This is a genomic window from Diplocloster agilis (genome assembly GCF_019042275.1).
Taxonomy (GTDB): domain Bacteria; phylum Bacillota; class Clostridia; order Lachnospirales; family Lachnospiraceae; genus Diplocloster; species Diplocloster agilis.
Genome location: NZ_JAHQCW010000026.1, coordinates 1 through 89442 on the forward strand (window position 1 = coordinate 1; position 89442 = coordinate 89442).

An 89442-nucleotide genomic window follows, 5' to 3' on the forward strand; every position below is an offset into this window, starting at 1 on the left:
GAACCGGGAACACATCACGTGTTCCTGGTGAATAGGCTCGGTTCCTGAACCCGGCTTTTCGATTTCACTTAGCGTATTCCAGCGCAAGCCCTCCGCGCTTCCAGGGAGATACAAAAGACCCCGGCCACCCCGGAACGTCCCCGTATACCGCCCGCTGTTCCAAGCCCTAAGCAGCGGGCATGTGAAGTCCTGGGGAAGAGCGCTAAGTGAGTGCGGCAGCCCTGTCCCAAGCCGAAATGGACATGTCCCCCATTAACCTATATAGTCTCCACGCGACATATCCATGATATATCCGCTTTTTTCCAGCGCCAGGCGGTTTTTCTCCAGGGATTCCGCCGCTTCCGTGCCAAAGCTTGCCTTGTTGTCATAGAGGAGATAGGCCCCCCTGACATCTTCCGGTGACAGGTTGGGCATGATCACATTGGCTCCCGCGTCCAGCGCTTTCTCCCGGCCTTCCGTGGACAGCGTGGCTAAGGCCGTGGTGGCGGGAATCAGGGCATGGGGCAGGAGAAGCCTCGCTAAGGCTACCATCAGGACTGTCATGCTGAGCGGGTCCTGAACCTCGGTGGCCATGGAAGGATCGGATGCGAAGTCCGCGAAGGGGGACTCGTGATGGGGTAAAAACGGCCCGATCCCTACCATTTGAGGATTCAGTTCGGTAAGATAGATAAGATCTGCGGCCAGATGTTCCAAGGTCTGGCAGGGAGAGCCCACCATGAAGCCCGCGCCGGTCTGGAAACCGATCTCCTTTAGGGCAGCCAGGCACCGCATCCGGTGTTCAAGGCTCAATTCCGGCGGATGAAGCCTGGCATAGTGCCCCGGGGTGGCCGTCTCATGCCGGAGAAGATACCGGTCGGCGCCGGCTTCATAGAGAAGGCGGTAGGATTCGCGGGACCGCTCGCCCAGCGACAGGGTGACGGCGCAGCCGGGGTGTTCCGCTTTGATTGAACGGATTATTTCGCATAGACGCCGGTCCGTATACCAGGGATCTTCTCCTCCCTGCAGTACGAAGGTGGAAAATCCCAGAGAAGCTCCGGTCCGGCAGCAGTCCAGGATCTGTTCCGGAGTCAGCCGGTAGCGCAGCGCGTTTCTGTTCGCCGATCTTATGCCGCAGTAGTAACAGTTGTTTTTACAGTAGCTCGAGATCTCGATCAGCCCGCGCAGATACACCCGATGCCCGTAGATTCGGTCTCTGGTTTCACCGGCCAGCCTTTTGATATCGTCATGATATTCTTCATCGCGGATCAGCCCCAGCAGCGCCTCCCGTGTGGGCATCTGTACGATTCTTTGAATAGTCTGTTCTCTGGTCGATCGCATCTTTTTATTCCTCTTCTTGTATCTCGTCTTCTATCTCTTCCCGGAAAGGTTTCAAAGCCCTGGGCAGAATGCCCATTACATGCGCGATGAGCATCCCATAGTTTGTCATGGGAACATTCTGCTCCCGGGCTGTCTGCATCCGGTAGCGCATTTCCCTTTGATTCAGCATACAGGCCCCGCAATGGATTATCATTGCGTAACCGGTCAGATCCTCCGGGAACCCGGTGCCGGAGGCCCAGGCGAATTCCAGGCCGTCCCCTGCCTTTTCCCGCAGCCACCGCGGGATCTTCACGGTTCCGATGTCATCGGACTGTCTGTGATGGGTGCATCCTTCCACGATCAATACTTTATCTCCCGCTTTCAGGCGGTCCGCCGCCAGCGCCCCCTTGACCATAGGCTTAAGTTCCCCTTTCTGCCGGGCGAACAGGATGGAAAACGAGGTGAGAAGGATATCTTCCGGCGTTTGCGCGCTGACCTGCCGGAATGCCTGTGAATCCGTGATGACGATGGACGGCTTTACCGCCAGGCTGTCCAGGGTCTCCTTGAGACGGTTCTCTTTGGTCACAGCCATCATGGCGTCTGCGTCCAGAATTGCCCGGATCGTCTGCTGCTGGGGCAGTATCATCCTTCCTTTGGGAGCGGCGCTGTCAATGGGAGTGACCAGCAACGCCAGATCACCCGGCCTGACAACCCCTTCCAGCAGAGGGGGCTCTTCTTTTACCGTGGAGGCCGCCTGTATGACCGCCTCTTTAATCCGGCCGATGAAGTCCGGCCGGTAAGCAGATCCGGTAATGTAGGAAATCTGTTCCGATTCCAGCAATTTTATCAAACCGGCGGACGGTTTTGCCGCGTCGCATTTGTTAATCACCGCCAGGCAGGGCAGAGATCGCAGCCGGATCTCCTTCAGGAAGTCGAAAAGCTCACGATCCGGCTCTTCCTGCGCATCCAGAACCACCAGCGCAAAATCCGTCTTTCGCAGCACCTGCCTGGTCTTTTTGATCCTGAGCGCCCCCAGCTCCCCGATATCGTCAAACCCCGCTGTATCGATGAATACGACCGGGCCGACGGGCAGCAGCTCCATGGATTTATATACCGGGTCCGTGGTGGTTCCCGCCACATCGGAAACGACGGAAATCTCCTGTTTCGTCAACCCGTTCATCAGAGTAGACTTTCCGGCGTTTCGTTTTCCGAATATGGCAATATGATAGCGGTTCCCCATAGGGGTCTGGTTCATGTCGTTTGTTGTCATTCGGGGGCTCCTTTCCTTATTCTAACTTTCTCTTAAAAGGCTCCCGGGATTCCCCGGGAACCGTTCGTTTACAGAAACAGGTCTCTTTCTCCGCCCTTGATTTTCTCAATATTTCCGGCAACCAGGGTGCGTACTTTCTCATTATCAATCTTCGGAAGCTTGCTGGCGACCAGCCGGTCCACCTTCCTTTTGAACTCATCCGAACCGTAATCACAGGCGTATTCGGTCAGAGTCATAAGGGCGTTGGGCAGACAGACGTTTTTGATATTTCCGGATTTTGCCAGGGACATGAACCGGTCGCCGGTTCTTCCGCTGCGATAGCAGGCCGTGCAGAAGCTGGGAACCACATCTTCCTCCATCAGCCAATCCACCACGTCTTCGTTGGTCCGGCTGTCGGAAAGTATGAACTGCGGTTCATTGCGCTCCCTGGCGCTATAGCCGCCCACATCCACGCTGGAACCGCCGCTGATCTGGGAGATTCCGATCTTGATCAGCTCTTTTCTCATCTCCATGGTTTCGCGGGTAGAAATAATCATTCCCGTAAACGGCACCGCAAGCCGCACGATGGCCACCAGTTTTTTAAATTTCTCATCGTCTACGCCGTGATCCATGGCTGTCGGATCTGTGCCTTCCGCCGGACGGATTCTGGGGGATGAGATGGTGTGGAAACCGACGCCGAACTTCTTCTCCAGATGTTCATTGTGCAGCATCAGTCCCATAACTTCAAAGTTCGGGTCATCATGCAGGCCGTAGAGCACACCGCCGCCCACGTCATCGATCCCCGCCTCCATGGCGCGGTCAAAAGCAGTCGTGTGATACCAGTAATTGCTCTTGGGACCATGGGGATGCATCTTCTCGTAAGTCTCCTTGCAGTAAGTCTCCTGGAACAGAATATAAGTGCCGATTCCCGCCTCTTTCAACATCCGGAATTCTTCGACGGAGGTGGAAGCGATATTGACGTTGACCCGGCGGATTTCCCCGTCCGTCTTCATATCGTAGATCGTCTTGATGCAGTCCAGTATATATTCGATCGGACAGTTTACCGGATCCTCTCCCGCCTCCAGGGCCAGCCGCTTGTGTCCCATTTTTTCCAGGATACGCACCTCTTCCCTTACCTCATCCATGGTCAGTTTCTTCCGGTTATATTTGTGATGGCAGTTAAATCCGCAGTATGTACAGCCATTGATACAATAATCGCTCAGATAAAGCGGCGCGAACATCACGATACGGTCGCCGTAGATATGTTCCTTGATCTTTCCGGCAATCTGAAAGATCCGTTCCAGATGAACCGGATTCTCATTGGTCAAAAGAGCCGCCACCTCCAGATGGGTCAGGCCCTCAAAGCGGTCCGCCTTGTCCAGTATCCTTTCGATCTCCTCATCGCTTGCCGCCTTGGATTTTTCCAGGGTCTCCCGGATATAATCTCCGTTAATAAATTCCTCTTCGGGTACGAAACCATCATGATTTAACATTCCCCTATACCTCCTTCTGTGATATCGCTGTCTTCACAAACACGTGCGGCAGCCGTCCTAATTTACCTGTCAGAGCGTTGATCTGGTCCATTTCGGCCATAACCGTAATCGACACGGCGGCTATTCCCTCCTGATCAAAGGGAATGCCCATCCGGCCCCTCACGATACCATGAAACTCCGACACCACCTTGTTGAAATCCTTCTGGCTGACTCCCGGTTCTTCCAGGATCGCACAGATCACTGCGATTTTCCTCATTCACGTCCCTCCTTCCGGCTGTATTGGGGAACCAAAAAGCCCTTCTATCATTCCTGATAAAAGGGCGCAAAATACCTTTAAAACCTACCTCTTCCGGGCGCCGGCAGGCACGCCGTCAGATTCCGGCATTCTATAATCGTCCCCTTGTGAATCAGAAAATTCTTTTTCATCAGGTTGGCTTCATTATAGCAGGTAATCCCGCTTTATACAACCAAAAACGGGAAAGACCGCCACATATTTTTTCGTGGTTTTAAGCCCATGTATTGCAATTTCCGGCGTCAACCGATATAATTTAACGTAAGTATTCAGAGAATAAATATAAGGAAGGTACGGAATATGAACAAGAAGAAAGCCGTCGTGGCATTGGGACATAAAGCATTGGGGATTACCTTGCCGGAACAGAAAATAGCGGCTCACGAGGCCGCTGCATCCATCGCGGATCTGATTGAAGACGGATATCAGCTGGTGATCTCCCACAGCAACGCGCCGCAGGTAGGTATGATACACACCGCTATGAATGAATTTGCCGGCCGCCACCCGGAGTTTACCGCCGCTCCCATGTCTGTGTGTTCTGCCATGAGCCAGGGATATATCGGATATGACTTACAGAATTCCATCCGGGAAGAACTTTTGAACCGTGGAATCTATAAAACCGTCAGCACGGTCCTGACTCAGGTCAAGGTGGATCCGTATGACGAGGCGTTCTATAACCCCGAGAAAAAAGTGGGCCGTTACATGGATCAGGAGGAAGCGGAGCTGGAAGAAAAAAAGGGGAACTATGTGACGGAGGTTCCCGATAAAGGGTACCAGCGGATCGTGGCCGCTCCGAAACCCAGAGACATCATCGAGATCGACGCCATCAAAGCCCTTCTGGATGCCGGACAGGTTGTCATCGCTGCCGGCGGCGGCGGTATCCCTGTGCTGGCCCAGCGCCATCACTTAAAAGGCGCCAGCGCAGTGATTGAGAAAGACGCCGTATGCGCGCTGACAGCAGAGCTGATCGATGCGGACGAGCTGATCATCCTGACCGCCGTTGAGAAAGTGGCATTGAATTATGGAAAGGAAAATGAACAGTGGCTGGATGTGATGACTACCACCGAAGCCAGAAAATATATGGAAGAGGGACATTTTGCCGCCGGTTCCATGCTACCGAAGATCGAGGCGGCAGTGGAATTTGTGGAAGGACGCGAGGGACGCAGCGCCCTGATTACGATTCTGGAAAAAGCTGTGGACGGTCTGAACGGTAAGACCGGCACAAGAATTGTAAAAGGATAACAATATAACCGCCGGTCACTTCGGGATTTTGTCTGGAGACGGACTGATTTCACTCAGATCTGTCTGCAGTTTTCAGTCAAAATTCCGATGCAGCCGGCGGTTTTTATCTTACATGGTATTTATCTTACACGGTATTCATCTTACGCAGTACTCTTATTACGCGGTATACCCCCTGCGCAGTTTTCATCACACGCGTTTCTAATCTTTGGCAGTCAAGCCGGAGAGAACCGCTTTCTCTCCCACATATTTCCGGGCAATCTGCAGGAATCGGTTGGCGTTATCCTCCGTCATCAGAGGGGTATCCCGATAGTCCCATTCCAGATGCATTTTCCGGTATTTGTCTTTGCACACGTTGTTAAAGGCGCACAGTTCCCACCGTTCGATTCCCTTAAGCACTTCCCCTTTCAAAAACTTGCCTATTTTCTCTATATTTTCTTCCGTGGCCGTAGCTCCCGGAATCAGAGGAGTCCGGATCCATATTTTCTTGTCCGGGTCTCCGCCGGCCTTCTGGATGAGCCAGATCAGATTGTTCAGGATCAGCTGGTTGCTCATTCCCGTATACCGGATATGCTCATTTTTATCCATCAGTTTGATATCATAGAGAAAGGTATCCACATAGGGGTAGACCGATTCATAGGCTTCCCGCAGTCCCAGGCCGCAGGTATCTAACGCCGTATTCTGTCCGGCCTCTTTTATTTTCTTTAAAAATTCGGTCACAAACCGGTATTGCAGGATCGGCTCGCCCCCGGACACGGTCACTCCGCCCTCGAAATCTTCAAAAAACATGGAATCCTTCAAAGCTTCCGCAGCCAGACTGTCCACATCCCAATAAGTTCCAACCACCTTCAGCGCGCCGGGCGGGCATTTTTCCGCACACTGGTAACATTCCTGGCACCAATCACGCCGGATCTGAATTCCCTCTTCGTCGGCCTGTACGGCTCCGAACTGACAGGTATTCACACAGGTGCGGCATCCGATACATTCTCTTTCGGTCCACTGGAGCGCTGGATGAGGGTCGATGCTCTCCGGATTATGGCACCAGGCGCAGTGTAACGGACAGCCTTTCAGGAAAACCGTGGTGCGCATTCCCGGCCCGTCATGGGTGGTCCCTCTGTGGAAATCAAATACCAGCCCGCAGTCCTTCTTGTAATCAGATGGCTTCATAGTTAATCCTCGTCACGAATTCTTTCTGGAATTCCCGGTCCATCACCACAAAGTGGGCGCTGTAGCCGGTCACCTTGACCACGATATCCGAATATTCGGGATTTGTCGGATCATCGATGGCTTTCTTTAACTGATCCAGGTCGATGACATTAAAATTGATCTGGACTCCGCCGTTCTTCATGTAGGCCCTGGAGAATTTCTCGATATAACTCCCCTTCTGCTCCTTCCCGTCGAAAAACTTGGGCTGCAGTTCAATCTGCAGGGAACCTCCCTGATATTTGCGGAAGGGTACCTTCAGCAGGGACTTTGCGGTAGCCGTTATACCGTTATGATTGCGTCCATGCATCGGGTTACAGCCATGGGCGATCGGTTCTTCCGCCAGACGGCCGTCAGGGGTCGCGCCGATGATGGGGCCTGCGTAGGTGTGTCCCATATACTGGAACAGAGACGCCCGGAAATGGAAGCCTTTGATGTTGTGCTGACGCTCCAGGGTTTCCCGTATATTCGTGGCCACCCGCTGATAGATCTCATCTACGTGATCCTCGTCATTGCCGAACTTCTCCTGCTTGAGCATGATCTGGCGGAATATCTCCTGGCCCTTCCAGTTGTTGGCTATCGCCTCGTTTAACTGGGCCATCGTATAGAGTTTATCCTCGAAAATCACCTTTTTTATGGCATAGATGGAGTCCACCACATTGGGAACCGCCAGCACGTTGACCGAAGTATAAGCATTGCGGGCCCCTCCGATGTCTGTAATATCCAGTCCTTTGTCTATCGTGTCCTTCATGCACAGGGTGGTTACCATCTCCGGCCATACCCTGGCCTGCCATTTATAGACCCGGTTCTTGAATTCCGCCAGCGCCTCCGCCGTCCGTTCCACTTCCTCCTCGTAGATGGAGAAGAAGGTTTCGAATTCGCCGCATGCTTCCTCCTCGGCTCTTTTCATCGCCCGCTGCATGGGCGCAGTCAGCACAAAGGAATTCAGATCATGATCGCTGTATTCACTACCCACGGAGCAATACCACTGGCATCCGCTGTAGGACACATTCCAGGCATCCTCATACCGGTAACCGCTGTACAGCTCCGAGTCTCTTAGCACGTCATAGTTCACAAGCGTGGGCACTCCGCAGCCATGCCGTGTCACCACATCGCAGGCATAATGGTAATAGCTCTCGTCCATATCCGGGTGCCACATAACCCCCAGATGGTTATAACCGCCCACCATATCATAGGCCTCAAGCCCCAGCCAGCTGATTTCGTTGGTGGCATCCTTGCCCTTGATATCTCTGCCCCCGAAGGAAAAATAGTTGCCGCCGTATTTTAAATACAGCTCCGCTAAAAGCTCCCTGGCCTCTTCCCTGGTGATGATCCCTTTCTCCAGATCCTTCCGGTAAAAATCGATCAGCAGCTGATCCAGTCGTCCATAGCCGTTGCCATGGCCGTTGATCCTCTCCACCACCTCATAGACCTGAATCCACTGGACCGCCTGTTCAAAGGTCTTCGGCTTGCCGGATGCAATCTGGCGCATATTGGCGGCCACTTCCAGATAAAGCTTTTTCTGCTGCGGTTCGCTCTCCTCCGCGGCCAGTTTCTCCGCCTGATCGGCGTGGCGTCCGATAAAACGCATGATCGCCTCCACTACCATCACTTGGGCATTCAGATACTCCACACGGGTTTCGTTGCCGTACGTCTTCCATTTTTCCAGACTGGCTTTTACGTCTTTTAGAAGTCCGGCCCAGCCTTTTTTCAAGCCGATGCTTAAGTCCGGACAGGTGTGCGCCAGGCTCGTGCCACCGGCTCCCAGCTGGCGCAGCTCAAAGCCCAGTTCCGTAACCTCCTCCGGATAGACGAATTTTCTTGCCTCATCCAGCTGCCAGTGGAATTCGGACACGATTCTCTCATCGGGATATACCTCCGCCGGACTGTGATCCAGAAAAAAAGCGTAGTCCCTGGCCCAGTTCGTTACCGAATACTCAAATCCGTCCACCTTCGACGGCATCTCATCTGCATAAGGAAACGGCACTCCCGTATCTACCCGGCAGTTGTGGTCTCCCAGGTTGATCCTCTCATCATCTGACAGGGCCATCTCCCCGGTTGCCGGCGAAAAGCCCGCACTGTGCCCTGACCAGTGATATACGAGGAACTCCGGGTTGTCTACATATACATTCCTTTTCCCGCTCTTGGAAAGGTCCGTACTTCTCTTCCAGAGCCTTTCCACCCGTTCACTGACCTGAAACGCGGATTTATTTTCCAACATGTCTAATATCCTCCTTATTCTGTCATTCTGTTCTCAAGACTGTCTCAGTCTCCGGATGCAATCCATGGCAACCGCTATGATAATAACGGAGCCGATCACCACCATCTGGAGATAGGAAGAGACTCCCAGCAGGTTCATCCCGTTTCGGATGCACTGCATAACCAGGACTCCGATCAGAGTTCCCCATATATTTCCTTTCCCGCCGGCCATGGATATTCCGCCGATGGCGGCCGCCGCGATCGCGTCCGTCTCATACCCGGAAGCTACCAGCCCGGAGGTTCCGTTCATTCTGCCGGCGATAATAATACCGGCGATGGCGCAGAGTACGCCGCTTAACGTATAGATACCACATTTGATCATTTTCACTTTGATTCCGGACAGGCGGGAGGCAACTACATTTCCGCCGATGGAATAGGTATACAGTCCGAATTTCGTGTGTTTAAAGATGAACCAGGAGATCAGATAGAGTAAAAACACGGTAATAACGGCAATCGGAATGATCCCGATATATTTTTGCCCGAGAAAATTAATGCTGTCCGGCAGGCCGTAGATCGCCTGCGCATTGGTCCACTCATAGGCCAGCCCCCGGAAGATAGTCATGGTACCTAACGTCACTACAAACGGCGGCATATCTAAAAGAGAGATCAGCAGGCCGTTTATGAGGCCGCACAGGCAGCCGATCAGCAGGCACGCCAGAATCCCCAGCGCTCCGTTTAATCCTCTGTTCACTACCAGTTCGCCCATCATAGCGGAAGAAAGGGCCACGATAGCGCCGACAGACAGATCGATACCGCCGGAAATGATAACAAACGTCTCACAGATCGCCAGGACGCCGATGACCGACGCCTGTAAGCAGATGTTAATCAGATTCTTGGCGGAAAAGAAGTTTTCCGATACGATACTCAAAATAAGGATCATAATCAGCAGACCCGCGCCGGCCGTCAGCTGACTGGAATTGTTATGTATGAACGTATTGACCTTATCATTCTTGATCTTCATTTCAAATCCCTCCTGATGCCAGGCGCAGCACTTTTTCCTGGCTGGCTTCTTCATGGCTTAATTCACCGGTGATTCTTCCCTCGTGCATCACCAGTATTCTGTCCGACATGGCAAGCAGCTCCGGCAGCTCGGATGAAATCATAATGATTCCGACGCCCCGGGAGATCAACTGGTTCATGAGCTGATACACCTCGACCTTGGCTCCCACATCGATGCCGCGGGTCGGCTCGTCAAAGATTACGATACGGGAATCCGACGCCAGCCATTTGGCCAGCACGACCTTCTGCTGGTTTCCGCCGCTTAGATTTCCCACCATCTGATTGATGGATGGGGTCACGATTCGCAGGTTATCCTTTAACCCCTCCGGAATTGACGTCCGCTTTCTGCGTCCAATCACTCCGCATCTGCTGATCTTATCCACACTGGCCATGATAATATTATCCTTTATCGACATGCCCAGATTCAGCCCTTCTACCTTCCGGTCTTCCGGCGCGAGTCCGATTCCCAGGCGGATGGCGTCCTTGGGCTGGCGTATCAGCGCCTTTTTTCCGAACACGGTGATCTCCCCGCTGTCGATGGGATCTGCTCCAAAGATCGCCTTTACGGCCTCTGTTCGCCCGGCGCCCACTAATCCGCCGATTCCCAGGATCTCTCCCGCATGAAGAGTCAGGTTTATATCCTTTAATACATTTTTCCGGTTCAGATGTTCCACCCGGAGAATCTCTTCACCGATGGCAACATTTATTTTGGGAAATTTGTTGGTGATCTCACGCCCAACCATCAGTTTGACCAGATAGTCGGTATCTAACTTTCCTTTCTCCACCTGGATGGTATCCACATAAGCCCCGTCACGCATGACGGTTACCCGGTCCCCGATCCGGTTGATCTCTTCCAGCCGGTGGGAGATAAATATAATGGCAACGCCGCGCTTCGTCAGCGTCTCCACCACCTGGAACAGACGGTCGATCTCCTGGTTCGTGAGCACGGCCGTCGGTTCATCCAGGATCAAAATCTTACAATCCGTAGCAATCGCCTTGGCGATCTCCACCATCTGCTGGGCGGCAACTCCCAAGTTTTTGATCGGTATCCTGGGATTTAACTTGGCTCCGATCGTCTCCAGGTATTCTTCACTCTTCCGGTACATCTCCCGGCTGTTCAGCTTGATAGTCTTCCCCACCATCAGCTCTTTGCCTAGGAAAATATTCTTAGCCGCGTCCAGTTCGGGAATCAGATTGAATTCCTGGTAGACGGCGCTGATCCCCAGCTTCTGCGCGTGCAGAGGGCTGTCGAACCGGACCGGCTTGCCTTCCAGAAAGATCTCTCCCTCATCCGGGATATACGCGCCGGTAATCGTCTTGATCAATGTGGATTTCCCCGCCCCGTTTTCACCCAGCAGCACATGCACTTCTCCCCTGTGCAGGGTGAGCTGAACCTTATCAAGGGCCAGAACTCCGGGAAATCTTTTGGTTATGTTCTTCATTTCTAATACAACCGCATCGTTCATCGTCCCACCGTCCTGATTTTTTTGAAAAATTTGCACCCTGTTTTACCAGGGTGCAAATTGACACAAATGTATCAACCCTATTTACTGTAGTTCGTTTCTTTATACTCGGCGGCATTTTCCCCCGTCACGACCTGATAACCGGAATCGTTAAAAGCTTCTACGGTCTCTCCGCTCAGTGCTTTGACCGCGGTCTGTACAGCCAGGCTTCCCATATTGGAAGGATTCTGGGCTACAGAACCCTGGAAAATAGGATCTTCGGCGATCATCAGATCACAGGACTGCTCAAATGCGTCGTGTCCCACAATCATGACATCCTCTCTGCCCGCAGATTTACATGCCTGATAAGCTGCCAGCGCTCCTCCGTCCCATGCGGCAAAGATGGCATTGAATTCCACATTTCCGTTGATAAGGTCCTCCACTCCTTTCAGAGCGGTGTCATCCACCCAGTCCGCGGCAATCGAGCTGACCACTTCCGCGTTAGGCGCTTTTTCCTTCAGTGTATCCACAAACCCGTTTTTCCGGTCTTTTCCGGTTCCCTGAGCCACAACGCCATCGATCGTTACCACCTTCGCGTCGTCTCCCAGCTTTTCCGCGATATAGGCGGCAGCTGCGCCTGCGGAAGCCTTATTATCCGTGGCAACCAGGGCGGTGATATCGACGCCGGTCACTCCGTTGTCCACTGCGATCACCGGCTTGCCGGCGTCGATGAATTTCTGTACGGCCGGGGCTACACCCACATCGTCACAGGGAGCCACAATCAGCGCATCCACATCCTGGGTCAGGAAATCTTCGATTACGGAAATCTGTCCGGCTACGTCATTTTCCTTGGCCGGCCCAATTTCCTTTACCGTAACCTGGGCATCCGCCGCCGCACTTTGGATCGCGTCATTTAACTGAACCCAGAACGGCGTCGTGGATGATTTGGAAGCGTAACCGATCACATAGCCTCCTCCGTCTTTCCCTGTATCTTTCTCAGCAGAATCCGACTCGGCGGCAGGCGCGGAAGTATTCTGATCAGAGGTTGCAGTTTCTGCACTTTCGTTTTTAGAAGAACATCCCGTTATTACAGTTGCACATAAAGACACCATACAAATCACGCTTAATAACTTTCTCATGCGATAAATCCTCTCTTTCTTCTCCTACACATATTTGTTTGTAAATCACTGATTCCCAAGCTGTTATTAAGTAACTTGCACAATTGTTTTTAGGCGCCCTTTGTTTTTTATTGTGTTTCTCACTTAATCTGCTTTCTTAATGTACTCACATAATAGCATTTATAACAAAGGGAAACAACATATGATTGTGACTTCATGGTTGCTCAATGTGACTTTTTCTATAATTTGACGGCGTCGTTTCCATATATTTTTTGAAAGCCCGCGCAAAAGCCTTCTCGTCCGTATATCCGCCCACAATACTGGCCTGATACACAGTCGCGCCATTCGCCAGAGCCTTGGACGCCTCGCTCATCTTCTTGGCCAGGATATAGCGGTTCGGCGACATTTTAAAGATAGACTTAAACTTTCTGGAAAAATACGACCGTTCCATCCCCGCCTGATCCGCCAGCTGGCTGACCGTCAGCTCCTCCCCGATATGCGTGTCGATATACTCGATCACGCTCTTCATACGGCGGCTGTTGGTCTTACGCAGGGGCAGCACCTCATTTAGCATAGTGAGAAAAATATCAAACAGACGGACGATCTCGTTTTGATACTCCGGCTGTCCCGTCAGATAATGGATGCTCTTCAAAAGGCTGTACATCACCGTATCCTTCTCGATTTTCACCACTCCAAAATCCGTATAAAAGTCCATCTTGATTTCCACGTGGAACCACAAAACCTCTAAAGGATTCTCCTTATTCTGCCACAGCGTATACGGATTCATCAGGGGAAAGATATAGAAATACCCTTTTTTCAGCCTGATATTGCGCTCCCCCTTCCGCAGATAAGCTTCCCCTCCGCATATATAATACATGCGGTAAAACAAAGCGCTCTCGTCGGTCATCCCCCAGGTATCCGGACAGATCGTATAATCATTTAATAACAGATTAAATTCATAGTTCATAAAATCCCTCCCACCACAACATCTTCTAATTTTGATTATACAAAATTCAACAGTAAATTACACGCACAGAAAATAGAAAACTTGCCTGCAGGCAATTGTTCTGCCCGCCCGGGGAGACACAAACGAATTCGGCTGTCCGGAGCATCCCGGCCCTTAAGCAGCGGGCATACCCAACCCCGGGGAAGAACCATTGTCACTTCCTCGTAGCTTTACATATACTATAGGGATATTATGAAAAAGGTAACTTATCGTATGGATGATTTTTTTGAATTCCTCTCTTTTGAAGGAACCGTAATCAGTGTCGCCAACGCAGACGAACAGTGCTGTACCCAGCGCATCACCGTCCGAAACGACGACAACAGCGTAGTAAACTTTATCGCCACTCCCAATACTTATTTCGTAGATCATATCCAGGTGAATCCGGGCATGAGAGTCACCGGCTGGTATTCAGCCAACGCCCCCGCCCCTCTGATCTATCCGCCCCAGTACACTGCCATAGCCATGGCCGAATCCCTCTCCTGGCGCAGTGTGAAAATCGACCGTTTCGATGACAATCTGATCAGTTATGACGGAACGCTCCGGCTGATCCTCTCTCCCTATACCATCATCGAAACCCAGAACGGCCAGCTCTACTACTGTAAACTGGCCGGGCATGTTCTGGCCGTCCAGTACACCGCCACTACCCGCAGCATCCCTGCTCAGACGGTCCCCGAGCGGATTACAGTCCTCTGCGTAGACGAACCCCAATAAATTACGGGGAGACTGTTCTTCCAAGATACCCTTTCCTGTCATAAAATAAAGAACCCCCTCTTATCGTATTCTCCGTCACATTGTCCAGCCCGCTCGTCAGCGGATTTGTGACAGATAATATAATAAGAGGGGGAACTCTTTATCTAAGGCTTCAGATCGTAGCGATATCGATCAGCGTCAGATTCTTCCCTTCCTGGTTCTCCAGGCTGGTTGCCAGCGCATTGGCCGTATCCAGGGAGGTCAGGCAGTTCACGCCGGTCTCAATGGCATTTCTGCGGATCAGGAATCCGTCCCTGTTTTTATCCCGGCCCTGCGTAGGCGTATCGATTACCAGATCGATCTCATGGCCCAGGATCAGGTCCATGATATTGGGCGATTCCTGTGTGATCTTGTTGGTACGCACGGCGTGTACTCCGTGCTCATTTAACACCTTGGCCGTGCTTCTGGTGGCGTAGATGCGGTAGCCGATTTTCTCGAATCGTTTGGCCACTTCCACGGCTTCCAGCTTGTCCGCGTCCTTTACGGTGATGATCATATTTTTGTATTTGGGCAGGTTGATCCCGGCTCCTAAGAATGCTTTGTAGAGCGCCTCGTTGAAGGTTTTCGCGATACCCAGCACCTCGCCTGTCGATTTCATCTCAGGCCCAAGGCTGATATCCGCGCCCCGCAGCTTTTCAAAGGAGAACACCGGCATCTTGATGGCGATGTAGTCCGCTTCGGGCTGAAGGCCCGGTGTGTAGCCCATTCCCCTGATGGTCTCCCCGATGATCACCCGGGTTGCCAGCTCTACGATGGGGATGCCGGTTACCTTGCTGATATAGGGGACGGTACGGCTGGATCTGGGGTTCACCTCGATGACATATACTTCGTCGTCCGCCACGATAAACTGAATGTTGATCAGTCCGATGACATGCAGGGACTTGGCCAGCTTCCTGGTGTATTCCTCCAGTACCCGGATCACCTTCTTATTCAGGCTCTGGGCGGGATATACGGAAATACTGTCTCCCGAGTGAACGCCGGCCCGCTCGATATGCTCCATGATGCCGGGGATCAGGATATCTTCCCCGTCGCATACCGCGTCGACCTCGATCTCCTTGCCGACCAGATATTTATCTACCAGGATCGGGTGTTCCTGGGCGATCTGATTGATGATACCGATGAACTCGTCGATTTCCTCATCACAGATAGCGATCTGCATTCCCTGGCCTCCCAGTACATAGGAGGGGCGCACCAGAACCGGATACCCAAGCTCCGCCGCGGCCGCTTTGGCTTCCTCGGCCGTGTAGACGGTCCTTCCCGCGGGTCTTGGAATACAGCACTGTTCCAGAATCTGGTCGAACAGTTCCCGGTCCTCCGCCGCGTCCACATTCTCCGCTGAGGTCCCAAGGATCGGAACGCCCATCTTCATCAGGCTTTCCGTCAGCTTGATGGCGGTCTGTCCGCCGAACTGCACCACGGCTCCGTCCGGTTTTTCCAGGTTTACGATATTTTCCACATCCTCGGGGGTCAGCGGTTCAAAATACAGCTTGTCGGCGATATCGAAGTCTGTGCTGACCGTCTCCGGGTTATTATTTACAATAATGGTCTCATAGCCCTGCTTCTTAAATGCCCAGGTACTGTGAACCGAACAGTAGTCGAATTCGATTCCCTGGCCGATACGAATCGGCCCGGAACCCAGCACCAGCACTTTCTTCTTCCCTTCGGTTTTCTCCACCTCACACTCGCTGCCGAAGCAGGAGTAGTAATAAGGGGTGGAGGCCGCGAACTCTGCGGCGCAGGTGTCTACCATCTTAAAAGCGGCCGTGATCCCGTTCTCGATTCTCATAGCCTTTACTTCGGCTTCTTTTCTGCCTGAGAGCTGCGCGATGATATAGTCCGGGAATTCCAGACGTTTAGCCTCCGCCAAAAGCTCCGGCGTCATTTCTTCTTTTTGCAGCGCCTGTTCCATCTCTACCAGGATGGCGATCTTATCGATAAACCACAGGTCGATCTTGGTGATAAAATTAATGGTATCCTGAGAAATCCCCCGGCGGATGGCCTCGGCGATCACGAAGATCCGGCGGTCATCCACCCGGTGCAGAACCTGCATCAGCTCCTCGTCGGTCAGATGGCCGAATTCATAGGACATCAGGCTGTCCACATGCTGTTCCAATGAACGGATCGCCTTCATCAGCGCGCCTTCAAAGTTGGTACAGATGCTCATGACTTCTCCGGTCGCTTTCATCTGGGTGGTCAGCGTACGCTTTGCCATGATGAATTTATCAAAGGGCAGCCTGGGAATCTTGACCACGCAGTAATCCAGAGCCGGTTCAAAGCTTGCATAGGTCTTGCCGGTTATAGCGTTCTTGATCTCGTCCAGGGTATATCCTAACGCGATCTTAGCCGCCACTTTGGCGATCGGATAACCCGTGGCTTTGGAAGCCAGCGCCGAGGAACGGCTGACTCTGGGATTTACCTCGATCACACAGTATTCGAAGCTGTCCGGCTTCAGCGCGTACTGGACGTTACATCCGCCGGTAATTTTCAATTCGTTGATAATATTCAGAGCCGACGAGCGCAGCATCTGATATTCTTTATCCCCCAGAGTCTGGGAGGGCGCCACGACGATACTGTCCCCGGTGTGCACGCCGACCGGGTCGATATTTTCCATATTACAAACAGTGATGCAGTTGCCGGCGCCGTCACGCATTACCTCGTATTCGATCTCTTTCCAGCCCGCGATGCAGCGCTCCACCAGAACCTGTCCCACACGGCTTAGGCGCAGGCCGTTGGCCAGTATATCCATCAGCTGCCCCACATTGTAGGCTATTCCGCCGCCGCTTCCGCCCAGAGTGTAAGCAGGCCGCAATACTACCGGATATCCGATCTCTTTTGCGAACTCAACCCCTTCCTCCACGGTCGTTACTACCTTGGAGGGAGCACAGGGTTCGTTGATCTTTTCCATGGTTTTTTTGAATTCGTCCCGGTCTTCCGCCTTCTTGATGGTGAGGGAGGTGGTTCCGATCAGTCTGACATTCTGCTCTTTTAAGAATCCGGATTCATCCAGCTCCATGGCCAGATTCAGCGCAGCCTGTCCGCCCAGGGTGGGCAGGACGCTGTCCGGTTTTTCTTCTATAATTAACTGCTGAAGCACTTTTACGGTCAGCGGTTCGATGTATACTTTATCGGCGATATCTTTGTCGGTCATGATCGTTGCCGGATTCGAATTCACCAGGACAACTTCGATGCCCTCTTCCTTCAGGGAACGGCAGGCCTGCGTGCCTGCATAGTCAAATTCTGCCGCCTGCCCGATCACGATCGGGCCGGAACCGATCACCAGCACCTTTTTTATATTCGGATTCTTAGGCATTCTTGGCCACCTCCATCATAGATATAAAACGGTCAAACAGTGTATTGGAATCCTGGGGTCCGGGACTTGCCTCGGGATGGAACTGCACGGTGAAAATATTTTTACCGATATATTTTAACCCCTCGTTGGTTCCGTCATTGACATTGACAAAAGCGGGAACCGCCACATTGGGATCCATGGCCCCGGCGTCCACCACATAGCCATGATTCTGTGAGGAAATATAGACCCGTCCGCTGTCCAGATCCTTTACCGGATGGTTGGCGCCGCGGTGGCCGTATTTCATTTTATGGGTATCCGCTCCGTTGGCCAGAGCCATGAGCTGATGGCCCAGGCAGATCGCGAAGATCGGAATATCACTCTGGTACAGTTTTTTGATTTCATCAATGATCTCCCGGCACTCCTTGGGGTCCCCAGGTCCGTTGGACAGCATAATTCCGTCCGGCGCGTCCGCGATGATCTGTTCCGCCTTCGTCCGCGCCGGGTATATGGTTACCTCGCACCCGCGCTCGTTTAAGCATCTGGCGATATTTCTTTTCGCGCCGAAATCCATCAACGCCACTTTGTACCCCTCGCCGGAAAGCGTCTCTTTGTCCGCACAGGTGACTTTCTCCACTACTTTTCCGGTAGTATAAGATTTCAGCCTTGGAAGTATTTCTTCTATATTATAATTCGCATTGGTGGTGATCATACCGTTCATGGTACCTTTTTCTCTTAAGATTTTCGTCAATGCTCTTGTATCTATACCTGCGATTCCGGGGATATTATGTTTTTCCAAGAAATGTTGAATAGAATCTTCACTGCGGAAGTTGCTGGGAAGTCTGGATAATTCTCTGACAATATAGCCGTCCGGCCAGGGTTTTAAGGATTCCATATCCTCATAACATATACCATAATTACCGATCAACGGATAGGTCATAACCACTGCCTGCCCTGCGTAAGAGGGATCGGTGAGTATTTCCAGATATCCGGTCATTGATGTGTTAAATACGATTTCGCTGATGACTTCACGGTCCGCGCCGATGCTCGTCCCCGTAAATACATGCCCGTCTTCAAGAATGAGAAAAGCTTTCATATTCCACCCTATTCCTTTCATTGTTCTTGTCTTGGGTTATATCTTTCTGATGTCTGACGCCCAAAACATAGAGGTACGCCCGAAGGCGATGCCTTGGTATTAAGCCCTAAAAATGGCTTTTTCAATATATATAGAAAAAGCCATGGAACCTTTGCCTAAATTGACAGCATTGTACCACAGAATTCGTCACTTTTCAACTATTTACATTTAATTCAAAATATTTTTTTGATTATCAAAAATTATGTCAGATCCTATCATCTAAAACTCTCCCAACATTATTTTAACAGCCGAACATTACGATATACTTCTTTAAAAAATTTTGATACTCTTTGTAAATCAAAGATTTTGTAGTATTATATTATTATATCTTAACGCACAAAGCATACAGACCCAAGGGCATGAATTGTGAGATAACCGGAAGGTATAAAATTTCTTTCTATTAGGAGTATCACTTATGGAAACAACAGCATTGTATGTCGAATTAATAATAATTGGATTAGAAACATCGCTTTGGATTACATCATTTATTATATATTTAACCAATCTCTCAATTTTAAAGTATGTTGGAATACTACTCGAAAAATTACCTGCCAGTATATTACTTTTAGGTATATTCTATGTACTTGGCATGATTTTCGATCGGATTGCCGACCTTACTTTTACTAAATCGGAAAATAAAATTCGAATTAAATCCGGATTAGAGGCTAAGAGCAGTATTATTATATGGAAACAGGCAGATCAAGAAAGTTACTTAAAATATACCCGATCAAAAGTTAGAATTTTGCGTTCTTCCTCATTAAATATTCCGCTAATTACTTTTTCTCTACTGCTTAACATTACAAAATACTATAAATCACCACTTCGTTTGTTACTCTTTCTTATTGTTGTCGGTATTCTGATTTCATACTTTTCCTTCAAGGGATATAATCAAACCGTTGCCAGCTTTTATGATAAAGCCCGAATTTTAGAATTAGATAAGAAGAACAACCCACAATCAAATTCAAATTAACAGAGGTGTATGCGATGAAAAAATCAATATTCAGCAAATGGTGTGATCAATTATGGTTATACCTGGTCTATTTTATGGCGGTTGCCATGACCTGCGTGCTTTTATGGAATTGGAATTCATGGGAAATGGCCCAGAAGCTTGTCTGTATGCTGGCGATCGTAGTGCCCATGCATATCTTCGAGGAGAATACGTTCCCGGCTGGATTTTATTTTATGAACAATCTTGGATTTGGTTCTAAAGAACCTATGGTATATCCGCAGAATCGTTGTACGAATATGATCACAAATCTGGGCGCGGAGATTGTTCTGATTTTATTGACAATAAATATAACTAAAATTCCGGAAAGCGCAGTAGCTTTGGTCGTATTCTTCGGAATTGGCGAAACAGTGAACCATACCAGAAGCGGGATTAAAATGTATTTCCGGTACAGAGAAAATGGGAAAAAAACCATTTATGGGCCAGGGCTGCTCACCTCATGGTGTATCATGATTCCCATGAGCGCTTTGGGTATAAAATGGCTAATAGAACATTCGGCTACCGCGTGGCAGATCGCAGGTGGCGTTGGCATTTTTTTAGGCATTGCAGTCTTTTTGATTCTATTACCGTTTGCTGTTTCAATACGATTGAAAAGTAAGGAGTATGCTTTTTACGATAAAGGGTATTTCGAAAAATATGAAGGATAAATTAGAAATTGGAATTTATCCTTCCGCCCCTTTTGGCTCCGTAATATCCGGAACATTCCGCAATATAAGGAGCTTGACATCTCTATAGCAACACTGTACAATACGTTTAAACATTTAAACGCAAGGAGACCATAGTGAGTAAAAGAACATTAAATATCTTATCTGAATGCATACCCATTTTCACAATGCTTCAGGATGAAAACAGGCAGCAGATACTTATGTTTTTATTTGATGAAAAAGAACTGTCTGTCACGGAACTTACCGAACGGCTTTCGCTGTCAAGGCCCGCTGTTTCCCACCATTTGAAATTACTGCTTGAAAGCAATCTTGTCAGCGTTACTAAGAATGGAAAAGAACGAATCTATCGTTTAAATTTGGCCGCCGCCGTCAAGCAGCTCAAAACTTTGCTGGCTTCGCTCGAAAATGATATGAATACAACACTATCATAATTTTTATGCCCAATACGTTTAAGTGTTTAAACTTATAAACTCTATGGAGGATGAAGGATGCATACAAAATTAATATCTATTGTAACCGGAGCAAACAGCGGACTTGGAAAAGAATTTGTGAAACTGCTTCTGAACGAACAAGAGGTAACAGAAATATGGGCAATTGCCCGTAATGAAGAAACGTTAAAACAGCTTTCCGATGAGTATGGTAGTAAGATACGCACCTTTTCTATGGATCTATCGGATAGAGGAAGCATCTCTGATATTGGGAGAGAACTTGCACAGAGTAACGTAACGGTTAAATACCTGGTCAATAATGCGGGCTTTGCAAAATTTTGTTCCTATGATGACCTAAGTATCAATGAATCTTTAAATATGATAGATGTAAATATTAGCGCTGTTGTAGCACTTGGTTTAACTTGTATTCCATATATGGATTATGGAAGCCATATGATCAATATCGCTTCACAGGCCTCTTTTTTCCCTCTTCCGTATCAAAATATTTACAGTTCGACGAAGGCATTTGTACGTAATTATACAAGAGCGTTAAATGTCGAATTAAAAGATAAAGGGATTCATGCAACTGCCGTATGTCCTGGCTGGATGAAAACCGGATTGTTTGTCAGAGGTGTGATCGGCGCTCAAAAAGGAACGAATCATTTTTCAGGTATGGTTACGCCGGATGTCGTTGCCGCTAAAGCATTGCGGGACGCAAAAAAGGGAAAAGACATTTCCGTATACGGACTATATGTGAAAACCACACATTTACTTTCCAAGTTCATCCCGCAGAAATTAATGATGAAAGTTTGGCTCCGGCAGCAAAAGATCAGTTAGAAACCACCCATTAAATTAAGAGTTACAACAGGAACTCTTTCCCATGGAAAAAGCGATGATATTCTAAGAGTATCATCGCTTGTCCATAAACCGGTAATTATCAAAAACAACCGCTGATCCGAATGCAAACGGCTTTAAGCATAAGTGACAACGCCCTTTTGAAGCAGGATCTCCGGCCTATACGACAATTTGGCTTTTCTGAGTCCTTCACTTCCGGTGTCCTCTTCCCGGTTCGTGTATTTATAATCTTTCGCCTCATGGGCGGCGAACTGCTGGTTGATCATCGGATATGCGCCCGGCACATCCGCAAAAGCTTTTTCATTGTGAACCACAAAGGTATCTTCGCTTACCGGTTCCCCGATCGCGATCGCCACCACCTGTCCTTTGGCGCGGATCAGTCCGCCCGATAAATGCAGTTCCTTTAACAGGCGCAGCGCATTCATAGTCACGCACAGCTCCAGACGTTTTTCCTCATCCTGGTCGCAGGCATTTTCATGCCGCCATTTCAGCGCCATCTGGAACGCGTCGTCCAGATTCTCGTCCGTAATCTTCTCATAGACCCAATCCGGATACAGTTCCCGGAATTTATTGATATGATTTCTCTTACCGTGGTATTTCTTACCGGCCAGAGTAATCAGCTTTTCCGTTTCATAGACATAGTCTGCGACATCCCGGTCGTACTCGATCTTCAATTTCCCCGGATATAATGCCTCCAGCTTTGCAAAATCCTCTTCCGTGACCAGATGCATCCGGAACGGATAGCCTTTTTCCTCATAGTAATCCATCATTTTATCCATACAGCCTTTCAGATCCCCCTGGCCTCTTGGAAAATCAAAGGAAGGATTCTCTTCTATTGTCTTAAATACCAGCATCTCATCGACGATGGCAAATTCGATCGGATACTGCCTGGACCACAGGTACGTGTTGGCAAATGTTTCCTCGCAGCTTCTGACCTGGGAAGCCCAAAGGTACTTAGTGACCAGATCCCGGTCTTCCAATGCTATTTTCTTAAATTCGATTTCCATAACTATACTTCCTATTCTTTTTCTATTCGTATTATCTAGTTTCCATTCTCGCTTGGTAATTACAAAGAAAGCTCCGCATCTTATTCAGATACATTGCTTGCTCGCACTTCCGCGGAGGATAGCTATTTTGCTCTATTCTCTCTGCTGTTAATCATTTTGGAGCAGTTCCGTCCTCCACCTATTGCGGCGGGGGAACTTTGTTTATTATGTTGAACAAGATCCTCGCGTTTTATACCTTATCATGCAGCTTTGCTGCATGCCTGCCCGTAGGGCATGTATTACGGGGTGCCCTTTGGGTATACCTTGTTATGGGGCTTTCGCTACATACACCTCGTAGGACATATATTACAGGATGCCCTTTGGTTATCCCTTATCATGCAATTTCGCCGCATGCCCGCAGAGCATGTATTACGTGGTGCCCCTTTGGATTCATATCTTATGACGGGGCCGCAGCCTCCTCCTTGCGGAACTGCATTTGATACAGATGGGCATAGATGCCGTTTATCCCAAGAAGTTCCTCATGTGTCCCCTCTTCCTGGATTCCCTCCTCCGTCAGCACCAATATTTTCTCGGCATTGCGGATGGTAGACAGGCGGTGGGCGATCACAAACGTGGTCCGGTTAGCCGCCAGCCGTTCCAGAGAATCCTGCACTACCCGCTCACTCTCATTATCGAGGGCTGAGGTAGCTTCGTCAAATATAAGTATGGGCGGATCCTTCAAAAACACCCTGGCAATAGACAATCTCTGCTTCTGTCCGCCGGACAGCTTCACACCCCGCTGTCCGATATCCGTGTCATAGTGATCCTGCATTTCCATAATAAATTCATGAGCATTGGCCAGTTTAGCCGCCCGGATAACCTCCTCATCCGTAGCGTCCGGCCTTCCGTACCGGATATTATCCATTACCGTACCGGCAAACAGATACACATCCTGCTGCACGATACCGATCTGATCCCTCAGATTCTTCAGACGCATATGGCGTATATCGATCCCGTCGATTGTGATCCGCCCGGAAGTAACATCATAAAATCTCGGAATCAGGCTGCAAAGCGTCGTCTTCCCAGCGCCCGAAGAACCTACCAACGCAATATAAGTACCCGCCTTCACATCCAGGCTCACATGGTGAAGCACCTTATCCGTACTGTCTTCATAGCGGAAGGAGACATCTTCAAACTTAATATCCCCCCGAAGATTCCGAACCGGAACCGCGTCTTTCCCATCCCGGATATCCGGTTCCACATCCAGAATTTCCAAAAAGCGCTCATACCCGCTATAACCGTTCTGGAACTGCTCCGTGAAATTCACCAGCTTCTTCACCGGCTCCGTAAAGTTATTAATATATAGAAGGAACGTAATCAGATCCGACGCATTGACCGTCCCCCTGGCGATAAACATCCCGCCGGCCATCAGCACCACCACGGTTACCAGGGTCGTCAGCGCCCCCAGCCCCGAATTATACCCTCCCATATACAGATAGCTTCTCTTCTTCGCGTCCACAAACTTGCTGTTCCCTTTATAGAACTTCTTAAGCTCGATCTCCTCATTGGCAAAAGACTTCACCACCCGGATACCGGAGAGATTATCCTCGATCTGGCTGTTAATATCCGCGATCTTCGCCCGGTTCTGTTTAAACGCATGCTTCATTTTCGTATTAAAATAGAACGCATAGACCAGCATCACCGGCAAAAACGCAAACGCCACCCAGGTCAGCGGCATATTCACCTGAAACAGAATCACAAAAGAACCGATCATCTTAATCAGGGAAATAAACACATCCTCCGGCCCATGATGAAGAAGCTCACTGATATCAAACAGATCATTCGTAACCCTTGACAACAGCTGTCCAACCTTTTGATTATCATAAAAAGCGAAGGACAACTTCTGGTAATGGGCAAAAATCTCATTTCTCATATCATACTCGATCTTCGCTCCCATAATATGTCCATAATAGGCAATATAAAAATTACAGACAAACTCAATCAGCACCAGACCGATCATCAAAACCCCAAGCCGCAGGACCATCTGCACCGCGTCATTCAGCGGCAGCGCCGTAACCTGGTTCGTAATATACCGGACGATCAGCGGAATCACCAACGTCACCGCAGCGCCCACCACCGCAAAAAACATATCCGAAATAAAAAGCCACTTATAAGGTTTGTAATAAGAAAACAGTTTCCTCCATTTATGTTCCATCATATTCCCCCTAGCCTACCTATTATAAACTTTCTGTCGAAAATTTTCAACTGTAATTATTCAGAGTGCAGATTCCCCAATTATTATCACCCGCTTATCACGCTAATACTAAAGCAGGAGCGGTCGGGGGACAGGGGCGGTATCCGGGGAGGCTTCCGGCGGCCGGGTTCTTTTGTGGCTTTGGAGAAGCGCATAGGACGGCTGCGCTGCTGCTTAGTGGAATCGGAAAGCCGGGTTCAGGATGACCGGCGGACTTCACGTCCGACGGGCAAGAGCCTCTGAACCGGGAACACATCACGTGTTCCTGGTGAATAGGCTCGGTTCCTGAACCCGGCTTTTCGATTCCACTTAGCAGCAGCCAGCGCAAGTCCTCCGCGCTTTCCCAAAGCCGCAAAAGAACCCGGCCGCCGGAAGCCTCCCCGGATACCGCCCCTGTCCCCCGGCCGCTCCGGCCCCTACAACAAGAGAAAAGGATATACATCCGCGGTTGTATATCCTTAATCTATATTAAAAGCACGGGCAGAAGCCTCGTCACTTGAAATATTTATTTTTTCATTTTAGGGTTGAACACCAGGGAAGCCAGATATCCGAAGATCAGGGCTGCCGATATCCCCACGGCACTGGCCGTGAAGCCTCCCATAAAGATCCCGAGAAATCCGTCGCTTGCGATCGACTCTTTGACGCCTTTCCACAAAAGATTCCCGAATCCAAGAAGCGGAACGCTGGCTCCGGCCCCTGCGAATTCCTGGAATGGCTGATAGATGTTAAGCGCTCCGAGCACCGCGCCGCTGCACACCAGCAGTACCATGATTCTGCCGGGCATCAGTTTTGTTTTTTCCATCAATATCTGAACCAGGGCGCAGATCAGGCCGCCCACCCAGAATGCATTGATATAATCCATTTATGTCCATCTCCCTTCTCTTTCTTTGCGTGGACAATACACTTAGTTTCTCCCGATCCGATGGTTTTATGCACGATCGGATCATAAATAACAGCGTTCCAAATCAGCAGCTCTCCAGCACTACCGCCTGGGCGATACCGGGAACCGTATTCCCTTCGTTGTAACTGACTTTTGAGAGCAGCGCACCGGTAGGTACCAGCATGACCCGCTTCCACGCTTTTTTCTCCAGCTGCCTCATAATATAAGCCGACAGCGTTACGGCTGCGCATCCACAGCCGCTGCCGCCGTTGTGGGTATCCTGGCGTTCGGCGTCATAGATCTCTATTCCGCAATCCGAATGCTGGCTGCTGATATCAAACCCTTTTTCCTTCAACAGATCCAGAAGTATCGTTTTCCCTACATTTCCCAGATCCCCGGTAAAGATCCGGTCATAATCCGACGGCTGCCGGTTGAAATCCATAAAATTCTGGTAGATCGTATCACAGGCTGCAGGCGCCATACAGGCTCCCATATTCAGAGAATCTTTGATCCCGTAATCCACGATTTTTCCGGTGGTAATCCCGGTTATGCGTACTTTTCCTCCATCCTTACCCAGAACGAACGCGCCGCATCCCGTGACGGTCCAGCAGGCGGACAGGGGCCGCTGGCCGGCGTACTGCAGCGGAAAGCGGAACTCTTTTTCCGCGCTGCCAAAGTGGCTGGATGCCATGGAAATCACATAATCCGCATAATCCGCAGCTACGGTCATGGCCCCCAGAGATAAAGCTTCTCCGATCGTCGAGCAGGCCCCGTACAGTCCGAACAGGGGAATATTCAGATCGACCAGCCCGAAGGAAGTCGCCACCCCCTGGGCCAGCAGGTCGCCGGAAAAGATATAACGGATCTGCCAGCTCTCTAGTCCCGCTTTTCCGATGGCCATTTCCCCAGCCTGCTTTTGCAGATAGCTTTCAGCTGCCTCCCACGTTTTCTCACCGAACAGCGCATCTTCGCCAACCACATCAAACAAATGTCCAAGAGGACCCTCTCCTTCTTTTTTACCCACGATAGAAGCATGACCTAATATATGCGGCGCATGCTCAAATTGCAGGCTTTGCTTTCCCACCATCTGTGTCATGAGATCACCCCCGTCCACTGCAGCAGGTAATAAATCAACCCAAGCAGCCATGAGGTAAAGATCCCGTACAGAATAACCGGGCCGGCGATGGTAAATATTTTACATCCCACACCGAACACCTGGCCTTCCTTCTTAAACTCGATCGCCGGCGCAGCCACCGAGTTGGCGAAACCGGTTATGGGTACCAGCGCGCCTGCCCCGCCGAATTTGGCGATGGACGGATAGATGTTAAAACCGGTCAGGATGATGCTGACCAGGATCAAAATCAGGGAGGTCCAGGCTCCGCAGATATCTTTCTCCATACCCCTGCCCTCGCAGAAATTCAGAATAAACTGTCCGATCACACAGATGATACCGCCCACGATAAACGCTTTCAGCATGTTTAACGGCAGACTGTGCGTCGGTGTCACCTGTTTTACGTATTCACCGTACTGTTGTTGTTTCTTTTCGTCCATAAATGCAATCTCCTTTTACGAATGTAGCTATATTTGTTGCCTACCATCCCTGGAAAAAGTACAGAATTGCCCCCAGGGATCTTCCGATCGCCATACTGATAATCATGGCGGTCAGGCCTTCCCGCAGTTTGATTCTCCGCTCGAAGATCGGTATCGTATTTACAATCTCCGCCAGTGCCATGGCCCAGGCGCCCACGAACATACCCCCAAACAAACCGTAGAACCCAAGTCCGATTTTTCCAAGATGCACCGGCAGCTGATAGATGTACATCAGATTCCCCAATGCACCGCCTGCCAGCACGCAGTCCTCATACCAGAGGATCCGGTGGGCGGTATGTGTCCTGCCGGCGAACCGGGGAATGATTCCCAATCCTACGATAAACGCAAAGATACCTCCCGCAACCGTAAAGCCGCTGCTCAAACCGATAATGGCCATCAGAATCTGTCTAATTAACATCCACGTTCTTTCCCTTCCTGCTGCTGTCCTCGATGACGGTGGTATTCACATCATCCTCATATAGCCTCATTTCTACTTCGATGGGAGTCGGGTCCACGGACAGTTTTCTGCCCCCGAAATGGTTAAAGAAAATAACCACGCCCACGGTCAGGCCGATGGAGTAGGACAGCTCCAGTATTGTGAATCCGTTGGAGGTCTCGCCGGTCATCAGCATATAGATCTGGCTGAACAGTTTGGTCAGCTGCACGTCATTATTAAACGACATAATGGAAAAAGCCGCTCCGAAAAAGGTCGTCAGGCAGACCAGAAGCGTCTTCAGGAAATCCATGACTTTGTGTTGGTGCGGTTCCTTTTCATACGCCACCACAAAATCCGTCTCACCTACATTATTGATTTCCAGCTGAGGATAAATGGAATGGATCTGCTCGATTACCTTCAGCACCGATACCGCATTCCGGCTGTAGCGTTTGGCATCGGAAAGGGTCAGGATCTTCATGGCTTTCAGCCGGTTCACCACGTCTTTATTACTGCACTCCAGCTTGGCCACATCTCCCAGACGGACCTCTGTGGTATGGACTTCCGTGTTCCGCTCTATTTTCAAATACAAGGTATCCTTTAAAGACATAGGTTCCGACACCCTTCCGCTATATTCTCAACAAATGTCCCTTCGGTAATAATGCTCTCTTTCTGGACTACATAGGAATAATAGAAAATTCCAACCACGATTGCGATTAATACAAGAGAAAGAAGAAATACTCTGAATTTTGTCCGGTTTATCATTTTATCCACTTCCTTTTCCATTCATTTGCTTTTTACGATATTCAAAATGTAGTATGGCAGGATTTATGAAAATTATGTAATGTGTTAAAAAATCAAAAATAAGCCCCGCCACATGCTAATGCCGTGGCGAGGCTTAAACCCCCATTCTTATCTGCATGTTCCTTCTTTTTTGATAAATCTTTTACTTTTATTTGATAAAATTTTTATCATTTTTTCCATTATTGCACTGGATTTATTTTTAGTCAATAACTTGTATTTTTAAAATTTTCTCAACTTTTCTTCCTCTCCCGTTTACTTGGAGTGAATTACAGCAACGATATTATACTTATATGATTCCATATTTTTCACGATACAGGAACGCATTTTGTGCATCAGACATATTACGCTTATTCTTGACAAAGATAAAAAAAAATATTAAACTGTCTCTAGTGATTAAATTTTTATCATTTTATCCTTATCAAAAAATCATCCCATTCCATTATTTGATAAAGTGATAAAAACAGAAATTATTAAATGAGGTGTTCATTATGGGAATTTCTTTAAAAGATATAGCGGAACGCGCCGACATGTCCATATCTGCGGTATCACTGGTTTTAGGCAACCGGCCAAACCGCATTTCAAAAGAAAAGCAAGAATTAATCAGAAAAATTGCTGAGGAACTGAATTATACCCCTCCACGCTCCGGCGGACTGATGCCAAGACAAACCGGCAAAGCAATCGGCGTCATTTTGCCGGACTTAAAGGATCTGTTTTATGCCTCGATCGCTATGGCCATCACCAATATCTGCCGAACAAACGATTACAATATAATGATCAGCAGCACGGATGACTCCAAGGAATTTGACCTTTCCGACATCAAAGTTTTCCGTTCCCGTGAAGTGGATGGTCTTATCTTTTGTCCTTCTTCCAATATTACCCCATCGGACTATGAGGAATATTCAGCGGCTCTTCATACATTAGAAAAGCCTGTGGTTTTTGTTGACCGCTATATACCAAATATCGGTTTCAGCGCCGTCACCATCAATCAAAGCCGCGGCGCTTACTATGCGGTCAAGCATTTACTGGAACTGGGCCATAGAAATATCGGTGTGATCGGCGGTTCAACCCAGAGTTTTTCTGAGCGTTACTGCGGTATCGTAGCCGCCTGTGCAGAATACCTTCTCGATATGTCACAGATCAGTTTTTTCCCCTGTGACCTGACGCCGGTAGGCGCTTATGACATAGCCGGGACAGTCTTGGCTAAAGGATGTACCGCCGTTTTTTGCTATAACGACCTGATGGCTTATGGCCTCTACAAGAAGTATCATGAGCTGGGCATCCGCATCCCAAAGGATATTTCCATTATCGGATTTAACGACCTGTATTACTCCCGATGCTTTGAAGTCCCGCTGACAAGCGTCAATGTCCAGGGAGACCGCCTGGGATTTTCAGCATCCGAAAGAATTTTTTCCGAATTAGAGAATCCGAATCAGGATAAGCAAGTAATTCTACTGGAACCGGAGATCAGCCTGCGCAAGAGTACCAAGGCGCTTTCCGGGCAGGTGTAAAATAAACCTGAACCGATTTGACCGATTTGGGACATGTCCAATTTAATATGGACATGTCCCAAACTGAAATGGACATGTCCCAAATCAGTTTGGACATGTCCCCTTTTGATTTAAAGCTTGTCCCGCAGTTTTTGTAGGATCTTCTTCTCCAGCCTGGATACCTGGACCTGGGAGATGCCGATCTTCTCCGCCACCTGCGTCTGCGTCTTGTCCTCATAATAGCGCATGAGGATGATCTCACGTTCCTTTTCCGTCAGGGAATCCAACAGCTGTTCCAGCACAAGCTGGTTCAATACCGCATCGTTCTGGCTGGTTTCCTCCTCCAGCTTATCGATCAGATAGATGTCGCTTCCATCTCCCTGATAGATGGTTTTATAGAGGGATTCCACTTCCACGCCGGAGTCCAGCGCCATGACGATTTCTTCCTGGCTGGCGCCGATCTCAGCGGAGATCTCTTCCAGGGTTGGCTCCCGGCCGATCTTATGGTTGAGCATTTCCCTGCATCTTCGCGCTTTGTTGGCCGTTTCCTTTAAGGACCGGCTCACCTTGATCATGCCGTCGTCTCTTAAGAACCTTTTAATTTCTCCCGTAATCATCGGAACCGCATAGGTTGAAAACTTTACGTCGTAACTGATATCGAATTTGTCGATTGCCTTGATCAGCCCGATACTGCCGATCTGGAACAGGTCCTCCATCTCATGGCCCCGCCCCTGGAATCTGCGGACGATACTCCACACCAATCCGATATTTTCTTCCACAAGCCTATCTCTCGCTTCTTTATCCCCTTCGTGTGATTTGACAATTAAAGCGATCGTATGCTCCATGAATTCATCCCTTTACTCTTCCTCATATTCGCTGTCCTTGCGCCCGATTTTCTTTTTCATGGAAACTTTGGTTCCCTTTCCCACTTCGGACTCTACCTTCAGTTCATCCATAAAAGCCTCCATAAATGAGAATCCCATGCCGGACCGCTCCTGCTCCGGAGCGGTGGTAAATAGCGGCTCCATAGCTTTTTCCACATCCGGTATGCCTCTGCCCTGATCGATGACCTCCAGGTATAGTTCATCCTCACAGGTCCTACAGTTTATGGTGATTTTATGTACCTCATTTCCGTATCCGTGGATGATCGCGTTGGTGACCGCTTCCGATACAGCCGTCTTCACATCCGCCACCTCCTCAAGCGTCGGATTCAGCTGGGTGAGAAACGACGCTACCGCTACTCTGGCGAATCCTTCGTTTGACGACCTGCTGTCGAATTCTAATTTCATTTCATTGCTCTCCTTCATGGTGCTCCCCCTTTATACTGTTTTGGTTTCCTGTGGAAAGTCGTCATAGATATCGATGATCTTGTGTATGCCGGATAAGGTGAGGATCCGCCGGATTCTGGGGCTCACCGAAACAGCCAGAACTTTTCCCCCGGTAAAATTCAGATTCTTGTAGCGCCCCATGATGACGCCGATCCCGGAGCTGTCCATAAAATTGGTGTTGGAAAAATCAAATACGATACTCCGGACATTTTGTTTTTCCATCATATCATCCGCACCCTTTCGAATCTCTTCCGCATTATGATGATCCAGTTCCGCCGGAACGTGGATAATCAGACTGGTATGATCCAGTTGAAACAATGGTGACATCTGTATTTCCTCCTGTCTTAGATTGCTGCTTTTTCTATCCCTGAGCCTGCAGGCACTTTCTCATAAAATGAAAAAAATGCACAAAAAGAGCGTGGCAGCCCACGCCCTTTCTCATTCCTGTGTATTATCCGGTGCTCCTTCCCCTGCATCCTGCGGGGGCTGCTGATCCGTATTATCGTTCGTCTGATTGCTTCCCTGTGTATTACCGGACGCGTTTTCACCTCCGGCATTCGCCCCTTCCACCGGCGGCGTGCTCATGTAACTGGCGGACTGCCGCGCTTTATTGGTATTCGGGTACTTGTCATATACCTGCTGGTAGAATTTATCCGCGTTGGCCTGATCCCCGGAGCGGTCATAAGCCCGCGCCAGATAGAACAACGCGTCGCCATTGTGAACGTCTGCGTTTAATTCTACAGCCTGCCCCAGATCCTGGATGGCCGCGGCGAAATCACCTTTTTTATAGGCGTCATAGCCGGTAGTATATAACTCCTCGGCCGCCTTGGTGTTCACATCTGTCTGTATCGCGTCATACAACGTCTTGGCGTCTCCGGACAGGGAAGCGGCATCTACTTTCTGAAGCGCATCCGCAGCCGTCACGGTATCTTCCGCGCTGTAGGCTGCATAAGCGGCCAGCAACTGTTCATAGCTGGTGACCTTCACATCCTGGGCCTGGGCCTGCTGCTTTGCCTCTTCCTCATTAGCCTTTGCCGTGGCCAGATCCGTTTCCAGCTGTTTGATGTTGGCATTCTTGGAAGACAGCTGTTCGTTAAATTCGATCTCCGACTGATTGCTGCTGCCCTTCTCCGCCTGCATGCGGGCCGGAAGAACCAGGAACCACATAAGAGCCGCTCCCACCAGCAATCCGATAATGATATTAATCACCGTCGACATTCCGGTATTATCCTTGAACGTCTTGGGCTGGATAATAGTCTCGTTTCCGCTGCGGTATGCGACGGAATCCTCATTCTTCGGCTCCTCCGGTTTCGGATTAACTCCCTTGAAGGTGTTCAGTTCTTTGAGCAGATGCAAAGTCAATGTATTGGCACGGTCTATTTTCCCGGCCCTTCGCAGCATACTCTCCGCTTTGCCGTAGTCTTCGTTTTTCATGTAACACAGAGCCAGCAGCTGATATGCTTTAACCAGTTTTGGATTCATGGAAAGCACTTTTTTCAGCTGGATAACCGCTAGGTCGTCACTGCTCTGCTCGCAGTATAAAAGCGCCTGATTAAACTTTTTGATCGAGGTATTCATGGTTTCCAGGCGCCCCTGATTCTCCTGCAGATCGTTCAGAAAATAATCCGCCGGATTCTTCTTGGACTGGACATTCTTGCTGATGACCCATTGGCTTAAGGCTGCCACAGCCTCTCCCATTTCATAATAAATTAACCCCAGCAGATTCCTGGCCTGCACATGATTTTTATTATATTTTAACGCCAGATTCAGACTGGTCACAGCACCGGACAGATCCCGAACCTTCGCCTTTTCCAACCCGTCGTTGTATAACGCATTGGACAACCGTATTATCTTTTTATATACTGATACATCAGCCCCGCAGTTCGTGCAGTAATCCACATCGGACAGGGTGCTGCCGCAATATAAGCATCTCATACTGTTTCACCTACTCTTCCGCGCTGCGTGCATGTCATATTTCCACATTTTTAAATACCGCCGTTCAAATGTCTGAAAATTCTTCTGCACTATCGTTCTTTGCTTCTCGATTCCTTGAGCATTTCCTTCAAAATATCGGTCATATCCGTCAAATCCTGATTGCGGATCGCCTCTTCCGCTTCCTCAACCTCCAGACTTGGATGAAATTTCTTCAACTCTTCTTCAAAGTTCAGCATCGTACCGCCTCCTTATTACGTCTTTCAATTCGCCAACCAGATACAAAGACCCGGCGCAAAATATCATGCCATCGCCTTTTTGCTTCACAGCCGCCTGAAACGCCCGCTCTATATCCGGCTCAGCCGTCACCTTCTTCGATGTCCGTTCCTCAAAGATACGCTTTAACTCATCGGAAGGTACACCGCGGCCGCTGTTTATCTGGGTTATCACATAACTATCAAATAAATCTGCTTCAATAATGGTCTGGATCATTTGCGGATATTGTTTTTCCTTTACCGCAGAAAACAACAGAACTTTCGGCCCGCGCTCCTGGAATACCCTTACGGTCTCTGCAAATCCACAGACACCTTCCACGTTATGTGCACCATCCAGATACACATCCGGTAGGACCTCCTCCATACGCCCCGGCCATCTCATATTGGAAATTCCCTGCTGCAGCGCTTCCCGGCTGATCTCATGCCCGGTATCCAGTACCTCCAGCGCCTGTAACGCCAAAACCGCATTTCGCGCCTGATAGGACGCCGCATTGTGCACAGTCATTCCAATATATCCATAATAACGACTGGAATAAGAAAAATCAACGGTTTTGTCAGTATTTAATAATTTTGTTATATTTTCATCATGAACCGGCCACGACGGCGCTCCCATCTTTTCGGCCTTCTGTTCCACTACACGGCTCACCTCTGCTTTGGCCGCGTCATACACCACCGGAACTCCGGCTTTGATGATTCCGGCCTTTTCCGCCGCGATCTCTTCTATCGTGCCGCCCAGCCACTCCGTATGATCCAGGCTGACGGAGGTAATCACCGTGACCGCCGGTTTTTTAATGACATTGGTGGCGTCCAGCCTGCCGCCAAGCCCTGTCTCCAGCACCGCATACTCCACATGGTTTTCTTCAAATAATACCATGGCCATAGCAAATAGAAACTCGAAAAAAGTCGGATGCGGCATTCCCTCCCGCCGCATAACCGTCGCTGCCCGTTGCACTCTCTCGAAAGCATGAACCAGCTGCTCATTTTCCACATTCTTACCATTGATCTGAAACCGCTCATTGATAGATTCCAGATGCGGTGACGTAAACATCCCAACGGAATATCCCGCCGTTTGTAATACGGAATTAAGATAGGCGCAGACCGATCCCTTTCCGTTCGTCCCCGCCACATGTATGACCTTCATCTGATCCTCCGGATTACCCAGATTCTGAAGGAGTTTCCTCGTATGGTTCAAATCATTTTTCTTAGTAAATTTCGGTATATCTAAAATATAGGACACTGCCTCTTCATATGTCACGAACACTCATCCACCTTTTTTATCCACACCCATTATACCCGATTCCCCTTTTATTTCCAACCTAAAGTTTTTAACATCTTTAGACAAATCTCGCAGGATAATATGCGTAAAGTCCGGCGCGGAAACGGAGGCGCCGGACTTTTAAATAGATCCCTGGGGTCTTTGAAAAATATCTACTGTAATGTGGAGCGTACTGCATCTATAAAGGCAGATGGGTCTATGAAGAGGTCACCGTCCGCATTTTCGTATGCGGTCTCTCTCATGAGCGTTATCATCCGGGTTCCTGTAAGCGAAGGATTGATCTGCCATCCCAGTGCCAATATTCCTGTTCCATAGGGGATAGCCCAGCTGTGGCCTCCTATCGCATCATAGCTATAAGAATATTCCCCCTCTTGATAGGCTTCCGCGGTGGTACGGTAACCTACAGGTGTCCCCAGTGCCTGAGGCGGACATTCCTGGAAATCACCATCGGGTGTCCCGATTTTGCTTTGCGTAATGTCATCTCTATGTTCCGGGTCAAAAAAGCTGGGCCAAAAAACGCAAGTATCAAAATCTTTCCTGCAATCCAGTACTAAAATACCCGCGTCCTGTGCCCGCTTTACCGCCTCATCATAATCACCATGGTTATCGAAATTATCTGAATTTGTAAGATCGGCAGATATGCTGACGGCACGTATTTTATCGGAATCCGGCAATTCTTTGTTTTGCCCGATCAGCCAGTCCAGTGCCTGGGCTGTCATGGAAGGGGCTGTTCTGTCCCAAAATTTTAACGCCACATAGTATAGTTTGACATCAGGGGCGGTTCCAATGGTATTGCCAGCCAGTAAACTAGCTACTGCAGGTCCATGCATGGAGCCTTTGCTGTCGTTTTCCGTCAATCCCACCGTATGATATTTCACAATCTTACCGGTGTATTCGGGATGGTCTGGTAATAAAGGCTGGTCGATAATTGCTACCGTCACGTTTTTACCCGTGATCCCCTGTGCGTGGAGCTTCGATACATTGAGTCCGGGAGCTTTTCCGTTTTCCAGAATTTTTGCCGCCAGCTCTTCGTTTCCCTCGAAGTTTGTGTTTTGATTAAACCAGTAAGTATTAATATCTTTTGTATTATATTCTCCTGGTTTTAAAGTTATGGTTTCTCCGATACCGCGCACATCTGCATATGGTTCCAATAATTTACTGCCATGCGCAGTTTTCCCCTGAGATGCTATGTCAGGCGTATTTGTATCTTTCTCTATATCCTTCTGACTGTCAGCGGTGTTACATGAACATAATAATAATGATAATAAAAAAATGAACGGTAATGCCAATACTTTTTTCATCTTTTGTCCTTCTCTCTGTTTTAAGATAGTGTATAAGATAAGGAGGAGCGCGAAATGCCGCTCTCCTCCCTGACCTTGCATTGTACTTCAACTAGTGGATCTGCGGGAATTCCACAGTGACCACGAACAGATCTGCGATGGTCTCCACCGTCATCCTGCCCCCGCAGGCCTCCGTAAAGCTCTTGGCGATCGACAGGCCCAGACCGCTGCCGCCGTCAGTCCGGCTTGAGTCGCCCCTTGTAAAACGTTCCGTAAAATTTACATCGGCAGGGATCTCCGAAGCGGATGTATTTTTCACACTTGCCACCGCCACCGAACCGTCCGTCTTCAGGTTCACATAGATGCGGGAACCGTCCAGCGAATACTGCAGGGCATTTTGCAGCAGGTTCTGGAACACCCGGTACAGGCGCTGCCCATCGGCCATGATCATGATTTCCTCTTCCGGGATATCGGTTTTTACCTGAATCCTACTGTCCGCGATCCGTTCGGACATGTCCGCCAGGGTCTGCCGCAGAAGCTTGCCCAGATCCAGCGCTTCGATCTCCACCGGCAGCTGCCCGGAAGCCGCTTTGCTCACCTCGAAGACATCCTGCACCATTTCTTTTAATTTCTGAGATTTGCTGTCCAGGATCTGCACATAATCCCTGATATAATCCGGCAGTCCGTCTTCCTGTTTGAGAAGCTCCACATAGCTGATGATGGAGGTCAGCGGGGTCTTAATATCATGGGACACATTGGACACCAGTTCCACTTTCATGCGTTCGCTCTTGATCTGCTCTTTCACCGCGGTGTCCATCCCTTTGCGGATATCGTTCAGATCCTGCACCGCTCCGGCCAGATCACTGTCCGGCTGAACCTGTATTTCACTGGTGATCGCTCCGTCGCGCACGGTCTTGATCTGATCGATGAGGATTCCCGTATCCAGCATCAGCCGTTCATTTTTTTTCATATAATTCATCTGCATGTAGACCAGCAGGACGGCTCCCAGAACTACCAGGATCATCAGAACCAGAAGCGGTACGATCTCGTATCCGCCGGCCAGGCAAAAGATAAGCAGGCTGGCTCCCGACAGTAAAATGAGTACGCCCGTTACGGCAATTAACGGTATATACCGGTGCACCACCCGTCTCTGGAACGGAAGCTTTAAGTCCGCCGCACGGAACGCCTCCGCAATATGTCCGCAGATACTCTGTTTCCATACCTTTTGATTGCATCTGTGATCATTCACAAACAGATAGATGATCCAGAACAAACCAACCACCCCGCCTGTCCAGGCGAACATCTCCCGGAATAATTCCTGGAAAATGCCAGGATAGAATTCCCCGAACTGAATTCGCATAAAGAAATCATCCCACCAATAGCCCGAATGAAACAGAACGAGTCCCAGTGCCGACAGGAGCAGAATCAGCTTGACCTCATACCAGATTTTTCCTGTTATACGGGCAATCCATCGGTCCGCCCGCTTCTTATCTTTGCGCAGGATCAGGTACACCGCAATCAGGACGATTCCCAGAGCCAGCGAGGCGGCTAACGCCAGAAATCTGCCCTTTTGACTGCGCTGATTGTATTCGATCCAGTACAGCCGGTTGTAGAGCTGTTTGGATGAGTCCTTCGCATAATCGCCTTTGATATAGAGTTTCGGCGACTTAGCCGCGGCTATGGTAACGGTCGCTTTCTGAGTCTCCTCATCCACGGTAAAGTTCTTATAGCCCGGCACGTACCAGTCACTGTCGTCGCGGTAGTAGCCGTCCTTGTACACATCGATATCTTTGCCGTCTTTTCGCATTTTTACCGTATTGCCGTCAAAGTACATCAGGAAATTGTAATCCTTGGGCGCAGTCATACCGGCGCCATCCAGTTCCGTCCCCTCGGCATTTGTGTAGACAGTTCCGTCGTTATAAGTGATCTTATACAGGATATTCTTGTCATCTTTGATCGCATTGTGATACCGTTCGGCTCTCTTCTTGTTTTCTTCTTTGGAGCTGTAATCACTGTCTTCTAAATCACCGTACTCATAACCGCCGTATTCATCATAATCGCTGCTGTAACCTCCGATCGCTTCGGCAACTTCATTCGGATACTCTTCGCTAAAGTTCCAGCTCCAATCGCCGGTTCCGCTCTCAACCGCGTATACCCCCTCCATGTTATTGTAGGTATAATCATCGTAGTAACCGTAATATTCCCGATAGACATTTCCCCAGAGGGGGCCGCCGGTGGCCATCCCCAGAAAATTTTCCAGGTAATCCGCCATCTGACGGCGGAATTCTCCGGTATTCTGATAATCTTCCTCAAAGGCCTCCCTGATCTGTGCCTTCCATGAGGTTCTGGAGGATAATAAATAGACGGAATCTATGACACCGGACAGTAACAGAGTGATCCCCAGAAAAAACGCGGTAAAACTAATGATGCTTTTCCATTTTGTAGCCAATTCCCCACACCACCTTTATATATTCTGGTTCTTTTGGATTGAGTTCAATTTTTTCCCGGATACGTCTGATATGGACCATAACCGTATTTTCCGGAGCGAAGGCCTCTTCTTCCCATACCCTCCGGTAAATCTCTTCGGCCGGAAATACTCTGCCCAGATTCCGCATCAGCAGATCGACGATCTTCGTCTCCGTAGCAGTCAGCTTAACCGGCTCCTGGTCCGCATATAACACACGCTCATCGGTCCGGTAGCTGAGACGGCCATTGAAGATCTCACTGGATACCACCGACGCATGGATGTCTCCCAGGCTGGTATACCTCCTCAGATGGCTGCGCACCCGGGCCACCAATTCCTGGGGATCATACGGTTTGGTCACATAATCATCGGCTCCCATGGAAAGTCCCAGGACTTTATCCGTATTCTCACTCTTGGCGCTTAAGACAATGATCGGCAGATTCTTTTTTTCCCGTATCTTCATCACTGCGGACAGGCCGTCAAGCTTCGGCATCATCACATCGATTAATATCAACTGTACCGGATATTCCGCGATCTTCTGCAATGCTTCCAGGCCGTCGTAGGCTTTTTGAACCGTGTAGCCTTCCTTTTCCAGCAGGATCGATATGGCCTTTACAATCTCTTTGTCGTCGTCTACGACCAGTACACATCCGTTCATCTGATCTCCTCCTTAAGAACAATCCTATCATAATATGGATATCTTACAAACCCGCGGGTATATTTCTTACGAAAATCTTACAATCACTTTTTCTCTGCTATCTCACGTTATTTTTCATTGAGTGTATTGAAATGTTTCGATTTGTGGTTCTGTGTAAATATTGTTTTATTATAACATGGGGCCGGTGAAAAAGCATTCTGAAAAAGGCGGCCTATGTATGTTCGTAAGTTCCTGATACCCCGACGAACAAAAAGACTGTGGACCGCGGCATGATGTGCTGATGTGCTGACGCTGCATGAGTTGTTTGACATTTCCGCGCGCTGTTATTAAAATAGAAAACATTAAAATCTTTATTAAGTATATTTATCCCTACCTTAGGTTTCATTGTCACTTAATTTGCTACCGGGACATTTAAGCAGAATACTGCTTTGATTACTAATTTGTATATTGGGATAATTTATTTTAGCGCCGATCTCGTTTATTGGGAATAATACTGCTTTGATAAAAAGCAAACATGGAAGGGGCGTATCATGCATGGAACGATTTGTTGCTCAAATCAAAAAGGATGACGCAGGCAGACTGACAATCGTTGAAATACCGTTCAACGCAAGAGAGGTATTTTGTAAATCCAAAGGAACCATTTATGTAAGTGGAACAATCAATGGCATTGAATACCGAGGTAAACTGCTTTCCCGCGGCAATGGGAAATCTATTATGGTTTTAGATAAAGCGATGCAAAAGTACATTGGGTTTCATGGGCAGATAATGACCGCGAATATCACCATGTCCGTGGAAGACTTAAAAGCCGTCGCGGAGGAGTCTGATAAGCTTGCCGATATCAGATCGGAACTGGATGTGCTCACCGCCATAAAAACACGGCAAAGTATACGAAAATTCAACGCCAATCCGGTTAGCGGGGAAATGGTAACCGCCATTCTTTATGCGGGCATGTGCGCTCCTACGGCAAAGGATAAGCGTCCATACCATTTTATTGTGATCAGAGATAAAAGTGTTCTATCCATGCTGGCCCGGCATAATCCCAATGCCGTCATGTTGGAATTCTGCGCGGGAGCGATCGTTGTCTGCGGAGATAAAAATGTGGAGGGAATAAAAGAGTTCTTGTATGCAGATTGTGCCGCCGCTGCACAAAATATACTGCTCAGTATTCACGGCCTGGGTCTTGGAGGCGTTTGGTGCGGCGTCGCGCCCAATTCGGCTTGGCGAAAGCTGCTAATTGAACAATTAGCACTCCCCTGCAAGCTGGATCCCGTTTCTGTGATTGCGTTTGGATGGCCGGATGAGGAAAAGGAATTGCGTTCCCGTTGGGAAGCGGCATCGGTTCATTATGATAAATGGTAACGCTGTTAGCGAAAAAAATAACCGTCTTAGCCTCAAACTAAGCGGTTATTTTAATTATATAATAAAATACCAATCCTCTACCGGTATACCCATTCCCCGGAAGAATACAGCAAGGTATTCTTCGAACTGACCTGCTGCACCTGCACCTGATCGCCGGACTTAAGCTTCGCATCCAGCGGCCGCAATACTCCCGAATGAATAAACAAAGTCTCCACCGGCTCCCCGTTAATCACGATCCGGCTGTTCTCGGTAAAATTCTTGCCCTGGACGTAAATTTTCCCATTATGTCCCACAAACACCTGATCAATAACCACCGGTTTCACGCCCATCTGCAGATCCGTAGGCTCATAAGGGCTCTCCTGTCCATACACGTACTGCTTCCCATACAGCATATCATACTGCAGTTCCTGCAGATCCACCAGATAATGTTTGGTTTTTCTCCGGGTCTGGTGGTAGGTAAATATAGTGCCTTTCTGAATCCCGATCTGCTTTAGCACCTCAGCGCCCGCCTGATAGGCCGTAAGCGTCTGGTCCTTTTTCGCAAGGCCGATATTATCCCAGATGACATATTCCGTTTCGAACAGATATCTGCTCTTGACCTCATTTACCTTCAGCCCCATCGTAGGCAGATGATCCCCATACAGAAACAGTACGGTGTCCTCTCCGTAAGCTTCCAGCGCTTCCACCAGATGGCCCACAAAAGCATCCACCTCATAAACCTGATTCACATAGTATTCCCAGGCGTTCCTCCGTCCTTCCGTATCCGGGCCGCTGACTTTGATTTTCGGATTCTCAAGAAGCGGCTCCTCTGGATAGTCCCCGTGCGATTGGACGGTTATGGTAAATACATAGTCCTGCCCCGGCGTCGCCTTCAGCGCATCCAGGATGCACTCCACCAGGATCTCGTCCTTGGGCCAGCCGTTGGGCGTTACCTCCTTGATATCCATCATTTCCCTTGAGGTAAAAGTATCAAACCCCAATTTGGAAAATACATCCCGCCGGTCATAGAAACTGGCCGTATTGTTATGAATGGCGTGGGCGCTGTAACCCAGCTCCTTCAGATCGTACGCCATGCTTTCGCAGGTGGTTTTCTGCAAAATTGTCTTATAAGGATACTCCCCCGGCCCGAAATCTCTCAGATTCATGCCGGTAATCGTCTCGAACTCCGTGTTCGCAGTCCCGGCGCCGACAGACGGCACCTTGTAGTAACCGGAGGAATACTTCTGCATCAACGCGCGGAAATTCGGGATCGGGTCCTCCGACATTTCCAAAAACTCCACTTCCCGCGGGTCAAAAAAAGACTCCAGCTGTACGAATATAATATTCGGGAAATCCATATCCCCCGGCATAGTTTCCTTTACATCACCTTCGCTGGACAAAATTTTGCGGATGGATCGGTCCGAATAGTCGTGGGGCGCGTCCATTCCGGTTCCGAACAGCGTGCTGGTGAAACAATACGGAAATCCATAATCCTCATAGGCAAACGCAATATTTCCAAAGTAGGACGACAGCACCCGGTTGTTCAGCGCCAAATGGGTCGTCACTCCAAAAAGGACACAGACGAAAACCGCCATCCCGGCATTTCGAAGGTAGTACATTTTCCCCTGATACTTCGGAGCTTTCCGGTATAGGATCACCATACCCGCCACCACGGCCGCCAATCCGGCCGCCGCCCCGATCACTTTCAGCGGGCTCATATAGGCCCCCAGGACCTCCGCCGCGTCGAAGATCAGCTTGAAATCAGGTCCCGTCAACGGCGTCACCCGGTTAGCCAGGACGATACCGTTGACGATCCCCAGAATCAGCCAAAGCCCGCCGATCAATGCCCGTACAAAAGTCCTTCGCCGGAACAGATACACGAACATCAGCGTCATAAAAATCATAAACGCGTTATATAAAAATACCAGAGGGCTTTTCGTCATGAACCTCCAGGCAGCCGCCGCGGAATGCCTGGAGGCTGCCTCGATGATAAAATAGACCAGAATCGACAAGATTGCATGGAACAGCAACGACAGCCGGTTCATAACAGTTACGATCGATTCTTTTTTCATACTTTGACTCCATCTTTATTTCCAGAACGCCAAACGCTCCATAACCTGCTCCATCATCTGCGCATATTTGCTGAGTTTTTCTTCTTCTTCCTTTATCTTATGCGCAGGCGCTTTGCTCAGGAAATTCGCGTTGCTCAACATCCCCTTTACTCTTGCCAGCTCTTTTTCCAGCCGCTCCATTTCTTTCGTAAGGCGGGCCTTCTCTTTTTCCTTGTCCACCAGTTCCTCCAAAGGCATATAAATCGTGGCCTTCGGCGTCACTATGGATACCGCGTCCTCACCGATCCCTTTTTTATCCGTCTGCACACGTATCTTGCTGGCTCCCACCAGAATTTTAAAGGAGTTCTTCACCGTCTCGAACATCTCGCAGGTGCCGCGGTTGTCGGAAACGATAAATACCCGCACTTTTTTCTTCATCGGAACATTCATATCCGCTCGGACGTTTCGAATGCCTCTGACCACGTCTTTTACCGCGTCCATCATCTCTTCGGCTATCGCGTAGTTCCAGCATTCCTGGTATACCGGCCAGTCGGAGATCATGATCGACTCCTGATCCGGATGCAGTGTGCAGAAGATTTCCTCCGTAATGAACGGCATAAACGGATGCAGCAATTTTAACGCCTGCGTCAGCACGGTCTTTAAGGTCCACAGCGCGTAATCCGCAGAGTCCTCATCGTATTCCCTGCTGTACATCCGGTACTTGGCAATCTCAATATACCAGTCGCAGAATTCATCCCATATAAAATCATAAACCTTCTGAACGGCGATTCCCAGTTCATACCGGTCCATATTGTCGGTAACTTCTTTTGCCAAAGTATTTACTTTGGATAAGATCCAGCGGTCCGCCAGTTTCAGATGGAAATCCTCCGGCGTCTCGATGTCCCGGTCCTCCAGGTTCATCATGATAAATCTGGCCGCGTTCCACAATTTGTTAGCAAAGTTTCTGCTGGATTCCACACGCTCCCAGTAAAACCTCATATCATTTCCCGGCGCGTTTCCGGTTACCAGGGTAAGCCTTAATGCGTCCGCTCCGAATTTGTCGATCACTTCCAGCGGGTCGATGCCGTTTCCGAGGGACTTACTCATCTTACGTCCGTTCGAATCCCTCACCAGCCCATGGATCAGAACTGTGTGGAACGGGGATTTCCCGGTATGCGCGTAGCCGGAAAATACCATGCGGACTACCCAGAAGAAGATGATATCATACCCGGTCACCAGCACATCCGTCGGATAGAAATAGTCCAGGTCTTCCGTCTTCTCCGGCCATCCCAGCGTAGAGAAGGGCCACAGGGCCGAACTGAACCAGGTGTCTAACGTATCCGGGTCCTGGGTCATATGCGTGCAGCCGCACTTCGGGCAGGCCTCGGGGGCTTCTTTTGCCACTACCATCTCCCCGCACTGGTCGCAGTAGTAGGCCGGTATCCGGTGGCCCCACCACAGCTGTCTGGAGATACACCAATCGCGGATATTTTCTAGCCAGTGCAGATAGATCTTGTCAAACCGGTCGGGCACAAACTGAAGGTCGCCGGTTTTCAGCGCTTCGATGGCCGGTTTCGCCAGTTCCTCCATTTTTACAAACCACTGCTGTTTTACCATGGGTTCTACGGTGGTTCCACAGCGGTCATGGGTTCCTACATTATGAACATGCTCTTCCACCTTCACCAGAAGGCCCTGTTCCTCCAGCTCCCGGACGATCAGCTTCCGGGCCTCATAGCGCTCCATCCCGGCGTATTTGCCTCCGTTTTCATTGATGGTGGCGTCATCGTTTAACACATTGATCACCGGCAGGTCATGACGTTTTCCCACTTCAAAGTCGTTCGGGTCATGGGCCGGCGTAATCTTCACCACTCCGGTGCCGAATTCCCTGTCCACGTAGCTGTCCGCTACGACCGGGATTTCCCTGTTCACCAGAGGCAGGATGACGCTTCTGCCGATCAGATGGCTGTAGCGTTCATCATCGGGATGTACCGCCAGCGCCGTATCTCCCAGCATGGTCTCCGGTCTGGTCGTAGCCACCGTTACGAAGTCATCGCTTCCCACGATGGGATATTTGATGTGCCAGAAATGGCCGGTCTGTTCCTCATGCTCTACTTCCGCGTCGGATATGGTTGTCTGGCAGACCGGGCACCAGTTGACGATCCGGTTTCCTTTATAGATCAGTCCCTCGTCATAGAATTTCAGGAATACTTCTTCCACCGCTTTGGAACAGCCCTCGTCCATTGTAAAGCGCTCTCTGTCCCAGTCCGCGGAGGAACCCATCTTCTTCAGCTGGCTGACGATGCGTCCGCCGTATTCCTCTTTCCACTGCCAGGCTCTTTCCAGAAATTTTTCCCGGCCCAGATCTTCCTTGTCAATGCCCTCTTTTTTCAGCTGCTCCGTGATCTTGACCTCGGTAGCGATACTGGCGTGATCGCAGCCGGGCTGCCACAGCGCGTTGTAGCCCTGCATTCTCTTATAGCGGATCAGGATATCCTGTAAGGTATTGTCCAACGCATGTCCCATATGCAGCTGGCCGGTAATGTTGGGCGGAGGCATCACGATGGTAAACGGCTTCTTGCTCCTGTCCACCTCCGCGTGAAAATACTTGCGGGTTTCCCATTTTTCATACAATCTGGGCTCAATGTCCCTCGGATCATAGGTCTTGCTTAATTCTTTACTCATTGGTTTCTCCCTTCTTTTATAACGCAATATAATTTCAAGTGAATGAAAGAGAGTTTCGCTTGTGAAACTCTCCGCCTGCGGCGGACCGCGTAAGCGGCATTTTACTTTCCGCCGCAGTGCAATCTCCCCCGGAGGGCTTTTATTCCATAGGCGCACTTTCCTATAGAATAAAAAACGCCCCTGCATAATGCAAAGGGCGAATGTCTCGCGGTACCACCTTATCTTATATGCCGGCTATAGGGCATATATCTCAGTCTGTCTGTTAACGCGGACAAGACGGGTAAGACTTACCGCGGCAGCGCGTTTCAGTCTTCCGGTTCCAAAGCTACCTTCCGTATCCCGTTTCCCGGACAGCCTTCCAGCCCATGGACCGTCCTCTCTGACAGGCGTGTGATACGTACTCCTCTTTTTCACAACCGTTGTTTTTATATGATATTCCTTTTCTGTTTTACTCTGCCTGAATGCTGTCACCGGCGGAGTTTCAAATAAGATACGCCTATCATAATCGGATTTTAGGTTTTTGTCAAGTACGGCGTTATTCCGCTGATTTTCGGCTGATTCCCGTGATACCCCGCTAATTCCCGTGCCGGTTTTCTCCCCGCATTATGGAATCAAGGTCTTTTATCAGGAAACTCCGGCTTTGGCACAGATATCGGCCAGACAGCATTTTTCACAATGGGGCTTTGTCCGGGCCGTGCAGATATCCCTTCCATGATAAACCAGCCTGTGGCAAAAATCACTGCCCTCTTCGGCAGGAATCAGTTTCCAAAGGGCCATCTCCACTTTCTTCGGGTCCTTGACCTGATCTACCAGCCCCATCCGGTTCACCAGCCGGATACAATGGGTATCGGTCACAATCGCCGGCTTGCCAAACACATCGCCCATAATCAGGTTCGCACTTTTTCTTCCGACTCCCGGAAGCTTTAACAGCGCGTTGAAATCATCGGGCACCCTGCCGCCGTACAGGTCACGCAGCTCCCTCATACAGGCGTTAATATCCCTGGCCTTGCTATGGCCCAACCCGCAGGGCTTTACGATTTTCTCGATCTCCTCCACCCCGGCATCTGCCAACGCTTCCACGTCGGGGAATTTTTTATACAAATCCTGAACCACCACGTTCACTCTGGCATCTGTGCACTGCGCCGCCAGGCGCACACTTACCAGAAGCTTCCAGGCCTGATCCGGGGCGTACTCAAGCGTGCATCCGGCATCCGGGTATTCCTTTTTTAAACGTTCCACGATTTCCAGCGCCAATTCTTCTTTTGTCATATTAAAATCCCTATAGGCTCCTTTCCTGTCCATCCCTTTTCCGTGCGCAAATATGGTTTGCGCACTTCGTATATTGTGAATGCTTCTAGTTGATATTATAAATTGCTTTCCTTTTGATTTCAATGGCCTTGCCATTAGAAATGTGGAAATAGGCGAAATAGACAACATCGAAATAGACATGTCCCAAGTCAAAACGGACATGTCCCAGACTGATTTGGACATGTCCCAAATTAAAATGGACATGTCCCAAACCGGAATGGACATGTCCCCTTTCGTCATATTGTTAAAATTTTATCAATATTCACAAAACATTAATAAAAACTTTCTTGACCTGTAGCCAACTCCAAAGTATATGATAACTATACACAAGCATGCTATAATGTTATTAAAAGACTGCCATTACCAAAATCAAATTCTGCAAGTATAGACTAAGGAAACCGTTACACAGCAGCTCACCAGAGAGGATGAACCGTTATGCCAGTTACCAGCAGCACCGCCGTTCAGATTATGGATGAAGTAAAAAAAGCCGTCATCGGCAAGGACGACTGTATCCGCAAAGTATTATCTGCCATCCTGGCCGGAGGACATATATTAATAGAAGATATTCCGGGCGTCGGCAAGACCACCATGGCCGTAGCCTTCTCCAGAAGCATGGGTATGCTCCAGCACCGGGTTCAGTTTACCCCGGATGTCCTGCCGGCGGACATCACAGGCTTTACGATGTTTCAGAAGGAAACCGGCCTGTTCGAATACCAGCCGGGAGCCATCATGTGTAATCTGTTTCTGGCCGATGAGATCAACCGGGCGTCTCCCAAAACTCAATCCGCGTTGCTGGAGGTTATGGAGGAAGGAAAAGTCACGGTAGACCGGGTGACCCATCCGGTTCCGGATCCTTTTGTGGTCATCGCCACGGAGAATCCATTTGGCTCCGCAGGCACCCAGATGCTGCCGGAGTCCCAGCTGGACCGCTTTTTTATCTGCATCACCATGGGATATCCGGATATCAAGGATGAAATTGAGATCGTCAAAGGGACCTTTGATAAAAAGGCTTATGAGAAAATACAGCCGGTCATCAGCCCGGACATGCTGATACAAATGCAGGGTGAGGTACAGGCAGTCTTCGTGCATGATGTGCTGTACGACTATATCGGCAGGCTGGTCACTGCTACCAGGAATCATCCGCTGATCCAGACCGGCTTAAGCCCCAGAGGTACCATAGCGTTAGCTAAAATGGCAAAAGCCACCGCCTATCTGGCCGGTCGGGATTTCTGTATTCCGGCGGACGCGGCCTTCGTATTCCCGGATGTGGCTTGTCACCGTATCCACTTGAACGCCAAAGCACGTGCCGGACATATACGGACAGAAGATATCATTCGGGAAATCTTAAAAAACACCCCCTCGCCAACCCCAAAAAAGACCGGGCGTAAAGAGGCCGCTAAAAAAGAGGTATCGGAATGAGTATTCTGATCTATGTGCTTTTGCTGGCAGGAACCTTTTATCTGCAGATTATGTTCCGATGGCCCGGGGGCGTCCCGCTTCTGGCCTGCGAGCTGGTTCTCCCTGTCTTCTGCCTGCTGATGTCCTGGTATCTGCACCGCTGTGTCCGGGCAGAATGCCATACGCCTGTTGCCATGGCGGAGCGCGGTGAGGAAATACCCGTCGAGCTGCGTATCCAGAACCGCTCCCTCCTGCCGGTCCCGTATATCCGTATCGGTCTGGAATGCAGATATGGCAATTCCGATCAGGTGCAGCGATTGAAAATAGAAGCCGGCATCGATGGCAGATCTGAGCGCCGGATTGCCTATCGAATAAACCCTTCCTACTGCGGGCGGTTGGATATCCGGATTCATTCCTTCCGGATCTACGATTACCTAAAGCTCTTTTTTTTCCGCATACGCGTCGAACAGCCCTCGGAAGTTTATATTCTTCCCGCCGCGTACCCTGTAAATATTTGTGCCGGGAACAAAATACAAAACTTTCTGATGGACAGTGATGAATTTGCCAGAGACCGGCCCGGTGACGATCCTTCCGAAATATTCGATATCCGGGAATACCGGCCCGGTGACCGGCCGGAACAAATACACTGGAAATTAAGCGCCCGGGAGGATGCGCTGTATGTCAAAGAGTTTAGCCAGCCTGTGGGAGCTGCCGTTCTGATCCTTTTGGAAGGTACGGATTGGCCGACCGCACCGGAACAATGGAACAGTATGTTGGAAACAGCCGTATCCTTTTCCAAAGCTCTGCTTTCCATCTCCTGCAGCCACTATGTCGCCTGGCCGGACCGGGCCGGGCGGGAAATCGTCAGAACTCTGGTCAAAGACGAGGAAACGTTCTACGAAATGATTCGCAGACTGCTGGCTCCTGATGTTTCTTCCTTTAGCCCGAATGCTCTGTTCGAATATGAAGACGCCTATCCGAATATGAACTTCGCCAGCATACTGGTTCTGAATACGGATTTGGAACTGAAGACAAACGGTGAAGTAATCGCCGTATTTTCTCCGGCTGATTTAAAAAGTCAACTGGAAACCTTGGAGTTATATCTTTAATGCCTATGAAAATGATTACGAAAAATAGGAAGTCCGGCAATGGTCTTGAGATCCGCACCACTTTTACGGATCTTGAAGAGAGCCCCCGCCGCCGTTCCTTAATCGATTATTTCTTCTTATCCGTCATCCTGTGCCTGGGAATTCTGGGGATGGTGTTTACCACCGCCTCCTGTTTTTCCATCCCCATTTTTGTGCCGCTCACCGTATATGTCCTGGCCTTCGCAGCGTTTTTCTCCTGTCTGACCTTTTATCTTCCTAAAGCGTGGCGTTTTTGCCTGCCGGCGGGAATTTTGCTCTATCTGCTGTTTTTCCGGCTGTATGGGGATTCCATCCGGGAGGGGCTCTTTTGGACCTTCAGCTCTATACTGACCCAGGTAAATGAGTACTTCGGCAGTTCTTATACCCTGCCTCCCCTGTACAACGAGATCCAGTCTTTCTCCGGAACGGCTGCAATGTCTGCCCTATTCCTCCCGTTTTGTCCGCTGCTCTCCTGGCTCCTCTTACGGCCAAAGCGCAGTTATGGATATCTTCTGATACTGGGTGCCGGTTTTCTCTGGCCGTTCTGTATCGGGACATCCGCGGATACCGCGTCCGGAATCCTGATCTTCTTATCCGCCCTTCTCTCCATCTCTGTCCGAGGCGGCAAAAAATGGGGCCGGGCGGCAGAAACTCACATTCAGAAAAAATCCGGCCCGGTTATGCTGCTTATGATTGTCTTAAGCCTTTCCGTCGGACTGGCCTTTCTGACACCGCTGATTGAGAAGAGTCTGGAAAACCGTCTGGAACTAAAACGGACCTTCAACAGTTACCTGACCAGGATCGACCCTTTTGATCCCGGCAGCGCTTATACGGAGCGGGGAGTAGGTTCCGGAGACCTGGCCCGGATATCCAGCCTGGCAGGAACCGTGTCCAATGACCTGCGGCTGACTCTGGCTGGTGAAGCGCCTGTGCTTAATATTTATCTGGAAGGCTATATCGGTGCGGAATATACCAATCTGGGTTGGGAACCGGCCGACTCTGACAGATTCCAGGAACAATTCTCTGCTGTCCGGGCCGATAATCCGGGGGCATTTATAAGAAATATTTCCTATCCTAATTATTATATGAATGTGGAGGCGGTCAAAGAGTCTAACCGATACCAGAATCTGGATATCGAGCTTATGAACGCAGATCCGTCTTATTATTATACACCGTACGTCAGTTACTACGAGGACGATATGACCCTGTGTGCCGATTCCTATATTTATGGAAATCAGGAATCCAGTTATTCTGTGGCATACGACCCACTTTTTATAGTGAACTATATTCCGATCGGCTCAAAAATAGAGGTTGAAGGGATAAAAGATTCTGATTTAAAAAGACTGTATAATGACTATGTAAACAAAACCTATCTGCAGGTACCGGATCGCCTGCGGAAACAATTTCAGGAAGATGTGGCCCGGACTGCTTCGGAAGATCCTATCACCACGGTGCACCATGTGCTTTCCCTTCTAAAGGAACAGACTACCTATGACACGTCTCCCGGGCGGGTGCCGGTCGGCAGGGATTTTGCAGAATATTTCTTTTACCACAATAAAAAGGGCTTCTGCGTACATTACGCAACCACGGCCGTACTGATGCTGCGCATGAACGGCATTCCGGCACGCTTTGTTTCCGGCTACCGGGTATCCCCCGGTGAATTTCAGAAAAAGGATAACGGAACTTATCAGGCGGTTGTCACATCCGAGGACGCCCATGCCTGGGTGGAATTATACATCGATAATATCGGCTGGCTCATGGCAGAAGCTACCCCGGGATTTGATCGGGTTGATTTCGGAGACGGGACGCCTTTTGCCGGCCCTGAAAATCAGGATTCCGAGGACAATGGGGCCACGCCAACACCTACCCCTTCGGCCACGCCTGTTCCCTCCGCCGCTTCTGACACCGGTGCTACTGCGGACGGTTCGGAAGACGGTTCGGATTTTGCAAACGGGACTTCCCGTTTATTTACAATACTCTTCCCCTACATCGGCTGGATCATTACGGGCATCCTAGCGCTTTCCGCCATAGCATTGGGGATCATTAAGTCGCTGCGGGCATACCACCGGTTTGGTAATCACACAAATGAGATCAATGAACGGATTCGGCAAACTTATCTGAGTATCAGCCGTTTGCTTACGCTGGATGGACTGCCGGAGAAACCGGAGTATCCCAATGAAGAATGGGCGCGAATCCTGACCGGCAAATATCCGGATCTGCCCGCGGGCATGTTTGGGGAAATATTGGAAGATACCCGGAAAGCCTGTTACGCAGAGAAACAGCTGCCTGAATTTTCATTGGAATTCATGATACAAAAATATGAGATGCTGCGCCGCAGCTTATATGCAAAACGTTCCCGGATTGCAAAGATTTGGCTGTGGATCAGAGAGTAGTTCAGACATCCTTACCGCACCAGCCCATCGAAACCATTCCTTTGACGGAGCACTCCTATTCTGAACGTATTACTTTCCAATACCATAATTAAAATTAAGAAAACTCCGTTACGTTAAAACAGGAGCAGGCTGGAACGAGTGTAGCCCCCATCCGGGGACCGCTCTTATTCCGGCCTGCTCCTATCCTTCCATTCTCAGGAATATCCCTTACCGCTCAATTCATACTTCTAAACGCCCATCCCGCGGCTGATCTGATCGATTTTTCTGATTTCCTCATCCGTAAACGTATGATTCATAATGCCGGCCGCATTTTCTTTAATTTGCTCGGGAGAAGAAGCCCCGATCAACGCGCTGCAGATTTTGCTGTCCTTCACCGTCCAGGCCAACGCCATCTGTGCCAGCGACTGTCCCCGCTCTTTGGCGATCTCATTCAAAGCCCCGATCTGACATAAGCGCTCCTTCGTCAAGCTGTCGGCTTTCAAAAACCGGGGATCTTTGGCAATCCTGCTGTCCGACGGTATCCCATGCAGATATTTGTCCGTAAGCAGCCCCTGCGCCAGAGGGCTGAATACGATCACACCAATCCCATTTTCATAAGCGAACTCTTTCACCCCATCCTCTTCGATGGTTCTGTCAAATATGGAATACCTTCTCTGATTGATAATAAACGGACATTTCAACTCCCTTAACATGTGAATTGCTTTTTCCGTGTATTCTTTATCATAGTTGGATACTCCGATATAGAGTGCTTTTCCGCTCTTAACAATGCCGTTTAAAGCCTCCATGGTCTCTTCCAGCGGCGTCTCCTTGTCCATACGGTGATGATAGAATATATCCACATAATCACACCCCATACGCCGCAGGCTCTGATCCAGACCGGCGACCAGATGCTTTTTGCTCCCCCAGTTTCCGTAAGGGCCGTCCCACATTTCATAGCCCGCCTTCGTGCTGATAATCAGTTCGTCGCGGTATGGTTTCAGATCCTTTGCCAGAATACGGCCAAAATTCTCCTCCGCGCTTCCCGGATATGGCCCGTAGTTATCGGCCAGATCAAAATGGGTGATCCCCTCATCAAACGCCGTAAAACACATCTTTCTCATATTGTCAAAATCGTTATGCACACCAAAGTTATGCCAGAAGCCCAGGGAAATAACCGGCAGCTTAATTCCGCTTTTCCCGCACCGGTTATATTCCATTTTCTCATAGCGCTTCTCATCCGCTGTATATATTTGTTCCATAAACCCACTCTCCTTTTCATTTCTTCTAGTTTTAATCCAGGGGGCCCTTCCGGTATGATACCTTTATTGGTATGAATCGCTCTTTACTGGTATGATACACCCTTATCGTTATTATACACGCTGTTGGAATTTAGAAACAGTATTAAATAAACAAATTTTCCTTTCACCGCTCCAAAAATACCGGACTGCTTAAAATGCCCATTGGTTTCAGCAGGTATTCATAGTACCATTCTTCTTTCCCTGTCCGATAGGAATACGACCCATACCACTCATAATTCGGGTTTGTATTGTGTACTGCGCCAAACCCATTATATTGTGATGGGGAAGACGGGAGAGGAAATAGAATTAATTATCTGACACTCCCAGTATAGGCACTGACTTTTTTATGTGATAAAAGGTGAACTTGAACGATTATTTCAATCCACACCGCCAGCGAAGGCGGTGACTTCCGATCCGTCCGGCTGGCTGTACAGCCGAAAATTTCAATCCACACCGCCAGCGAAGGCGGTGACTAATTCTGTGTACACCGCCAGTCCATCCGACGGATTTCAATCCACACCGCCAGCGAAGGCGGTGACCTGCAACAACGTGTTTTTTAATCTATCGGGTATCGATTTCAATCCACACCGCCAGCGAAGGCGGTGACTTGTGTCAGATCCAGTGATCCGTCTGCTCCGGATTTCAATCCACACCGCCAGCGAAGGCGGTGACTATGTATGCCCCGGCATATCCGCCTCTGGCTACTGATTTCAATCCACACCGCCAGCGAAGGCGGTGACGATTTAGCACTACAGGGATTGCTGGGCCTTATACATTTCAATCCACACCGCCAGCGAAGGCGGTGACGGAAGAGTTGTAATCTCCTCCATATTCACACGCACATTTCAATCCACACCGCCAGCAAAGGCGGTGACTGGTCAGCGGTGACCCGATCAATACGTTGTTTGATTTCAATCCACACCGCCAGCAAAGGCGGTGACCAGGATAATTTCGTATGCCTCCTCTGTGTCGCTGATTTCAATCCACACCGCCAGCAAAGGCGGTGACACAGCGCAACAATATCTCTTCGTTCTTCCTGGGGGATTTCAATCCACACCGCCAGCAAAGGCGGTGACTTACTCTGAATTCCATCGTAAATCCAGTAGACATATTTCAATCCACACCGCCAGCAAAGGCGGTGACGTCAGGGGGCGGGTGTTTCAACTCGCATCGTCTTATTTCAATCCACACCGCCAGCAAAGGCGGTGACATATGGAAGCAGAAACAGGACGTAGAGCTGCTGATTTCAATCCACACCGCCAGCGAAGGCGGTGACGATGATTGTAGTACAAAGTTGAGCCAATGGCTTAAATTTCAATCCACACCGCCAGCGAAGGCGGTGACCGATACAATCTGGGTTAAGCAGAAGCGGAATATTATTTCAATCCACACCGCCAGCGAAGGCGGTGACAAAATTTGAAGGTTATAGTGACGATATTTTTGGAATTTCAATCCACACCGCCAGCGAAGGCGGTGACTCTTACCGGCACCTGCTGCTGTTTGATATTTTTCTTATTTCAATCCACACCGCCAGCGAAGGCGGTGACAGAATTACTCAGACAAACATGAATTTGTCTGAAAATTTCAATCCACACCGCCAGCGAAGGCGGTGACCTGAAAGGGGATGGGTATGAATGCGATTATTATAAATTTCAATCCACACCGCCAGCGAAGGCGGTGACGTTTAAAAATTCGTAGCATTCTTCGGGACTAAAGATTTCAATCCACACCGCCAGCGAAGGCGGTGACCCTTTGTTCACAATATTCTAAACACTCCTCATAAATTTCAATCCACACCGCCAGCGAAGGCGGTGACTGCATCCACATACTGCGTAAATGGCGAAGTAGGGAATTTCAATCCACACCGCCAGCGAAGGCGGTGACGACAAAAATCTTCTTCTTATTTGTGCCGGATGCGATTTCAATCCACACCGCCAGCGAAGGCGGTGACGCGTAGCACAAAAGCGCGCTGTCGGGGCTGCAAATATTTCAATCCACACCGCCAGCGAAGGCGGTGACATTATCGAAAAACATATTAAGCTATTCGAATATATTTCAATCCACACCGCCAGCGAAGGCGGTGACTGCACCCGCAACGGCTGGATCGGCAGCAATTTCTTATTTCAATCCACACCGCCAGCGAAGGCGGTGACGTTTCTGCAGCTGCGTATAGGTAGCGGAATGCATATTTCAATCCACACCGCCAGCGAAGGCGGTGACACTCTCAGCGGCGGGAATCCGAAGTATGATGCATATTTCAATCCACACCGCCAGCGAAGGCGGTGACCAATGCCGTTGGAATCATATATTGAGTTATACCGGATTTCAATCCACACCGCCAGCGAAGGCGGTGACTCTGGAAAATCTCTGGCGGATATGTTCGGATCTGCGATTTCAATCCACACCGCCAGCGAAGGCGGTGACGTTATGTATTGATTCGACAACGTCATTTCGCAACCATTTCAATCCACACCGCCAGCGAAGGCGGTGACCTCCTTCCCCCCCGCCGGCAGCTTACCGGCGGGATATTTCAATCCACACCGCCAGCGAAGGCGGTGACGGAAATGATAAGCGCTTCCCGGCTATGACCAATGATTTCAATCCACACCGCCAGCGAAGGCGGTGACCGAGATGTATTTGGAGATAGCCACCGTTGACATATTTCAATCCACACCGCCAGCGAAGGCGGTGACTTCAAACATCTGCTCTGTGCATTTGATCATGGCGTATTTCAATCCACACCGCCAGCGAAGGCGGTGACGCAAGCCGAATGTAAATAAGGCGGCTCCTGCAAATTTCAATCCACACCGCCAGCGAAGGCGGTGACAGCAATGTTGTTCCGCACAAAATGCAGGAAAGGAATTTCAATCCACACCGCCAGCGAAGGCGGTGACGGGGTATCATAAAAGGATAGGAGGGTGTCTGATGATTTCAATCCACACCGCCAGCGAAGGCGGTGACTTTGATTCGACACCGGAATTAGCTTGCTTTTCCGATTTCAATCCACACCGCCAGCGAAGGCGGTGACGATATATCGATCGATCTGCTGGGCAGTAATACCTATTTCAATCCACACCGCCAGCGAAGGCGGTGACTCGGCCACCTCTTTAACAGACCCGAAACTGACGATTTCAATCCACACCGCCAGCGAAGGCGGTGACAAGGATGATGATAATGGGGTTCTGCGCGGGTTGTATTTCAATCCACACCGCCAGCGAAGGCGGTGACGCCCGTGGCCCATACTGGCAGGTTGAGCCAACAATTTCAATCCACACCGCCAGCGAAGGCGGTGACCCTTCATCTCTTTAGACATGTTTGGCATTTCGTAATTTCAATCCACACCGCCAGCGAAGGCGGTGACATCCGGCAGCCACAGCACCGTCGTAATACTCAACATTTCAATCCACACCGCCAGCGAAGGCGGTGACGCTTTTGAAGAGCCTATAAATGATATTACTCCTATTTCAATCCACACCGCCAGCGAAGGCGGTGACCAACCGATAAATATCTCCTTCTGGAATAACTTTATTTCAATCCACACCGCCAGCGAAGGCGGTGACTCTTCAAGCGGCTCCTACGGTAGCAGAGGGAGGATTTCAATCCACACCGCCAGCGAAGGCGGTGACAAGAGAATCGGCTTACGGGTACTGTTCGCATTGAATTTCAATCCACACCGCCAGCGAAGGCGGTGACTTCCATTCCAGCTAATCAGCGTCAGCTCCTTGTATTTCAATCCACACCGCCAGCGAAGGCGGTGACATTTTTAATGCGCCAGTATCGAAAGCAGCATTCGGATTTCAATCCACACCGCCAGCGAAGGCGGTGACTCCGATCGCCGTTTATTGTCGATGTCAGTAAGCATTTCAATCCACACCGCCAGCGAAGGCGGTGACGATTACATACACCCTTGATTTCAGCGGCTTTATATTTCAATCCACACCGCCAGCGAAGGCGGTGACCATCGGCTTCCTTTCGAAAAAATGGAGAAGAAAATTTCAATCCACACCGCCAGCGAAGGCGGTGACCAGGATCGGTTAATTCTCGATCGCTGAAGGCCTATTTCAATCCACACCGCCAGCGAAGGCGGTGACTTCCTCCGCTTCCGCCCACTCGTGCGTTTGCATTCATTTCAATCCACACCGCCAGCGAAGGCGGTGACATTAACTAATTCAGTCAGAACAGAATCCAATTTAGATTTCAATCCACACCGCCAGCGAAGGCGGTGACGATTCCGCAGTTTATATGGACTCTCATTTCCACCTGGATTTCAATCCACACCGCCAGCGAAGGCGGTGACAATTAAATCCACTACTTTGCCGGCGCGGACCCTGATTTCAATCCACACCGCCAGCGAAGGCGGTGACCGGTCTATACGCGCAGCAAAAAAAACTTATCCCAAATTTCAATCCACACCGCCAGCGAAGGCGGTGACTCCTGATCCACCACTTGCTTCAGTGATTTAGTAGATTTCAATCCACACCGCCAGCGAAGGCGGTGACTGCTGAGGCCTCGTAAATCTTTCCGTGCGTCCGATTTCAATCCACACCGCCAGCGAAGGCGGTGACAACCATTCCCCACCCACCGGACCTTGTTTTCCGATTTCAATCCACACCGCCAGCGAAGGCGGTGACGGATACGATCAAGATTATGTCCGCAACCATTTTAAATTTCAATCCACACCGCCAGCGAAGGCGGTGACGCAGATGCGGATCATACCGGCCTTTGTGGCAGACGATTTCAATCCACACCGCCAGCGAAGGCGGTGACAGCAAAAATGCACAAATATTCCACATAAAATCTTCACAACTTCAACCTATTTTTCCAAACTCAAACAATAAACTCCAATAAATTATTACAAATCAACTCAATCAGCCAAGCTTTTGTGCACTTTTTCAGGTGCGAACCCCCTGGGGTTTTTATGTTCACTTAGGGTTCGCACTCAGAAAATCAAAGGCTCTTCCGCTTTTATTCCTCTGCTGATCCCAATATGTTCTACTTTTGTTTTATACTTATTTCCTAGATCATAAAATCGCAGGCTATCTACATTCTCATCAATAATATCTTTCAATATTGCTTTCAGCTTTACAAACTGTGCGTTATCAAGGATACACTCAAATACAGAATTTTGTACTCGGGTTCCATAATTCACACATTGCTTTGCAACTCTTCGTAATCTTGCCCTTCCAGCCGACGTCTCGGTATTCACATCATAGGTTATCAAAATCAGCATATAAACCTCCTGCCTTCGATTGAACCTTGTACAAAACTATCACTTCCAGAAAAAGGGAGGATATCCTTCCAAATCTCCCCGCAGATACCTCGCCAGAAGCATTGCCTGTACATAGGGTACCATACCCCATTCAACTTTATCTTCCAAATAAGGATGCGTGATTACTTCCTTCTTTTTGTTCTGCCACTCTGTAAGAAGTTTTTTACGTGCCTGATCCTTTATGAGAATAGCTCCATCTTCTTTCGTTGTAAAATCGCTGCCTGTAATCATCTTTCGGTTAATCAGGGATAGTACAAACCGATCCGCCATAACCGGGCGAAGCTCCTCTATAAGATCCAAAGATAGAGAAACCCTGCCCGGACGATCCGTATGCATGAAACCCACATACGGATCCAGTCCAACTGTTTCCAGTGCAGAAGTTGTCATATTAGTCAGCAAAGTATACACAAACGATAACAGAGCATTTACTTTATCCAAAGGCGGGCGTCTATTCCTTCCTGAAAATATAAATTCTTTTTTCTGTTGTAGAATCATCTGATCAAATACACCAAAATAAACACTGGCTGCCTCGCCCTCATATCCTCGCAATTGCTCCATTTCCTTACAACTACGAACATAGTTCAAAGAATTCTGTAATGTCTCTGAAGACTTTTTTACTCTGTCTGCATCCATTTGAAGACTATGATCCCTCACCGCGCGCTCCAGCACCCAACGAGAGTTAAATATTTTACCCGTTATACAATTCTTGGCAACCTCCAGACATATTTCTGGAATATTTGATACCTCATACTGTTTCTTACGCAGTACTACATTTCCCCGAACATTTCCGCTGACTCTTGCAAGGAACTTTCCTTGTGGGTTTAGAAAACAAAGAGAAATATTCCTTTCCGCACATCCTCCCATCAATGCCGGGCTGATTCCCCGGTATCCAAAAGATACGATAGCCTCGAGATTATGTAAGGGGACACGTCCCTGTTCTGTATTCTTATCCAGAACAACAACATTTTCTCCATCTAAAGATAGATAACTGTCCGAAGACGTCACGTACAAGGTATTCAATAATTTCTTCATGGAATCTCCATTCCGCCGCCGGCGCCTGCGGCTTATACTCACAGCTCAAATCTATTTCCGCCTTCTTCTGAAACAGCTCTGTTGATATACTCATTTACAGACTTTGCTTTTCCCAATCTAGGCAGACAAATATCTTTTAGCGAGCATGCGTTGCAGCTTTTAGACCATTTGACTTTGGGAGTGTAATTCCGATGAAACATCTCATGCATTTCATTAAATGCTTCTTTCACCTGCTGTCTCAGATCTGTAGTGAATACAATCCTCTCTCTACGCCTGATTTCCCCGTAATATAGAGCACCCTCTTCGATCTTTGCAGAAAACATTTCTTCCAGACACATTGCTTGGGCTGTCAACTGTAAAATATCAATGGCCGAGTCTTTCGGACTGCCTTTTTTATATTCTACCGGATATACGGTGTAATAATCATTGTGCCCATACAGGTAAATTCCTTCTTCTGCTTTGTGAAACTCAACGATATCACACACACCGCTAACTCCCATGATACGCGAATGAACCGGAAGTCCTCTGCTGACGATCATATCCCCTCTTTTTTCGGGATAAAAAGAATCGTGGGCCCTTTTATGAAGAAGCTCTCCTTCTACCGTGCGTTCATTTTCCTGCCACTGCTGCTCCACATGAATCAGGGCCCACTGTCTTCTGCAAAAAGCAAAGTGCTGTATCCCGGAAAGCATCAGGTAATCCTCTTCCTTATATTCCATCATATTTTCCTGCTGACTTCAACCGTCGAAGGTATCTGATCTTCATGAATTATAACAGAGTAATCTTTGTATTGTCTCGGATAAAGTACATCCTCATTCTTTCTAACCTCCACAGCATCAAACAACCGGTATGCCGGACAATCGCCAAGTTCCTTACTATGTTTAAAAACAATTAATTCCCGCACCGCCATTTTTCCTCTGGCTGCAGAATGATCGATCTCAAACATATTAATGATTGCTTCCCACAATAATTCCAGATCATCTTCTGAAAATCCTGTCACCTTCCGGGCAAGGTTTGCTGATATATAGCCCTCTACCCGATATAACCCATAAGGCACTATATTTTTTCTTCCCATCTCCGTGCTCTTATTTTCCGCATCCTTTTCCGTCGTAATGGCGACCCTGGTAATCGTAACTTCCTGGCTGACAATCGGATCTATACTCCTTGCGAAGCCTAGCTGCACCGGTCCCCGAACTTGTCCACAGTTTAATGCAGCTTTTACAAAAGTAGTCATGACCGCTCCAAAAGTCCTGATATCAAAAAAATTCCGGCACATAAAATCTCTTATTTTTCTGTCCACATCCGGATCCTTTTTCTTAAGCTCCTTCACATCTTTGTCGTTCGTCTGTAAATATTCATAAGCAGTATTATCGCTGCGGTTTAAAGGGACATCCTCTTTTATATAAATTTTATATCCCTTCTCATCCTCTTTTACTGTCTCCACGTAATTACGGATTTTTCTCTTAAGGCATACATCCGTAACAATACCATAGCCGCTTTCCGGGTCGATTCTGGGAAGATTTCCTGCATCCGGATCTCCGTTGGGGTTCCCATTTTCCACATCAAATAGTACTACGAATTCATATCTGTTCTTAATAACCTCCGCCATCTTACGCTTCCTCCTTTATCTTTTTCTCATAACGTTTCTGTGTCTGATGATAATATCCCAGGATAAACATTCCCTGCTCCTCCAGCGATAGCCGCTTCGGACAGGCTGTTTGCTGTCCATCCTCCACCTGCAGTTTATCTTCCAGTCCCCCCAGCAGCTTCTCATAGTACACTTTATGTTTCACATCTTTCATTTTTCGAATATGGCTATTCTTTAATTTCAATAAAATCGGAAAAATAACTGCCGGAGTAGCACAAGCAGCATTAAAGTACCGATCTTTAATCGTCGCATTGATCCCAGGATTCGCCTCCTCCTGGATCGCTTCCAATACGGCGAATTCACGCCCCAGGATATATGCAGTGTTCGTACACTCTTCATTCAGAGCCATCGTGATCTCCTCCTTTGTCTGATTTCCATTTCTAATCAGAAATGCTTTGATAATCGCAGCCCTTCCCCGGGTAATCTTATAGATACGGGCATCTTTGTCATCCTGCTCTGCCCGGATTCGCCCCATAACCGACTGATACAGCGCATTCGGATACCTCGCGCCGGATATTATAGCCCGATATACGGCCGCCGCCACATTTGGTACGGGTTTCTTATCGCGGGATTTTTTATTCACCGTTTCCTGCAGCATACGCCAAATCCCCATATACTCGATCCCGTCCGTCGCCGGCCTTACGATTTTCATTCTGTCATAATGTGCTTTGATATTTCGAAGAATATTTCCAAAAGAGTCCTGATAAAAGAACCGCACCGCAATTCTGGCCGCATTGGGAGCCAAACCCAAAATGTAAAAGTTTTGGTCGGAAGAAAGTTTTTCTTCCACATCAGGCACATCGATTCCTTTGCCGGACGCCAGATTCTTAAACACACCGTCTACGATCTCCTGATTCTCAAGGGTCGGCTCAGAAACGGCTGCAAATACATTTTGATATATTACGTCTCCATCTTCAGACCAATAGACAATCGTGGTATCCCCAATCGTAGTCGTATGTTCCCGGTCAGCCAGCAGATGATTCAGAGCCGTTGTATACGCATACACAGCATAATGACCGACCGGAGCGTTGAAGCTCTGTTCCTTTCCATAGGACTCAAAGGCTGGGGCGTTAAACGAAACCAACAGCGCCCCCATGGGCTGGGCATCCCGTACCCCCTTAATTGTTCCATGTATTCTGGCAATCCCGCCTCTGCGGCCGGTTACCAGACAGATACCTGTAACCTCATCCTGGCGGCTGTTACAGTAATCGTCCCACGCCTTAACGATTCCGTTCACCTCATGGACAAACTGGCTTCCCACGTTAAATATCAGATTGGCCCCTCCTTGAATTTCTTCTAGGTATTCCGCCAGTGCTGGATGCGAGGCAGCTTCTTCCGGGTTCCACTTTTCAAAAAAGCGTATAACAGCTCTGGCTGGTATACTGTCTAAGCCTCGCAATATCTCCATATGCTTCTCGCGGGCGCATTTAAAACACTCCACAGACCTTTTCGGCTTGCCTTTGTTATCGATTCCTAATAAATAACTTGAATTGTCACACAGGAAATTAGCCACCACTCCGGAGGCACGAGATACCATTTGCGGAACCGTCTTTTTCTGCGGAACCTCAACTGTCTTTTTTCCTCTTACTTCCGGATGTTTTAGTGGGATCACCCGAAGCAATTCCCCATCCTCCGACAAATCCAATGCGAAAGATACCTTTGCTGTGCACCACCCCTGCCGGGTAATCTCATTCCTTTCGGACAAGGTTTCGTAATATTGCACCAAAGACTGCAGGATCATCGTACCACCTCGCAATCCCGGACATCCAAAATTCCATCTTTTAACACCGCCCGAAAAAACATCGGCTGGATATTCTCCGGATCCGAATAGTCAAAATCATAGAGCATATACCCCAGATCTTTTTCCTCGCCTGCATATTCCGTACAGACAACATCCTCCTCGAACAATTCAAAATTTGCCGGGAATTCACGGCAACCAAAATAAGGCGTATGATAACACTCTCCTTTTCGGATTCTCCGCGTGATAATATCCTTGAATTTACCAGGATTATCACTCCCGCTGACTTGGTCTGTCATGTCAAAGTGAGCTTCAATCACATATTCCACATCTTTCAAAAGGATGGCCGCCCGTTGGACAATCTCATTTTTACTACTGATATACAGCAGCTTGTCCGCACCATTCATTACCTGGAGAGCACTGCTGCCCAATGCTTTACTTTTCACTTCATTTCTGCGTACACTGGTGAATTGGATCGGTTTCATGACATAAACCCGATCTATAACCCATCGAAGTCCCGGATGCCAATAGACCGCTTCCAATAACCCTCTAGCCGCGGATGGCGTAATTATATCGTAACTACAGCGTTCCACCTTCATCTCCGGCCGTGAGAACAGTGCATAATCCCCCCATACTCTTACACGTATTCCAAAGCTCATCTCTTCCCTCCTCTCAAATATTTTACCAGACTAATTTGTCTCTTCATTTTAAAAAATAACCGCCTCCCCCCTGCTTACATTCATAACCAGCCCCCGGTCTTCCGTATACATCCCCGTATCCCGTAGCAAATAAAACTCCAGACCGATCGGTTCCAACAGGCCCGCTCCGTTCATCGCTTCGAAATCCTTCTCATATACACTGACACAATATTGTCCGGCCTCACGTACCAGCCTGCGGGAATGTCCGCCAAACCGAATCTCATCCGCTATAGTTACCGCCTCCGGTTCCCGGGCGATCAGAATTGTCTTCGTATCGTTTTCAATTAACCGGAACTGGGCAGACACTTTGGCAAATGGAAATAAATACGATCTGGAGCCATGTTCCATCTGACCAATAATATCCTTTGCATCCAATCCCTCACCTTTATAATGGTATAACCGCTCAAAATACTCCCTTATAGCATCCAGTGATAGCAGATCCTCATACCTTTCACAGATCTGCTCCGCAACAGAAATGGGCAGCTTTAACGCCTGGGGGATATGTATATCTTCTTTCTCCATGGTAAATACATTCGTCTCGCAGGCATCCCTTTTACGCCGCCCCTCACGATTACACCGGCCGGCAGCCTGTACGACAGAATCTATTCCTGCAAGTTCCCGATAAACACATGGAAAATCAAAATCCACTCCCGCCTCTACAAGGCTGGTGGCAATCAAACGGCATGACAGCCCCTTTTGCAACCGCTCTTTAATAATCTTAAGCAGCCTTTTTCTGTGAGCCGGATACATCCAGGTCGATAAATGATACGTTCCCTCACCCTTTAAAGCCTCATACACCCTTTGGACTCGTTTGCGGCTATTCAGAATACATAAAACCTGCTCCTGCCCGCACAGACAGGATACCAGCTGTTCTTGTGATATAAGGCCTAACCGGCGCATAGTGGTCCTTTTAAAAAACTCTGCTTGTCCTTCTACGTCAGGGCAGATCTCCGAAGCTTTCATCTGTTCCGGGAAGAATGACAGCAAAGAGGGCTGGGTAGCCGTGCAGAGCACCGCCGTACTGTGATAATTGTACACCAATTCACTGATTGCCTGGATGCATGGCTTCAGATATGGCACCGGCAGCATCTGGGCCTCATCAAAAATAATGACACTGTTTGCTATATTGTGGAGTTTTCTGCATTTTGAAGTTTTATTAGAGAACAGGGATTCAAAAAACTGGACGTTGGTTGTAACGATTACTCTGGAATCCCAATTTTCTGCTGACAGCTGTCCCATCTCTAACTCTTCCGCATTGTCATAAACCACATTACAGTGATCTTCCAGGACATTTTCCCTTCCCAGGATGTCTTTAAATACCTGGGCGTTTTGTTCAATGATACTGGTATAAGGAATTACATAGATAATTCGGTCCAAGCCATGTACAACCGCATGTTTCAGAGCGAAAGCCAGGGAAGAAACCGTCTTTCCGCCTCCGGTAGGCACCGTCAGCTGATATAGACCCTGTTGATCTTCACCTCTTTTTATACACGCTTTTAAGATGTGAGTTCTTCTGCCATTAACTGTATTCCTATCACTATTTTTAAGCCACGGATCAATGTGTTTCATAAGTCTTTCGTACAAGACCTGAACCGAATCATATCCGCCTCTAACTATTGCTCCATCGGACATGAAAGCCTCTGTATCCAGATAATCCGCATCCACTAAGCAGGAAAATAATATTCGGATAAAAAAAGACAGGCTATAACCACCTTCTCCTAACTGTCTAAGTGGCAGAGCTAAAAAATGCTGCTCTGTAATTTCTGCTCGGAAAGCCTGGTAGTCCTCCACCTGTTTTTTCATCCTGCCGCTGAGAGTGGCCTCTCCTCCTGAATCTGCAGCAGTTCCCCCATCCAAAAGTCCCGAATGATGACCAGAGATACAATAGGCGGCAACAATGTTTTTCCTAAAAAGCTCCTGTGCTCCTGCCGTGGCATGATCTGTCCGTGCCCCTCCATAAAGTCTTTTTTGAAATCGGTCCGAATATTTTCCTATATCATGATACCAGCCACAGCCTGCGCCCCAGGTCTCACATCCGAATACGGCTGCAAATTCTCCTGCTAATTTTGCCGTCCCGCTCAAATGCTCCCGGATTGTCTGCTTCCTTAGTCCATCTTCACTGATATGAGCCAGATATATACTCATCACCCCGTTTCCACTTCTAAGGTAGCGTTTTCTATTTGCAAAACGCACAATTTTTTGTGATATTTTTGCCTAATTACTGGTAATTTATAACATATTTATTGTATTCTATTTAATCCCATATGTCAATTATACTAATTATTCTCTTCATTTTTTATTTAATATTGTATTCTTGGACAAAGTTGTTTCTACCCTTTCAAATACTGTGTAGTCACGGCAGCAGACTCAAAAGAAAAAGAGGGCTCCCGCCCCCCGAATTACCGAGACGCTAAGCCCTCTTCCTATTTCAACTACATCCTACAACTTTACTATTTAATTAAGTTCGGAGCAATTTCCGGATCATTCATATTATCAGTGTCATACCAAAATGCCGGAGTTTCTTCGTTTTGCACTGATTCTCCATTGGCGATCATAGTCAAAAGATCTACCGTTATCTGGCCTTGGAATCTGGGAGACTGCGTTACTGCGCCATACATAATACCATTTTCAATGGCATTGATAACCGTTGCGCCCGAATCAAATCCACATGCTATCACATTCCCGGCTGATGCGTCTTTGCCAAGTTTTCCTAATAGCTCATCTGCCGTAACAATTCCTTCCGCTGTTTCCTGATTTGTTCCCATAATACCAATCAAATCATCTTCATTTAACAAAACGCCTGCTTCTGTTGCGCATAATTCACTGGTTGCCTGTGAAGGAACTCTAACCTCGATTATTACATCTGCTGTTGCCGCATCGCCTTTTTCTTTTGCATCATCCACGTATTTATCACTGCCCGTAACGGCTGCTGTTTTCCCATCTGCTTTTACTAATTCCATCATTTTATCAATAAAACCAAGTCCTCTGTTTACGACAGAATCACTTGTTACATCCTGATTCACAACACCAATTCTAACAGGCTTATCCGATGCTGCGATAACATCTTTTAAAGCAGTGTACATATTTTCCGCTGCAATGCCGCCGGCATTATAGTTATCCGTGGATGCGGTTGCATATACACTTCCCTCAGGAGCATCCGGAACGCCTGAATTAAAACAAATAACCGGAATTCCTGCATCCATAGCCGCCTGCAAAGCCGGAAGTACCGCTTCTTTATCAACTGCTGCAATACCAATCCCATCTGGTTTGCTGTTTACCGCATTATTTAACATTTGAACCTGATCGGCTGTGTCGGTATTTGAATTCGGTCCGATTACCGTTACATTTACGCCTAACGCCGCAGCTTCGTCCTCTGCGCCTTTTGCCGCTGCTCTCCAGAAATCTGAGCTCATACTTTTAACAATGATTTGGAAATTATATTGTTCTTTTGCAGTAACATCCCCGTAAGCGGATTTCCCGCTGCCCGGTGTTTCAGCGTCTTTTTCTTCCGATCCCTCCGGTTCACTTGCCGGTGTCTGTGCAGGTGCTTCATCAGATGCTGCCGGTATTTCCTTCCCTTCTTGTCCGCATCCTGCCAACATTGTTAACGCCATAGTTACGGTAAGTAGTACAGATAACATTTTCTTTTTCATTTCCTTTTCCTCCTTAATTGTAAAGTGTGGGCATTAGCAAACGCTTTATCGCTGCCTTGCTAATCTTTTGTTTTTGATCACATCTATACCAACTGCTACTACTAGCACAATAGCAGTGATAATCTGCTGCCAATTTGCTTGTAAACCAACAAACGGAAGTCCTGTCTTTAATAATGCCATGATGAATACGCCTATTAGTGTTCCGGCTACAGAGCCAGAACCGCCGGCCATAGAGGTACCGCCGATTACAGCGGCTCCGATCGCGTCAAGCTCCAAACCTGCTCCTGTTCCCGGCGCTAAAGCCTGAAAGGTAGCCGCATAAGCAATGGCCGCTAAACCTGTAAAAAAACCGGAGATTACATAAGCGGTTATATGATATTTTTTGACGGATACGCCGGAAAGTTTTACAGCCTCCTCGTTGCTTCCGATCGCAATAATATACCTTCCTATTTTTGTATGGTTTAAAATATACGTCATAATTAAGACAAGTAATATTACCCACAAGAAACCGATCGGAACAACGACAGAACCTAATTTGATTCTAAAAATATCTCTGAACCAACCTTGGGCCGTCCCTTTCATCGGCCAGGTTACGCTCATTCCTCCAACAACGACAGAACCTAAGCCTCTGCAAAACATCATGCTTCCCAATGTAGCTATAAACGGAGGAATTCTTAGGTTAACCACTAAATGTCCGTTTATCAGGCCAAACAAAGTGCCTGCCAGAACAGTCACGAGCATGCCGACTATAACAGGGAATCCCTTTTCAACAACCAAAACCCCTCCCAATAAGCCATAGCACATCATCCCTGTTCCCAGGGACAAATCAACGCCTCCTGTAATAATTACAAAAGTTGCGCCAATTGCCATGAATGTTATGTAATAGGAGTAACTAAACAACGTAATTAACGTTGTATAATTTCTAAATGTTGGACTTAAAATACTAAACATTGCCAATAAAGCGATTAACACTAACAGGACAACTATCTTCTGCGTACCGATCCCTTTTATGATTGATTTTTTTGAAATAGAAGTGTTCATACTCTATCCCTCCTATGATTTTTGGGTTGCTGCAGACATAATTTTTTCCTGCGTTGCCTCTTCAATCTTTATCTCTCCTGTCTTTTTTCCTTCACACATGACGACAATTCGATCACTCATGCGCAGAATTTCTGTCATTTCAGAAGAAATCATGATAATTGATTTTCCTTGTTTTACTAATTCGTTCATCAGATGATAGATCTCATTTTTTGCTCCCACATCAATCCCTCTTGTAGGTTCATCAAAAATAAGAATTTCACAATCTCTTGCCAGCCATTTCGCTATTACCACTTTTTGTTGATTACCACCCGACAGATTATTGACAATTTCATCCACATTCGGAGTTTTGGTTTTTAATTCATCCACATATTTTTTTGCGACATCTTTCTCTTTTGTCCGATTCAGAAAATGTCCGTTTTTGAATTTTTCCAATGTTGGTAAGGTCGTATTTTCTAAAACCGATTTTGCCAATACTAATCCAAACTGCTTTCGGTCTTCAGATAAATAACCAATTCCATATTTCACAGCATCTTCCGGAGAATTTATTTCTACTTTGTTTCCGTGTATATAAATATCCCCGCTGTCCTTTATATCTGCCCCAAAGAGAGCCCTTGCCATTTCCGTTCTTCCGGCGCCCATTAATCCTGAAAATCCCAGGATCTCTCCCCGTTTTAATTCGAAACTTACATCCTGAACTCTTCTTCCGGCGCTTAAGTGATCGACTTTTAAAACAACAGGAGCGTTATCCTCTACGGCGCTCTTAGATTTTGGTTCCTCAAAGATGGTTCTTCCAACCATCATTTTGATAATGTCATCCTTTGTACACTCACTGGTAATCAGCGTACCCACATAAGCGCCGTCTCTCATAACCGTTATTCTGTCCGTGATCACTTTTATCTCATCCATACGATGGGATATATATACAATCGCTATTCCACGGTTTCTCAAATCTTTGATGATCTTAAAAAGCTGGACAATTTCAGTTTCAGTCAGGGCCGCAGTCGGTTCGTCAAACACGATTAATTTTGCATCAAATGATATTGCCTTTGCGATTTCACACATCTGCTGCTTCCCGACAGTCAGATTTCTCATACTTTCCTGTGGATTGATTGGAATTCCCAACATATCAAAAAGCTTCTGGGCTTCCTGCATCATCTTCGCATCGTCAATACCCATGCCCTTTCTTGGTTCCCTGCCAATAAAAATATTCTGGGCAACGGTAAGATGGTTAATCATATTCAATTCCTGGTGCACAATGACTATCCCCGCATCCTGCGCTTCTTTCGGAGTAGAAAAACTACGTGGTTGTCCTTCAAAAATGATTTCGCCTTCATCCTTTGTATAAATACCCGTAAGAATTTTCATAAGGGTTGATTTTCCGGCGCCATTTTCTCCCATGAGCGCATGAACCTCACCCTTTTTCATATTAAAATCAACATGATCAAGTGCATGAACGCCAGGAAACTGTTTGTCTATTCCTTTCATCGTTAAAATCATATCATCCATGATTTCTATATCCTCTCTAGCTCATTCATTCTTAATTTTTGCTTGTTTTACTTTTAACATCCAGATAAACAGCCACCACAACAATAACTCCTGTCAGCATATACTGATAGTCTTTCTGAAGTCCCATTGCCATAATACCTTCTTGTAAAACTGCAATAATGATTGTACCAAGAATTGTACCGCTGATTGATGCAATGCCTCCCGTCATAGAAGTTCCTCCCATAACGCAGCTTGCTATCGCATCGTTATTAAAAGTATCTCCCAGTCCGGGCTGCACCGTTGTATATGCACATACATAGAAAATAGCTGCCACACCCGCAAGCGTTCCACATACAACATACGCCAGCATTTCCCACTTTTTCACATTGATTCCGGATAGTCTTACCGCTTCCTTATTGCTGCCCAAGCATAAAATATATCTGCCCACCTGCGTTTTATGTAAGATCACCGCACATATCACTGCCGTTAATAATAGTAAAATCAGACCTGTTGGAAATTGGATTCCACCAATCCTGGTTGAAATTAAATTTCTAAACCATCCGTTTATTTCTGTAACCTGAGGCCATGAAACCGACTGTGTTTTAGTAAATACGGAACCGACGCCTTTGGCCGCCATCATGCCTGCCATAGATGATATAAAAGGCGGTATTCCTATGTAGGCAACCAGCAGTCCGTTCAGGACCCCAAATATCATTCCAACCAAAACCGCTACGACCAAACAAATGATTATCGGAAAATTTGATTTTGTCAGCAGGTGGCCTGATATTAAAGCTGCACAGAACATCACCGGTCCAATGGAAAAGTCGATCCCTCCCGTAGCGATAACGAATGTAACGCCTAACGCCAAAAAACCTAAAAAGCATACATAATTTAATGTACTTAATACTCGGGAGTAACTTAAAAATGTTGAATTTACTAATGCGAAAATCAGATACATTAGAATTATCACGCCAACAAGAATAATCCTATTCCATCCAATTTTTCTTACGAAAGGATACTCTTTTAATTTCTTCATCATAATCTCTCCTCCACATAGTAAGTAACGAATTATTTATTCTTTCCATATTTTCTTGCGTACTCACCATAGGAAATAGATTTTTCTGAATTATATCCCTCACTTTGATTTGGATAACGGTATCTCTTGATATCCTGATCGGCAGGATATATAAATTTTGCTCCTGGCCTCAGGATTACTGTTTTAATATTGGGGGTGTTCTCACTTACAAGTCTTTCAAACTGGCTGCATAATAATTCAGGATCACTGCACGTATTTGCCCAATTATCATAGTGGTCCGGAATTAGCACCTTTGCATGAAGTGTTTCCCCTAACCTTGCACAATCATACGGTGTCATTTTATCTGTTGCACCCGGCGCATTCATTCCCATATCAAAAATTGCCACATCTACTTTATAGTTTTCTCCAATTGCTTTGTAGGCGTCATTGTACCAAGTATCCCCGAGAAACATAATATTTCCGCCGGATGTTTTGAACAGGAAACTTACACAACAATTTTCGTATTTATCTAAGCTCACACCGTCACCTGTACGAATTACGGTGTCATCATAGTTCATTAAAAATTCCACTTCCACGCCGGGATATTTTACGGATTCTCCAATAATTGCTGTCTTAATTCTCTCATCCGGGACATCAAACCTTTTTAATTTTTCAACGGTTTTCGGAGGGGCCACGAAATCACAATTGGTTGTCTGCAAAGCTGCTTTAACCGTATACAAATCGCAGTGATCCTGATGATGGTGCGTGCTGAATGCCGCGTCTAACCGGTTGAATTTCCAAGGATCAATTAACTGCGGATTCATTCTCATCCAGTTAATCGTATTCGCTCCCGCTTGTTTACAAACGCCACAGTAATAATATTGTGTATAGTGGGAAGGTCCTGAATATACATCTATAAAAAAGATTGCGTCTTCATCCGTTTTTAACATCCAGGACGGGCCGCCTAACCACCATAATGCAACAGAGCCTTTTTCGACCTTTAAATCCTCTATCTCCTGATTCAGCAATGTACCCCACTCCGGGAAACAATCCTCCAGCCAGTCTTGTCTTGTCATAGTACGGTTTTCATTCAAATAATCACCGGCCAGAATTCCCCGTCCATCACTTCTCTCTATCTTGCTCATTTCAATTTCCTCCTACTCATTTGTAATATCAGTTGGCTTTATATAACTTATAATAGTATACATATTTTAATACTTCAATACTATTTTTAAATATTGTATACACTTTGTTATAAATGCACATATAAATTAATGAAAAAAGCAAAAAAAAAGAACATAATTTGTGCAAATTCACAAATTATGTTCTTTCCATTTTCTAGGTGTATAAGATAGCCGGAAAATCTTTTAAATGATAAAACCTCAGGCTCGGCTCCGTAATCTCTTTAAGCCCTGCTTCTAAATCTCCGTTTTCCAATGATTCCACGATTCGCAGGTGTGATCTATATTGTTCTTCGCAATCCTCTGATTGTAAATAATTAGCGGCTTGCAAATATTCTATCTGGATTATCAAACTTTTTTCCAATTGCATTAGAGAACGATTTTTCCCAATCGTGCATAATCCCCAATGAAAATCCGAATCACTTTTTATACGATTTAAAGCGTCACCTTTGCACGCCGCTTCGTAACATTTTTCGGCATAGCTTCGCAGCTTATCATATTCGGCCCTGCTTCCGAAATATGCAGCCTGTTTCAAAGCTAATCTGTCCATATAGATTTTCGTTATACCAATTTCTCTTACTCTGCTTTCATCGTAAATAGCAACCTCCGAAAATCTATTTGGATAGAGATTAATAATACCATCTTTCGCCAGGTCCCTCAGCGCTTCTCTGATTGGCGTTCTGCTGACATTGAATTTTTGAGCAATAGATGCTTCCGGAATCCTCTCACCAGGTTTTATCTGCAAATCCAAAATCATATCAATTAAATAATTATAAATCTGCTCAGAAATAACATTTGAAAATTTTTCTTTCATGATATTGTCCTCTCGTTTATCATATATCTTCAAAATAGTATACAATATCTTTTTATCAAATACAATATTCAGTAAATCGAAAAAACACTCTTTTTTATAATGAAATACGGTACCCCTCCGACTGCCTTCACAGACAACTTCAGAATACCGTAATCATTCTACTATTATCAATTTCACCGTATACGTTATCAGTTACAGCAGCTGAGTTTTTTTCTCCAGTCAACATAAAATAATATCTAATCTATAGCCAGCTACGGATCACCCTCCCATACCGGCAGATATTATATGCACACCATGCACACCTCTTCTACTCCGCCCATCCAAACGCACACTTCACAGCCTTTTTCCAACCCCGCAGCAATTTTTCCCGGTTATCCTCATCGATCTTCGGGCAGAACGTCTGGGACAAGGCCCAGTTGCTGCGGATCTCCTCTCTGCTCTTCCAGAATCCAACCGCCAGCCCGGCCAGATATGCGGCTCCCAAAGCGGTCGTCTCGATACAATCCGGCCGCAGCACATCCGTGTCCAGTATATCCGCCTGGAACTGCATCAGGAAGTTATTGGCGCAGGCGCCGCCGTCCACTTTGAGGCTTACCAGTTTGATCTTGGCATCGCTCTCCATCGCCTTACACAGATCGTAAGTCTGATAGGCCAAAGATTCCAGGGTCGCCCTCACCAGATGCGCCCGGTTAAATCCCCGGGTCAGTCCAACGATCGCTCCTCTGGCATACTGATCCCAATAGGGCGCGCCCAGTCCCGTAAAGGCCGGCACCACGTAGGCCCCCTCCGTATCCGATACGGACATGGCGTACTCTTCGGACTGTGGCGAAGAATCGATCACTTTGAGTTCATCCCGCAGCCACTGGATCGCTGCGCCTGCCACGAACACGCTGCCTTCCAGGGCATATTCCACTTTTCCGTCCAGACCGACCGCGATCGTGGTCAACAGTCCATTATTGGAAGCCACCGCTTCCTCACCGGTATTCATCAGCAGAAAACAACCGGTACCATAGGTGTTCTTGACCTCTCCCGGCTCAAAACAGCACTGGCCGAACAGCGCGGCCTGCTGGTCCCCGGCGGCTCCGGCCACCGGTATCCGTCCGCCGATTACCGAAGTGTCCGTGTAGCCGTAGATACAGCTGGACGGTTTCACCTCTGGCAGCATTGCCATCGGAATATCCAGCAGCTCTAAAATCTCTTGATCCCAGCAAAGGTTATGTATATCGTACAGCATTGTACGGGACGCATTGGTATAATCGGTCACAAAGCACTGGCCCTTGGTCAGGTTCCAGATCAGCCAGGTATCCACGGTGCCGAACAAAAGCTCGCCTTTTTTCGCCCGCTCTCTGGCTCCTTCCACATGATCCAGAATCCACTTGATCTTCGTCCCGGAAAAATAAGCGTCGGGGATAAGTCCGGTTTTCTGCCGGATCATGGGGGCATATCCCCGCTCTTTTAAGTCATCTATGATGCCGGAGGTCCGCCGGCACTGCCATACGATCGCGTTATAGACCGGGCGGCCTGTCTCCTTCTCCCAGACGATCGTCGTCTCCCTCTGGTTCGTGATTCCGATACCGGCGATCTCACCGGCCGTGGCGCTCACCTGATACATGGCCCACTTCATCACTTCCGTCATGGAATTCCAGATTTCCAAAGGATCGTGCTCTACCCATCCGGGCTGTGGATATATCTGGGTAAATTCCTTTTGAGCCACGCTGCACATCTGGCCCTTTTCATTAAATAAAATACAGCGGGAACTGGTGGTTCCCTGATCTAACGCCATTATGTACTTCATTGTTCAAACCTCCGTGTGTATATAGTTTTCAACTACCCCATTTAGCTTTATCATGTCTATCGACATTATATCATACTATCCTCCCCCGTACATAGGCGGATGAAGGATTTTGCCGCTTCGGTGAGGAATTTATTCCTGTGGCGGATTACGGAAAAGGACCTTTTCAAATCCAGACCGCGAATCCGGGTGCTGGCGATTTCCCCTTTTTCCAGGCTCTCCTTCACGAACAGATTCGGCAGCACCGACACTCCCAGTCCTTCCGCTACCGCCCGTATGATCGCCTGGGTACTCACGCTCTGCCAGGAGGGAACCACTTCGACCTTTTTAACCCGAAGCGCCTGATCGAAGATCTCCCTGCCCGCGCTTCCCCGTTCCCGCATGATAAAATCCACTCCCCTGAGCTCGTTGATATCGATATCCTCCCGGACCGCCCACGGGTGATCCACGGAACAGATTAGAACCAGCGGATCTTCCATAAAACATATCTTCTCTATATAAGAGCTGGCGACTTCCCCTTCCACCAGTCCCACATCGATCTCATTTTTCAGCACCGCCCTCTCCACAGCCTCCGTATTATCGATCTGCACATGCATCTGAATGGCCGGATAGAGCTTCTGGAACGCCTTCGCATACTCGGGCAGCAGATAGTTGCCGATGGTGATGCTGGCCCCGATCCGCAGTACCCCGATCTGATCCCAGTTCCGGACATCTTGTTCCAATTGGTCAAACAGTGATACAATGTGGATAGCATATTGCAAAAACTGCTTTCCGGCTTCGGTGATATAGAGCCGTCTGGCGATCCGGTCGAACAGCTTGACGCCGTAATATTCTTCCAGCTCCGCGATGGCGAGACTCGCCGCCGGCTGCGCGATAAAAAGCTTTTCCGCCCCGGCTGTAACGCTCTCACACTCACAGACCGCGACAAAGATTCTCATGTGCCGTAAAGTCATTTTTCCGTACCGCCTTCCTCCCACTTCATAAGAAATAATTATAATATTTATATTATTATATTATTTTACATATAAGTCTGTAAAGGATAAAATAAAAATGCAAGGAGGAATCTTCATGATCGATAAACCTAAAAAATATTGGAAATTATTTACCTCAACCTTTTTTCTCAGTTCCTTCACATTCGGAGGCGGCTATGTCATCATCCCGCTGATGAAAAGAAAATTCGTGGATGACCTTAAATGGCTGGAGGAGGAGGATATGCTGAACATGGCCGCTATCGCCCAATCCTCGCCGGGCGCTGTGGCCGTCAATGCTTCGATACTGCTGGGCTACCGGGTCGCAGGCGTTGTCGGGGCCGGTATCTCGATACTGGGCACCGTTCTGCCGCCGCTATTGCTGCTGTCTGTACTGTCCCTGTTTTATACCGCTTTTCGTAGTAACCCCATCGTCAGCGCGGTATTAGGCGGTATGCAGGCCGGAGTAGCCGCCGTCATCGCCGATGTCGTCATCAGCATGGGCGGCAATATCATAAAAGAAAAAAAGCTGTTGTATCTGCTGATCATGGCCGGAGCTTTTCTGGCCACCTATCTGTTCCACATCAACGTGATGTATATCATACTCGTCTGCGGCGCTCTGGGCGCTATCCAGACGCTGATTGCGCACCGGCAGAATAAGAAAAAGGAGAGTGTCCGGCCATGATTTATCTGCAGTTGTTCTGGAGCTTCTTCCAGATCGGATTATTCAGTATCGGAGGCGGTTACGCGGCCATGCCCCTGATCCAGAATCAGGTGGTGGATCTGCATCATTGGCTGACCATGACGGAATTCACCGACCTGATCACCATTTCCCAGATGACCCCGGGACCCATCGCCGTGAATTCCGCCACCTTTGTGGGGATCCAGATCGCCGGTTTCGGCGGGGCGGTCATCTCCACGCTGGGATGTATCCTCCCTTCCTGTATCATCGTCTCCCTGCTGGCTTTCCTGTATTTTAAATATCAGCAGTTAACCGTAATCCAGGGTGTGCTGAATGCCCTTCGCCCGGCCGTCGTAGCGCTGATCGCATCCGCAGGACTGACGATGATCATCCTGGCCTTTTGGGGAGAAGGCGGTTTCGTTCCGCAGCTTAGCGCCCTTCACATATCCTCGGTGGTTTTATTTTTTGCCGCCCTCTTTATCCTCAGGAAATGGAAACTAAGTCCCATCATGGTTATGGCCGGATGCGGGGTAATCGGCGGGCTCCTCTATTTTATACCGTAGAAAGGCGGGATCAGAATGAATCTGAAAATTGTCAAAACACCTCTGCTTTGGAAACTGGTCGACGAACAGAATCAGGTCGTGGCACGCCTCTTAGGGCGGCTTACCGGACCCGCGAAGACCGTATGCTCTCCAGACGGCACTTCCGTATATCTCGTCGACAAGGCGCCGTCTGCTGCACCCGGCGCGGCTGCCCAGTACCAAATGTACCGCGGCGCTTCCCTCTACGCCGTCGCCGATGTTCCGGGTCCTGATGAGCAGCCCCAGGATCTGTCCGTATCCCCCGCGTTTTTATTTCGTCCGCCGCGGATTCAAAAGATCCGTATTCAGGCCCCCGGAGGGCCTTATATCCTCCAGAGGATGGAGGACGGCCGCGTAACTGTCAGCTGCTCCGATCAGGATCTGGGCAGTATCTCTCCCTTTTTTAAAATGGGACATCAGATCCTGAGCCTGGCTCCCAAAACCGATCCTCTGTTTTTTGCCGGTATTTATGTGATGGCATATTATATGTCCCACGAGGACGATATTGACCTTGTATAGTGTGGGCAATTTATAAACGGTTCACCGTAGCAACCGCTGCCACACCGGTTCCGGCCACATCGGACAGTATGACATCCGAAATGTGGACCGGAGCCTTCACTTCCACCATTTTCAGAGCTTTTACAAAATCAAAAATCTTCTCCTTGGGTATGCTCCGCTCACTCTTTACCGACACGGTCTCATGGGGCCGGTCCGCAAGGCGCACCGTGGTGGTCACCATACGTTCCGGGTTTGTCACTTCGTTTCTGGCATACTGATCCCCTTTTTTGCAGGTGTTCCCTGAGACTGTCAGGATCTGTCCGTCCTTACATGTGACGGTTATCATGCAGCCCAGAGGACAGCCGATACAGACCAGCTCCCTTTTACCCTTTTCCGCTCTATCCTCTCTCACCGTCATTCCCCTCCCTTCTCGATCCGGATGGTGATCTTTTTCAGATCCGGATATTCTTCCAGCTTCTGCTTTTGCAGCTTGATTTCTTCCATCTCTCCCGGCGCCATGACCGGCCGCTTTTGCCGTTTGACGCAGGTATCGTCAAAATAGGTACAAATATAGCAGCCTTTGTATACATCCCCCACGCGGAAGCGTACCGTCAGCTTCTCTTCCATCCTGTCCGTATGGATATACTTCGGCACGGTATAGCGCACGCCGCCCTCCGCGGCCAGTTCCACACATCCGGCCTGTTCCGCACGTTTCGCCCCTTCCCGGATATAGCGGGCCGCATTCTTTCCCGCCGCGGCCGCCTCTTCCGATACATAATCCACCAGATCATGCACGTGCAGCACATTGCCGCAGGCAAATACGCCTTCCACGTTGGTCTCCAGGCTTTCATTCACCACGGGGCCTGAGGTGACCGGTTCCATATCCACGCCCATGCCTCTGGACAGTTCATTTTCCGGAATCAGTCCTACGGATAACAGGAGGGTATCACAGGATATATATTCCTCCGTGCCGGGTATGGGCTTCCGATGTTCATCCACCTGCGCCACGGTAACGCCCTTTACCCTTTCCTTGCCGTCGATGTCGATCACGGTATGGCTTAGCTTTAACGGAATGCCGAAGTCATCCAGGCACTGTACGATATTCCGCTTCAATCCGCCGGAATAGGGCATAAGCTCAGCCACCAGCTTCACCTTCGCGCCCTCCAGCGTCATTCTCCTGGCCATAATCAGGCCGATATCTCCGGAGCCCAGGATAACCACCTCCCTGCCGGGCAGGTATCCTTCCATATTCACCAGACGCTGGGCCGTTCCGGCGGAAAATATCCCGGCCGGCCGGTATCCGGGTATATTCAGGGCGCCCCTTGGCCGTTCCCGGCATCCCATAGCCAGTATGACCGCTTTCGCCCGGATCTGGAACAATCCTTCCTCCCGGTTCATGGCGGTAATGCATTTTTCGCTGCTGATGTCCATAACCATGGTGTTCAGCTTATATTCAATGCCCAGCTCGTTGACCCGGTCTATGAATCTGGCCGCGTATTCCGGCCCGGTCAGCTCTTCTTTGAATGTGTGCAGGCCAAATCCATTGTGAATGCACTGATTTAAAATTCCTCCCAGCGTGTGATCCCGTTCCAGAATCAGAACGCTTTCGATCCCCTGTTCCCTGGCCGAAGCCGCGGCAGCGAGCCCGGCCGGTCCGCCTCCGACAATGACGATATCATATGAAAGCATGCTTATATCCTCCTTTACCATCTGTCCTTGTTGATTCCCACAATGATCTTTGATTCTCCGCCGCTTTTGGTGAGTTCTTCCATCGGCAGTCCCAGCTCCCGTTCCAGGATTTCCATTGTTCTGGGGGAACAGAATCCCGACTGGCACCGTCCCATTCCCGCTCTGGTTCTCCGCTTTACACCGTCCAGAGACCTGGCTCCCACAGGCCTGTGGATCGCGTCCATGATTTCCCCCTCGCTGATCATCTCACACCGGCAGATGATAGTTCCATATTCCGGCTTCTGCCGGATCAGTTCGTTTCGTTTTTCCATTGGCAGCTCCGCCGGATTCAGGATTCCTTTTCTATTCGGAATAAATTCGGGATTAACCGGTAACTGCAGACTTTCCTGAATCTGCTCCGCCATCCAGACGCCGATAGCAGGCGCGCTGGTCAGTCCCGGTGATTCGATTCCCGCCGCGTCAAAAAAGTTCCTCGCATCCTTGGCTTCTCCCAGTACGAAATCATCCGAATCCTCATGGGCCCGCAGTCCGGCAAAGGATGTGATCACCTGGCGGATGGGAATATTCTTCACGGAATGTCCGACCTTATCTAACAGATAATCCAGCTCCTCCTGTCTGACGCAGGTCTCTTCCTTATTTTCCACATCCACCGCAGTTGGCCCCAGAATCAGGTTGCCATGAACGGTAGGGGCTACCAGAACCCCTTTTCCATATTCGCCGGGCAGCGGGAAGACCGTCCGGGCCACATGCTCTCCGGCCGTATGATCCAGCAGGCAGTAATCGCCTCTTCTGGGCGTGATATGTAACTTCTCGCCGCTGACCATATTGTGAATGGCGTCCGCATAGACACCGGCCGCGTTTACAATGGCCCTGGTGCGGAATTCCCCGCGGGTTGTATGAATCACATAGCCCTCTTCCTCCTTCCGGACCGCGTTCACCTCCGTGTCAAAGCGAAACTCGATACCGTTTACGGCCGCGTTCTCCGCATAGGCAATGGTCATGCCAAAGGGACAGACAATGCCCGCCGTGGGCGCGTAGAGGGCCGCCAGTACACCGTCTGCCAGGTTCGGCTCCATCTCATGCACCTCTTCCCGGCCGATGATCCGCATATCTTTCACACCGTTTTGGATCCCCCGGTCGTATAACTCCTGCAGCTTCGGCAGATCCTTCTCTTTGCGGCAGACCACCAGGGACCCATTTTTGACAAATGGAAAATCCAGTTCTTTGGAGACCGCCTCCATCATTTCGCTTCCCCTGATATTGAAAAGGGCTTTTTTCGTACCGGGCAGGGCGTCGAATCCGGCGTGGGCAATGGCGCTGTTGGCTTTCGAGGTTCCACAGCAGACATCTTCACATTTTTCCAATACGCAGGCCTTCACCTGGTATCTGGAAAGTTCTCTGGCAATGGCGCAGCCGGTAACCCCGGCCCCGATAATCACTACATCATACATCCTTCTTCTCTCCTTTTTTCTGGTTATTCTTCCGCTTTTATACCGGTTTTCTTTTGCGTCATCAGATCCTGTTCGGTTTTTCTTCCAAACTTCTTTTCAAACGCAAAAAAGCTAAGCCAAAATAAATCCTCACGGATCCGTTTTTTGCTTAGCTCTTAATCTCATGCAAATATGTATTCTATTTTTCTTCATTTACTATATCACAAATCTATAACTGCCACAACCTTTTTCTATTAAATCTTTTCCTAACTTTTCCTAAATCCTTTACTATTAGCTCAGCCTGAAATCAACAAGAATACATCGGCTGCCGGCATTTTCCTTTTTGATCCTATACTAAATATCTTCTTTTTCCGAATAATCGATCACTATTTTTTTACATTCTTGACAGCAAAACGCATTCGCTATGGAAACTGCCCCACCAAAGGAATTCCGGGCCAACTGGATACCGTCTCCTTTTCTTATGATGGCCGGTTGATATCTTTCTTTTCTCCATGCAATCGCACGGGCATCTGATGTGAGATACCCCATCTCCATTTCCCGATTACAGAAAGGACATTTCATACTTCTTCCCCCTTTAGATTCCTATATACAAAAAACGACCGGTTATTATAAAAACCAAACGTCCGGATTCGTCGACGATATCGCCGCCGCTCCCGCGCTTAGCGCTCCCATAACATCCTCTTTATCCGTAATCAGCCCGCCCGCAATGACCGGAACTCTGGACAAGGTACATATTTTCCGTATAATCTTCGGCATCACTCCCGGCAGTATCTCGATCACGTCGGGATGAACGCTGTCATTCTGCCGCTCAATGTTGGAAAGCGCCATGGAGTCTATAATAAAATGGCGCAGCACCGTATATAAGCCAAGCTCCGAGGCTTTTTTGACCAATGCCGGCTTCGTGGTAATAATGCCGTCCGCTCCGGTATGCCTTTGGATAAATTCCACCGCGATCTCCCTGGAGGTAAGCCCGGCGATCAAATCCACATGAACCATGGCAGTCTTTCCGCTCTCCTTAATACGGTCCACAATCTCCGGTATATTCATCAGATCTCCATAAAGAACAAATATAATATTCCCCTCCGCGCGCAGGCTCTGTTCTAACCCTTCCGGATCTTTCACCGCGGCTATTACTGGGCAGTCTTCAATCAATTCCGCAAACGTCTGTTTCACAGCAGCACCCCTTTCTCTATCAAAATCAAGTGGCCTGCCGATATTATACCACGATTCCGGCAACATGAATACCCTTCTGCCGCCGCCATAGGAATCCCACCATAAGAAGCGTAAAAATACGAATCCGCATAAATCTATTGACAACTGTGTATTAATATGATATACAGTTATATACAGACTATTACAGTAGGTGGTGAAACTTTTTGGATATCCTGATAAATAACGCCTCGGAAATACCAATCTACCGGCAGATTAAAGATCAGATCAAGGACGCGATCTATACCGGGCAGATAAAAGAGGGGGAAATCCTCCCCTCCATCCGGAAGCTGGCCAATGAGACCATGGTCAGTGTCCTGACCACTAAGCGGGCATACGACGAGCTGGAAGCCGAAGGCTATGTAAACAGCGTGCCCGGCAAAGGCTTTTTCGTCTCCTCCACGAATATGGAGCTGTTCCGGGAGGAAAAGCTGCGGCTCGTGGAAAGCAAGCTGCTGGAAGCCTACGAGACCGGCCAATCCGCAGGCCTTACCAAAGAAGAGATGCTAGAAATGATGTCGATACTCTACGAGTCCTGACAGAAAGGAAGTTACCCCTATGAACAATGTATTGGAAATCAGCCATCTTACCAAAAAATATAATCGTAAAACCGTATTAAACGATATCAGCTTCTCCGCGGAGCTAGGCCAGATCACCGGTTTCATCGGAGTCAACGGAGCGGGAAAAACAACCACCATCAAATCCATCCTGGGTCTGGTAAAAAAGGACGCGGGTGAGATCCGCCTCTTCGGACAGACAATGGAAGAGAACGAGCGGGAAATCAAAAACCGCATCGGCGTTGTATTTGACAAAGGGTATTTCTATGAAAACCTGTCCTTGAACGATATGAAAAATATACTGGCGCCGGCCTATTCGAACTGGGATGAGAATGCCTTCAAACGCTACGCGCGCCAGTTCAAGCTTCCGCTCAGTTACCACATCAGCGACCTCTCCAAAGGAATGACCATGAAATACGCCATCGCCCTGGCTTTGTCCCACCACGCAGACTTCCTCCTCATGGACGAACCAACCTCGGGTCTGGATCCTCTGATTCGGAATCAACTGCTGGGCATCCTGCGGGAATATATGGAAGAAGGAAACAAATCCGTCTTCTTCTCCACCCACATCACCACCGACCTGGATAAAATAGCAGACCGCATCGTCATGATCGACAATGGCAAAATCGTATTGGACGAATACAAAGACGATCTTCTGGAAAAATATACGCTGGTCAAGGGCAGTAAAGACGAACTGACCCCAGCGCTTCGGGCCTCCTTCCTACATATGGAAGAGCACGGCTTTCATTTCGAAGGGCTGACCTGTGATTCCGCGGCTGTAAAACGCGGACTTACAAAAGCGGTTTTCGCCAAACCAACTATCGAGGATATCATGATGGCTTTTGCCGGGAGGTCCTGACATGATCCTGACCGCATTAAAAAAAGATCTGATCCTGATCAAACGCAGCCTGATAATGGTGCTCCTGCAGTATTACCTGATGCTTCTCGCAGCTACGGTCCTGCTGCCCTCAGCGGTTGAAGCCTTCCCATCCCTGGGATACCTCCTCTGCTTATGCATCACCACCGGGCTGATCTACAGCCTCCTGTTCGAAGCCGACAGCAAATATCACATCCACGCCCTGCTGTTCTCCACGCCGATGACTCCCTCCTGTATCCTATACGGCCGTTATCTCATAGGATACTGTACCTGGATATCCGCCACCCTCCTGTATATCCTGCCGGGATTCTTCCCGCCGGTCCGCCGGCTTCTTCCTCCGCTGGACCTACACATGGCAGCAGGGGGCCTGCTGCTGACCACGATCCTGTGCGCTCTGCTGGTCCCGCTCCACGCCCTGCTGGAAGAAACGAAAGCCTCGCTCCTGGCCATGCTGATCCTGGCACCTGCTTTTCTGCTGGTATTCCTGCTCTGCGAGGCCATGGGGCATTTCTTTCCCCGCTTGTCCCCCCTTGTACTCATCCTGTTACTCCTGCCTGTTACAGCCCTGGCCTCCTATCTCTCCATCCGCTTTACCCGGCCGCGCTTAATAAAGAAAGAGTATTAGATGCGGGGAAGAATTCATACAGTACCGGGCGGTGAATGCTGTGAATCAGCCCGAAGGGCTTGTAATAATAGGATACTGTAATAGGATACCGTTAAGTATAGCTTTTAGTATGAACGGAACTTAAAAATAGAAGTCTATAAAGAAAGGAGCCTGCTCCATGTACTATACCCTAATCAAAAAAGACTATCTTCTCTGCGGTGACACGCTCACCGGAATCCTTTTGATCGGCGCCTGTATCAGCTGCGGCCTTTACCTGATAGATCCCGGCAACGTCCTGGGACTGCTGCCGGCCGTCAGTGTAGCCACCTTCCTTGGCTTCTCCACCCTCGCCAAAATCCTGGAGAAGAGCCATGCCAACCCTACCCTCATCACATCCCCCTATGGCCGGCTGCGCCTGCTCCTGGCCCGCTACCTGGGCTGGTGCGGCTACAGCTACGCCATTCTAATCCTCTCCCTGCTGCTCACCGGCCTGCTCTACGCCCTGCCGTTCTCCTCTCTTCCCTCCGTATACTATCCTCTCTCCGACATCCTGTGTGTGGCGGCCTTTCAGACCGTGCTGCTGGCACTTTTGATCCCCTGCTATACCCTGCTCCCCAGCCAGTGGACTACCACAGCCTTTCTAATTCTGGTCCTGCTGGTCAACCTGCTTCCCCGCTTATTTAAGTCCCTGTCCATCTCGTTCAACCCGTTGAAGGATTTCACCCCTTCTCCCCTGCTGCTTTTCCCTGCCATCCTATTCCTGCTCCTCTCCTTCCTGCTCACGGTCCTGCTCTATCGGCGTAAGGAGTTCTGAACTTTAGTTCTTTAATAAACCCGCATTTTATAACAGGGCAAAAAGGAACGGTCGCACTAACTTAGCTATCTTCCTGTGGGCTTCCTATGCCCGCTGCTTAGGGCTTGGAACCGAGGGCGGTATCCGGGGACGCTATCCTGGGACGGCTCCGGGCGGCCGGGTTCTTTTGTATCTCCCTGGGAGCGCATAGGGCGGCTGTGAATACGCTTAGCGAAATCGGAAAGCCGGGTTCAGGATGCACGGCGGACTTCACGTCCGACGGGCAAGAGCCTCTGAACCGGGAACACATCACGTGTTCCTGGTGAATAGGCTCGGTTCCTGAACCCGGCTTTTCGATTTCACTTAGCGTATTCCAGCGCTAGCCCTCCGCGCTCCCAGGGAGATACAAAAGAACCCGGCCGCTCGGAGCCGTCCCAGGATAGCGTCCCCGGATACCGCCCTCGGTTCCAAGCCCTAAGCAGCGGGCATAGGAAGCCCACAGGAAGATCGCTAAGTTAGTGCGACAGTTGTTTCTTCTTACTTCAAAAGGTTCCGCTCTAGGATCTCCCGAATTCCGAGAGGATCAGCCCCTTATTCCGGTCTAGGGTCATGCCGATGCTCCAGCTGTTCACAAAGAGCAGCAAAGGCCGTCCCTTCAGATCCTGGATCTTCTTCATATCGGAAGTTCCGGTCAGGGAATCCATATCGATATCCGTATTTTCAATCCAGCGGATATACTCATAAGGAAGATTTTCCATGATAATCTCCACGTTATACTCATTATTCAAACGGTATTTTAAGACGTCAAACTGCAGAACGCCGACCACTCCCACGATAATCTCTTCCAAACCGCTGTGCAGCTCCTGGAAGATCTGGATCGCGCCTTCCTGGGCGATCTGGGTTACCCCTTTGACGAACTGCTTGCGTTTCATGGTGTCCACCTGCCGGACGCGGGCGAAATGCTCCGGTGCAAACGTAGGGATTCCTTCGTATGCAAATTTCCTGCCGGGGCTGCAGAACGTATCCCCGATGGAAAAAAGGCCGGGATCAAACACCCCGATAATATCACCGGCATAAGCCTCCTCCACAACTTTCCGCTCCTGGGCCATCAGCTGCTGAGGCTGGGATAGGCGCATTTTCTTTTCCCCCTGCACATGGTACACTTCCTGGGAGGCGTCGAATTTTCCGGAACAGATCCGCATGAACGCGATCCGGTCCCGGTGCGCCTTATTCATATTCGCCTGAATCTTAAACACAAACGCGGAAAAATCTTCGCTGACCGGATCGATAACCCCCACATCGGCGAATCTGGGCAGCGGCGCTGTGGTCATTTTCAGGAAATGCTCCAAAAAGGTCTGGACTCCGAAGTTGGTGAGAGCAGATCCGAAGAATACCGGAGACAGCTCTCCCGCCTGAACCTCATCCAGCCGGAACGGCGTGCTGGCGCCGTCCAGCAGTTCGATCTCATCGGTCAGCTTGCCGAAAGCCTCTTTCCCGATGATCTCCTGGATTTTAGGATCATTGATGGAAACTTTGGTAATCTCTCCCTCTTTCGTTCCCCTCTGGGTGTCGCTGAACAGAGACACTTCCCTGTCATTTCTGTCATAGACTCCCTGGAACGCCTTTCCGGAACCGATGGGCCAGTTCATGGGACAGGTGGCGATTCCCAGCTCCTTCTCGATCTCATCCAGCAGATCGAAGGTATCGTTGGCCTCCCGGTCCATTTTATTGATAAAGGTAAAAATCGGGATTTTCCGCATAACGCAGACCTTGAACAATTTTCTGGTCTGGGCCTCCACACCCTTGGACGCGTCGATGACCATGACCGCGGAATCCGCCGCCATCAGTGTCCGGTAGGTGTCCTCGGAGAAATCCTGATGCCCCGGGGTGTCCAGAATATTGATGCAGTATCCGTCGTACTCAAACTGCAATACAGATGACGTTACGGAGATTCCTCTTTCCTTTTCAATCTCCATCCAGTCAGAGACCGCATGTCTCGCTGTTGCTTTCCCCTTTACGCTGCCCGCCAGATTAATAGCGCCTCCATATAGAAGCAGTTTCTCCGTCAGCGTTGTTTTACCCGCATCGGGATGGGAAATTATCGCAAATGTTCTTCTTCTTTGTATCTCTTTTTTATTATCCGCCAATTAAGCCTTCCTCCTACCCATCTCTTTCACTGTTGCCGCAGCTTTGCAGCCGTAGCTTTCACTCTTGCCGTAGAAAAGGAGCTGCGTACTCACAGCCCCCGGCATTACACTCTTATCCTAAATAATATCATACAAAAACCGCCATAAGTCAAGACCCTGGAACTAATTTGCTTGAATTTCACCTGACTTTTAACTGCCGGAAGGGTTCTTCCCCGGGTTTGGGTATGCCCGCTGCTTAAGGCAGAAATGCGTATCGGTGTCCCGGGATGCTCCGGGAAGGAATCCCATCCCTCTTTATCCGGCATAACCGATATCTGTCTCGTCCGGGCTGTGCTCTATGTATTTCACATAATACTCTTCCAGGGTATTGATCCCCCTGGCCTTCATATCCGCAGCGGTTTCAACGCCCACATAGGTGATATGCCACGGCTCGTATTCATAACCGGTAATCTCTTCCTCTCCTTCGGGGTAACGGACAATGAAGCCGAACTCCCCGCAGTGTTTTTCCACCCATTCCGCGGCCTGCGTTCCCGCAAAGGCCCGAAGCGTACTCTGTCCGGTGTTGATGTCCACCGTCAGCCCGGTCTGATGCTCGGAAAATCCTTCTCTGGAACTGAAGGTATCCACTTCCTCCTCCGATTGGCGTTTCATATAATTGTTATGCAGATTTTCCTGATACTGATAGGTCCGGAAGGCGGAGACGGGCTGCAGATAGAAACCTGCGGTCTTCGCGGCTTTTTTCAGTTCTTTGAACGCCTCGGCTGCTGTCTTTTCCATCCGTTTCCCTTTTCCGACGCTGACCAGCTGCTTCGGAGCGTAATCCTTCGGCAGATAGCGGTATTTGTTGACCAGCATGGGACCTGCCTCAACCACCTCAGCCGCTTGTGCCATCGTATAGAATTTATGATCCAGTCCCACATTTACCATCCATACCACGTCTCCCGCAGGCAGATCCGGATTCTCCTGCTGGAATGCCTCGTAGCGGTACTGCTTGTCCTTCTCATAATAATAAAACGACTCAAAGGGATTCTCGTCTTCCGGTTCCGCCGTCTCCTCCGGATTGGAACCGGCTTCCTCCCCTTCCTCCAAAGCGTCTCCCGTTAAAGCCTCTGCGGCATATACTTCGTTCAATTCATACTTTTGCTTGAGCAGATCATTGGCAGGCCCTTCCTGGCCTAATGCTCCCCAAGCGAAATCCAGCGCGGCGAATCCGCCAATCAGGACACAAAAAAAGAACAGCATGCGCCTAATTAGCTGCATTCTCTTCTGTCGTCTCTGCTTCTTAATTTTTTTCCTGGAATACTCCCATTCCCACTCCTGGTCCATTTTCATTTTCATTTAATCTATTCTCATCCTATAATCAGTATTTACACCCGTTTCCATCCTCCGATGTGTTCCCCCCACGACCGGTATCCAAAGCCAGCTCTTCCATAATTTAACATGAGTTTATTATAATTCATCTTCCAGGTTTATACAAGCCAAAAGCCCATTTCCTTCTGGTATTTTTATCCAGCCGATTCAACAACTTTTGAACAGCTCCGACAGCCTTCCCCCACATCCGGCAAAATATTGCCATACCGATCTTTTCAATTTATCCAGATTCTATCTATAAAACCTTGCAATTGCAGGACAAGTCTGATACAGTGGAAATACCTAAAAAGAAAGAAAAGAGGTATAAATATGAGTGAACATAATCACGACTGTGAATGCGGATGTGGATGCGGATGCGGCCACGAGGAAGAAGAAGTTACCGTAACTTTGACACTGGATGACGGCTCCGAAATGGAATGCGCCGTACTGACCATCTTCCCCGCCGGTGAGAACGAATATATCGCACTGCTTCCCTTAGAGCCGGAAGAAGACGACGAAGAAGGCGAAGTATATCTGTATCGTTATAAAGAAACCGCAGACGGTGAGCCGGAACTGGAAAATATCGAAGACGACGACGAATATGAAAAAGTAGCGGATGCCTTCGACGAACTTCTGGACAGCGCTGAATTTGATGAATTACTGGAAGAAGACGAGTAAATAAGCGCCCCAAAAGGCAGATCCACAAAAAAAACAGCGCCGCCAATCCCATTTGGACAATCCCGAAAATTCTCCAAATGAAATTGGCGGCGCTTTTGTCTGCGCTAACTTATGCCGATCCGCGCAAAGCTCCCCCTCACTTCCTCCCAGCTTCCAAACTCCCGGCAAAATCATAAAACATAATAATGTGGAATAATGTCCTCATATGTACCATCCTTCATCAGGAATCCCCCGGGAATCGTTCCCAGCCTGACAAATCCCAATTTTTCATATAAATAAAGAGCGGGCTTATTTGACTTTACGACCGCATTAAATTGCAACACGCGGAAACCCAGTTCTTTTGCCTTCCCCAGACAATGAAGCACCAGCTTTTCACCGATATGCTGTCCCCGAATCTCCTTTTTTACCGCATAACTGGCATTGCAAATATGGCCGCAGCGTCCCACATTATTCGGATGCAGAATATAAAGTCCCACGATCAAGCCGGTATCTGCATCGTAAGCCACTCCGGTAAAAGACTGCTCCCGAAAAAAGGCGTCTCCCGAAATCTCATCCAGCAGATCCATTTGGGGAAAAGCGACCCCGTCCTCCACAACCTCGTTCCATATATCCGCCGCATCCCTTACATCATGATTCTCATAAGCTCTTATCTCTATGTTCATATCTATCCTCCATGTTTACTCACTGTACTATCTTAATTTTCCGTACTATATTAATTCTCCGTACATCTAACTGCCCCACCTCATCCATCAATTCTAAAACATCCCCCGCGAACAGATCCGCTGCTAACCTCCCCTTCGGCACGCAGCCCCAATCCCCATCCTTCCGCATAACTCCGTCCTCACCAAACCAGGAGCGGGCAGGCGCAAGGGCGGTTTCCGGGGATGCTCCCGAAGGCCGGGGGCTGTTGTGTCTCCCTGGGAGCGCATAGGGCGGCTGAGCACCCGCTTAGTAGAATCGGAAAGCCGGGTTCAGGATGACCGGCGGACTTCACGTCCGACGGGCAAGAGCCTCTGAACCGGGAACACATCACGTGTTCCTGGTGAATAGGCT

Annotated in this window: 75 protein-coding genes, 1 CRISPR repeat array and 1 other annotated feature; of the genes, 19 read left to right on the plus strand and 56 right to left on the minus strand. The window is 48.7% G+C overall.

Annotation, left to right across the window (positions count from 1 at the left end):
- Positions 1-252: 252 nt before the first annotated feature.
- The 4 genes from hydE to KTH89_RS14975 all read right to left on the minus strand — a co-directional run bounded on the left by hydE (position 253) and on the right by KTH89_RS14975 (position 4294).
- Positions 253-1317, minus strand: coding sequence for a [FeFe] hydrogenase H-cluster radical SAM maturase HydE (gene hydE, locus KTH89_RS14960; protein ID WP_158348581.1), 1065 nt, complete (start codon positions 1315-1317; stop codon positions 253-255).
- Between the two features lie 4 nt (positions 1318-1321).
- The gene (hydF, locus tag KTH89_RS14965; protein WP_238722243.1) at positions 1322-2566 is read right to left on the minus strand and encodes a [FeFe] hydrogenase H-cluster maturation GTPase HydF; all 1245 of its coding nucleotides are present in this window, start codon (positions 2564-2566) and stop codon (positions 1322-1324) included.
- A 68-nt stretch (positions 2567-2634) separates the two neighbouring features.
- On the minus strand, positions 2635-4038 hold the full coding sequence (gene hydG / locus KTH89_RS14970) for a [FeFe] hydrogenase H-cluster radical SAM maturase HydG (RefSeq protein WP_158348582.1): 1404 nt from the start codon (positions 4036-4038) through the stop codon (positions 2635-2637).
- A gap of 4 nt (positions 4039-4042) precedes the next feature.
- Entirely contained in the window at positions 4043-4294 is a 252-nt protein-coding gene (locus tag KTH89_RS14975; RefSeq protein WP_158348583.1) for a TM1266 family iron-only hydrogenase system putative regulator, read from the minus strand.
- A 336-nt stretch (positions 4295-4630) separates the two neighbouring features.
- Between KTH89_RS14975 and arcC the strand changes: the two genes are divergently transcribed.
- Entirely contained in the window at positions 4631-5569 is a 939-nt protein-coding gene (gene arcC, locus KTH89_RS14980; RefSeq protein ID WP_158348584.1) for a carbamate kinase, read from the plus strand.
- Positions 5570-5767: 198 nt separating this feature from the next.
- Here the strand turns inward: arcC and KTH89_RS14985 are convergent, their stop codons facing one another.
- From KTH89_RS14985 to KTH89_RS15010, 6 genes are all read right to left on the minus strand, one after another.
- Positions 5768-6733: a glycyl-radical enzyme activating protein gene (locus KTH89_RS14985; RefSeq protein ID WP_158348585.1), complete on the minus strand. Its 966-nt coding sequence runs from the start codon at positions 6731-6733 to the stop codon at positions 5768-5770.
- Complete coding sequence (locus KTH89_RS14990) at positions 6720-8990, minus strand: pyruvate formate lyase family protein (RefSeq protein ID WP_158348586.1); 2271 nt, start codon at positions 8988-8990, stop codon at positions 6720-6722. Before KTH89_RS14990 ends, KTH89_RS14985 begins: the two co-directional genes overlap by 14 nt.
- Positions 8991-9023: 33 nt before the next feature.
- A complete protein-coding gene (locus tag KTH89_RS14995) occupies positions 9024-9989 on the minus strand; it encodes an ABC transporter permease (protein WP_238722244.1) in 966 nt (321 codons plus the stop codon).
- 1 nt (position 9990) lies between these two features.
- Positions 9991-11493 carry a sugar ABC transporter ATP-binding protein gene (locus KTH89_RS15000; protein WP_158348588.1) on the minus strand — a complete coding sequence of 501 codons (1503 nt, stop codon included), beginning with the start codon at positions 11491-11493 and terminating at the stop codon, positions 9991-9993.
- A 77-nt stretch (positions 11494-11570) separates the two neighbouring features.
- On the minus strand, positions 11571-12608 hold the full coding sequence (locus KTH89_RS15005; protein ID WP_158348589.1) for a sugar ABC transporter substrate-binding protein: 1038 nt from the start codon (positions 12606-12608) through the stop codon (positions 11571-11573).
- Positions 12609-12801: 193 nt separating this feature from the next.
- A complete protein-coding gene (locus KTH89_RS15010) occupies positions 12802-13554 on the minus strand; it encodes a helix-turn-helix domain-containing protein (protein ID WP_158348590.1) in 753 nt (250 codons plus the stop codon).
- A gap of 231 nt (positions 13555-13785) precedes the next feature.
- Here KTH89_RS15010 and KTH89_RS15015 point away from each other — a divergent pair, with 231 nt between their 5' ends.
- Positions 13786-14304 carry a hypothetical protein gene (locus KTH89_RS15015; protein WP_238722245.1) on the plus strand — a complete coding sequence of 173 codons (519 nt, stop codon included), beginning with the start codon at positions 13786-13788 and terminating at the stop codon, positions 14302-14304.
- 151 nt (positions 14305-14455) lie between these two features.
- On the opposite strand, the gene carB is transcribed toward KTH89_RS15015, so the two are convergent.
- Positions 14456-17653 (minus strand): carbamoyl-phosphate synthase large subunit, encoded by a 3198-nt coding sequence (gene carB / locus KTH89_RS15020; RefSeq protein WP_158348592.1) that lies wholly within the window; start codon positions 17651-17653, stop codon positions 14456-14458.
- A complete protein-coding gene (locus tag KTH89_RS15025) occupies positions 17646-18725 on the minus strand; it encodes a carbamoyl phosphate synthase small subunit (protein WP_158348594.1) in 1080 nt (359 codons plus the stop codon). The genes carB and KTH89_RS15025 overlap by 8 nt, the downstream gene beginning before the upstream one ends.
- A 454-nt stretch (positions 18726-19179) precedes the next feature.
- Between KTH89_RS15025 and KTH89_RS15030 the strand changes: the two genes are divergently transcribed.
- The 4 genes from KTH89_RS15030 to KTH89_RS15045 all read left to right on the plus strand — a co-directional run bounded on the left by KTH89_RS15030 (position 19180) and on the right by KTH89_RS15045 (position 21700).
- Positions 19180-19734 carry a hypothetical protein gene (locus tag KTH89_RS15030; RefSeq protein WP_158348834.1) on the plus strand — a complete coding sequence of 185 codons (555 nt, stop codon included), beginning with the start codon at positions 19180-19182 and terminating at the stop codon, positions 19732-19734.
- A 14-nt stretch (positions 19735-19748) separates the two neighbouring features.
- Positions 19749-20417 carry an HXXEE domain-containing protein gene (locus KTH89_RS15035; protein ID WP_158348833.1) on the plus strand — a complete coding sequence of 223 codons (669 nt, stop codon included), beginning with the start codon at positions 19749-19751 and terminating at the stop codon, positions 20415-20417.
- Between the two features lie 134 nt (positions 20418-20551).
- The gene (locus KTH89_RS15040; RefSeq protein ID WP_158348832.1) at positions 20552-20866 is read left to right on the plus strand and encodes an ArsR/SmtB family transcription factor; all 315 of its coding nucleotides are present in this window, start codon (positions 20552-20554) and stop codon (positions 20864-20866) included.
- Between the two features lie 57 nt (positions 20867-20923).
- Entirely contained in the window at positions 20924-21700 is a 777-nt protein-coding gene (locus KTH89_RS15045; RefSeq protein ID WP_158348831.1) for an SDR family NAD(P)-dependent oxidoreductase, read from the plus strand.
- A gap of 134 nt (positions 21701-21834) precedes the next feature.
- Here KTH89_RS15045 and KTH89_RS15050 read toward each other — a convergent pair whose 3' ends face one another.
- From KTH89_RS15050 to KTH89_RS15080, 7 genes are all read right to left on the minus strand, one after another.
- The gene (locus KTH89_RS15050) at positions 21835-22725 is read right to left on the minus strand and encodes a DUF2156 domain-containing protein (RefSeq protein WP_158348830.1); all 891 of its coding nucleotides are present in this window, start codon (positions 22723-22725) and stop codon (positions 21835-21837) included.
- Positions 22726-23161: 436 nt separating this feature from the next.
- Entirely contained in the window at positions 23162-24919 is a 1758-nt protein-coding gene (locus tag KTH89_RS15055; protein WP_158348829.1) for an ABC transporter ATP-binding protein, read from the minus strand.
- 544 nt (positions 24920-25463) lie between these two features.
- Positions 25464-25820, minus strand: a complete 357-nt coding sequence (gene spoVAE / locus KTH89_RS15060) for a stage V sporulation protein AE (RefSeq protein WP_158346431.1) — start codon at positions 25818-25820, stop codon at positions 25464-25466.
- Between the two features lie 103 nt (positions 25821-25923).
- The gene (locus KTH89_RS15065; RefSeq protein WP_158346433.1) at positions 25924-26934 is read right to left on the minus strand and encodes a stage V sporulation protein AD; all 1011 of its coding nucleotides are present in this window, start codon (positions 26932-26934) and stop codon (positions 25924-25926) included.
- Positions 26931-27389, minus strand: coding sequence for a SpoVA/SpoVAEb family sporulation membrane protein (locus KTH89_RS15070; protein ID WP_158346435.1), 459 nt, complete (start codon positions 27387-27389; stop codon positions 26931-26933). The genes KTH89_RS15065 and KTH89_RS15070 overlap by 4 nt, the downstream gene beginning before the upstream one ends.
- A 40-nt stretch (positions 27390-27429) precedes the next feature.
- A complete protein-coding gene (locus KTH89_RS15075) occupies positions 27430-27846 on the minus strand; it encodes a stage V sporulation protein AB (protein WP_158346437.1) in 417 nt (138 codons plus the stop codon).
- On the minus strand, positions 27836-28471 hold the full coding sequence (locus tag KTH89_RS15080) for a stage V sporulation protein AA (RefSeq protein ID WP_158346439.1): 636 nt from the start codon (positions 28469-28471) through the stop codon (positions 27836-27838). Before KTH89_RS15080 ends, KTH89_RS15075 begins: the two co-directional genes overlap by 11 nt.
- Positions 28472-29153: 682 nt before the next feature.
- On the opposite strand from KTH89_RS15080, the gene KTH89_RS15085 reads away from it, so the two are divergent.
- Entirely contained in the window at positions 29154-30173 is a 1020-nt protein-coding gene (locus KTH89_RS15085; RefSeq protein WP_158346441.1) for a LacI family DNA-binding transcriptional regulator, read from the plus strand.
- 110 nt (positions 30174-30283) lie between these two features.
- Here KTH89_RS15085 and sigF read toward each other — a convergent pair whose 3' ends face one another.
- The 9 genes from sigF to KTH89_RS15130 all read right to left on the minus strand — a co-directional run bounded on the left by sigF (position 30284) and on the right by KTH89_RS15130 (position 39365).
- Positions 30284-30997 carry an RNA polymerase sporulation sigma factor SigF gene (gene sigF, locus KTH89_RS15090; protein ID WP_158346443.1) on the minus strand — a complete coding sequence of 238 codons (714 nt, stop codon included), beginning with the start codon at positions 30995-30997 and terminating at the stop codon, positions 30284-30286.
- 12 nt (positions 30998-31009) lie between these two features.
- Positions 31010-31459 carry an anti-sigma F factor gene (gene spoIIAB, locus KTH89_RS15095; RefSeq protein WP_158346445.1) on the minus strand — a complete coding sequence of 150 codons (450 nt, stop codon included), beginning with the start codon at positions 31457-31459 and terminating at the stop codon, positions 31010-31012.
- A 12-nt stretch (positions 31460-31471) separates the two neighbouring features.
- Positions 31472-31807: an anti-sigma F factor antagonist gene (gene spoIIAA, locus KTH89_RS15100; RefSeq protein ID WP_158346447.1), complete on the minus strand. Its 336-nt coding sequence runs from the start codon at positions 31805-31807 to the stop codon at positions 31472-31474.
- Between the two features lie 111 nt (positions 31808-31918).
- Positions 31919-33415: a tetratricopeptide repeat protein gene (locus tag KTH89_RS15105; RefSeq protein WP_158346449.1), complete on the minus strand. Its 1497-nt coding sequence runs from the start codon at positions 33413-33415 to the stop codon at positions 31919-31921.
- Positions 33416-33504: 89 nt separating this feature from the next.
- Complete coding sequence (locus KTH89_RS15110; protein ID WP_238722246.1) at positions 33505-33651, minus strand: hypothetical protein; 147 nt, start codon at positions 33649-33651, stop codon at positions 33505-33507.
- Complete coding sequence (locus tag KTH89_RS15115) at positions 33638-34942, minus strand: bifunctional folylpolyglutamate synthase/dihydrofolate synthase (protein ID WP_158346528.1); 1305 nt, start codon at positions 34940-34942, stop codon at positions 33638-33640. The genes KTH89_RS15110 and KTH89_RS15115 overlap by 14 nt, the downstream gene beginning before the upstream one ends.
- Before the next feature lie 173 nt (positions 34943-35115).
- Positions 35116-36264, minus strand: coding sequence for a S8/S53 family peptidase (locus KTH89_RS15120; RefSeq protein WP_238722247.1), 1149 nt, complete (start codon positions 36262-36264; stop codon positions 35116-35118).
- A gap of 91 nt (positions 36265-36355) precedes the next feature.
- On the minus strand, positions 36356-38692 hold the full coding sequence (locus KTH89_RS15125) for a sensor histidine kinase (RefSeq protein WP_158346454.1): 2337 nt from the start codon (positions 38690-38692) through the stop codon (positions 36356-36358).
- Positions 38664-39365: a response regulator transcription factor gene (locus KTH89_RS15130; protein ID WP_158346456.1), complete on the minus strand. Its 702-nt coding sequence runs from the start codon at positions 39363-39365 to the stop codon at positions 38664-38666. Before KTH89_RS15130 ends, KTH89_RS15125 begins: the two co-directional genes overlap by 29 nt.
- Positions 39366-39899: 534 nt before the next feature.
- Here KTH89_RS15130 and KTH89_RS15135 point away from each other — a divergent pair.
- Positions 39900-40724: a nitroreductase family protein gene (locus KTH89_RS15135; RefSeq protein ID WP_158346458.1), complete on the plus strand. Its 825-nt coding sequence runs from the start codon at positions 39900-39902 to the stop codon at positions 40722-40724.
- 77 nt (positions 40725-40801) lie between these two features.
- On the opposite strand, the gene KTH89_RS15140 is transcribed toward KTH89_RS15135, so the two are convergent.
- The 3 genes from KTH89_RS15140 to KTH89_RS15150 all read right to left on the minus strand — a co-directional run bounded on the left by KTH89_RS15140 (position 40802) and on the right by KTH89_RS15150 (position 46705).
- A complete protein-coding gene (locus tag KTH89_RS15140) occupies positions 40802-42775 on the minus strand; it encodes an LTA synthase family protein (RefSeq protein ID WP_158346460.1) in 1974 nt (657 codons plus the stop codon).
- 15 nt (positions 42776-42790) lie between these two features.
- Positions 42791-45436, minus strand: a complete 2646-nt coding sequence (locus KTH89_RS15145; RefSeq protein ID WP_158346462.1) for a valine--tRNA ligase — start codon at positions 45434-45436, stop codon at positions 42791-42793.
- Positions 45437-45625: 189 nt separating this feature from the next.
- Positions 45626-45859: a binding site (T-box leader), on the minus strand.
- Between the two features lie 201 nt (positions 45860-46060).
- Positions 46061-46705 (minus strand): endonuclease III domain-containing protein, encoded by a 645-nt coding sequence (locus KTH89_RS15150; RefSeq protein ID WP_158346529.1) that lies wholly within the window; start codon positions 46703-46705, stop codon positions 46061-46063.
- 474 nt (positions 46706-47179) lie between these two features.
- Here KTH89_RS15150 and KTH89_RS15155 point away from each other — a divergent pair, with 474 nt between their 5' ends.
- Genes KTH89_RS15155 through KTH89_RS15165 form a run of 3 tightly spaced genes read left to right on the plus strand, consistent with a single transcriptional unit; the run spans position 47180 to position 51662 of the window.
- Complete coding sequence (locus tag KTH89_RS15155) at positions 47180-48163, plus strand: AAA family ATPase (protein ID WP_158346464.1); 984 nt, start codon at positions 47180-47182, stop codon at positions 48161-48163.
- A complete protein-coding gene (locus tag KTH89_RS15160; protein ID WP_158346466.1) occupies positions 48160-49251 on the plus strand; it encodes a DUF58 domain-containing protein in 1092 nt (363 codons plus the stop codon). Before KTH89_RS15155 ends, KTH89_RS15160 begins: the two co-directional genes overlap by 4 nt.
- Positions 49251-51662, plus strand: coding sequence for a transglutaminase domain-containing protein (locus tag KTH89_RS15165; protein ID WP_158346468.1), 2412 nt, complete (start codon positions 49251-49253; stop codon positions 51660-51662). Before KTH89_RS15160 ends, KTH89_RS15165 begins: the two co-directional genes overlap by 1 nt.
- A 227-nt stretch (positions 51663-51889) precedes the next feature.
- Here the strand turns inward: KTH89_RS15165 and KTH89_RS15170 are convergent, their stop codons facing one another.
- From KTH89_RS15170 to KTH89_RS15245, 16 genes are all read right to left on the minus strand, one after another.
- Positions 51890-52900: an aldo/keto reductase gene (locus KTH89_RS15170; RefSeq protein ID WP_238722248.1), complete on the minus strand. Its 1011-nt coding sequence runs from the start codon at positions 52898-52900 to the stop codon at positions 51890-51892.
- Positions 52901-53313: 413 nt separating this feature from the next.
- Positions 53314-57706: direct repeats of the CRISPR family, unit length 33 nt; unit sequence ATTTCAATCCACACCGCCAGCGAAGGCGGTGAC.
- Between the two features lie 172 nt (positions 57707-57878).
- Entirely contained in the window at positions 57879-58169 is a 291-nt protein-coding gene (gene cas2, locus KTH89_RS15175) for a CRISPR-associated endonuclease Cas2 (protein WP_238722249.1), read from the minus strand.
- A gap of 39 nt (positions 58170-58208) precedes the next feature.
- On the minus strand, positions 58209-59240 hold the full coding sequence (gene cas1c / locus KTH89_RS15180; RefSeq protein WP_238722250.1) for a type I-C CRISPR-associated endonuclease Cas1c: 1032 nt from the start codon (positions 59238-59240) through the stop codon (positions 58209-58211).
- 38 nt (positions 59241-59278) lie between these two features.
- A complete protein-coding gene (cas4, locus tag KTH89_RS15185; protein ID WP_238722269.1) occupies positions 59279-59959 on the minus strand; it encodes a CRISPR-associated protein Cas4 in 681 nt (226 codons plus the stop codon).
- Positions 59959-60849 (minus strand): type I-C CRISPR-associated protein Cas7/Csd2, encoded by an 891-nt coding sequence (gene cas7c / locus KTH89_RS15190; protein ID WP_238722251.1) that lies wholly within the window; start codon positions 60847-60849, stop codon positions 59959-59961. The genes cas4 and cas7c overlap by 1 nt, the downstream gene beginning before the upstream one ends.
- Position 60850: 1 nt before the next feature.
- Positions 60851-62629, minus strand: coding sequence for a type I-C CRISPR-associated protein Cas8c/Csd1 (gene cas8c, locus KTH89_RS15195; RefSeq protein ID WP_238722252.1), 1779 nt, complete (start codon positions 62627-62629; stop codon positions 60851-60853).
- The gene (gene cas5c / locus KTH89_RS15200) at positions 62626-63285 is read right to left on the minus strand and encodes a type I-C CRISPR-associated protein Cas5c (RefSeq protein WP_238722253.1); all 660 of its coding nucleotides are present in this window, start codon (positions 63283-63285) and stop codon (positions 62626-62628) included. The genes cas8c and cas5c overlap by 4 nt, the downstream gene beginning before the upstream one ends.
- A gap of 48 nt (positions 63286-63333) precedes the next feature.
- Positions 63334-65469, minus strand: a complete 2136-nt coding sequence (cas3, locus tag KTH89_RS15205) for a CRISPR-associated helicase Cas3' (protein ID WP_238722254.1) — start codon at positions 65467-65469, stop codon at positions 63334-63336.
- Positions 65470-65774: 305 nt separating this feature from the next.
- Positions 65775-66977, minus strand: coding sequence for a substrate-binding domain-containing protein (locus KTH89_RS15210; protein WP_238722255.1), 1203 nt, complete (start codon positions 66975-66977; stop codon positions 65775-65777).
- A 45-nt stretch (positions 66978-67022) separates the two neighbouring features.
- Positions 67023-68018, minus strand: a complete 996-nt coding sequence (locus KTH89_RS15215; protein ID WP_238722256.1) for an ABC transporter permease — start codon at positions 68016-68018, stop codon at positions 67023-67025.
- Between the two features lie 12 nt (positions 68019-68030).
- Positions 68031-69524, minus strand: coding sequence for a sugar ABC transporter ATP-binding protein (locus KTH89_RS15220; protein ID WP_238722257.1), 1494 nt, complete (start codon positions 69522-69524; stop codon positions 68031-68033).
- Positions 69525-69555: 31 nt separating this feature from the next.
- Positions 69556-70539 (minus strand): ABC transporter permease, encoded by a 984-nt coding sequence (locus tag KTH89_RS15225; protein WP_238722270.1) that lies wholly within the window; start codon positions 70537-70539, stop codon positions 69556-69558.
- 32 nt (positions 70540-70571) lie between these two features.
- Positions 70572-71663 carry an MBL fold metallo-hydrolase gene (locus tag KTH89_RS15230; RefSeq protein ID WP_238722258.1) on the minus strand — a complete coding sequence of 364 codons (1092 nt, stop codon included), beginning with the start codon at positions 71661-71663 and terminating at the stop codon, positions 70572-70574.
- Between the two features lie 193 nt (positions 71664-71856).
- Positions 71857-72513 carry a GntR family transcriptional regulator gene (locus KTH89_RS15235; protein ID WP_158346497.1) on the minus strand — a complete coding sequence of 219 codons (657 nt, stop codon included), beginning with the start codon at positions 72511-72513 and terminating at the stop codon, positions 71857-71859.
- Between the two features lie 307 nt (positions 72514-72820).
- Entirely contained in the window at positions 72821-74308 is a 1488-nt protein-coding gene (gene glpK, locus KTH89_RS15240) for a glycerol kinase GlpK (RefSeq protein ID WP_158346499.1), read from the minus strand.
- A 65-nt stretch (positions 74309-74373) separates the two neighbouring features.
- Positions 74374-75258, minus strand: a complete 885-nt coding sequence (locus KTH89_RS15245; protein ID WP_238722259.1) for a LysR family transcriptional regulator — start codon at positions 75256-75258, stop codon at positions 74374-74376.
- A gap of 115 nt (positions 75259-75373) precedes the next feature.
- Between KTH89_RS15245 and KTH89_RS15250 the strand changes: the two genes are divergently transcribed.
- Genes KTH89_RS15250 through KTH89_RS15260 form a run of 3 tightly spaced genes read left to right on the plus strand, consistent with a single transcriptional unit; the run spans position 75374 to position 77055 of the window.
- Entirely contained in the window at positions 75374-75958 is a 585-nt protein-coding gene (locus KTH89_RS15250) for a chromate transporter (RefSeq protein WP_158346503.1), read from the plus strand.
- Positions 75955-76518, plus strand: coding sequence for a chromate transporter (locus KTH89_RS15255; RefSeq protein ID WP_158346505.1), 564 nt, complete (start codon positions 75955-75957; stop codon positions 76516-76518). The genes KTH89_RS15250 and KTH89_RS15255 overlap by 4 nt, the downstream gene beginning before the upstream one ends.
- A gap of 15 nt (positions 76519-76533) precedes the next feature.
- Positions 76534-77055, plus strand: coding sequence for a hypothetical protein (locus KTH89_RS15260; RefSeq protein ID WP_238722260.1), 522 nt, complete (start codon positions 76534-76536; stop codon positions 77053-77055).
- A 10-nt stretch (positions 77056-77065) separates the two neighbouring features.
- On the opposite strand, the gene KTH89_RS15265 is transcribed toward KTH89_RS15260, so the two are convergent.
- From KTH89_RS15265 to KTH89_RS15285, 5 genes are all read right to left on the minus strand, one after another.
- Positions 77066-77380: a DUF1667 domain-containing protein gene (locus KTH89_RS15265; protein ID WP_238722271.1), complete on the minus strand. Its 315-nt coding sequence runs from the start codon at positions 77378-77380 to the stop codon at positions 77066-77068.
- A 68-nt stretch (positions 77381-77448) separates the two neighbouring features.
- The gene (locus KTH89_RS15270; protein ID WP_158346511.1) at positions 77449-78723 is read right to left on the minus strand and encodes an NAD(P)/FAD-dependent oxidoreductase; all 1275 of its coding nucleotides are present in this window, start codon (positions 78721-78723) and stop codon (positions 77449-77451) included.
- Positions 78724-78737: 14 nt separating this feature from the next.
- On the minus strand, positions 78738-80174 hold the full coding sequence (locus tag KTH89_RS15275; protein ID WP_238722261.1) for an NAD(P)/FAD-dependent oxidoreductase: 1437 nt from the start codon (positions 80172-80174) through the stop codon (positions 78738-78740).
- A gap of 333 nt (positions 80175-80507) precedes the next feature.
- Positions 80508-80735 (minus strand): PF20097 family protein, encoded by a 228-nt coding sequence (locus KTH89_RS15280; protein ID WP_158346515.1) that lies wholly within the window; start codon positions 80733-80735, stop codon positions 80508-80510.
- 45 nt (positions 80736-80780) lie between these two features.
- Positions 80781-81347, minus strand: a complete 567-nt coding sequence (locus tag KTH89_RS15285; RefSeq protein ID WP_158346518.1) for a glycerol-3-phosphate responsive antiterminator — start codon at positions 81345-81347, stop codon at positions 80781-80783.
- Positions 81348-81550: 203 nt separating this feature from the next.
- On the opposite strand from KTH89_RS15285, the gene KTH89_RS15290 reads away from it, so the two are divergent.
- The 4 genes from KTH89_RS15290 (at position 81551) to KTH89_RS15305 (ending at position 84235) form a co-directional block, all read left to right on the plus strand.
- Positions 81551-81922: a GntR family transcriptional regulator gene (locus KTH89_RS15290; protein ID WP_238722262.1), complete on the plus strand. Its 372-nt coding sequence runs from the start codon at positions 81551-81553 to the stop codon at positions 81920-81922.
- Positions 81923-81941: 19 nt separating this feature from the next.
- Positions 81942-82799 carry an ABC transporter ATP-binding protein gene (locus KTH89_RS15295; protein ID WP_238722263.1) on the plus strand — a complete coding sequence of 286 codons (858 nt, stop codon included), beginning with the start codon at positions 81942-81944 and terminating at the stop codon, positions 82797-82799.
- A gap of 1 nt (position 82800) precedes the next feature.
- Positions 82801-83442 carry an ABC-2 transporter permease gene (locus KTH89_RS15300; protein ID WP_238722264.1) on the plus strand — a complete coding sequence of 214 codons (642 nt, stop codon included), beginning with the start codon at positions 82801-82803 and terminating at the stop codon, positions 83440-83442.
- 157 nt (positions 83443-83599) lie between these two features.
- Positions 83600-84235: an ABC-2 transporter permease gene (locus KTH89_RS15305; protein WP_238722265.1), complete on the plus strand. Its 636-nt coding sequence runs from the start codon at positions 83600-83602 to the stop codon at positions 84233-84235.
- A gap of 536 nt (positions 84236-84771) precedes the next feature.
- Here KTH89_RS15305 and KTH89_RS15310 read toward each other — a convergent pair.
- Positions 84772-86361, minus strand: coding sequence for a peptide chain release factor 3 (locus KTH89_RS15310; protein ID WP_158348805.1), 1590 nt, complete (start codon positions 86359-86361; stop codon positions 84772-84774).
- A 294-nt stretch (positions 86362-86655) separates the two neighbouring features.
- The gene (locus KTH89_RS15315) at positions 86656-87699 is read right to left on the minus strand and encodes a M15 family metallopeptidase (RefSeq protein ID WP_238722266.1); all 1044 of its coding nucleotides are present in this window, start codon (positions 87697-87699) and stop codon (positions 86656-86658) included.
- 342 nt (positions 87700-88041) lie between these two features.
- Between KTH89_RS15315 and KTH89_RS15320 the strand changes: the two genes are divergently transcribed.
- Entirely contained in the window at positions 88042-88389 is a 348-nt protein-coding gene (locus KTH89_RS15320) for a DUF1292 domain-containing protein (protein ID WP_158348803.1), read from the plus strand.
- A gap of 170 nt (positions 88390-88559) precedes the next feature.
- On the opposite strand, the gene KTH89_RS15325 is transcribed toward KTH89_RS15320, so the two are convergent.
- Positions 88560-89051 carry a GNAT family N-acetyltransferase gene (locus tag KTH89_RS15325; RefSeq protein WP_238722267.1) on the minus strand — a complete coding sequence of 164 codons (492 nt, stop codon included), beginning with the start codon at positions 89049-89051 and terminating at the stop codon, positions 88560-88562.
- A gap of 19 nt (positions 89052-89070) precedes the next feature.
- Complete coding sequence (locus tag KTH89_RS15330) at positions 89071-89220, minus strand: hypothetical protein (RefSeq protein WP_238722268.1); 150 nt, start codon at positions 89218-89220, stop codon at positions 89071-89073.
- Between the last annotated feature and the right edge of the window lie 222 nt (positions 89221-89442).

Coding starts and splice junctions, on each gene's coding strand:
- hydE (WP_158348581.1), bottom strand. CDS start 1,317: ATGCGATCGACCAGAGAACAGACTATTCAAAGAATCGTACAGATGCCC.
- hydF (WP_238722243.1), bottom strand. CDS start 2,566: ATGACAACAAACGACATGAACCAGACCCCTATGGGGAACCGCTATCAT.
- hydG (WP_158348582.1), bottom strand. CDS start 4,038: ATGTTAAATCATGATGGTTTCGTACCCGAAGAGGAATTTATTAACGGA.
- KTH89_RS14975 (WP_158348583.1), bottom strand. CDS start 4,294: ATGAGGAAAATCGCAGTGATCTGTGCGATCCTGGAAGAACCGGGAGTC.
- arcC (WP_158348584.1), top strand. CDS start 4,631: ATGAACAAGAAGAAAGCCGTCGTGGCATTGGGACATAAAGCATTGGGG.
- KTH89_RS14985 (WP_158348585.1), bottom strand. CDS start 6,733: ATGAAGCCATCTGATTACAAGAAGGACTGCGGGCTGGTATTTGATTTC.
- KTH89_RS14990 (WP_158348586.1), bottom strand. CDS start 8,990: ATGTTGGAAAATAAATCCGCGTTTCAGGTCAGTGAACGGGTGGAAAGG.
- KTH89_RS14995 (WP_238722244.1), bottom strand. CDS start 9,989: ATGAAGATCAAGAATGATAAGGTCAATACGTTCATACATAACAATTCC.
- KTH89_RS15000 (WP_158348588.1), bottom strand. CDS start 11,493: ATGAACGATGCGGTTGTATTAGAAATGAAGAACATAACCAAAAGATTT.
- KTH89_RS15005 (WP_158348589.1), bottom strand. CDS start 12,608: ATGAGAAAGTTATTAAGCGTGATTTGTATGGTGTCTTTATGTGCAACT.
- KTH89_RS15010 (WP_158348590.1), bottom strand. CDS start 13,554: ATGAACTATGAATTTAATCTGTTATTAAATGATTATACGATCTGTCCG.
- KTH89_RS15015 (WP_238722245.1), top strand. CDS start 13,786: ATGAAAAAGGTAACTTATCGTATGGATGATTTTTTTGAATTCCTCTCT.
- carB (WP_158348592.1), bottom strand. CDS start 17,653: ATGCCTAAGAATCCGAATATAAAAAAGGTGCTGGTGATCGGTTCCGGC.
- KTH89_RS15025 (WP_158348594.1), bottom strand. CDS start 18,725: ATGAAAGCTTTTCTCATTCTTGAAGACGGGCATGTATTTACGGGGACG.
- KTH89_RS15030 (WP_158348834.1), top strand. CDS start 19,180: ATGGAAACAACAGCATTGTATGTCGAATTAATAATAATTGGATTAGAA.
- KTH89_RS15035 (WP_158348833.1), top strand. CDS start 19,749: ATGAAAAAATCAATATTCAGCAAATGGTGTGATCAATTATGGTTATAC.
- KTH89_RS15045 (WP_158348831.1), top strand. CDS start 20,924: ATGCATACAAAATTAATATCTATTGTAACCGGAGCAAACAGCGGACTT.
- KTH89_RS15050 (WP_158348830.1), bottom strand. CDS start 22,725: ATGGAAATCGAATTTAAGAAAATAGCATTGGAAGACCGGGATCTGGTC.
- KTH89_RS15055 (WP_158348829.1), bottom strand. CDS start 24,919: ATGGAACATAAATGGAGGAAACTGTTTTCTTATTACAAACCTTATAAG.
- spoVAE (WP_158346431.1), bottom strand. CDS start 25,820: ATGGATTATATCAATGCATTCTGGGTGGGCGGCCTGATCTGCGCCCTG.
- KTH89_RS15065 (WP_158346433.1), bottom strand. CDS start 26,934: ATGACACAGATGGTGGGAAAGCAAAGCCTGCAATTTGAGCATGCGCCG.
- KTH89_RS15070 (WP_158346435.1), bottom strand. CDS start 27,389: ATGGACGAAAAGAAACAACAACAGTACGGTGAATACGTAAAACAGGTG.
- KTH89_RS15075 (WP_158346437.1), bottom strand. CDS start 27,846: ATGTTAATTAGACAGATTCTGATGGCCATTATCGGTTTGAGCAGCGGC.
- KTH89_RS15080 (WP_158346439.1), bottom strand. CDS start 28,471: ATGTCTTTAAAGGATACCTTGTATTTGAAAATAGAGCGGAACACGGAA.
- KTH89_RS15085 (WP_158346441.1), top strand. CDS start 29,154: ATGGGAATTTCTTTAAAAGATATAGCGGAACGCGCCGACATGTCCATA.
- sigF (WP_158346443.1), bottom strand. CDS start 30,997: ATGGAGCATACGATCGCTTTAATTGTCAAATCACACGAAGGGGATAAA.
- spoIIAB (WP_158346445.1), bottom strand. CDS start 31,459: ATGAAGGAGAGCAATGAAATGAAATTAGAATTCGACAGCAGGTCGTCA.
- spoIIAA (WP_158346447.1), bottom strand. CDS start 31,807: ATGTCACCATTGTTTCAACTGGATCATACCAGTCTGATTATCCACGTT.
- KTH89_RS15105 (WP_158346449.1), bottom strand. CDS start 33,415: ATGAGATGCTTATATTGCGGCAGCACCCTGTCCGATGTGGATTACTGC.
- KTH89_RS15110 (WP_238722246.1), bottom strand. CDS start 33,651: ATGCTGAACTTTGAAGAAGAGTTGAAGAAATTTCATCCAAGTCTGGAG.
- KTH89_RS15120 (WP_238722247.1), bottom strand. CDS start 36,264: ATGAAAAAAGTATTGGCATTACCGTTCATTTTTTTATTATCATTATTA.
- KTH89_RS15130 (WP_158346456.1), bottom strand. CDS start 39,365: ATGAACGGATGTGTACTGGTCGTAGACGACGACAAAGAGATTGTAAAG.
- KTH89_RS15135 (WP_158346458.1), top strand. CDS start 39,900: ATGGAACGATTTGTTGCTCAAATCAAAAAGGATGACGCAGGCAGACTG.
- KTH89_RS15140 (WP_158346460.1), bottom strand. CDS start 42,775: ATGAAAAAAGAATCGATCGTAACTGTTATGAACCGGCTGTCGTTGCTG.
- KTH89_RS15145 (WP_158346462.1), bottom strand. CDS start 45,436: ATGAGTAAAGAATTAAGCAAGACCTATGATCCGAGGGACATTGAGCCC.
- KTH89_RS15150 (WP_158346529.1), bottom strand. CDS start 46,705: ATGACAAAAGAAGAATTGGCGCTGGAAATCGTGGAACGTTTAAAAAAG.
- KTH89_RS15155 (WP_158346464.1), top strand. CDS start 47,180: ATGCCAGTTACCAGCAGCACCGCCGTTCAGATTATGGATGAAGTAAAA.
- KTH89_RS15160 (WP_158346466.1), top strand. CDS start 48,160: ATGAGTATTCTGATCTATGTGCTTTTGCTGGCAGGAACCTTTTATCTG.
- KTH89_RS15165 (WP_158346468.1), top strand. CDS start 49,251: ATGCCTATGAAAATGATTACGAAAAATAGGAAGTCCGGCAATGGTCTT.
- KTH89_RS15170 (WP_238722248.1), bottom strand. CDS start 52,900: ATGGAACAAATATATACAGCGGATGAGAAGCGCTATGAGAAAATGGAA.
- cas2 (WP_238722249.1), bottom strand. CDS start 58,169: ATGCTGATTTTGATAACCTATGATGTGAATACCGAGACGTCGGCTGGA.
- cas1c (WP_238722250.1), bottom strand. CDS start 59,240: ATGAAGAAATTATTGAATACCTTGTACGTGACGTCTTCGGACAGTTAT.
- cas4 (WP_238722269.1), bottom strand. CDS start 59,959: ATGGAATATAAGGAAGAGGATTACCTGATGCTTTCCGGGATACAGCAC.
- cas7c (WP_238722251.1), bottom strand. CDS start 60,849: ATGGCGGAGGTTATTAAGAACAGATATGAATTCGTAGTACTATTTGAT.
- cas8c (WP_238722252.1), bottom strand. CDS start 62,629: ATGATCCTGCAGTCTTTGGTGCAATATTACGAAACCTTGTCCGAAAGG.
- cas5c (WP_238722253.1), bottom strand. CDS start 63,285: ATGAGCTTTGGAATACGTGTAAGAGTATGGGGGGATTATGCACTGTTC.
- cas3 (WP_238722254.1), bottom strand. CDS start 65,469: ATGAGTATATATCTGGCTCATATCAGTGAAGATGGACTAAGGAAGCAG.
- KTH89_RS15210 (WP_238722255.1), bottom strand. CDS start 66,977: ATGAAAAAGAAAATGTTATCTGTACTACTTACCGTAACTATGGCGTTA.
- KTH89_RS15215 (WP_238722256.1), bottom strand. CDS start 68,018: ATGAACACTTCTATTTCAAAAAAATCAATCATAAAAGGGATCGGTACG.
- KTH89_RS15220 (WP_238722257.1), bottom strand. CDS start 69,524: ATGGATGATATGATTTTAACGATGAAAGGAATAGACAAACAGTTTCCT.
- KTH89_RS15225 (WP_238722270.1), bottom strand. CDS start 70,539: ATGAAGAAATTAAAAGAGTATCCTTTCGTAAGAAAAATTGGATGGAAT.
- KTH89_RS15230 (WP_238722258.1), bottom strand. CDS start 71,663: ATGAGCAAGATAGAGAGAAGTGATGGACGGGGAATTCTGGCCGGTGAT.
- KTH89_RS15235 (WP_158346497.1), bottom strand. CDS start 72,513: ATGAAAGAAAAATTTTCAAATGTTATTTCTGAGCAGATTTATAATTAT.
- glpK (WP_158346499.1), bottom strand. CDS start 74,308: ATGAAGTACATAATGGCGTTAGATCAGGGAACCACCAGTTCCCGCTGT.
- KTH89_RS15245 (WP_238722259.1), bottom strand. CDS start 75,258: ATGACTTTACGGCACATGAGAATCTTTGTCGCGGTCTGTGAGTGTGAG.
- KTH89_RS15250 (WP_158346503.1), top strand. CDS start 75,374: ATGATCGATAAACCTAAAAAATATTGGAAATTATTTACCTCAACCTTT.
- KTH89_RS15255 (WP_158346505.1), top strand. CDS start 75,955: ATGATTTATCTGCAGTTGTTCTGGAGCTTCTTCCAGATCGGATTATTC.
- KTH89_RS15260 (WP_238722260.1), top strand. CDS start 76,534: ATGAATCTGAAAATTGTCAAAACACCTCTGCTTTGGAAACTGGTCGAC.
- KTH89_RS15265 (WP_238722271.1), bottom strand. CDS start 77,380: ATGATAACCGTCACATGTAAGGACGGACAGATCCTGACAGTCTCAGGG.
- KTH89_RS15270 (WP_158346511.1), bottom strand. CDS start 78,723: ATGCTTTCATATGATATCGTCATTGTCGGAGGCGGACCGGCCGGGCTC.
- KTH89_RS15275 (WP_238722261.1), bottom strand. CDS start 80,174: ATGTATGATGTAGTGATTATCGGGGCCGGGGTTACCGGCTGCGCCATT.
- KTH89_RS15280 (WP_158346515.1), bottom strand. CDS start 80,735: ATGAAATGTCCTTTCTGTAATCGGGAAATGGAGATGGGGTATCTCACA.
- KTH89_RS15295 (WP_238722263.1), top strand. CDS start 81,942: ATGAACAATGTATTGGAAATCAGCCATCTTACCAAAAAATATAATCGT.
- KTH89_RS15300 (WP_238722264.1), top strand. CDS start 82,801: ATGATCCTGACCGCATTAAAAAAAGATCTGATCCTGATCAAACGCAGC.
- KTH89_RS15305 (WP_238722265.1), top strand. CDS start 83,600: ATGTACTATACCCTAATCAAAAAAGACTATCTTCTCTGCGGTGACACG.
- KTH89_RS15315 (WP_238722266.1), bottom strand. CDS start 87,699: ATGAAAATGAAAATGGACCAGGAGTGGGAATGGGAGTATTCCAGGAAA.
- KTH89_RS15320 (WP_158348803.1), top strand. CDS start 88,042: ATGAGTGAACATAATCACGACTGTGAATGCGGATGTGGATGCGGATGC.
- KTH89_RS15325 (WP_238722267.1), bottom strand. CDS start 89,051: ATGAACATAGAGATAAGAGCTTATGAGAATCATGATGTAAGGGATGCG.
- KTH89_RS15330 (WP_238722268.1), bottom strand. CDS start 89,220: ATGCGGAAGGATGGGGATTGGGGCTGCGTGCCGAAGGGGAGGTTAGCA.